The 89283-nt window shown below is 66.5% G+C and carries 83 protein-coding genes and 1 pseudogene (1 of these 84 running past the window's edge); 42 read left to right on the plus strand and 42 right to left on the minus strand.

Annotated features, from left to right (window positions below; translation table 11 throughout):
* A protein-coding gene (locus ACFWPX_RS08475) for a PaaX domain-containing protein, C- domain protein (protein ID WP_378926842.1) crosses the window boundary here: on the minus strand, positions 1-575 show its 5' portion. It extends 148 nt beyond the left edge of the window; the window shows 575 of its 723 coding nt (coding positions 1-575); it begins with the start codon at positions 573-575; the stop codon falls past the left edge of the window.
* Between the two features lie 62 nt (positions 576-637).
* Here ACFWPX_RS08475 and ACFWPX_RS08480 point away from each other — a divergent pair, with 62 nt between their 5' ends.
* Positions 638-1504, plus strand: a complete 867-nt coding sequence (locus ACFWPX_RS08480; protein WP_378926843.1) for an SDR family oxidoreductase — start codon at positions 638-640, stop codon at positions 1502-1504.
* 21 nt (positions 1505-1525) lie between these two features.
* Here ACFWPX_RS08480 and ACFWPX_RS08485 read toward each other — a convergent pair whose 3' ends face one another.
* Positions 1526-3022 (minus strand): flavin-containing monooxygenase, encoded by a 1497-nt coding sequence (locus tag ACFWPX_RS08485; RefSeq protein WP_378926844.1) that lies wholly within the window; start codon positions 3020-3022, stop codon positions 1526-1528.
* 536 nt (positions 3023-3558) lie between these two features.
* Positions 3559-4749, minus strand: a complete 1191-nt coding sequence (locus ACFWPX_RS08490; protein WP_378926845.1) for an acyl-CoA dehydrogenase family protein — start codon at positions 4747-4749, stop codon at positions 3559-3561.
* 154 nt (positions 4750-4903) lie between these two features.
* Between ACFWPX_RS08490 and ACFWPX_RS08495 the strand changes: the two genes are divergently transcribed.
* Positions 4904-6016 (plus strand): hypothetical protein, encoded by a 1113-nt coding sequence (locus tag ACFWPX_RS08495; protein WP_378926846.1) that lies wholly within the window; start codon positions 4904-4906, stop codon positions 6014-6016.
* A 31-nt stretch (positions 6017-6047) separates the two neighbouring features.
* Positions 6048-7031: a TauD/TfdA family dioxygenase gene (locus ACFWPX_RS08500; protein ID WP_378926847.1), complete on the plus strand. Its 984-nt coding sequence runs from the start codon at positions 6048-6050 to the stop codon at positions 7029-7031.
* Positions 7032-7043: 12 nt separating this feature from the next.
* Here the strand turns inward: ACFWPX_RS08500 and ACFWPX_RS08505 are convergent, their stop codons facing one another.
* On the minus strand, positions 7044-9149 hold the full coding sequence (locus ACFWPX_RS08505; protein WP_378926968.1) for an MMPL family transporter: 2106 nt from the start codon (positions 9147-9149) through the stop codon (positions 7044-7046).
* A 174-nt stretch (positions 9150-9323) separates the two neighbouring features.
* Here ACFWPX_RS08505 and ACFWPX_RS08510 point away from each other — a divergent pair, with 174 nt between their 5' ends.
* On the plus strand, positions 9324-9758 hold the full coding sequence (locus tag ACFWPX_RS08510) for a MarR family winged helix-turn-helix transcriptional regulator (protein WP_378918146.1): 435 nt from the start codon (positions 9324-9326) through the stop codon (positions 9756-9758).
* Positions 9759-9887: 129 nt separating this feature from the next.
* Entirely contained in the window at positions 9888-11189 is a 1302-nt protein-coding gene (locus ACFWPX_RS08515) for a hypothetical protein (RefSeq protein WP_378926848.1), read from the plus strand.
* 37 nt (positions 11190-11226) lie between these two features.
* Here the strand turns inward: ACFWPX_RS08515 and ACFWPX_RS08520 are convergent, their stop codons facing one another.
* Positions 11227-12552 carry a salicylate synthase gene (locus ACFWPX_RS08520; RefSeq protein ID WP_378926849.1) on the minus strand — a complete coding sequence of 442 codons (1326 nt, stop codon included), beginning with the start codon at positions 12550-12552 and terminating at the stop codon, positions 11227-11229.
* A complete protein-coding gene (locus ACFWPX_RS08525; RefSeq protein ID WP_378926969.1) occupies positions 12549-13826 on the minus strand; it encodes a lysine N(6)-hydroxylase/L-ornithine N(5)-oxygenase family protein in 1278 nt (425 codons plus the stop codon). Before ACFWPX_RS08525 ends, ACFWPX_RS08520 begins: the two co-directional genes overlap by 4 nt.
* A gap of 139 nt (positions 13827-13965) precedes the next feature.
* On the opposite strand from ACFWPX_RS08525, the gene ACFWPX_RS08530 reads away from it, so the two are divergent.
* Complete coding sequence (locus ACFWPX_RS08530; protein WP_378926850.1) at positions 13966-14904, plus strand: methionyl-tRNA formyltransferase; 939 nt, start codon at positions 13966-13968, stop codon at positions 14902-14904.
* A 4-nt stretch (positions 14905-14908) separates the two neighbouring features.
* On the opposite strand, the gene ACFWPX_RS08535 is transcribed toward ACFWPX_RS08530, so the two are convergent.
* Positions 14909-15856, minus strand: coding sequence for a TauD/TfdA family dioxygenase (locus ACFWPX_RS08535; protein WP_378926852.1), 948 nt, complete (start codon positions 15854-15856; stop codon positions 14909-14911).
* 153 nt (positions 15857-16009) lie between these two features.
* Here ACFWPX_RS08535 and ACFWPX_RS08540 point away from each other — a divergent pair, with 153 nt between their 5' ends.
* The gene (locus ACFWPX_RS08540) at positions 16010-17035 is read left to right on the plus strand and encodes an ABC transporter substrate-binding protein (RefSeq protein WP_378926853.1); all 1026 of its coding nucleotides are present in this window, start codon (positions 16010-16012) and stop codon (positions 17033-17035) included.
* A gap of 58 nt (positions 17036-17093) precedes the next feature.
* Here the strand turns inward: ACFWPX_RS08540 and ACFWPX_RS08545 are convergent, their stop codons facing one another.
* The 3 genes from ACFWPX_RS08545 to entS all read right to left on the minus strand — a co-directional run bounded on the left by ACFWPX_RS08545 (position 17094) and on the right by entS (position 30569).
* Positions 17094-24254 carry an amino acid adenylation domain-containing protein gene (locus tag ACFWPX_RS08545; protein WP_378926854.1) on the minus strand — a complete coding sequence of 2387 codons (7161 nt, stop codon included), beginning with the start codon at positions 24252-24254 and terminating at the stop codon, positions 17094-17096.
* The gene (locus ACFWPX_RS08550; RefSeq protein ID WP_378926855.1) at positions 24251-28993 is read right to left on the minus strand and encodes an amino acid adenylation domain-containing protein; all 4743 of its coding nucleotides are present in this window, start codon (positions 28991-28993) and stop codon (positions 24251-24253) included. The genes ACFWPX_RS08545 and ACFWPX_RS08550 overlap by 4 nt, the downstream gene beginning before the upstream one ends.
* Before the next feature lie 283 nt (positions 28994-29276).
* A complete protein-coding gene (entS, locus tag ACFWPX_RS08555; RefSeq protein ID WP_378926856.1) occupies positions 29277-30569 on the minus strand; it encodes an enterobactin transporter EntS in 1293 nt (430 codons plus the stop codon).
* Positions 30570-30701: 132 nt separating this feature from the next.
* Here entS and ACFWPX_RS08560 point away from each other — a divergent pair, with 132 nt between their 5' ends.
* Together ACFWPX_RS08560 and ACFWPX_RS08565 are read left to right on the plus strand one after the other, a co-directional pair.
* Complete coding sequence (locus ACFWPX_RS08560) at positions 30702-31784, plus strand: FecCD family ABC transporter permease (protein WP_378926857.1); 1083 nt, start codon at positions 30702-30704, stop codon at positions 31782-31784.
* On the plus strand, positions 31781-32875 hold the full coding sequence (locus ACFWPX_RS08565; RefSeq protein WP_378926858.1) for a FecCD family ABC transporter permease: 1095 nt from the start codon (positions 31781-31783) through the stop codon (positions 32873-32875). The genes ACFWPX_RS08560 and ACFWPX_RS08565 overlap by 4 nt, the downstream gene beginning before the upstream one ends.
* Positions 32876-32899: 24 nt before the next feature.
* Here ACFWPX_RS08565 and ACFWPX_RS08570 read toward each other — a convergent pair whose 3' ends face one another.
* From ACFWPX_RS08570 to ACFWPX_RS08595, 6 genes are all read right to left on the minus strand, one after another.
* Positions 32900-34189: a dihydrolipoamide acetyltransferase family protein gene (locus tag ACFWPX_RS08570; RefSeq protein WP_378926859.1), complete on the minus strand. Its 1290-nt coding sequence runs from the start codon at positions 34187-34189 to the stop codon at positions 32900-32902.
* Positions 34190-34216: 27 nt separating this feature from the next.
* On the minus strand, positions 34217-35200 hold the full coding sequence (locus tag ACFWPX_RS08575; RefSeq protein ID WP_378918069.1) for an alpha-ketoacid dehydrogenase subunit beta: 984 nt from the start codon (positions 35198-35200) through the stop codon (positions 34217-34219).
* Between the two features lie 20 nt (positions 35201-35220).
* Positions 35221-36318, minus strand: a complete 1098-nt coding sequence (gene pdhA, locus ACFWPX_RS08580) for a pyruvate dehydrogenase (acetyl-transferring) E1 component subunit alpha (protein ID WP_378926860.1) — start codon at positions 36316-36318, stop codon at positions 35221-35223.
* 11 nt (positions 36319-36329) lie between these two features.
* Positions 36330-37778, minus strand: coding sequence for a dihydrolipoyl dehydrogenase (lpdA, locus tag ACFWPX_RS08585; RefSeq protein WP_378926861.1), 1449 nt, complete (start codon positions 37776-37778; stop codon positions 36330-36332).
* A gap of 162 nt (positions 37779-37940) precedes the next feature.
* Positions 37941-39140 carry a PucR family transcriptional regulator gene (locus ACFWPX_RS08590; RefSeq protein ID WP_378926862.1) on the minus strand — a complete coding sequence of 400 codons (1200 nt, stop codon included), beginning with the start codon at positions 39138-39140 and terminating at the stop codon, positions 37941-37943.
* Between the two features lie 4 nt (positions 39141-39144).
* Positions 39145-39603: a MarR family winged helix-turn-helix transcriptional regulator gene (locus ACFWPX_RS08595; RefSeq protein ID WP_378918077.1), complete on the minus strand. Its 459-nt coding sequence runs from the start codon at positions 39601-39603 to the stop codon at positions 39145-39147.
* Positions 39604-39726: 123 nt separating this feature from the next.
* Here ACFWPX_RS08595 and ACFWPX_RS08600 point away from each other — a divergent pair, with 123 nt between their 5' ends.
* Positions 39727-40485, plus strand: a complete 759-nt coding sequence (locus ACFWPX_RS08600) for a dioxygenase (RefSeq protein WP_378926970.1) — start codon at positions 39727-39729, stop codon at positions 40483-40485.
* Positions 40486-40500: 15 nt separating this feature from the next.
* Here the strand turns inward: ACFWPX_RS08600 and ACFWPX_RS08605 are convergent, their stop codons facing one another.
* The 4 genes from ACFWPX_RS08605 to ACFWPX_RS08620 are packed head-to-tail and all read right to left on the minus strand — an operon-like array spanning position 40501 to position 44583.
* Positions 40501-41295 (minus strand): MBL fold metallo-hydrolase, encoded by a 795-nt coding sequence (locus ACFWPX_RS08605; RefSeq protein WP_378926863.1) that lies wholly within the window; start codon positions 41293-41295, stop codon positions 40501-40503.
* On the minus strand, positions 41292-42887 hold the full coding sequence (locus tag ACFWPX_RS08610) for a zinc-binding dehydrogenase (protein ID WP_378926864.1): 1596 nt from the start codon (positions 42885-42887) through the stop codon (positions 41292-41294). The genes ACFWPX_RS08605 and ACFWPX_RS08610 overlap by 4 nt, the downstream gene beginning before the upstream one ends.
* A gap of 22 nt (positions 42888-42909) precedes the next feature.
* Positions 42910-43470, minus strand: coding sequence for an ester cyclase (locus ACFWPX_RS08615; RefSeq protein ID WP_378918083.1), 561 nt, complete (start codon positions 43468-43470; stop codon positions 42910-42912).
* Positions 43471-43482: 12 nt separating this feature from the next.
* Positions 43483-44583, minus strand: a complete 1101-nt coding sequence (locus tag ACFWPX_RS08620; RefSeq protein ID WP_378926865.1) for a hypothetical protein — start codon at positions 44581-44583, stop codon at positions 43483-43485.
* A gap of 93 nt (positions 44584-44676) precedes the next feature.
* Between ACFWPX_RS08620 and ACFWPX_RS08625 the strand changes: the two genes are divergently transcribed.
* Positions 44677-45351, plus strand: coding sequence for a TetR/AcrR family transcriptional regulator (locus tag ACFWPX_RS08625; RefSeq protein ID WP_378926866.1), 675 nt, complete (start codon positions 44677-44679; stop codon positions 45349-45351).
* Positions 45352-45392: 41 nt separating this feature from the next.
* Here the strand turns inward: ACFWPX_RS08625 and ACFWPX_RS08630 are convergent, their stop codons facing one another.
* Positions 45393-46259, minus strand: coding sequence for an SAM-dependent methyltransferase (locus tag ACFWPX_RS08630; protein ID WP_378926867.1), 867 nt, complete (start codon positions 46257-46259; stop codon positions 45393-45395).
* Positions 46260-46829: 570 nt separating this feature from the next.
* On the opposite strand from ACFWPX_RS08630, the gene ACFWPX_RS08635 reads away from it, so the two are divergent.
* Positions 46830-47174 (plus strand): hypothetical protein, encoded by a 345-nt coding sequence (locus tag ACFWPX_RS08635; protein ID WP_378926868.1) that lies wholly within the window; start codon positions 46830-46832, stop codon positions 47172-47174.
* Positions 47175-47375: 201 nt separating this feature from the next.
* Here ACFWPX_RS08635 and ACFWPX_RS08640 read toward each other — a convergent pair whose 3' ends face one another.
* The 3 genes from ACFWPX_RS08640 to ACFWPX_RS08650 all read right to left on the minus strand — a co-directional run bounded on the left by ACFWPX_RS08640 (position 47376) and on the right by ACFWPX_RS08650 (position 48877).
* Positions 47376-47573 (minus strand): DUF1918 domain-containing protein, encoded by a 198-nt coding sequence (locus tag ACFWPX_RS08640; RefSeq protein ID WP_378918092.1) that lies wholly within the window; start codon positions 47571-47573, stop codon positions 47376-47378.
* 159 nt (positions 47574-47732) lie between these two features.
* The gene (locus ACFWPX_RS08645; protein WP_378918094.1) at positions 47733-47900 is read right to left on the minus strand and encodes a hypothetical protein; all 168 of its coding nucleotides are present in this window, start codon (positions 47898-47900) and stop codon (positions 47733-47735) included.
* Between the two features lie 227 nt (positions 47901-48127).
* Positions 48128-48877 (minus strand): SMI1/KNR4 family protein, encoded by a 750-nt coding sequence (locus ACFWPX_RS08650; RefSeq protein ID WP_378926869.1) that lies wholly within the window; start codon positions 48875-48877, stop codon positions 48128-48130.
* Between the two features lie 319 nt (positions 48878-49196).
* Here ACFWPX_RS08650 and ACFWPX_RS08655 point away from each other — a divergent pair, with 319 nt between their 5' ends.
* The gene (locus ACFWPX_RS08655) at positions 49197-49592 is read left to right on the plus strand and encodes a MerR family transcriptional regulator (protein ID WP_378926870.1); all 396 of its coding nucleotides are present in this window, start codon (positions 49197-49199) and stop codon (positions 49590-49592) included.
* A 106-nt stretch (positions 49593-49698) separates the two neighbouring features.
* Positions 49699-50622, plus strand: a complete 924-nt coding sequence (locus ACFWPX_RS08660; protein ID WP_378926871.1) for an NADP-dependent oxidoreductase — start codon at positions 49699-49701, stop codon at positions 50620-50622.
* 334 nt (positions 50623-50956) lie between these two features.
* Here the strand turns inward: ACFWPX_RS08660 and ACFWPX_RS08665 are convergent, their stop codons facing one another.
* Positions 50957-51529 carry a hypothetical protein gene (locus ACFWPX_RS08665; protein ID WP_378926872.1) on the minus strand — a complete coding sequence of 191 codons (573 nt, stop codon included), beginning with the start codon at positions 51527-51529 and terminating at the stop codon, positions 50957-50959.
* A 100-nt stretch (positions 51530-51629) separates the two neighbouring features.
* A complete protein-coding gene (locus tag ACFWPX_RS08670) occupies positions 51630-52076 on the minus strand; it encodes a hypothetical protein (protein WP_378926873.1) in 447 nt (148 codons plus the stop codon).
* Between the two features lie 130 nt (positions 52077-52206).
* Between ACFWPX_RS08670 and ACFWPX_RS08675 the strand changes: the two genes are divergently transcribed.
* Both ACFWPX_RS08675 and ACFWPX_RS08680 read left to right on the plus strand, forming a co-directional pair.
* A complete protein-coding gene (locus tag ACFWPX_RS08675) occupies positions 52207-52839 on the plus strand; it encodes a TetR/AcrR family transcriptional regulator (protein ID WP_378918107.1) in 633 nt (210 codons plus the stop codon).
* Positions 52840-52927: 88 nt separating this feature from the next.
* A complete protein-coding gene (locus tag ACFWPX_RS08680) occupies positions 52928-53881 on the plus strand; it encodes an NAD(P)-dependent alcohol dehydrogenase (protein WP_378926874.1) in 954 nt (317 codons plus the stop codon).
* Between the two features lie 183 nt (positions 53882-54064).
* Here the strand turns inward: ACFWPX_RS08680 and ACFWPX_RS08685 are convergent, their stop codons facing one another.
* Positions 54065-54904 (minus strand): LysR family transcriptional regulator, encoded by an 840-nt coding sequence (locus ACFWPX_RS08685; RefSeq protein ID WP_378926875.1) that lies wholly within the window; start codon positions 54902-54904, stop codon positions 54065-54067.
* A gap of 105 nt (positions 54905-55009) precedes the next feature.
* Here ACFWPX_RS08685 and ACFWPX_RS08690 point away from each other — a divergent pair, with 105 nt between their 5' ends.
* Positions 55010-55735, plus strand: coding sequence for an SDR family NAD(P)-dependent oxidoreductase (locus ACFWPX_RS08690; RefSeq protein WP_378926876.1), 726 nt, complete (start codon positions 55010-55012; stop codon positions 55733-55735).
* Between the two features lie 116 nt (positions 55736-55851).
* Here ACFWPX_RS08690 and ACFWPX_RS08695 read toward each other — a convergent pair whose 3' ends face one another.
* Both ACFWPX_RS08695 and ACFWPX_RS08700 read right to left on the minus strand, forming a co-directional pair.
* Positions 55852-56505: an NADPH-dependent F420 reductase gene (locus ACFWPX_RS08695; protein WP_378918115.1), complete on the minus strand. Its 654-nt coding sequence runs from the start codon at positions 56503-56505 to the stop codon at positions 55852-55854.
* Positions 56506-56540: 35 nt separating this feature from the next.
* Positions 56541-57134: a TetR/AcrR family transcriptional regulator gene (locus ACFWPX_RS08700; RefSeq protein ID WP_378926877.1), complete on the minus strand. Its 594-nt coding sequence runs from the start codon at positions 57132-57134 to the stop codon at positions 56541-56543.
* Positions 57135-57241: 107 nt separating this feature from the next.
* On the opposite strand from ACFWPX_RS08700, the gene ACFWPX_RS08705 reads away from it, so the two are divergent.
* Entirely contained in the window at positions 57242-57988 is a 747-nt protein-coding gene (locus ACFWPX_RS08705; RefSeq protein WP_378926878.1) for an SDR family oxidoreductase, read from the plus strand.
* A 76-nt stretch (positions 57989-58064) separates the two neighbouring features.
* Here ACFWPX_RS08705 and ACFWPX_RS08710 read toward each other — a convergent pair whose 3' ends face one another.
* The gene (locus ACFWPX_RS08710; RefSeq protein WP_378926879.1) at positions 58065-58532 is read right to left on the minus strand and encodes a VOC family protein; all 468 of its coding nucleotides are present in this window, start codon (positions 58530-58532) and stop codon (positions 58065-58067) included.
* A gap of 83 nt (positions 58533-58615) precedes the next feature.
* Here ACFWPX_RS08710 and ACFWPX_RS08715 point away from each other — a divergent pair, with 83 nt between their 5' ends.
* Genes ACFWPX_RS08715 through ACFWPX_RS08725 form a run of 3 tightly spaced genes read left to right on the plus strand, consistent with a single transcriptional unit; the run spans position 58616 to position 61963 of the window.
* Positions 58616-59668 (plus strand): helix-turn-helix transcriptional regulator, encoded by a 1053-nt coding sequence (locus ACFWPX_RS08715; protein WP_378926880.1) that lies wholly within the window; start codon positions 58616-58618, stop codon positions 59666-59668.
* A gap of 54 nt (positions 59669-59722) precedes the next feature.
* A complete protein-coding gene (locus ACFWPX_RS08720; protein ID WP_378926882.1) occupies positions 59723-60421 on the plus strand; it encodes a TetR/AcrR family transcriptional regulator in 699 nt (232 codons plus the stop codon).
* 18 nt (positions 60422-60439) lie between these two features.
* A complete protein-coding gene (locus tag ACFWPX_RS08725) occupies positions 60440-61963 on the plus strand; it encodes an FAD-dependent monooxygenase (protein ID WP_378926883.1) in 1524 nt (507 codons plus the stop codon).
* 172 nt (positions 61964-62135) lie between these two features.
* Here the strand turns inward: ACFWPX_RS08725 and ACFWPX_RS08730 are convergent, their stop codons facing one another.
* Positions 62136-62534, minus strand: a complete 399-nt coding sequence (locus tag ACFWPX_RS08730; protein ID WP_378926884.1) for a VOC family protein — start codon at positions 62532-62534, stop codon at positions 62136-62138.
* A 103-nt stretch (positions 62535-62637) separates the two neighbouring features.
* On the opposite strand from ACFWPX_RS08730, the gene ACFWPX_RS08735 reads away from it, so the two are divergent.
* Both ACFWPX_RS08735 and ACFWPX_RS08740 read left to right on the plus strand, forming a co-directional pair.
* Positions 62638-63651, plus strand: coding sequence for a helix-turn-helix transcriptional regulator (locus tag ACFWPX_RS08735; RefSeq protein WP_378926886.1), 1014 nt, complete (start codon positions 62638-62640; stop codon positions 63649-63651).
* On the plus strand, positions 63651-63800 hold the full coding sequence (locus ACFWPX_RS08740; RefSeq protein ID WP_378926888.1) for a hypothetical protein: 150 nt from the start codon (positions 63651-63653) through the stop codon (positions 63798-63800). The genes ACFWPX_RS08735 and ACFWPX_RS08740 overlap by 1 nt, the downstream gene beginning before the upstream one ends.
* A 422-nt stretch (positions 63801-64222) precedes the next feature.
* On the opposite strand, the gene ACFWPX_RS08745 is transcribed toward ACFWPX_RS08740, so the two are convergent.
* Positions 64223-64816, minus strand: a complete 594-nt coding sequence (locus tag ACFWPX_RS08745) for a tetratricopeptide repeat protein (RefSeq protein WP_378926889.1) — start codon at positions 64814-64816, stop codon at positions 64223-64225.
* Between the two features lie 450 nt (positions 64817-65266).
* On the opposite strand from ACFWPX_RS08745, the gene ACFWPX_RS08750 reads away from it, so the two are divergent.
* The 3 genes from ACFWPX_RS08750 (at position 65267) to ACFWPX_RS08760 (ending at position 66740) form a co-directional block, all read left to right on the plus strand.
* The gene (locus ACFWPX_RS08750) at positions 65267-65587 is read left to right on the plus strand and encodes a hypothetical protein (protein ID WP_378926890.1); all 321 of its coding nucleotides are present in this window, start codon (positions 65267-65269) and stop codon (positions 65585-65587) included.
* 193 nt (positions 65588-65780) lie between these two features.
* Positions 65781-66164: a hypothetical protein gene (locus ACFWPX_RS08755; RefSeq protein ID WP_378926892.1), complete on the plus strand. Its 384-nt coding sequence runs from the start codon at positions 65781-65783 to the stop codon at positions 66162-66164.
* Positions 66165-66320: 156 nt separating this feature from the next.
* On the plus strand, positions 66321-66740 hold the full coding sequence (locus tag ACFWPX_RS08760; protein WP_378926894.1) for a contact-dependent growth inhibition system immunity protein: 420 nt from the start codon (positions 66321-66323) through the stop codon (positions 66738-66740).
* Between the two features lie 149 nt (positions 66741-66889).
* Here the strand turns inward: ACFWPX_RS08760 and ACFWPX_RS08765 are convergent, their stop codons facing one another.
* Positions 66890-67081, minus strand: coding sequence for a hypothetical protein (locus ACFWPX_RS08765; RefSeq protein WP_378922985.1), 192 nt, complete (start codon positions 67079-67081; stop codon positions 66890-66892).
* 18 nt (positions 67082-67099) lie between these two features.
* Between ACFWPX_RS08765 and ACFWPX_RS08770 the strand changes: the two genes are divergently transcribed.
* From ACFWPX_RS08770 to ACFWPX_RS08810, 9 genes are all read left to right on the plus strand, one after another.
* Positions 67100-67756: a hypothetical protein gene (locus tag ACFWPX_RS08770; protein WP_378926896.1), complete on the plus strand. Its 657-nt coding sequence runs from the start codon at positions 67100-67102 to the stop codon at positions 67754-67756.
* A 298-nt stretch (positions 67757-68054) separates the two neighbouring features.
* Entirely contained in the window at positions 68055-68405 is a 351-nt protein-coding gene (locus tag ACFWPX_RS08775; RefSeq protein WP_378926898.1) for a hypothetical protein, read from the plus strand.
* 276 nt (positions 68406-68681) lie between these two features.
* A complete protein-coding gene (locus ACFWPX_RS08780; RefSeq protein ID WP_378926900.1) occupies positions 68682-69146 on the plus strand; it encodes a hypothetical protein in 465 nt (154 codons plus the stop codon).
* A 336-nt stretch (positions 69147-69482) separates the two neighbouring features.
* Positions 69483-69647 carry a hypothetical protein gene (locus tag ACFWPX_RS08785; protein WP_378926901.1) on the plus strand — a complete coding sequence of 55 codons (165 nt, stop codon included), beginning with the start codon at positions 69483-69485 and terminating at the stop codon, positions 69645-69647.
* Positions 69648-69904: 257 nt separating this feature from the next.
* Positions 69905-70180 (plus strand): hypothetical protein, encoded by a 276-nt coding sequence (locus tag ACFWPX_RS08790; protein ID WP_378926903.1) that lies wholly within the window; start codon positions 69905-69907, stop codon positions 70178-70180.
* A 163-nt stretch (positions 70181-70343) separates the two neighbouring features.
* Positions 70344-70757 carry a hypothetical protein gene (locus tag ACFWPX_RS08795; protein ID WP_378926905.1) on the plus strand — a complete coding sequence of 138 codons (414 nt, stop codon included), beginning with the start codon at positions 70344-70346 and terminating at the stop codon, positions 70755-70757.
* Positions 70758-70944: 187 nt separating this feature from the next.
* Positions 70945-71460 carry a hypothetical protein gene (locus ACFWPX_RS08800; protein WP_378926907.1) on the plus strand — a complete coding sequence of 172 codons (516 nt, stop codon included), beginning with the start codon at positions 70945-70947 and terminating at the stop codon, positions 71458-71460.
* Positions 71461-72566: 1106 nt separating this feature from the next.
* Entirely contained in the window at positions 72567-72743 is a 177-nt protein-coding gene (locus tag ACFWPX_RS08805; protein ID WP_378926909.1) for a hypothetical protein, read from the plus strand.
* A gap of 70 nt (positions 72744-72813) precedes the next feature.
* Positions 72814-73925, plus strand: a protein-coding gene (locus ACFWPX_RS08810) for an IS3 family transposase (RefSeq protein ID WP_378926971.1) whose coding sequence is annotated in 2 segments (ribosomal slippage) — positions 72814-73081 and positions 73081-73925 — 1113 coding nt in all. Because the reading frame shifts where the segments join, the coding sequence is not laid out codon by codon here.
* 39 nt (positions 73926-73964) lie between these two features.
* On the opposite strand, the gene ACFWPX_RS08815 is transcribed toward ACFWPX_RS08810, so the two are convergent.
* Positions 73965-74357 (minus strand): hypothetical protein, encoded by a 393-nt coding sequence (locus tag ACFWPX_RS08815; protein ID WP_378926911.1) that lies wholly within the window; start codon positions 74355-74357, stop codon positions 73965-73967.
* 458 nt (positions 74358-74815) lie between these two features.
* On the opposite strand from ACFWPX_RS08815, the gene ACFWPX_RS08820 reads away from it, so the two are divergent.
* Entirely contained in the window at positions 74816-75406 is a 591-nt protein-coding gene (locus ACFWPX_RS08820; protein ID WP_378926912.1) for a DUF1877 family protein, read from the plus strand.
* 155 nt (positions 75407-75561) lie between these two features.
* Here the strand turns inward: ACFWPX_RS08820 and ACFWPX_RS08825 are convergent, their stop codons facing one another.
* Positions 75562-76098, minus strand: a complete 537-nt coding sequence (locus tag ACFWPX_RS08825; protein WP_378926914.1) for a hypothetical protein — start codon at positions 76096-76098, stop codon at positions 75562-75564.
* A gap of 545 nt (positions 76099-76643) precedes the next feature.
* Between ACFWPX_RS08825 and ACFWPX_RS08830 the strand changes: the two genes are divergently transcribed.
* The 4 genes and pseudogenes from ACFWPX_RS08830 to ACFWPX_RS08845 all read left to right on the plus strand — a co-directional run.
* Entirely contained in the window at positions 76644-77156 is a 513-nt protein-coding gene (locus ACFWPX_RS08830) for a hypothetical protein (protein WP_378926916.1), read from the plus strand.
* 242 nt (positions 77157-77398) lie between these two features.
* A complete protein-coding gene (locus ACFWPX_RS08835) occupies positions 77399-77701 on the plus strand; it encodes a hypothetical protein (protein ID WP_378926918.1) in 303 nt (100 codons plus the stop codon).
* Positions 77702-78666: 965 nt separating this feature from the next.
* Complete coding sequence (locus tag ACFWPX_RS08840) at positions 78667-78822, plus strand: hypothetical protein (RefSeq protein ID WP_378926919.1); 156 nt, start codon at positions 78667-78669, stop codon at positions 78820-78822.
* Positions 78759-78932: pseudogene (locus ACFWPX_RS08845) on the plus strand (hypothetical protein); the annotation flags it as partial. The gene ACFWPX_RS08840 and the pseudogene ACFWPX_RS08845, both read left to right, overlap by 64 nt.
* Positions 78933-79020: 88 nt before the next feature.
* Here ACFWPX_RS08845 and ACFWPX_RS08850 read toward each other — a convergent pair.
* The 5 genes from ACFWPX_RS08850 to ACFWPX_RS08870 are packed head-to-tail and all read right to left on the minus strand — an operon-like array spanning position 79021 to position 84126.
* Positions 79021-79863 (minus strand): short-chain dehydrogenase/reductase, encoded by an 843-nt coding sequence (locus tag ACFWPX_RS08850; RefSeq protein ID WP_378926920.1) that lies wholly within the window; start codon positions 79861-79863, stop codon positions 79021-79023.
* Complete coding sequence (locus tag ACFWPX_RS08855; protein WP_378926921.1) at positions 79860-81002, minus strand: amidohydrolase family protein; 1143 nt, start codon at positions 81000-81002, stop codon at positions 79860-79862. Before ACFWPX_RS08855 ends, ACFWPX_RS08850 begins: the two co-directional genes overlap by 4 nt.
* Before the next feature lie 48 nt (positions 81003-81050).
* Positions 81051-81782 carry an alpha/beta fold hydrolase gene (locus tag ACFWPX_RS08860; RefSeq protein ID WP_378926922.1) on the minus strand — a complete coding sequence of 244 codons (732 nt, stop codon included), beginning with the start codon at positions 81780-81782 and terminating at the stop codon, positions 81051-81053.
* Positions 81779-82633, minus strand: coding sequence for a short-chain dehydrogenase/reductase (locus ACFWPX_RS08865; protein WP_378926923.1), 855 nt, complete (start codon positions 82631-82633; stop codon positions 81779-81781). Before ACFWPX_RS08865 ends, ACFWPX_RS08860 begins: the two co-directional genes overlap by 4 nt.
* Positions 82630-84126, minus strand: a complete 1497-nt coding sequence (locus ACFWPX_RS08870; protein ID WP_378926924.1) for a flavin-containing monooxygenase — start codon at positions 84124-84126, stop codon at positions 82630-82632. Before ACFWPX_RS08870 ends, ACFWPX_RS08865 begins: the two co-directional genes overlap by 4 nt.
* 345 nt (positions 84127-84471) lie before the next feature.
* On the opposite strand from ACFWPX_RS08870, the gene ACFWPX_RS08875 reads away from it, so the two are divergent.
* Complete coding sequence (locus ACFWPX_RS08875; protein ID WP_378926926.1) at positions 84472-85464, plus strand: PucR family transcriptional regulator; 993 nt, start codon at positions 84472-84474, stop codon at positions 85462-85464.
* Positions 85465-85747: 283 nt separating this feature from the next.
* On the opposite strand, the gene ACFWPX_RS08880 is transcribed toward ACFWPX_RS08875, so the two are convergent.
* Positions 85748-86455, minus strand: a complete 708-nt coding sequence (locus ACFWPX_RS08880; protein WP_378926927.1) for a hypothetical protein — start codon at positions 86453-86455, stop codon at positions 85748-85750.
* A 328-nt stretch (positions 86456-86783) separates the two neighbouring features.
* On the opposite strand from ACFWPX_RS08880, the gene ACFWPX_RS08885 reads away from it, so the two are divergent.
* Entirely contained in the window at positions 86784-87689 is a 906-nt protein-coding gene (locus ACFWPX_RS08885) for a TolB family protein (RefSeq protein WP_378926928.1), read from the plus strand.
* 285 nt (positions 87690-87974) lie between these two features.
* Here the strand turns inward: ACFWPX_RS08885 and ACFWPX_RS08890 are convergent, their stop codons facing one another.
* Entirely contained in the window at positions 87975-88532 is a 558-nt protein-coding gene (locus ACFWPX_RS08890) for a hypothetical protein (protein WP_378926929.1), read from the minus strand.
* Positions 88533-89283: the final 751 nt, after the last annotated feature.

The following is an 89283-nucleotide window of genomic DNA, read 5'->3' on the forward strand; positions in this document are numbered from 1 at the left end:
GCTGCCGGGTCAGGGTTTTCGATGGCGTCGAGCAGGGCGTGAGCACGCGCCGACCAATCGGTCAGCGGCCACAGCGCAGCGGTGAGTTCGGCGGGATTCTCGACGGCTCGAAGTCGAAACCGGGTCGTGGTGGTGGCCAGGTCCGCGGGCAGCGCGCGGACGAGGTTGGCAGGCCGCAGCCAGACTCCCTCGCGGAGTTCGGCCAGACGAAGCGAGAGCAGCCTCGCGCGCAGGGCCGCGCGCTCGGCCGACGGGCGGCCGACTGCGGTGATGACGACCTGCTCCCAGTCACCGTCCCAGAGACGAACAGGCGGCGCGGCGAGCTCGGTCCGACGCGCCCGCAACGCGGGGTCGAGTGTGTAGGCGCGATGTTCGCGGACCAGCTCCCCCGCGGCCACCATCCGCGACACCGCGACACGCACAGCCGGTTCCGGATAGCCGACAGCGGTGGTAGCGGCACAGATTTCGCTCGAGGTCATCGTGGGCGAATCAGCCGCTATCAGAATCCGGATCACCGCCGAACGAGCCGACACCGGGCGGACCCGCGCGTCGAAGCCGGTAACAGCGGATTTCACGAACCCGAGTCTACATATTTCACTATTGCCACGACTGTCGGTCAACTGTAACGTCGCACAGCATGACAACGAGCACATCCACCACCTCGTTCCCGCTGGCCGGGCGCACCATGATCATGTCGGGCGGCAGCCGCGGCATCGGGCTCGCGATCGCCGTCGCCGCCGCCCGCGAAGGCGCCAACATCGTGCTGCTCGCCAAGACCGATACGCCCGACCCCCGGCTGCCGGGCACCATCCACACCGCCGCCGCCGAGATCGAAGCCGCCGGAGGGCAGGCGCTGGCCGTGGTCGGCGACGTGCGCGACGAAACATCGGTAGCCGATGCGGTGGCCCGCGCGGTCGAGCGTTTCGGCGGCATCGACTACTGCGTGAACAACGCCTCGGCGATTGCCCTCGCCCCCACCGAGGAGCTGCCGATCAAGCGATTCGACCTGATGCAGCAGATCCAGCTGCGCGGCACCTACCTGCTCTCGAGTGCGTGCCTGCCGCACCTGCGCCGCAGCGACAATGCCCACATCCTGAGCCTGTCGCCGCCGCTGAATCTCGCACCCGAATGGCTCGGCGCCTACCCCGCCTACATGCTCGCCAAATACGGGATGTCACTGCTCACCCTGGGCTGGGCCGCCGAATACGCCGAGCACGGCGTCGCGGGCAACTGCCTGTGGCCCGAGACTCTGATCGCCACCGCGGCGGTACAGAACCTGCTCGGCGGCGACGACGCGATCGCCAAAGCCCGCACCCCGCAGATCATGGCCGATGCCGCGGTGGCACTCTTGCGCAAGGACGCGCGGACCGTCACCGGGAACACGTTCCTCGACGTCGACGTGCTGCGCGCCGAAGGCATCACCGATCTCTCGCCCTACGGTGGTGCGGGCGATCTGGAATACGACATCTTCGTCGACCCGCCACAGAAACGCGATCCCGCCTGAACGGCGAGCGCCTGAAACCCCTCACGCCCCCCGAGCTTCAGCGTTCGCGTCCACGCTGGCGAACGAAGTGGATGGATCGCTTGCGGTGATCGCATTTTCGAACTCGCTGACGGTTCCAGGCCACGCATTGGTGATCGTGCCATCTGCACGCTTCCACCACGCCGTCGCTACACCACCGCACCAGATGGTCTGGGCGAGAGCATGATCCAGACGATCGAGGTAGGTCGCCATTGCCCGCTCGGTCACCTCCAGCGGTGCACCCAAGCCGGTGCTGAGGGCCAGGCACCGCATGATGTACCGGGCCTGATGCTGTTTGAGCGAGGGGTTGCTGTTCGAGGGGGTGAACGAATGCGGGCCTGCGATCATGTAGAGATTCGGAAAGCCCGGTACCGCGAGACCGTAGAAGGCGGTCGGTCGTCCTCGGCGCCGCCACTGGTCATGCAGGTCCAGACCACCGCGGCCACGGATCTGCACCCCACCGAGAAACGCAGGCGCACGGAACCCGGTGGCCCACACGATGACATCGGCGCGGCGCTCGGTGCCGTCGACGGTGCGGATTCCGTCCGGGCTGAGCCGATCGATGCGATCGGTGACCAGTTCGACGTGTGGCTGGGTCAGCGCCGGATAGAAGCCGCTGTCGAGGAGGATGCGTTTCTCCCCGATCCGGTAGTCCGGGGTGAGTGCGGCGCGCAGCTCGCGATCGCGCACGTGCCGCCGAAGATGGCCCCGCGCAGCGAGTTCGGCCGGTCTCGCTGACCACCCGCCGCGCATGATCGGTGCCAGCACCATGTCGGCAGCATGGGAGATCCCAGCCCGGTACAGCTCGTGCAGACCGGGGACATGCGTCAGTGCCCACCGCGATATCGGGCCGAACGACGCGGCCGGTTTCGGCAGGACCCAGGACGGGGACCGCTGATACACGGTGACACCGGCCGCGGTGCGGGCCAGCTCGGGAATCATCTGTGCCGCTGAGGAACCGGTGCCCACGACCGCGACCTGCCCGCTCAGGTCGGCGGTGTGGTCCCATCGCGCGGAGTGGAACGCACGTCCGCCGAAGATCTCCGTTCCGCGCAACTGCGGAATCGCGGGTCGATGCAACTGCCCGAGGGCCCACACGACCGCGTCGGTGCGGATCAGGTCCCCCGTGCCGGTACACAGTGTCCAGGTGCGGTCCGTGTCGGAGTAATGGGCGCTCACCACGGAGGCGTTGCAGCGTAGATGCTCGCGCAAACCGTTACGGTCGGCGACCTCCCGCATGTAGGTCAGGATCGCCTGCTGGTCCGGATAACGCACCCGGACATCTCGATAGGGGTCGAAGGCGAAGCTGTACAGGTGCGCGGGCACGTCGCAGGAACAGCCCGGATAGGTGTTCTCCCGCCACACCCCGCCGACCTCGGGTCCTTCTTCGAGGATCAGGAAGTCGCGCGCGCCGGCCTTCTTCAGTTCCGCGGCCATGGTGAGGCCGCCGAACCCGGCCCCGACGACTACAACGTCATGCTTGATCGTGGGCCCGGTCAAAGCCGCACCTGGGCGCTGCCCGATCGCGTGGCACCGACGGCGGCTGCGGAAATCGGCATGCGTGCCTCATTGGGGCACGCGAGAACGACAGGTACATCTACTGTGGTCATCGCAGAGTTCTCCAATTGTCTGCATGTGCTCTGTGGGCGGTGGCGACCGCTGCGCAGAGTTGTTTTTCGGGTGTCTCCCCGTGCTCGCGGGGAGACACCCGATCCGGTATCCGAAGAGAATGTGCGCAATCATTCAGCAATCGGTTCGTTCGACAGGTGTCCGTCGGTCGAGTCGGGGTGTCGTCATATTTCGGGCGCGATATGAGAACTGGGGCGCGACGAATCGACGCTCGCCGCGATCGCGGGCGTGGCGCGGTAGTTCTTCCTGATTCGACACACCACCGGGAACGAATGAATCAGGTTATCCAGCGGCTATTGCACTTGGTTAAAGTCTGTAGCGGAAAGTGCGCGATCCGCGTAGGCGATTAGCACGACTTATTGTGTGCGCTAATCGAATGGGCAGGGTGGCGACCCTGGGTCGCACGATCAAGGACTCGGCGGCGCATCGGCGCCGAGTACCTCTCGGCCGATTTCGCCGGCCAGTACCTCGGTCGAGTACGCCATGAGTTGCCCAGCCTCGGCGTCGCGCAGGTGCCGCTGAATCGGTGACCCACGCAGATAACCCGATGCTCCACCCACGCGCACACCCAGCTGCGCGACATCCACAGCGACCTTGTTCGCCAGATACTTCGCCCGTGACAGGGTGGAGAAGAAGGCAGGGTTCGCGTTGTCGGCTTCGCGCAGACCCTGGTCGTAGAGGGCGTGTGCGGCTGCGAGCCGGATCTGCACGTCGGCGACCTCGTGTTGCACCCACTGTTGGTCGGCCAGCGGATTGCCAAGGATCATCCGCGACCGCGCGTGTGCGACCAACGCGGCAAGTGCCGCGTCGGCGATGCCGAGGGAGATGGCGGGCAACCCGGCCGGGATCACCGCGAAATCACCCGGTCCCGGTGCGCGACCGCGGTATTCGGCGCGCAACACGGTGTTGTCGAAGGCCAGCAGTTGACTGCGGGTCGCTCGCAAACCGAGGGTGTCCCAGATCGGGATGATCGAAACGGACTCGTCCGGGATCACCCCGAAGAACGTCGGCGCCCCCGAGACCAGCGCGTTCACCAGTAGGTAGTCCGCGATCTCGCTACCGGAGACGAACCGTTTCGCGCCGGTGAGCGACCAGCCGCCCGCCACGGGTTCGGCCACTTGCTGCGGCTGCAGGAAGCGGTTCCCGCTGCCCGGTTCGGACAATGCGTTGGCGAACCGCTTACCCGCGAGGAACTCCTCGGCGAAGAACGTCCCCGCCGAATCGGCGGTCAACTCCGCCAATGCGACGCCCGCGCCGGCGTGCATCACCCAGATCGTCGCCGTGGACGGATCGGCCTTCGCCAGAATCCGGACCACTGTCCCGAACGACTGATAGCTCAATCCCAGCCCACCGAGCCGTCGAGGCAGCACCGCCCGATCGACCTGCGCATCGTGCAGCGCGGTCAACTCCGCGACCGGAATCTCGGCCCGCTCGTCGTAGTCGGCCGCGTCGGCGGCGAATCCCACCGCCAGTTCGGCCACCCGATCCAGGATCTCCTGCTCACCCGACTCCCGCGACGAACCGACTTGCGCGCTGATCACGAACTGCCCTCCGCTCCACCGGGATTCGATCACCGCCGCGATGGCCGCGGAGATCATTCGACCAGGATACGCAGCGCGCCGCGCTATGCCTCGGGATACGAGAACAGCCAACCACGGCGAAACCGTACGGACTCGTAATTACAAGGTAGTCAACATAATTCGCTCTCCCGAATGCCAACCGAAGAGGTTCGAGCGCGGATATTCTCGGAGCATGGACACCTCGGTTGTCATCCAGCGTCCGCCAGTAGCAGTGTTCCGGACGGTGCGGGACGGGGGAACCGTCGCGAGCCTGAGCGCTGCGGTCCGGGCCGCGGCGACGCGGACCGCGGGTGCGCTGGCGGAGGTGCCGACCCACGCCGGTCCGGTCGAGCGCACGCCCGCGTTGCAGCGAGGGGTGGCCGCTGTGGGCGAGATGGTCGACGCTCTGGCCGCCGAGGCGCCACCGGTCGTCGGTGAGGATCTGCCCGCGGAATCGGTGAGTCAGTCGTTCTTCCGGGTCCGTGAGGTGGAGCTGTCCGACCAGCAGGCGGCACTGCACGGTGCAATGGTCATCCATCGCGGTGTGGCGGACCTGTGCAGGGCCCCGCTGTCCGGTGCGGATCTGGCGGTGGAGGTCGCGGGCATGCGGCAGGCCGTGCTCGACCTCACCGGTGCCGCGGAGGCCGACGGGCCGACCGATGCCCTCCCCGTTCCCGCTGCGGTGGAAGGTGTTTCGCTGGAGAGCGAGTGGACGGCCCGGTGGCTGGTCGGGCATCAGGTGCACGTCCTGTTCAACATCTGCGCGGCCATCGCGGTGACCGATGCCGCGCACCATCTCCGCCACGGCGCGACCGAGGCCGCGCTGGACCGGCTCGACCATGCGACCACCTACGTGCGTGGCTTCCCGGCGGCGATGACCCACGCCAGCACGATCCCGGTGGACTACTACATGGCCGCCGTTCGCCCCAGCATGCAGCCACCGGAGGTGTCGATCCCCTTGAGCGGGCGGCAGCATCGCGGCTACAAGATCTTCCGCAGCGCGATGAAGGACCTGCTCGCCGTGGTGCCGGACTCCTACGATGCGCTCTCGGCCCGCGATCCGGAGCTCGCCGCCGCCCGCGACGCCCTCCTCGAGGCCGACCTCGTCGACAGCGAACGTCATGTCACGCTCGCCTACTCCATGGTGCGGCTGCGCCGTTCCATCGCGCAGTTGCCCACCGGCCCGGACAATGCCGTCGGTGAGCTCCGGCTGATGCGCCATCGGCGGGCCGCGCAGTACGCACCGCTGATCCGGTTCGGCGATCACTACATCGCCAACGCCGTGTCCGCCCTGCGGCACGGATGAGAAGCAGATGTGCTGAACCGGGAGAGCGTCGATGCACGAAATCACTGACACCGTCGATATCGCAGACCTGGAGTTGACTCCAGCTGATACCTCCGAGATCGATCAACTCGCTCGTGCGCTGTGTTCCGGAGAGCAGGACCGGGTGGACGACCCAGCGTGGGTCGCGCGCGCCCGGTACTCCTCGGATGCGTTACCGCTGAGGCTGCGTCGCGGCGTTCGGCAGTTCCGTCGGCACTCGGGACCACTGGGATCGCTGGTGATCCGCGGCCTGCCGGTGGACGAAATGAGGTTGCCCGACACACCATCGACAGCGGACTCGGTGCAGCGTGCCGCGGTGGTCTCCGCCGCCGTACTCACCATGATCGCCTGCGGGCTCGGCGACCCGATCGCGTATCTGGCCGAGAAGTCCGGCGCCCTCGTGCAGGACGTGGTACCGGTGCGTGGCAAGGAAACCTTCTCCGGGAACGCCGGTTCGGTGTTGCTGACCTTCCACAACGAGAACGCCTTCCACCTGCACGAACCCGACTATGTGCTGCTGCTGTGCTTGCGCGGCGACCACGATCGGATCGCCGGTCTGCGGACCGCGTGTCTGCGCCGAGCACTGCCCTTGCTCAGCACAGCGGCCCGGGAAACGCTGTTCGCACCGGAATTCGTTACGGCACCACCACCGTCGTTCCCTTCCGACAACGCCGTACGCTCACCGCAGCCGCTGCTGTCGGGTGCGGTCGACGACCCCGATATCCGGATGGCCACGATCGCCACTACCGCGCTGACCCCGCGCGCCGAGGCAGCGCTGACCGAATTCGGCCGAGCCTGCGACTCGGTCGCCCGCACCACGGTGCTCACCCCTGGCGACCTGGCCATCATCGACAATCGGGTCACTGTCCACGGCCGCACCGCCTTCCGGCCTCGCTACGACGGCGCGGACCGCTGGGTACAGCGCACGTTCGCCGTCACCGACCTGCGCCGCTCCCGCGACCACCGACCGGACGACGGATACGTCCTCACCCGATGACCTTCTCCACGATCAATCCATAGCCGCCGTCTCGGTCGTAACAGGCTGCGCCGCTGAGGCTTTCGTGGGCGATGCCGGCCACCACACCTTGTCGCCGAGTAGTGCGAACAGTGCCGGGACGACCAACGTCCGGACGACGAACGTATCGAGCAGGATGCCGATCCCGACCACGATGCCCAGCTGGGTCAGGGTGATCAACGGCAGCACACCGAGAACGCAGAACACCGCGGCGAGGACGACACCGGCGCTGGTGATGACGGCGCCGGTCGAGGCGACGGCGCGCACCATCCCCTGGGTGGTACCGTGCGCGCCCGCCTCCTCGCGCGCCCTGGTCACCAGGAAGATCGTGTAATCCACACCCAGCGCGACCAGGAACAGGAAGCCGAACAGCGGCACGTTCGTGTCCAGCGCGGGGAAGCCGAAGACCGAGCCACTGATCCAGCTGCCCGCACCGAGCGCGGCGAGCGCGCTGAGAACCGTGACGCCGACGAGCAGCACGGCGGCAGGCACCGCGCGCAGCAGTGCCAGCAACACCAGCAGCACGACGGCGAGGATCAGCGGAATGACCAGCGCCTGGTCTCGGCGGGCAGCGTCTCGGATGTCGAGTGCTTCGGCGTCGGAACCGCCGACGAGGGCCTCGGCGCCGGGGACCGCGCCGACCGCGGTCCTGATCGCGGCGATGGTGGTGAACGCTTCCGCCGAGCCCGGCGCGGCGTCCAGCACAACCGACCACCGTGTCGAACCGTCAGCGGATACCGCGCCTGCCGTGGCGCGCGAAATGCCCTGTACGCCATCGAGTGCCGACTGTATCTGTGCGGTGGTCGTGCTCCGCGCGATCACCACGGCCGGATCCGACGAGCCGGACGGGAAGTGTTCGGCCATCGTCTCCAGCCCATCGACCGACTCGGCCTCGACCCGGAACTGCTCGGTTTGCGAAAGCCCGATGTCGGTGGCCGCGAGCCCGGTCGCGAACACGATCAGCACCGCCGAAGCCGCCCCGGCGACCACGGCCGGTCGCCGCACCACCCGCTTCGCGACGACCGCCCAGACGCCCTGCTCGGCCGCGTCGCGACCGTCCGCGCGCGGCACGAACGGCCAGAAGACCCGCCGCCCGCACAGTGCCAGCATGGGCGGCAACGCGGCGAGCACGAAGATCAGCGCCACCAGGAGGCCGGCCGCTGCGAACGCGCCGAGGCTGCGGGTGTTGGGCAGCAGTGCGAGCAACAGGGTCAGCAGGGCAAGGACCACGGTGACATTGCTGGCGACGATGGCGGGCGCGGCGTGACGCACCGCGGCGCGCAACGCCGCTCGGTGGTCGGTGTGGCGATGCAGTTCGTCGCGGTAGCGCGACACCAGCAGCAGTGCGTAATTCGTTCCCGCTCCGAAGACCAGAACGCTGGTGATGCCCGAAGTCGAACCGTCGAAAGTGAGGCCGGTGAGCTCGGCCAGCAGTGTGCCGACGCTGGTGGCGACGCGGTCGGCGAGACCGACCACCGTCAACGGCACCAACCACAGCACCGGCGATCGATAGGTGACGATGAGCAAGGCCATCACCACGATCGCGGTGACGATCAGCAACAGCGCGTTCGCACCGGAGAAGGAGTCGGCGATGTCGGCGCCGAAAGCCGGTCCGCCGGTGATCTGCACGCGCAGCGTATCGGGTAGGTCGGTGGCGACGGCGGCGCGCAGTTCGCCGATCCGGTCGGTGAGCGCGAAGCCGTTGAGCTGCGCGGACACCGGAATCTGGGCGAGCGCGGCGCGCCCGTCGGGAGCCAGGATCACCCGGGCGCTCTCGGTTGACGGCACGCCGGCGCGGGCGAGCGCCGCGTCCATCGCCGCGAGATCGCCGGGTGCCAGTGTGCCGTCGTCGGTGCGCGTGACCACCATGATCGCGGCGGCCGTTCCGGCATCGGGAAACCGTGCGGCGGCCTCGGCCGCCGAGGCGGATTCCGCCGACCGCGGCAATGACACCGGCGCCTGGCCCGCGCTGTCGTTGCTGCCCGCCAGTGCCATCACCGCCATGGCTGCCGCGACGACAACCAGCAGCACCGCCCACGATCGCCGACCGGTGACCAGCCCGGCGAAGCTGTCCCATCCGTTTCCGGAGTTCACTCGCATCACGCGGAAAACTATTTCAGAAACTTAAGTATTCGGCAATGCCGACAGTTTCGGCAGCTAAGCTCGCTGTCTGGCAGAGAGAGGAGATCGCGCGTGGGTGACGACACCACCGACCCGGAACCAGCCGTCGGCCGGTCGGAGTTGGAAACCGAGATAGCTCGGGATCTGCGTGCGATGACCGCGATCTCCGAACAGATCGGTCACGTCTTCGCGCAATCGAACGACCTGCGCCCCAACGATTTCCGGGCCCTGATGCATGTCGCGACAGCCGACGCCGAGGGCTCGCCGGTGAGCGCGGGCCAGCTGAGCAAGCTGATGGGTGTCTCCGCACCCGCCGTCACCTATCTGGTCGAGCGGATGATCGAATCCGGACACCTCGAACGCGTGTCCGACCCGGCCGACCGGCGCCGGGTCCACCTGAGCTATACCGACCAGGGCATGTCGGTCGCGGCCGGATTCTTCGGGCCCCTCAGCGCTCGTACCCGCGCCGCGATGGCCGCGCTGCCCGATGCCGACCTGACGGCCGCCCACCGCGTGCTCGTCGCGGTCACGGCCGCGCTCCGCGAGTTCTATACCGAACTACCGGACTCGGGGCACGCCGCCGAATAAGACCTGGTAGATGGCCTCGTCGGGACGCTGGGCAACATGAGCCCGATCACAACCGACGTCTCGACCGATCGCCGAGCCTGCTCGCTACGAATAACGAGGAGCTCTCAGATCGATCGGATTAGGTGATCTATGACAACCACAGTGGGAATATCAGCGGAGTTCGCTGTCATCCGCGGGGTACTGCTGTCGAGCACGCCGAGTGCACGACCGGAGGTCCTGCAGTCCGTCGAGCAGCGCGTCGATCACGGTGGGTCGATCGTCAGCGCACTGGACGCCCTCACCGAGACGGAACCGCGCATCGCGGACGTCGCCGTCGCGTACCACACGCCACAGGAACGGAAGAAGATCGTCTCGCAGCTGGCGTCCGGCAGCTGGCAGACATCGTCGCTGGTCTCGATCCGATCGGCGCTGTTCGCGCTGGTCGGCGGCACGCCGGAGCTGGACGAGTTCAGGACCGTGGTGGTGCTGAACCTTACCGATCGCATCGCGACCGCCGTGCTGGTCGGGGCAGATCGTGGGCAGATCCTGGCGTCGGACTCCTGGACCACCCAGTTCGGCGGCGACACCGCCGCCGATGGTCCCACCGAAGTGGTCGACGCGGACCCGATGAGCGAGACGATCGGTCGAGTGCGGTCGATGCTGGCTTCGATTCCGACACATCCCAGCGTGATCGCCCTCGGTGGCTCGGGGGCGGCCGAACCCGATATCGCGGCGATCTTGCAGGACGAACTCGCCGCGCCTGTTGTCCTCCTGCCGGACTTCGCCGACGCGGCCGCGCGGGGAGCGGCGCTGATCGCTGCCGACCAGGTGCACAACCGGTCCGCCGCAGCACCGAAAGAGCCCCGGAGCCCCAGGCGGGCACCGCTGGCCGCGGCAGTCGCCGCGGCGCTGCTCGTCGCGTCCGGATTCGCGGTGACACAAGTGCTGGACGACAGCTCATCAGCTGTGGGTTCTCCCGACACGACCAGTGCGTCGCCGCCGCCGAATTCAGCGACGGGCATCGAGCCCACGACCGATGCACAAGGTCCGATCTCGCCCGCGGGCTCTGCCTCACCATCGACGGCCGCCCCGACCCCGGCACCAGACCCTGGCCAGGCGGCAGGCGTCGGCCCCGCTACTGGGGCGCCACCGGCGACCGCCCCGACCCCCGCTCCGCAGTGGGATCCAGTGGAACCCGAGTGGGTGCCGGAGGAACCCGAGTGGGCTCCCACCACTGCGGCGAACCCGAGAGCTCCATCCACACCGGCGAGCTCACAGCAAGAGGCCACACCGACTGGCACGCCGACACCGACAAAGGTCGGCGCCCCCGACCAGAACGGGCTGTTCCCAGGAGAAGCCCCACCCCCACCGGCCGGTGTCGACCCCGCAGCGGAACGCGCATGGTGGGACAACCACTGGAACCTGAAGCAACGTTGGTTGCACGGCCGCTGAATCGCCCCGCCTGCCCGCCCAGCCGAACCCCACACTGTCAGCCGGAACGTGGATTCATGGGAATCACATAGGGCGCGATCGAACCGAGCTTCTCGCAGGTCTCCTCGAATTCACGTTCGGGTACGGAGTCGGCGACGATACCCGCGCCCGCCCGCAGCCACGCGCCGTCACCCTCCTGATAGACCGCCCGCAGGACGAGGGCGGCGTCGAGGGCGCCGCTGTGCGATATCCGCAGGACCGCACCGGAATACAGGCCGCGGGGTTCGTCCATCCGCGAGATCGCGTCGAGCGATTCACGCTTGGGAATGCCGGAGGCGGTCACCGCCGGGAACACCGCTTCCAGTGCGTCCCAGGCGTTTCGGTCGTCGGCCAGCACGCCCTGGACAAGCGACGCCAGATGCTGGACGCTCCCGCGTTCCCGGATGCCCATGAACTCCTCGACGCTGACCGACTCCGGTGCACAGATCGTGCGCATCTCCCCCACCGCGGCCAGCACCGACACCGCGTGCTCGTAGATCTCCTTCGGATCGGTGCGCAGCTCGGTGCGGGCGGCGGCATCAGCTCGCGCGCCGCGACCGAACGCGCGCGTGCCGGCCAGCGGCTGCGTCGCGACCCGGCGGTCCGCGTCGACGGTGACGATCACCTCGGGACTGAAACCGGCTGCCGCGGCACCATCGAGCCGGAGCAGGAACGAACGAGCAGGCGTATTCGCCCTCCGGCCGAGCTCGTAGGTCGCCGGAAGATCGACCGGGAAGGGTAGCCGCACCGAGCGGGACAGGATCACCTTCTGATACTGACCCTGTCGAATCTCCTTGACGGCCTGCGCAACCCGGCCTCGATAGGCCGATTCCTCTGTCCGGATGTCGATTCCGACCGCGGCGTGATCAGCCGACTGCGCGGGAGCGGCGAGCTGGGCACGGATGCGGTCTCGGTCGCTCGCGTCCACACTGCGGATCGACACGCGCCGACCGTTGAGCCGTACCTCGGTGCGGGGAACGATGAGTCGAACCAGCGGTCCGCTCGGCGGCGCGGCACCTCGGCGACGCACATGCGCGAGCAGTTCCGCGAATCCGAAATTCACCCGGCCGTAGGCGTGCCAATCGTCGATCGGCAACTGCGCCAGCGCCGCGTGCAATGCGCTGCCCGGCGACCCGGACCACTCCCGGACGTACTCCGTGTCGCCGCAACGGCAGTAGATCCGCTGTGCGTCCATGGTGACAGTCGCGAGTCTTCCTGCGGCGAAACACCATTCACCGGCACTCTCGTAGAGCACATAGTCGTCGACGGCCTCGCGTGCCAGGCCGACGGCCGAGGCGATCGGGTCGTGGGCAAGGGCGAAGGACTCGAAGTCGTACTCGATCATCGGTTCGCCTCGTTCAGTGCCGCGTCCGCCGCGCGGTCGGCCGACAGCTCCGCACCCGGGTCGCGCCGGTCCAGGATCGAACGCAGGATCTCGCCCGCGCGGACCGCGGTGGCCGACAACAACGACGAGGTGATGCCGTGCGAGTGCTCGGTCCCGCCCTGGAGGTACAGCCCGCCGATCGAATCGGGCATGGCCAGCCGGTAGTCCCGTTCGATCTGCCAGCGGCCCTGTTCGTCCGTCCGGCAGTGCTGGGCCAGCTCCCCCAGCAGCGGCGACGGGTCGGCGGGCAGGTAGCCGGTGGAGTAGACCACCACATCGGCGTCCAGCACGGTCTTCTCGCCGCTGGTCGAGGACTCGACGACGACCCGGACTCCGTCGCCGGTTTCGACCACCTCGGTGACCCGCGACGCGTTGAAGATCCGTAGCCGATGCTCGCCGCCCACCTTCTCCCGGTAGCAGCGGCGGTAGAGATCGTCGATGAGGTCGAGATCCACGACCGAATAGTTGGTGTTGCCGTGGTAGGCCATCAGCTGCTGCTTGACCTCTTCCGGCGCGGAGTAGAAGGCATCGACCCCGTCCGGGTCGAATATCCGGTTGGCGAACGGACTGTCGTCCGACGGGCTGTAGCCGTAGCGCGCGAAGACCGAACAGACTGTGGCAGCGGGGAATCGGTCGTGCAGGAAGGCGGTTACCTCGGCGGCGCTCTGCCCCGATCCGACGACCACGCACATCGTGGGGTCGGTCAGCTCCTCGACGCGGTGCAGCAGCTCGTGGTTGTGCCAGACACGGTCGGTGGGCGTGATTCCCTCGGGCAGGCGTGGCCGCAGGCCGGTCGCGAGCACGACATTGCGGCCGTGGAAGACCCGGCCGTCGGCGAGGCGCACTTCGAACAGATCAGCCACCGGCGTCACCGCGACGACCTCGCTCCCGTAGGACACCAGGTGTTCGACGCCTGCGGCAGCCCACTCCAGATAGTCGTGGAACTCGACCCGAAGCGGGAACAGCCGCTTGTGGTTGATGAAGTCGACCAACCGCCCCCGCTCGTGCAGGTACGCGAGAAAGCTGAACTCGCTGACCGGGTTTCGCATGGTGACCAGGTCCTTCAGAAACGACACCTGCATGGTGGCGTCCTCGATCAACATCCCGCGATGCCACCCGAAACGCGGCTGGCGCTCCAGGAAATGGGCCGACACCGCAGCGTCGGTCTCGGCATCGAGTTCGCTGACGGCGATGGCCAGTGCGAGGTTCGAGGGGCCGAAGCCGACCCCGATCAGGTCATGGACCGGAGCATCGTGACATACCGGCATTTTTGTCCCATCCACTCGATGAAAGCGCAAAGCTAGCCTAGCCTAAGTTAGGTCAGGATTGGCTTATTACGTTGTCGGACAAAGTGATCCGGCGCGAGGAGGAAGCATGCGAGTCGCGATGTTCGGGTACCAGACCTGGGGTCACCGCACCCTCGAGGCACTACTGAACGCGGGCCACGAGGTAGCGCTGGTCGTCACCCACCCCAGGAGCGAGCACGTCTACGAACGGATCTGGGCCGACTCCGTCGCAGATCTCGCCACCGAGAACGGCGTACCGGTCGTGATCGCCAACCGGCCCGACGACGACATGGCCAGAGCGGTCAAGGAGGCCGAGCCCGACATCATCGTCGCCAACAACTGGCGCACCTGGCTGCCGCCGGAGATCTTCGCGCTGCCGCGATACGGCACCCTCAATGTGCACGACTCCCTGCTGCCCGCCTACGCGGGCTTCTCGCCGGTGATCTGGGCACTCATCAACGGAGAGAAGGAAGTCGGCGTCACCGCGCACATGATGAACGAGGACCTCGACGCCGGCGCCGTCGTGGTGCAGCACTCGGTGCCGGTCGGCCCGCGAGACACCGGAGCTGACCTGTTCCACAAGACCGTCGATCTCATCGAACCGGTCGTCACCGAAGCCCTGGCGCTGCTCGCCGACGGACAGGTCACGGCGACCGAGCAGGACCCCGCCATGGCCAGCTTCTTCCACAAGCGGTCGCTCGAGGACAGCCGCATCGATTGGACCTGGCCCGCCGAGGACATCGAGCGGCTGGTGCGCGCCCAATCCGACCCCTACCCCAATGCTTTCACGCTCCACCAGGGCCGACCGCTGCGGATCGTGCGCGCCTCGGTCTCCCAGCGTGCCTACGGCGGCACACCCGGCCGCATCTTCATTCCCGAAGGCGAGGGCGTGGTGATCGTCGCCGGTGCGGACGCGCGGCGCGGACGCAGCCACGGGCTGGTGATCGAACGCGTCCGGACCGAGGACGGCACCGAGGTCGCCGCCCGTGACCACTTCCGCACCATGGGCGGCTACCTCGGCGGGTAGTCGCTCAGCCGCCACTCGACGGCTCGGACATGGCGACGGCGATCTTGCGCGGTCCGGTGAACGGCTCGCGGCCGTGCGCCGTCGCCATGTTGTCGACGATCAGCAGATCGTCGCGCCGGTAGTCGAATCGCGTCGAGGCCTCGCGATAGCACTGGCGCAGATGGCCGACGACGTCGTCGGGAATCGGCGCGCCGTCGCCGTAGTAGGTGTTGTTCGGCAGTCCGTCCCATCCGTAGATGTCGAGCAGCCCCTCGCGCACCGACGGATCGAGGCTGCTCTCGTGGAAGAGCACGATGTGGTTGAACCACAACGGTTCTCCGGTCACCGGATGGGGGTGGACGACATCTCGAACAGCCTTGGTCCGCAGGGCATTACCCGCGCGCCACTCGGGTTCGACGCCGCCCGCCGCGCACAGTCGCTCCACCTCGCGGCGGTCCTCGGTGCCGAAGGCGGTCCACCACCGCAGACCGATGTCCTCGCCGTAGTTGCGCACGACCATCCAGCGTCGTCGCTCGAACTCGGCCCGGACGGCCGGATCGATCAGTTCGTAGACCTTCCGCGTCGAGGCCAGCGGTGTGGCGCCCTGGGTCTGCGGCGGTTCGACGCAGTGGAAGAACAGCGTCAGCGGCCAGATCGCCTGATAGGACATCTCGTTGTGGAGGGGGATCTCGGCGTGCTGGGGGTATTCGGTGGAGGTGTAGACATTGCCCTTGATCCGGGTCCGCGGCGAGGACTGCTCGACGTAGGTCAGCAGTTCCCCCGATACGGCGCGCACACAATTCGCGAACCCGTCGGCTCCCCCGATGTCGAATCCGCGCAGCAGCACCGCGCCGTGTTCGGTGAGCCGAGCACGGATCGAGGCGCGGTCGCTGCGCAGTTGTTCGACCGCTGGGCCTGTTCCGTCGACAACGAAGGGCATTGCCAGTGGCGCCGATGGCGTATCGATGGTCATCCATCCTCCAGAACCTCTGAATGATTAGGTTAGCCTATGCTATTTTGACGCTCAGTTTCCGTCGATTTCGACGAAAACCGTTGAACCCCTTACCGACAGCCGCGGCATCTGTGCCGAGACCGGTCGCGCAGCCCTGCGAAGGAGCACTCATCCATGAATCAACAACCCGTTTCGCGGCGGTCCTTGAACCGTCGCCAGTTCTTCGGGTTCGGCGCCGTGGCCGTCGGGTCGGCGGCGCTGCTCGCGGCCTGCGGCACCAGCGGTGGATCCGACAACGGTGCGGTGCAGCCTGATTCGGCAGATTCCTTCCCGGTGACCGCCACCGACAAATTCGGCCCCGTCACCATCGACCGGGGGCCCGCGACGATCGCCTCCGTGGGCCGCACCGACCACGATGTGCTGCTCGCACTCGGCATCACCCCGGCCACGGTGTACCGCTTCGTCCCGCCCATGACGAAAGGCGTCGGCGTCTGGGCCGAATCGAAACTCGGTTCGGCGAATCCGACGATCCTGACCAACCCGATCAATATCGAGCAGGTGCTGGCCGTGCGGCCCGACCTCGTCCTCAATGTGCAGTCCGCGGGCGACGAGACCGAGTACCGGGCGCTGACCAAGATCGCACCCACGCTCGGGCTGCCGCCGAACACCGCGCCGAACACGGTGACCTGGCAGGACTCCACGCGGATCATCTCCGCGGCGGTGGGACGAAAAGCGGACGGCGAGAAGCTGATCAGCGACACCCAGGCCGTCCTGGACCGGGCGAAGGCCGCGAATCCGGCCTTCCACGGCAAGACCGTGTCGATTCTGCTCGGCAGTGCGCGGCAACTGGGCGTGTACACCGTCAACGACACGCGGATGAAGATCGCCACCGCACTGGGCCTGGTGCCCACGGCGTACGTGGCCGGGCTGGACTCCTCGAAGTTCTTCGTGGAGATGTCCTCGGAACTGGTCAACCAGGCCGACGCCGACGTCGTGGTGGTGTTGACCAGGGAGGGGCTCAGCCGCGCCGACACCCTCGCGCAGTACCCGGCGCTGGCGGCGTCGCGGGCCGCGCAGGAGAACCGTCTCGTCGTGGTCGAAGACTTCAACATCTCGTTGGCGCTGGCCGCCGGTTCGGTGCTGAGCGTGCCGTATGCCGTCGACGGTCTGGTGCCGCTGCTGGCGCGCCGCTTCGCCTGATCCGGCGTTGTCATCTGCCCGGCCGCGCGTCTCAGCGTCGCGGCCGGGCAGGGCTCCGTCATGTCCCGCGCAGATGGTCCGCGACGATCGGACCGATCTGCTTCAGTGAATGCGGAGCCATCAGATCGTCGTGGTCGAAGTTCACCGGGTAGTCGTCGATCCGGCCGGACAGGTAGGGACGCCAGCCGGCCAGTGCCGCGCCTTCGCCGTCTTCGGCAGCGAAGAACACCACGTCACCGGTGAATCTCGACGGCGCCGCGGTGCGGTCGATCCGGGTGATCGCGAGCAAGCTGTCGACCAGCTCGCCGATCTCGCTCTCCGCCAGACCACCGAACACCCCACCGAATTCGGCTGCGTAGCCGCGCACGGTCGCCGCGGTGACGGTCACCGGATCCAGACCGCTCACGTCGTAGCCCGCTCGTTCGAGCCAGCGGTAGTACAGGGTCGACAGGTCCGGCGGTGAATCACCTACTGCCCCAGGCGGATCCACGTCCACGTAGGCGTCCAGCAGCACGAGCAGCGGTACCTCATGGCCCCAGCTCTCGAGCACCGTGCCCACCATCTGGGCGATCCGTCCGCCCAACGACCAACCCAGCAGGTAGTACGGCCCCTGCGGCTGGAGCGCGACTATCCGGGCGGCGTAGCTGCGCGCCAGGTAGGGAATGCCGGGGGCGGCCAGGTGGTCGGTGTCGATGGCCGTGGCCTGGAGCCCGTAGACCGGCCGGTCCCGATCCAGATGCGGAAGCAGGCCCGAATACATCCACGCCAGGCCCAGTTTGGGGTGCACGCAGAACAGGGCGGGCTTGTCGCCGGTCCGGCGGATCGGCAACAGCGGCGCGAACGCTCCCTCCTCCCTGGTACCGGTCGGCAGTGCCGCCACATCGCCGATATCGACGATGCGCGCCAGCGCGGCGACAGTCGGGGCATCGAAGACGGTCCGCAGCGCCACCTCCACACCGAGTTCGGCCTGCACCCTGGCCACCAGCCTGGTCGCCAGCAGCGAATAGCCACCGAGCTCGAAGAAGGAATCGTCCGCGCCGACCCGTTCCACGCCGAGGATCTCGGTGAACAACGCGCACAGCGTTTCCTCGGTCGAGGTCGTCGGCGCGCGGTGCGGCGCGGACGCGCCGAGCTCCGGTATCGGCAGCGCCCGGCGGTCCACCTTGCCCGACGGGCGAAGCGGTAGCTCGCGAAGGCAGACCACCGCGGCGGGAATCATGTGTTCGGGCAGCCTGCCGCGCAGGAACCCGCGCAGGTCCTCGCCGGTGACCGGGTCGTCCCCGCTGGTGGCGCAGTAGCCGACGAGCACCGCCACCTTGGTCGAGGACCGGGCCGTGACGACCACGGCATTGCGGACCGAACGGTGTTCGGCCAGTACGGATTCGATCTCCTGCAATTCGACCCGCATCCCGCGGATCTTGACCTGGTCGTCGGCTCGGCCACGGAACTCGAGGGTCCCCTCCGGGGTCCAGTAGCCGAGGTCGCCGGTCCGGTACATGCGCTCGCCCGGCGGGCCGAACGGGTCGATGACGAACCGTGCCGCCGTCGCCGCGGGATCGTTGACGTATCCGCGGCCGAGGGGCAGCCCCGCCACGTACAACTCGCCCTGGACGCCGATCGGGACCGGCTGGAGCAGCTCGTCGAGCACATAGATGCGGGTGTTGGGATTCGGCCTGCCGATGCTCACCGAGCCACGTTCGGTGCCGGGCTGGTAGATCAGGTGGCTGACCCCGATCGTCGCCTCCGCCGGACCGTAACCGTGGTACATGATCGCATCGCCCAACCGGTCCCGGAATCGGGTGAACAACTCGGGAGTGAGCGCCTCACCACCGCACCACACATGGTGGAGCGTGCCGGACACCTCCTCGATGCCCGGCAGCCCGAGCATCACGTCCAGCACCGAGGACACCAGATAGGCGAAGCTGACCCGGTGTTCAGCGATGATGTCGAGCAGCCTGGCGGAATCCCGTTCGGCGCCGGGTTCGGCGATCACCAGCCGGGCTCCGGTGACCAGCGGCAGGAAGATCTCGTTGATCGAGATGTCGAACCCGAGCGGGGCTTTGAACAGGGTCGCGTCACCGGGTCCGAATCCGAGGAGTTCGGCCTGCCAGAGCAGGCGGAAGCAGATCGGCCGGTGCCGGATCATCGCGCCCTTCGGGCGGCCGGTCGTGCCCGAGGTGTAGATGACGTAGGCGAGGCTGTCGCCGGTGAGCGCCGGTGCGGGGCTCGCGGGAGCGGCCGACGGCAGCGGGGTGGTGACGGGATCCACGGCCAGCACGTCGATACCGGCCAGATCCGGAAGATCCGCGCGGTTGCTCGCGGTGGTCAGCACCAATCGCGCGGCCGAGCTCCGGCAGATCTCGGCGACCCGCGCCGCGGGCAGCGACGGTTCAGCGGGCGCGAACGCCGCGCCGCAACGCAGGACGGCCAGCAGCGCGACAACCAGCTCGGCGCCGCGGTCGAGATGAATCGCCACGATCTGCTCGGGCCCGATCCCGTACGCGGCGATCCTGGTGGCCAATGCCGCTGCCCGGCAGTCGAGTTCGGCGTAGGTGAGCCGGGCGCCCGCACCGACCACCGCGACGGCCTCCGGCGCCCGCCGAACCTGTGCGGCGAACAGCTCGGGCAGGGTGACCTCCGGTTCGGGCGCCGCGGTGTCGTTGAACTCGTAGAGCAGCCTGCGGCGTTCGGCGGCGTCCAGCACGTCCAGCTCGGCGAGCCTCGTTTCCGGTGCGGCAGCCATGACGTCGAGTACCCGCAGCAGCTTGGCCAGCATCGACATCGCCGTCGTCGCGTCGAACAGATCTGTGCTGTAACCGATTTCGAGGTCGAGCCCGGCTCGGCCCGGTCGATCGGTGAACCGGAACGACAGGTCGAATTTCGCGACCGGTAGTTCCGGGACGATGAGTACGGTCCGCACACCGTCCAGGTTGACCTGCCCCGGTGCGTCGTCGTAGGTCACCATCGCCTGGAACAGCGGATGCCGGGCAGGCGACCGTTCCGGATTCAACGCCTCGACCAGTCGCTCGAACGGCACATCCTGGTGTTCGAGGCCGCCGAGCACCGCGTCCCGGCTGCGGGCGGCGATCTCTCGCAGGGTCGGATTGCCTGCGACGTCGTTGCGCACCACCAGGGTGTTGACGAAGAAGCCGACGAGGCCGGTCAGCGCGTCGTCGGTGCGGCCAGCGATCGGCGTGCCGAGCGGAATGTCGGTTCCCACACCGAGTTTGGCCAAGGTCACCGCCACCGCCGCCTGGACGACCATGAACTCGCTTGCGCCCAGGTCGCGCGCGAGTTCGCGCAAGCCGCTCGCCGTGGATGCCGATACGGATGCGCGCACGGCACGGCCGCGGTAGGACGGCTGCCGGGGACGCGGCCGGTCGGTGGGCAGGGTGAGTTCGTCGCCGATGCCGTCGAGGGTGTCCTGCCAGTAGCTGATCTGGGTGGCGGCGAGACCGGCGGGATCGTCGTCGGCGCCGAGGAGATCGCGTTGCCACAGCGTGTAGTCGGCGTACTGCACCGGCAACGGCGACCATCGCGGCGCACCACCCGCGCGGCGGGCGCGATAGGCGGTGCCGATGTCGTCGAGCAGCACACCGGTCGACCAGCCGTCGCCCGCGATATGGTGCAGCACCACCGACAGCACGTGCTCGACTTCGGCATCCTCGTTCTCGCAGTGCCACAACCGGAAACGGATGGGGAGGTGACGGTCGAGCTCGAACGAGTGCCCGGCGGCCTCGCTCAGCTCGATGTCCAACCGATCCGCGGCGATGTCGCGCACCTCGAGTTCCGGTCGGCACTCGGCCGCGTCCAGAATCCGCTGCCGAGGTCCTTCGGCGTCGGTACCGATGACGGTGCGCAGACTGTCGTGGCGCGCGAGCACGTCGGCGAGGGCCGCGCGCAAGGCCGCCACGTCGAGCGGACCGGTGATGCGCAGGGCGAAGGGGATGTTGTAGTGCGGTGTCGGGCCTTCGAAGCAGTACAGGAACCACAGCCGCTGCTGTGCGAACGACAGGGGAATGCGGGCCTGGCCGGTACGCGGTCGCGGTGACGGACGGGTGCCGGTCGCGGTGTGCTCGATTGTGGCGGCCAGGCCCGCGACCGTCGGCTGGTCGAAGATCGCGCGCGCGCTGATCTCGCGCCCCAGGCGGGTCCGGACCCGCGAGACGAGTCGCGTGGCGAGCAGGGAGTGCCCGCCCAGCGCGAAGAACGAGTCGTCGGCGGCGATCCGGGACGGGTCGTGGCCGAGGACCTCGGCGAACAGCGCGGCGAGTACCCGTTCGGTGTCGGTGCCCGGAGGTCGGCTGCCGGTGCTGTCACCGAAGTCGGGAGCGGGCAACGCGCGCCGGTCGAGCTTGCCGTTCGCGGTCAGTGGGAGCCGGTCCATGTCGACGAACGCCGCGGGAATCATGTACTCGGGCAGTCGGTCACGCAAGTGGGAGCGCAACGCGACCGGATCCGGGGAACGGCCGACGACGTATGCGACGAGGTAGGTGCCGCCGGGCCGGTCGTCGCGGTCCACCACCGCGCACTGTGCCACGTCCGGGTGGGTGGCCAGGGCCGAGGTGATCTCGCCGGGTTCGATGCGGAAACCGCGGATCTTCACCTGGTCGTCGGCGCGGCCGATGTAGTCGAGCTGCCCGTCCGCCGACCGTCGGGCCAGGTCACCGGATCGGTACCGACGCTGTCCGGGCGCACCGAACGGGTCCGCCACGAACCTGGTCGCAGTGAGGCCGGGTCGGCCGAGGTAGCCACGCGCGAGTTGTGTTCCGCCGACGTAGATCTCGCCGTCGACGCCGACGGGGACCGGGCGCAGCGCGGGGTCGAGCACGGACACGTCCAGGCCGGGCAGCCCCCGGCCGACGGCGCTCGCCGCCGAGACCGTGTGCGCGGCGCCGAGCGTCAGATGGGTGACATGCACCGTGGTTTCGGTGATGCCGTACATGTTGACCAGGCGGGGCGCGTCGTCGGCGTGGCGCCGGTACCACTCGGCCAGGCGCGTCGGTTCGAGCGCCTCGCCGCCGAACACGATGAGGCGCAGGGCGAGTGGGGCACCGGTGCGTTCGGCGTCGGCTCGCGCGAGTTCGTCGAAGGCCGACGGTGTCTGGTTGAGGACGGTGACCTGATGTTCGGCCAGCAGCTCGAGGAAATCGCCGGGCGACCGGGTCACCTCGCGCGGCACGACGATCAACCGCCCACCGTGCAGCAGCGGCCCCCACAGCTCCCACACCGAGAAGTCGAATGCCGCGGAGTGGAACAGCGTCCACACGTCGTCGGGGCCGAGATCAAGCAGTGGCCGTGCGGCGGCGAACAAGGCCACAACACTGCGATGGGAGACCACGACGCCCTTCGGCGTTCCGGAGGAACCGGAGGTGTAGATGACGTGCGCGGGGTGGTCCGGGCGCAGTCTCGCGATCGGCTCGTGCCGATCGAACGGAGCGCCCCCGGACTCGGGCTCATCGTCGACCGCGAAGCAGCGGAGCCCGAGATCTCCCGGGACCGCCTGATTTTCGCCGGTGATCACGGCAGCGGGCGTGGCGTCGCCGAGGACGAATCGGATGCGGTCGGCCGGGTAGTCGGGATCGATCGGCACATAGGCCGCGCCGGACTGGAGGACACCGAGGATCGCGACCACGAGATCGGCGGAGCGGCCGAGCAGGATCGCCACCCGGTCCTCCGGGCCGATGCCCGCCCGAATCAGCTTGCCCGCGAGCCGCTGTGCCCTGGCGTCGAGTTCCGCGTACGTCAGTGCCACCGGCCCGCTCACGACCGCGACCGTGTCGGGCGCGCGGCGCGCTCGAGCGAGGAAGAGTTCCGGCAGGGTCGCGGCGGGGACAGCTACGGGGTCACCGTGCCCGGCCCGCAGGAAGGCAGCGCGTTCGGCGACGGTGAACGGGTCGATCGCCGCCACGGGCGCATCCGGATGCGCGACGATCTCGGCGAGGGTCGCGACGAGCCGGTCGAGCAGCGTTCCCGCCGCGACGTCATCGAACGCGTCGGGCCGGTATTGCAGAGTGAGTTCGAGGGCACCGGGCGCAGGCACGGCCATGAGCGTCAGCGGGTAGTGCGTGGCGATCGGGCGGTCGACGGCGCTACAGCGCAGACCGGCGTCGCGCTGCACCCGGGTGATCGCGTCGGCGTCGAACGGGAACGACTCGAACACCACCAGGGAGTCGAACATCTCCCCCACGCCAGTGCCGATCGCCTGCTGGATGTCGGCGAGCCCGACGTGATGGTGGTCGAGCAACGCCACCTGCTCGGCCTGCATCCTGGTCAGCAGATCGGCCAGGCGCTCACCCGCGGGAAGACGGACCCGGACCGGCACCGTGTTGATGAACAACCCGATCATCGATTCGACGCCGGGCAGATCGGCGGGTCGACCCGAGACCGTCGCCCCGAACACCACATCGTCGCGACCGGTGAGCCGCCCCGCGAGCAGGCCCCATGCGCTCTGGAGCACGGTGTTGACGGTGACGCCGAGGCGCTGCCCCAACCGGTTGAGCCCCGCGACCAGCGCCGGTTCCACGGTCCGGCCGACCTTGTCAGGCAGCGACGCCGATGTCCCCCGCACCTGGGGGGCGAGCAGCGTCGGCTCCCGAATCCCGTCCAGGGCAGCGGTCCACGCCGCCGTCGAGGCCGCGCTGTCGCGCTGCCGCAGCCAGGCGAGGTAGTCGCGGTAGGGCCGCGGTGCCGCACCGTTGCCCGCCGCTCCCGCGGTGGCGTAGAGGGTGAACAGGTCACGCATCAGCAAGGGCGTGGACCAGCCGTCGCTGATGATGTGGTGGTTGGCCAGCACCAGGCGGTGCGACCGGTCGCCGAGGCGGACCACCAGCAGTCGCAGCAGCGGCGGCTGCTCCAGGTCGAACCGGGTGCGCCGGTCCCGCTCGACAAGTCGGCGGGCCTCGGTCTCGGCTTCGGGGTGATCGGACAGATCGACGTGCGTCCATGGGACCTCGACGGTGCGCAGCACGACCTGCATCGGCTCGTCGAAATCCCGGACGATCGCGGCGCGCAGCACCGCGTGCCGTGCGACCAGCGCGGCCATGGCCGCGCGCATCCGGTCCTGGTCGAACGGTCCTTCGAGGTCGAGGACGAGTTGCGCGACGTAGACGTCGATCGTCGCGGGATCGTGCTCGTCCCACGTCGCGTGGAACAGCAGTCCCTGCTGGAGCGGGGACAGCGGCAGGATGTCCTCGATCCCTGATCCGGTGGCGGTCACGACTTCCTCCATTTCGCTTCGAGGGCGTCGAGCTGGGATTGGTTCAGCGACACCAGGGAAAGGTCCGACGGCGTGTGGCCGCCTACTCCGGGCCCGGCCGCGTACCGGATCAAGGCCGTAAGCGCGGCACGCCACCGCTCGGTCATGGCGTGCACGTCGGCGTCGGTGAGGATTCCGCTCGCGTACATCCAGTGCGCGGTCATCCGCGCCCCGTCCGGTCCGACCTCGGTGACGGCGTTGACGACCAGCGCGGTCGGCACCGGCATCGCCGGATCGTAGGCGGCACCGAGCCCACCGCGGCTGATCGACCACTCGCCCGCCCCGGCGTCCACCCTGCCCAGATAGTTGAAACCCAGTTGCGGACCAGCGAATTCACGAAGTCGCGCCTGTGCGGCGGAGTCCAGATAGCGCAGCATCCCGTAACCGATGCCGTGGTCCGGCGTCGCGCGCAGGTGCTCTTTGACGCGCTTGACGGCGATCCCGGCGGCCGGTCCGGCCGCGAACGCGTCGTCGAGGTCGATTCCCGCCAGATCGAGGCGGACCGGATATTGGGTGGTGAACCAGCCGACTGTGCGCGACAGATCCGCGCCCGGTACCGCGGACTCCTCGCGGCCGTGTCCTTCCATGAGCACCAGCACCGACTCGGCGTCGGATCCGCTGTCGCGTCGCCAGCCGGCGACGGCGAGGCCGAAAGCCGCCAGCAACGCGTCCTCGACGGTGCCGAAGAAGGCCTGGGGCACCGAGGTGTGGAGAGCTTCGGTCGTCTCGGCGTCCAGTTCGACGGTCACCGATTCGACGCTCGACCACGTGTCCTGACCGGGGTCCGGTCGGCGCGATCCCAGCAGATCGTCGGGGCCGTGCAAGACGGTCTGCCAGTAGTCGAGCTCCCCGGCCCGCGACGCGGCCTGCTCCACCGATCCCCGCGACCAGGTCCGCACGGAGCTGCCGACAGGGGGCGGCGCCGGGTCCGCACCGGCGGCGGCCGCGCGCCACGCGCCCGCCAGGTCCTCCACGAGAATGCGCAGCGACACCCCGTCGACCACCAGGTGGTGGGCGACCAGCAGCAGCTGTCCCGGGCTCGAACCAGTGTCGAACCACACCACTTGCGCCATCACCCCGTTCACGGGATCGAGGCGGTCCGCTGCGGACTCGCGTTCGTCGGCGACGAGGTCGGCGGTGATCGCCTCGGCGACCTGGACCCGACGGACGAGCGATTCCACGCGAATCGCGCCGCGCGGGCGGACATCCAGGTGTGGCTGCGCCGCGCGCACCAGCCGGGCGCGCAGAACATCGTGGGTGTCGAGCACCGCGGCCAGCGCGGGCACGAGCGTGCCGAGGTCAAGGGGTGGAACGTCGACGAGCACCCACATGCGGTGCCGGTCACCGAGCAGACCGCGCTCGGCGAAGGACCGCATGATCGGCGACGCCTCGACCGTTCCGACCGGATCGTCGGGCGCGGCAGCGGGTCGCGGTTCGTCGTCGCGGGTCGCGTAGGCGGCGAGGGCTTCGATCGTGCGATGTTCGAAAACGTCCTTGGGCAGGATCTTCAGGCCCGCCTTCCTGGCACGGCTGACGAGGCCGATCGCGAGGATGCTGTCCCCGCCGACTTCGAGGAACGAGTCGGTCACGCCGATGCTCTCGTTGTGCAGAACCTCGGCGAAGATCCGGGCCAGCGTTTCCTCCGCGACACCGGACGGCGGCCGGGAAGTGTTCGCGCCGATCGCGAATTCCGGTGCGGGCAGTGCGCGGCGGTCGGTCTTGCCCGACGGCGACAGCGGCAATTCCGCCAGCACGACCACGGCCGCCGGGACCATGTGTTCGGGCAGTTCGCGGGCGAGATACTCTCGCAGTGCGGCACCGTCGGCGGAGCCCGCCTGCTCGGCGGGAACGGCATAGGCCGCCAGATACAGTCCGCCGGGTCCGTCGGAGCGGCCGACCACGACCGCGCGGGCGACGGCGGGATGCCGCTCGAGCACGGCTTCGATCTCTCCCGGCTCCACCCGGTATCCGCGGATCTTCACCTGTTCGTCGACCCTGCCCACGAATTCGAGCGCGCCACCCGAGTTCCAGCGCACCTGGTCGCCGGTGCGGTAGAGCCGCCCGCCCGGCTCGGAACCGGCGGGGACGAACGGGTCGGCGATGAACCGCCCCGCGGTCAGACCCGGCCGACGCAGATATCCGCGAGCCAGCTGCACCCCGCCGAGGTAGAGCTCGCCGGTGGCGCCGACCGGAACCGGACGCAACGATCGGTCGAGCACATAGCACCGAGTATTGGCGACCGGGCGGCCGATCGGGATCGAACCCGCTGGTCGCGCCCCGTCATCGCCGATGCCGATGTCGTACAGCGTGCTGCCGACGGTGGTCTCGGTGGGCCCGTACTCGTTGATCACCTCGATCGTGCCGGTGGCCGGGGGCTGCCATCCGGTCAGCGCTTCCCCGCGCAGCGCTTCTCCGGCGATCACGAGTGTGCGCGGACCGTCCGCGGCGAAGAGCGCCGACGGCAACAGCGGTAGATGACTCGGCGTGACCTTGAGGAACGACGCGGGCCCGGTAGCCGTCGCGATCGCGTCCGGTCCCTCCGCGCACAGCTCCACGACGCCACCGATGAGCAGCGGCCCGTAGAGGGGTGTCACGGTGAAGTCGAAGGATATCGACGAGTGCAGCAACGTGCGTCCGGCCAGTCCGGTGAATCGGCGGATGGCCCAGTCCAGGTGGTTGCTCATCGCGCGGTGCGAGACGACAACGCCTTTGGGCACGCCGGTCGACCCGGATGTGTAGATGACGTAGGCGGGGTTGTCCGGTCGCAGCGGGGTGGTTCGGTCCCGATCGGACAGGGCCGCGCCCGACAGGGACGCCAGCCGCGCCGCGAAGTCCGGCTCGTCCAGCACCCCGCGGGGCACGCCCGCATCCGGGAGCTCCGCGGCCACCGCGGTCGTGGTGAGCACGAGATCGGCGCGTGCGTCGTCGAGCATCAGGCGCACACGGTCGGCGGGATAGGACGGATCGACCGGAACGTACGCCGCGCCCGCCGCGAGGGTTCCCAGCGCCGCGACCACCATCGCGACGGATCGCGGGACGGCAAGCGCGACCGTGTTCTCCGGTCCGATGCCTCGGCCGACCAGATACCGGGCGAGCCGGTTGGCCCGCGCATGCAGCTCGGCGTAGCTCACTTCGACTGTGGCCGAACCATTTCCGGGTTCGATGAGCGCGGTCGCCGTCGGCGTCCTGGCTGCTTGTTCGGCGAAGCGGTCCGGCAGCGGGCGGGCGTCGGCCGGTGCCGCGGTGTCGTTCCATTCGCGCACGACCCGCTCACGTTCGCCCGGTGTGAGCAGGACGAGCTCGCCGATCGGTGCGGTGGGCTCGGTGAGTACGGCGTCGAGCAGCCGATCGAGCTGACCGAGCAGCCGCGCGACCTGGTCGTCGGCGCCCTCGCCCGCCGGATAGTTGGCCTCGACGGACATCTCGTCACCGTCGGTCTCGACCGCGAGTGTCAGATCGAAGCGGGCATCGCTGCCGGGGACATGTCGCCTGCTCACCTGGAAACCGGCGGCGCGCAGCGGTTCCAGCATCGGTGCGCGCAGCGACAGCACGACATTGAAAAGGCGCCCGTCACCGCGCGGCCGTTGCGCGTCGGCGGTTCTGGCGATGTCGTCGAGCTCGACGTGCTGGTGGATGTAGCCGTCCAGGCAGGTTGTCCGGCACCGAGCCAGCAGCGTGGCGAAATCGTCGGCGGGATCGACCTCGGCGCGCAGCGGGATCGTATTGCCCAGGTAGCCGATGACCGACTCGGCGCCGGCGAAGTCACGATTGACAACCGGTGCGCCCACGAGGAATTCGCGTGCGCCGGTGTAGTTGTGCACCAGCGCGGAAAACGCGGCGAACAGCACCATGAAAGTCGACGCGCCTTCGCGCCTGGCGAGCTCCCTGACGCGCCGCCCGGTGCCCTGTCGCATCGGCTGGGCCCGCTCCTGTCCCGGCCCGCCCGCTCCGCCGGAGATACCGGGCAGATCCAGCACCGCGGGCAAGGACGCGAGCTTGCCGCGCCAGTACGCGAGCCCGGCTTCGTCGGCAGCGCTCGCCCCGAGTGCGGCGTCGGCGAACTGCCTGGCCGCTCGATCGTGCGGCAGCGACGCACCGCCGAGCAGGCGCCGGTAGCCGTCCATCAGCTCGCCGAAGAACACCGCCGTCGTCGCGTCGTCCCACACGATGTGATGAGCGACCACGACCACTGTGCTCGTCGCGTCGCCGGTTCGGATCACCCGGACCCGCAGCGGCGAATCCTTCGACAGGTCGAACGGACGCCCGGCGACGGCCCTGGCGAGTTCGTCGACGCGCACGGCACGCTCCCCGTCGACCAGCTCGCCGACGTCGAACTTGTCGTAGACAGCGGGCAGATCCTCGGCCACCACTTGCACGGGCCGGTCGTCGTCGATGCGATAGGTCGTGCGCAGGATGTCGTGCCGGGCGACCACCGCGTGCACAGCGCGCTCGAGCAGGTCCGGATCGAGCGCGCCGACAACGTCCACGCAGATCGTGACGTTGTAACCGACCGTCCCCGGATCGAGCTGCTGAATCGACCACATGCGCTGCTGGCCCGGCGAGAGCGGGCGTGGGGCATCGGAGGGGGCCGAATCGCTCGGCTGCACTGCGGGAGCTTTGAGGAGAGCGGCCTCGGCCAGGCGGCGATGGAGCAGTTCACGACGACGTTCGGCCAGGTTCGCAGATCTGTCCGCACTCATGCGGGACCGCCTTTCGCTTCCGGGGCAACCGAATTCGGCTGGGCGATCGGCTCCCCCGAGATGGTCATCGGACTTCAGGCGTGCGCGGGTGTCACGGCGTGGAACTCACCGCTGTCATCGTCGAATGGACTGTGGGACATGCCATCTCCTCGATCCGATGAACACCGGGCCCCAGAAGTAAAGCAAGCCTTGCCTAATCATGGCAAGGGGTTGCCGACCGAACTAATCTTTCTCGCAGCGCGAGCAAATGCGTTCGCCGCCAACGTGATCCGGCCTTTCCGGGTCACTCGACCGCTTGCGGGTCGGCATCGACAGGTCGCGCTCCGACCGGACCGGACAGGCTCGCCCGACGCAGATCCGGCCTGCGCAGCGTCAGGGCAACCACCGCGACGACACAGACCAAGCCGCCGACCACGGGCACCGCGGCCGTCGGCAGAACACGCGAGAGCACCCCCGCCGCCATGTTCCCCACACTCGGAGCGACGGTTCCCTGCGCCAGCCACAGGCTGCCGACCCTGCCCTGCAATCGATCCGGCGTGCGCTGCTGCATCAGCGCTCGACGCAGAATCTCCGACGTGGTGTCCGCCAGACCCGCGAAGACCAAGGCCACCAAGACAACCCACAGCGATGCCGTGAGGCCGACGCAGGCGATCGCCACACCCCAGACCACGACCACGCCGGTGAGCACCACCCCCGTCGCGCGAACCCGCCCGGCCCAACCGCTGACGAACGCCGCCAGCAGCGCACCGGCGGCGGGCGCGGAGTACAGCAGCCCCACCGTTTGCGGACCACCACCGAAGTGTTCGGTCGCCAGCTCCGGGAACAAGGCGTACGGCATGGCGAAAACCATTGCCAGGGTATCGATCAGCAGAATGCCGCTGAGCACCCGATCGCGTCGGACGAACGAAATCCCTTCGGCGATGGAGCGGATCGGACGCCGCTCCCCCGCTGCCTCCGGCGGCGGCACCGGAGCGAGGAAACACAGCAGCACCGCGCTGATCACGAAGCAGAGGGCATCGAGAGCGAAGCACACCGCCAACCCCGGTCCGGCGGCGATCACCCCGGCCAGCACCGGCCCGATCACCGCACCGAATTGGATCGAGAGGGCGGTCAACGCGGCCGCGGCGGCCAACCGCTCGGGGCCGACCAGAGCGGGCACGAGGGCCATCAGCGCGGGACCACCGAGACCGTTGATTCCGCCGGCCAGCACGGCCGCCACGTAGACGACCCACAGGTGCGGAGCGGGCAGGGCCGCATTGACAGCGAGCCCGACGAAGACGGCCACCACCGCCGCACGCGTGGCGACGGCGATCGTGCGCCGATCGGCCAGGTCGGCGACCACGCCGCCGGTCAGCATGCCGACGAGCAGCGCCACCCCGAAGACCAATCCCACCGCACCGACCTGGACCGAGGAGCCGGTGAGCTGATAGACCTGCACGTTCACAGCCACTACGGTGAGGTGCGTGCCCAGCATCGAAATCGCCTGCGCCGCAAGGACGAACCGGAATTCGGGTGCCGCACGCAGCGGTCCCACATCGATGACCACATCCCCCAACCGCACAGGCACCTCCAGCACTCGAGATACGGTGTGGTGAGCCTAACCTAAATTCTGTGGTATCAAAGGGTTCTCGATCCGCCGCATCGACATCGTTGGGCAGATCGGCTTCGAGTCCGGCGGAATCCGGATGCGTACGAGAGGAATACACGGATGCGGCGCAGTGAGTCGAGCGCCCAGGCCGCGACGGCCGATTCCGGCACCGCGCCCACGCAGGTGGAGCGCGCCGCGGCCACCCCTCGCCGACGCACCCGCACGCTCCAGATCGTCGCGCTCATGGTCCTGCTCGGTTCGAGCTGTGTGCTGAGCCTGTGCATCGGCGCCAAACCGATTCCGCTCGACGCGGTATGGAACGCGCTGGTCGCGCCGACCGGCATCGAGGACGACATGATCGTGCGGGAGCTGCGTGCTCCCCGTACGGCGATCGGCGCACTGGTCGGCGCGGCCCTCGGCCTGGCGGGGGCGCTCACCCAGGGCCATACGCGCAACCCGATCGCCGATCCCGGAATCCTCGGAATCACCCACGGCGCGGGCCTGGCCATCGTGCTGGCGACCTACGCGCTCGAGATCACCAGCCTGCACAGCTTCATCTGGTTCGGCTTCGCGGGAGCCGCCCTCGGCGCGGTCACGGTGTTCGCCGTCGGTTCGGCGGGCAGGGGCGGGCCGACACCGCTGACTCTGGTTCTGGCGGGCGCCGCGATCAGCGCACTGCTGCAAGCGATCACCTTCGCGGTCGTCCTGCTCGACCAGCGCAGTCTGGACGCATTCCGGTTCTGGAAGGTGGGATCGATCGCGGTCGCCGGGTTCCCCCTGGTGCTCCAGGTACTGCCGTTCCTGGTGATCGGCCTGGCGCTCGGCCTCGCAGGCGCGTCCGGATTGAACGCGCTGGCTCTCGGCGACGACGTGGCCCGCTCCCTCGGCCACCATGTGCAGGGCGTGCGCGTTCTCGGCATCCTCGCGATCACGATCCTGGTCGGTGCGAGCGTCGCCGTCTGCGGCCCGATCGGCTTCGTCGGCCTCATTGTTCCGCACGTGGTCCGCGTGTTCACCGGTCCGGACCATCGCTGGCTGCTGCCCTTTTCGGCCCTGGCCGGTGCCATGCTGGTGCTGCTGGCCGACACCGTGGGGCGCGTCGTCGCGCGACCGGGAGAGATCGAGGTCGGGGTCATGTTGGCGCTGATCGGCGCACCGTTCTTCATCGTCCTGGTGCGTCGGCGAAAGCTGGTCCGACTGTGAAGCAGCCCCCGCGCACCGGTGTCGCCGCGCAGGCGCGGCTCGTTCCCCCACGGCCCGCGCTACGAATCGGTGCGCTCTCCATGGCTTTTCGTCTGCGGCCACTGCTGCTCGTGCTCGTCGCCGCGCTCGTGCTCGTAGTCCTGTTCGTGGTCAACCTCGGCGTCGGCGCGTTCACGCTGTCCCCGGCCGAGGTCGTGCGGGTCCTGCTCGGCGGCGGCCATCCGGCTGATCGGCTCGCGGTCCTGGAACTACGCCTGCCGCGGGCGGTCGCGGCCCTGCTGGTGGGCGCGGCACTCGGCCTGTCCGGCGCGATCGTGCAGACGGTCGCGCGGAATCCACTGGCCAGCCCCGACATCCTCGGTGTCACCTGGGGCGCGGGCGCGGCGGTCACCGCGGCCATCGTCTTCGGCGGCACCGCGGGTGGCCTGCTCGGTACGACCGGACTTCCCGCGGTGGCGCTGGCAGGCGGCCTGCTCGCCGGGCTGGTCGTGTTCGGGCTCACCTACCGTGACGGACTGGACTCGCTGCGGCTGCTCCTGGTGGGCGTGGGAGTCATGGCGATCGCCTCGAGCATCACCGTGTGGCTGCTCAGCGCCGGCGAGGTGGAGGACGCCAGCCGGGCCCTCATCTGGCTGACCGGCAGCCTCAACGGCCGCGGCTGGGACGACGCCCTCCCCCTCGCGATCACCCTCGCGATCCTCGTGCCACCGACGCTGATCGGGTCACGCACCCTCGACGCCCTGCAATTCACCGATGACACCGTCCGTGCCATCGGCGTGCGCCTGACACCCGCACGCGGTGTGTTGCTCTCGGCCGCCGTGGTCTTCGCCGCGGTCGCGACAGCGGTCGCCGGACCGATCCAGTTCGTCGCGCTGTGCGCACCCCAGATCTCGTTGCGCCTGGCACGGCTACCGCGCCCACCGCTCGTGCTGTCGATGTTGCTCGCCGCGATACTCGTCCTGGCCGCGGACATGATCTCCCGCACCGCATTCGGTACCGCGGAATTGCCGGTCGGCATCATCACCGCGGTACTCGGCGCCCCCTATCTCATCTACCTCGTTATGCGACGGCACCGCGGCGACACTGTCTGAGGTCGTTGATTAGGTTGCATGACGTTACGTCACAATCCGCAGCGGGTTTTCGACCAGTTCCTTCAGACTTGCCAGGAATTGGGCCGCCACGGCGCCGTCGATCGCGCGGTGGTCCGCGGACAGGGTCACGCGAAGGATCTTGCGGGCGACCACTTCGCCGCCATCGAGGCGTAGTTCGTCGGCCGCCGCCCCGACCGCGAGGATCGCGGACTCGGGCGAGTTGATGACCGCGGTGAATTGCTCGATGCCGAACATGCCGAGGTTGGAGATGGTGAAGGTGCCACCCGACATCTCCTCTGCCCGGAGCTTGCGATCGCGGGCGCGGGTGGCCTTGTCACGGCTCTCGGTCGCGATCTCGGAAACACTCTTGCGGTCCGCGTCACGGATCACCGGAACGAGCAGACCGGCCGGGGTAGCGACCGCGACGCCGAGGTGGATTCCCTTGTGACGCAACAGCTTGTCACCCGCGAAGCTGACGTTGATCGAGCTGTTCTTCCGCAGCGCGACCGCGACCGCCTTGACGAGCAGATCGTTCACACTGACCTTGCTGTCGCCCGCCGCGTCCAGCGTCGCGTTGATCCGCACCCGGAAGGCGAACAGCTCGGTCACGTCGATCGCGCTGGTCACGTAGAAGTGCGGTGCCTGCTGCTTACTCTCGGTGAGCCGAATCGCGGAGACACGCTGGATGTTCGTCAGCGCGACCTCCTCGAACCCCCCTGATGCCGGAACATGTTGTGGCGAAACCACATTCGCGTCAGCTGAGGACGCAGTGATGACGGCAGCCTCGGCGGCGCTGACGCTGTGGGCCGCCTCCACGTCGTTTCTCGTGATCCGCCCGCCTGGACCGGTGCCGACGACAGCGGCGATATCGATCTGCAACTCGCGTGCGATCTTGCGGGCGAGTGGCGAGGACTTGACCACCGCGGTCCGGCCAAGGCCTGGCGCGTTGTCACTGCTCGAACCGCGCTGTGGCGCAACGACCGGTGCAGTCGAGCCGGTCTCGGACAGGGCTGCGCCGGATGCGCCGATCGACGTCGCACCCCCGATCGCGGAATCCGCAGATACCGCACCCGAAGTGCTGCCGTCCCCAACGATCGCGATCGGTTCGCCGATCGGCACACGAACGCCCGGCTCGGCGAGGATCTTCTCGAGGACGCCGTCGTCGTAGGCTTCGAGCTCCATCAGAGCTTTGTCGGTCTCGATTTCGGCGACGATCTCACCGCGGGTGATCTGGTCACCCACCTTCTTGAGCCAGGCGGAGACAACGCCGTCTTCCATGGTGTCGGAGAGCCGGGGCATGATGATGTCGGGCATTACGTGTGTCCTTCGTCTTCCCAGTTCTCAGCGCCGACGACCGACGGCCGCCAGGGTTTCCGTCACCGCGGTGTAGAGCGATTCCGCGGACGGCAGGGCCAGCTTCTCCAGCGGCTTGGCATAGGGCAGCGGGACTTCGGCCATCGCGACGCGGCGAACCGGGGCGTCGAGATAGTCGAACGCGCCATCGGAGATCGATGCCGCGATCTCCGCGCCGATACCGTAGGTGAGCCAGTCGTCCTCGCCGATGACCGCGCAACCGGTCTTGCGGACCGAGGCCACGATGGTGTCGCGGTCCAGCGGACGCAGGCTGCGCAGGTCGATCACCTCCACCGAAACACCCTCGGCGGCAAGGCGTTGCGCGACTTCGGTGGCGACGGTGGCCATGCGGGAATAGCCGATCAGCGTGATGTCGGTGCCCTCTCGGGTGACCGCCGCCTTGCCGATCTGAACAGGTGGAAGATCTTCGGGAACTTCACCTTTGGTGTTGTACAGCGACAGGTTCTCCAGGAACAGCACAGGATCGTCGTCGGAGATCGCGGCCTTGAGCAACGCCCGCGCATCCGCGGGTGTGCTGGGTGCCACGACCTTCAGACCGGGCACGAAGGCGTAGTACAGCTCGATATTCTGCGAATGCGTCGCCCCGAGTTGTTGACCGCCGCCACCGGGCGTCCGGATCACCATGGGCACATTGGTCTGCCCGCCGAACATGCCGTAGATCTTCGCGGCATGATTGACGATCTGGTCGAGTGCGAGCAGCGAGAAGTTGATCGTCATGATCTCCACGACCGGACGCAACCCCAGCATCGCGGCACCGATCGCGGCACCGACGAAACCTTCCTCGGCGATGGGCGTATCGCGCACCCGCTTCTCACCGAACTCCTCGAGCAGACCGGCGGTGATCTTGTAAGAGCCTTCGAAGACGCCGATCTCCTCACCGATCAGAAAAACGTCGTCATCGCGTCGCATCTCTTCGCGCAGGGTCTCGCGCAGCGCTTCGCGATAGGTCATGACAGGCACAGTGGGAGTCCTCAGTGGGTGAAGAGCGGATCGGCGGGCAGACGGCGGGAATCGCCCGGCACGGGGGTGGCGTAGGTGTAGTCGAACAGGCTCGACGGCTCCGGATGCGGGCTCGAGTCGGCGAATTCGACGGCGGCGGCGACCCCGTCGGCCACCTCGCGGTCGAGATCGGCCAGCGACTGTTCGGTCAGCACCCCGGCGGCGAGCAGACGCTGCTCCCACAGCACGATCGGATCGTGCTCGCGAGCCGTGGCGACCGTGTCGGTGCTGCGGTACTTGGCCGGGTCGACGACCGAGTGGCCCTTGAGTCGATAGCTCACCGCTTCGAGCAGTGCGGGTTTGCCTTCGCGGCGGGCGTCTTCGATGAGTTCGCTCGCCAGGTCGCGCACGGCGAGCACATCGGTGCCGTCGACCCGCTCGCCGCGCATGCGATAGGCGGCGGCGCGCTTCCACAGATCCGGTTCGGCCGAGGACTTCTCGACGGTGGTGCCCATGCCGGTCTGGTTGTTGATCACCAGGAACACCACCGGCAGCCGCCACAGCGCCGCGATATTGAGCGACTCGTGGAAGGCGCCGATGTTGGTGGTGCCCTCCCCCATCTGGCACACCACTACGTCGTCGCCGTCGTTGTAGTCGATGGCCAGCGCCGCGCCGATGGCCAGGGGAACCTGTCCGCCCACGATGGCGTAGCCGCCGAGGAGACGAGTCGCGGTGTCGTACATGTGCATCGAGCCACCCCAGCCCTTCGAGGTGCCGGTGGTGCGGCCGTAGAGTTCGGCCATCACGCGACCCGGCTCGATGCCCTTGGCCAGTGCGTATCCGTGTTCGCGATAGTTGGTGAACAGGTAGTCGGTGGGGCGCATCGCGGCACCAAGGCCGACAACGGTGGCTTCTTCACCGAGATTGAGATGGCAGTAGCCGCCGATCTTGGCCTGCTGGTAACTCTGCGCGGTGCGCTCCTCGAAGCGTCGCACGAACAGCATGTCGCGGTAGAGACCACGAAGGGTCTCGGGATCTTCCGCCGCGACAGCGGATTCGACGTCCGTCGCGGGTTCGGTGGTCTTCGTCGGCTTGCGGGTCGGCTTGCTCCGCGCGGTGGTCGTGGTCATGGTCGAGCTCCTCAACGCTTGCGTGGCGCGATGTGTACCGGCAGTCCGAGTCCGGCCATGGCCGCCTCCATACCGATCTCGCCGAGAGTGGGGTGGGCGTGAATGGTGTCGGCCAGCTCGTCGAGTGTGGCTTCCAGCGAGATCGCGAGCGCGCCCTCGGCGATCAGATCGCTGGCAGAGGGACCGATGATGTGCACGCCGAGCACTTCCTGATGTACCTGCCCCGCAACGATTTTGATGAACCCCTCGGTCTCCCCGAAGGTCTTGGCCCGGCCCAGTGCCGCGAACGGGAACTTGGCGGTGATCACCTCGTGGCCGGCCGCGCGGGCGGCATCTTCGGTGAGACCGACGCTGGCGATCTCCGGGTGGGTGAACGTCGCGGCCGGAATGACCGCGTAGTCGATGTGGGCATCGTGCCCGGCGATCACCTCCGCCGCGGCGATGCCCTGATGTGAGGCGACGTGGGCCAGCAGGGCCCGCCCGGTCACATCACCGATCGCGTACACGTGCTCGGCCCCGGTCCGCAGTCGATCGTCGACCTCGATGAAACCGCGTGCGTCCGTGGCTATTCCGGCCACGTCGAGGCCGAGTTCAGCGGTGTTCGGCCGTCGCCCGACGCCGACCAGCACGACGTCAGCGTCGAGGTCCTGTGCCGCCGGACCGCCGACCGACACCCGCAGCGCGTCGCCCTCGGTGATGGCGGTGACCGTGGCGCCGGTAAGGACGGTGATGCCGCGTTTGCGGAACGACCGGCCGAGCGCGTCACCGATCTCCTTGTCCTCCAACGGAACCAGGCGGTCCTGCATCTCCACGACCGTGACCTGGCTGCCGAACGTGGCGAACAGGCTGGCCCATTCCGCCCCGACCGCGCTGCCGCCGATGATCACCAACCGTCGCGGCACCTCGGTCAGCCCGAACGCGCCATCGGAGGTGACGACACCGGGCAATCCCGCGCCCGGGATCGGCAGCTGTGCGGGCACCGAGCCGGTCGCGACGATCACGTCGCGCGCGCTCACCCGGCGCACCGCGTTTCCCGCAGCGGCGGCGTAGCGGGGACCACCGTCGAAGATCGGTGAGGCGCCGACCTCGTGTACCTCCACGACGGTCGGTTCGACGAAGCGGGCATGGCCCTCGATCACCGTGACCCCGTTGGCCTTCAACAGGCCCGCGACACCATCGGTCAGCTCTTTGACGATGCCGTCTTTGCGTTGCCGCACCGCGGCGAAGTCGTAGCGCACATTATCGGCAAGGACACCGAATTCCGCTGCGGTGGTGAGGGTCTGGAAGACCTCCGCCGAGCGGAGCATCGCTTTGGTGGGGATACAACCCCAGTTCAGGCACACACCGCCGGGGCGCTCCTTCTCCACAACACAGACCTGCAGGCCGCGTTGCGCGGCACGGATGGCGGCCACGTATCCGCCCGGTCCACCACCGATCACCAATAGATCGAATTCCGGCACTCGTGGTGCTCCTCAGCTCGAACGATCAAACCCATCCACGGTCGTGGCTTGGATCATCTGTCGAGTCTCACGGTCCACAAATGCACAAACAACCAGCCGACAGCCCAGAATTCGAGGCTCGAAAGTGGGCGCAGCGCCCAATCGGTTGCGGTGATGTGGCACTCAGCCGGGTGTACTCACGCCCAGCTCCAGCGCGGCCAAGGCGAGGGAAAGCTCCAGGTAGGACCGCTGTCCTTCCAGCCGCCGACCCAGCAGCGAGGAGATCCGCTGTAGCCGGTTGATCACGGTGTTGCGATGGCAGTGCAGCCGCGGCGCGGCATTGGCCGCCGAGCAGTTCTCCTCCAGCCAGACCGCCAGGGTGCGCAACAAGATCTCGTGCTCCTTCGCCGGGAGTTCCAGCACCGGGCCGAGGGTGCGCGCGACCATCAGCGCGGTCAGGTCGGGCGAGCGCAGCAACAGTGCCTCCGGGTAGCGCTGCTCCAACGACACCAAACCCCGGGCTTCCCCCGGCAAGGTCTCCAAGCCGAGCATCGCCAGCGCATGCCCCGTCTCGACGTGCGCCAATCCCTGCACCACCGGCGATGCCGCTGCCCGGCCCCGGATCCGGCTCCGCACCTGGGCAAGCACAGCGGAGCCGTCCCGCTGCTCGAGCGAGACCAGCCCCACCACGGTGTCGACGCGATCGTGCCAGACCGACCGAATCCCCAAGGCCGCCAACGCGGTCTCGGTGCCGATCTCCACATTCGGACGGTCGCCGCGCACCGCGACCACCAGGTACCCGCCGTGCGCGGGCAAGTTCAGCTCCCGGGCCGCACGCGCGGCGAACGTCGCGTCGCGCGCACTGCCTGCGAGCAGATCCTCGATCAACCCGTGCCGACGACGCTCGTCGCGACGTACCTGCTCCAGTTCGGTGCTGCGATAGGAGGTGACCAGCGCCGACGACATGCCGTCGATCGCCGACCAGGTGGCCACCCCGATCTTGCGAACCTCGCCCGGCGGGAGCTCGCCCGCCCTGTCGAGTAGCGCCTCCCACACGATCTGACCGCCGAGCCGGAACGTCCGCAACATGACCTCCAGCGGCACGCCCTGCGCCGCGCGATTGCGGCCGATGGCGGCGGCGACATCGTCGCGGTTCGGGCCGGTCACGTCGCCGGCGACAATATCGAGCACCCTGGTCAGATAGCGGCAGCACGCATGGCGCAGGTCGTCCCGGCTGACCGGCGAATAGTCGGTCCACTCAGGAATGTCGGTGAAGATCGCGGCGATCAGCTGCCGGGTCAGCCCGGGAATCTCGGTTCGGCACGCGGCCACCAACTCCCTGGTGCCCGCCGAGGGCGGGGTGTGCTTGGGTCTCGCGGCCATACCGCTAGACGCTACGCATTCGGTGAGCTACCTTCCCCAAACCCTCCGCGATGGCGGTGAGCTGCTCGGGGGTCAGCACATCGATGAAGGCCTCGCGGACGAGACCGACATGGCCAGGGGCCGCGTGCCGCAGGGCATCGCGACCGGCATCGGTGAGCCTGGCATTGACGCCCCGGATATCGGTGGGACACAACTCGCGCTGGACCAGCCCGGCCTTCTCCAGCTGGCCGATCTGATAGGTCAGCCCGCTCTTGGAGTTGAACAGGGCATCGGCGAGTTCGCTCATGCGCAGTAGCCCGCCCGGTGCCGCGTCGAGACGGACGAGCACCTCGTACTGGACGTGGGAGAGCCCGGCGTCGTTCTTGAGCTGAGCCTCGATCTGCCGGTTCAGCAACGACCACCCGGCGATGAGGGCATGCCAGGCGCGGCTCTCGTCCTCGTTCAGCCACCTCGGTTGATCCATTACCCCAGTGTAACCCACATTGTTCAAATTCGAATAATGATGTACCTTCGACTATGTAGTTCAAATTCGAACAACATGACCGGAGGGTGAGAGAAGAACATGAACGCAGACAACGCCACCCGGATGCCGGTGCTCTACCTCTCCCACGGTGCGCCGCCGCTGGCCGACGATCCGATCTGGCCGGGCCAGCTCGCCGCCTGGTCCGCCCAGCTACCCGAACCCACCGCCGTCCTCATGATCTCGGCCCATTGGGAGGACGCGCCGATCACTCTCGGCGCCACCACCACCGTGCCGCTCGTGTACGACTTCGGCGGCTTCCCGCAGCACTATTACGAGGTCACCTATCCCGCGCCCGGAGCGCCGGAACTGGCCGAGAAGGTGCGCAAACTCCTCCGCGGCCCCGGCCGATCGGTGCAGGACGCCGCGCACCGAGGACTCGATCACGGCGCCTACGTGCCACTGGTGGAGATGTACCCGGACGCACAGGTACCGGTCCTGCAGATGTCGATGCCGACGCTGGACCCCGTCGGGCTCATGGAGATCGGCCGGAAACTGGCGCCACTACGAGACGAGGGCGTACTGATCGTCGGGAGCGGGTTCTTCACCCACAATCTGCGCGCGCTGACCCATGACGGCTCGGTGCATCCGGTGATGACCGAGTTCGACGACTGGGGCAACCGCGCCCTGGCCGCAGGCGACATCGACACGCTGCTCGACTTCGAAGACAAAGCCCCCGAATCACGATTGGCGCATCCGCGCACCGAACACTTCGCCCCGCTGTTCGTCACACTGGGCGCGGGCGCCGACGACATCGCCACCCAGCGCACCGTCATCGACGACTTCTGGCTGGGTTTGTCCAAACGCTCCATCCAGCTCGGCTGACCGGCCGCGGCCGCGTCAGCCGCGTTTCCGGGCGAGCTGAAGCAGGCTCGGGTCGTGGGCGTTGACAAGGAGCAGGCCCGAATCGGGCTCCTGCCATAGCTCGGAGAGTCGCTGATGGTTGGCCTTAACCCGGTTCCAATCGTGAGCGATGAAGCGTTCCATCGTGGTGAGAGCGGTGGGCACTTTCCCGGTTCCGTCGATCTGGCCGGGATGATAGAAGGCGTCGCCGACGTGAAAGACCCAGTGGTCGCCTGCGTCGACAGCGACCGCGGCGTGGCCGCGCGAATGTCCGGGCAAGCTGATCAGGACGATGCCGGGAGCAATTTCGGCGAGCTCCTCGGCCCCGGGGAAACCGCGCCAGGTCTCGCTTCGGGCAGGGGTGTGTTCGACGATGCTCGGGCCGTGCGCCCGATGCGACGACAGATACCGCCCGCGCTCGACAACTCCCGTGGGGTGGACGGCTGCCGCGTTCTCAGCGGCGGTGAGATGAACCCTCGCCCAAGGGAAGTCCGACAGCCCTCCGGTGTGATCGGCGTCGAAATGGGTGAGCACGACGTGGCGAACGTCGTGCGGGTCGAAGCCCAGTCGCCGAATCTGGGTGATGGCCGCTTCCGCCTCATCGAAAACCGGCCGGACATAGAACCGGGCGGGGCCGAATCGCGCGGCCGGGTCGGCGATATCTCGGAGGCCGAACCCGGTGTCGACCAGGACTAGGCCGTTGGGGGTTTCGACGAGCAGGACATGGCAGACCAGTCCGGCAGGGGTTGCCCAGGGCCGCATGGTGCCGCAATTGAGATGGTGGATCTTCATCCGAGTGCCTCGAGCATGGCGGCCTGCGCGGCGGGGTCCCCGCCGATGAGTGCCGCGTCGATCTCCTGGATCGGGTTGCTGCCGTCCCAGTTCGCGGCGGCGAGTTTGATCAGGTCGAAGATGAACTTCTTCGAGCCGCCGAGGTCTGAGATCTCGATGACCGTGCCCGGATGATGCTCGGTCTGCAGGTACGCGAACCGTCCGTCCGCACCACCGATCTGGCCTTCCTGGCCGACGGTGAAACCGGCGGCGAGTGCCCGGTCGTAGAGCTCCTGGAAGTTCTCGGACCAGTAGGCGACGTGCTGGACGCCCTCGTGGCCTGCGTCGAGGAAGTCGCGATACATCGACGGGGCGTCGTTGACCGGGGTGATGAGCTCGATCTGGATGTCTCCGCTGTTGGCGACTGCCACGTCCATCGCCATGTCGGCGGGTTCACCACGGTAGGTGAAGTTCGTGGGCGTAACTCCCTTCAAGTAGAACCAGGGACCGATGCCGCAGGCAGCGAATTGCCGCATCGAGGCTTCGATGTCACGCACGACGTAGCCGATCTGGGCAATGCTCCCCCACATATTCGCCGTAGCGCTGGGGCCGGGCGGGGTGCTGGTGTGGGCGTCGGCGAAGGACAGGACGACTTTTCCGGTGGCCGCGTTCGCTCGGAGTCGGTCTGCCGCGGTCTTCGCCTCACCGGCAGTGTGAACACTGTCGAGATGCGCAGTGATCCGACCGTCCCGGACCGCCGGCAGTACTTCCGGGACGAGCGCCTGGACAACGTCGCCGAGCTCTGACCTGGTGCGGATGCTGAAGGTGGTGCCGATGAGTTTCTGCCGCCGGAAGGCGATGGTGTCCAGATTCAGCTCGGTCGCCGCGCCTGCGAGACGGCCGATGCTGACGATCCGTCCGCCGACGGCGGTGGCCGCGGGCAGCTGGGCGAACAGGTCGCCACCGACATGGTCGAGGGTGATGTCGGCGCCTCGGCCGTTCGTCGCCTCGAGAACGGATTCGACGAGGTCCCCGTTCGTGGTATCGACGGTGACGTCCGCCCCGGCGGCCACCAAGGCGCCCCGCTTGTCCTCGGTGGTGGTCGTGGCGATCACTGTTTCCGCGCCGAGAGCCTTGGCGAGCTGGATTCCCACGAGTCCGATCGAGCTGGTGCCGCCGACGATCAGAACGGTATCGCCCGGCTCGAATCCGGCCTGGGTGACCAGGGCATCGTGCTCGGTGATGAGCCCGACCGGCAACGTCGCGGCCTCGTCGAAGCTGAGGCGATCCGGAATCGGGACGAGCATTCGGGGGTGGCATAGGGCGTAGTCGGCGAACGCGCCCGCGGTGATGCCCATGACCCGGGCCCCCACCGGAAGACCGGGGGCGAGCAGGCTGGACCGTTCGACGATGCCGGCAACCTCCATGCCCGCGGTGAAGGTGCCCGCGGTCTGACCGGCAGCGGTGTAGGTGCCGTCGAGAGCGTACAGATCCGCACGATTGAGACCGGCGGCCATCACCTGAACTCGGACCGCCCCCAATTGCTCCGGACGTTCGATCTCCTCGACAGTCCATTCGGGGCCGTTGCCGCCGATCAGCGCACGCATAGTCATGGTTGTGTTTCTCCTGGGTCGGTCAGTTGTCGAGATCGGGGGCAACGGTGTGAGTCAGGCGCGGGTCCGGCTCTGCGCCCGTCATGGCGAGCGCCCCCGCCACGACGCGGGCGAGCTTGAGCAGGTCGGCCGGGTTCTTCTTGTCCAAACCGGCGACGAGCTGTTTGAGAATGGTGAGCTGGTCGAAGTAGATGCGTTCGACGACAAGGTGCTCGTCGGCGTCGAAGAGGAAGTACGCGGTCATCCGGGTGCGGTGCCGGGAGCCGGTCGGTGGAATCTTGCCCAGCGGGCCCAGATGTGTTCCCAGCAACCAGAATTCGGCGATCACCGCGTCGTGGGCGTGACGGAAGGCGATGATCTCGTGGTCCTGGTCGGGGAAGGCGACCCGGGTGTCCTGGTAGTACTCGCGCACCTCCGCGTCGCCGTCGTGGACGGTCATCTGGGCGATGAGTTCGTAGTGCGGATGCGGAAACGTCGACAGGGTCGCGTCCCAGTCCTGGCGGACCTCGTCGTGGAAGTGATCGAGGACGAGCTTCTCGCGTGCGCGCAGCACGTGTTCGGGCGGCAGGGTGAAGCGTGACATGGCGAAACTCCTTCAGCCGTGGGTGAGTTGGCGATGGGCGAACGTCGGCGCCGTGCCCGGGTTGGTCCAGGAGGCCGTGAGTTCACTGGAGGGGAAGAACTGCAGGAACCGCCCGTCCCGCTGGCTGTGATCGATGAGGGTCTTCTCCAGGACGATCGAGTTGTATTGATCGGCAGTGGTTTCGATGGTGTTGGCGTTGAGCACGACCTCCTGCTGCCATGACCTCGCCCACGACGCCAGACCGGGCAGCTCGGAATGTTCGGGGGTGAGCGCCTCGGCGGCGATGACGTTCTCGCTGCTCGCCCAGATGCCGGTCGAGGTGTTCACCAGCAGACTCTGATTGCCGAACACATGACCGGGCGTCTTGACGACGGCGACGCCGGGCCCGAGCAGCACCGAACCGTCGATGGGCAGGAACGCCTCCGGTGGGACGTCGCGGTAGGTGGCTGGCTGGTACCAGGGCCGCTGCAGCGGATGGAGTTCGGCCATGCCGGCGAGCTCGTCGCGTTGCACGATCACCTTCGCGTTCGGGAAACTCGGCTTCGGATGCGCACCCAGGTCGTTCTGGTACCCAGTGGTTCCGACCCAGCGCCGCAGGTCCTGGGTGTGCAGGTGATCGAACATCAGGTAGTCGACGGCGTCGGGCGCGATGCCGAGACTGGCCAGATGGCCTAGAACCGTGCCGTGTTCGCGGACCATCTGTCGTTGAACGAGCTTCGGCGTGCGCTGGGTGAGGTTGTCGAAATACGGGGTGTACCTGCCGAGTTCGTGATCGGAGGGCTCGAACAGCAGCACTCGCGGCGTGCCGTCGGATTCGGTCCACCGGATCACCAGCATCCGGTTGGTGATCGAGAGGAACGGCGCCAGCGCCAGCGATGCCCGGAACAGCCCGAACCGGGTCGGGTACGGCAGCGTGATCAGGTCGCAGGTCGTCACGCTGTCCGGCATGCCCGTCGAGGGGAATTCGCGCCGGAATGCCGAGCCCTGCTCCCTGAGCAGGCGTAGCCGCGTGCCCGGCCCGCCGTCCGCGTCGGTCGGGAGGGTCAACGTATCGATCGGGGTGCCGATGCCCGGCAGATCCACCACGTCGGCCGAACTCCACGGAAATCGCATCGTCAGCTCCTTTATCCACAGTGTGGGTTTATTGCGGATCAGGCTATACCCACGGTGTGGATTTTTGCAATGGGTTCGGGCAAGATGAGGTCCATGACCGCCAGCGCGCCACGCCGAGGACGTCCGCCCAAGAACGAGCAGCAGCTCTCCCGAGCGGCGATCGTCGAGGCGACGTTGAAGGTGATCGATGCCGAGGGCGTCGCGGCGGTGAGCATGCGCGCGGTCGGGCGAGTCCTCGGAGTCGACGCCAAAAGCCTTTACCACCACGTCGACGGCAAGGACGGGCTACTCGATGCGGTAGCCGAGCACCTGCTGGGATCCATCGCCCTGCCGGATGCGACCGGCGACCTGCGAGCCGACCTCTGGGCGATCGCCATGGCGTTTCGTGAACGCGCCTTGGCTCACCCGCAAGCAGCGTCGCTGGTGCTCACCCGCCAGCTCGCGTCGTTCGAGGGGCTGGCCCCCATCGAGGCGGTTCTGAACATTCTCCACAACGCAGGGTGCACCCCCCGCGAATCCGTCCACCTGCTCCGAACGTTCGTCGCCACCCTCATCGGAACCCTGCTCAGAGAGGTCGATGCCGGGCCCACCTACGGCACCACCGACACCACCGCCATCGCCCGGCGCCAGGCAACCCTCGAGGGCAGCGAGCTCCCGGCGGTTGCCGCCGCCGCAGAACATCTCGCCCGATTCGACGGCGCCGAAGAGTACGAATTCGCAATGAACCTCGCGCTGGATGCACTCCTGTCACGACTCACTCAGCGTTGACGCTTGGCACGACGGGATTGCTGCTGCGGTTACGGCGGGGGTCACCGGTGGAGTTGGCCCACGGCGGCGTAAGCACTCAGATCCCACGCCGCGCGGTGTCGTGGCATAGCGAAAAGTGCACGTACCCCGTCACCGTCACTGGGGACGAGCGGCCACCGGTGTGGGGCGACCAGGCCCGGCGTGACGAATCGGTACCCGGTGAGCATGGCCGCGATCTCTTCGCGCCCGCGCGCGTGGTAATTGATCCCAGCACCGCGCAAAGTTCGGACGGCAGAATGGATCTCGTCGCCGTACACCTCGTCGGTGATGTGGGTGAACACCATCCACGTCCCTGCCGGGAGTCGGTCGGTCAACGCCGCGACCACGGCGGGGGCATCGCCGATCAGTTCCGCGGTACCCGACACGCACACCGCGATCGGCCTGGCCGTGTCCATCACAGCGGTGATATCGGCGAGGACGGTCGCAGTGTCGGTCACGTCGGTATCGGTGAAGAACCGGTTCGGTCCGGTCAGCAGGGCACGACCATACGTGGCGACGACGGGGTCGTTGTCGATATAGAGGGTCCGGGTGGTGCCGCTCCGGCGTTCGGCGATGTCGTGGATGTTCGGGGCGTGCGGGTAGCCGCACCCGATGTCGACGAACTGCGACACACCGTGACGGTCGATCAGGTACTCGACCGCGCGCAGGGTGAAACGGTGCGATTCGGTGATCGCGGGCGTGATCGCGTTCGTTGCCAGGGTGGTGGCTAGCGCGTGGTCGGCGGTGTAGTGGTCCTTCCCGCCGAGGATCGCGTTGTGGAGGCGTGCGGGGGTGGTCCGGTACGGGTCGATCAGTGCGGACGGGTCGGTGGTGGTCAGTGCAGGCTCCTGCCGCGTCTGGCATCGATGACGAACTCTGTTGCGGAGCAATGGATTCAGCATTCGGCGGAATGACGCCGATCTCCGCTCGATCGCGGCTGTCGAGCCCGCGATTCAGCTGAGCTGCTCGGCCGCGCTGAGTCCCTTTGCACCGCTGGTTGGTTCCATCCCGTCGACACGACGCCACAATTTGCCCGATGACGGCGGTCGCGGCCATTTCATGATGTGCATTGCCTCTCCCAACGTTCTTCCGCGCCGTCAGCGTGGAAGTCCCTTCAACGGCTTAGACGTCGCGGAGGTGGATTCGGTTCCCTTGCAATGGATATCGGTTCAGAGCCTCGCCGACGTTGCCATCACCGCCGAGATCCTGGGCGCACCCGCAGACTCGGTCACCCACGACGAGCTGATCGGAACCGCGGTGTTGGTGCGGGCGACCGAAGCTTGCGTGCCCACCCGACACCGATCGGGTTGTCGCACTTGAAAACAGTTGACCGTTCGGGACGGAACGGCGCGGAGCCTCAAGGGTGGGTGATCTCGACCGTGGGATGCCTAGTGGTGCAGGCGGCTCCAGTAGATGCTGGTCATGTAAGCCAATCTGACCGATTCCAAGGAACTCGATTCATGCGTAGCACCCGAACCACCTTTGCAGTTCCCATCATTGCCATTTTCGCGGCGCTCAGTATCTCGGCAGCCGTGCCGACTTCGGCTCAGGCAAAGCCGGTATCGCCGTCCGAACAATCCAAAGAGCAGAAGTGCGAGGACTACCGAAGGATGAGCAACGCCGCTTCGGACCGAGCCTCCGACGAGTACGCCGCAGGCAACATCGAAGAGTCCAAGAAATGGTCGGGGATGGCCGACGCCTGGTACGCACACGCGGTAAACCTCGGCTGCCGCTGGGCAACTTGGCGCGTGAGCGGCCCCGGCGACAGCCCCGACAACCCCCCAGCCGTGAGTCCGCAGCCTTGAAGAACTGAACCCCACATGCTGCTGGAAGTACCCGGATCGGCATAACCGTGCACTCCAACCGCCCGAGATCATGTCGAGCCGTTGATTTTCGGGCCTCCGGGATGACCGGTTCGAACCGCGCGCCCTAGCCGGACCAGAAGCAGACCAGGTCCTTCTTCACGTTGCCGACTGCGCGGAGGCACCAAGTAATGCGGCGGGCAGTCAGAGGTCCGATCCCTTGCGATGGTCCACTACTGAGTCCGGCCCGGGCGACATGATGGACTCCTGGCCGTTCTCGGCCCGTACCCGGTAGGGAGGCGTGCCGTCGGGGCCGAGCACTTCGACGATTTCGACAACGTGATCCTGTGCACCGACAACCCGGCCATGCGTGACCAGCCGGTCGCCCTTTGATGCCCGCATGAGTAGCCTCCTTGTCACCGTTCGCTGACCTTCCGGGTTCAACGGTACTGCTCTCAGCTGTTGTTTCGCCGGTATCGACGGAGCTGTTCGGCGTCAGGGAGCTATTTCGGCGCCCGCCATGACCGCTACGAAATCCTCAACTGAACATCGCTTACCTGATCAAGACCGCCCGCGCTTCAACTCCTCCTCGATAATGGCGGCGATCGCGGGATCGGCCTCGTTGTCGGTGTCCTCGACCTCGTGGTCGTCCTCGTCGTTGAGGTCGTCGCTGATCTGGAACTTCCCGCTGAAGTCCACCTTGTCCCACTTCTCGCTGAATGCGCCCATGTCAGCAGCTCCTGTCACTCGTAGTGCACATGGCATGTGAGGCAGATCACTCATGAGGCTATCGGCGGGCCGCAGACTGGGTCAAGATCACAGGGCAACCCGAAAGGGGCCGGTAATGCTCGACGCCGCGGCTCTCGGGATCGCGCGGGCGCGGCATCATCGCGCGGTGATGACTTCATTCGGCAAGCGAGCCGACTATGAGCGATCAGCGGGGCTTTACGAGATCATCAAGAGTTCTCCCAGTCGGACAAATCAATGCCGCTGCGGGCCATGGCGCGGCTGCACAAGGCGTTGAAGAAGTGCTCATCGATATCGCCGAAGAATGGGTGCCCCACCCCGTCCTCGACGTTACCGAAAACAGCGATTTCTCTGCCTTTTTCCTCGTCGAAGACGAGGGTCGATGCTGGCCACTGTCCCGACCGAACCTCGTCGAGAAGGATCTGCAGCAGTTCGGTGAAGTTGTCCGCACACACGAAGTGTCGGTCTTCGTTTCGCCCGAAATTGATGATCTGTCCACGAATCCCGTCCGAGTCCGGATCGAAGTCGAGACCGATGTAGTCACTTCTGGCCGGATCCGACCACAACGGAATCCAACCGGGCGAGGTGTACAACGGCCGCACTCGCCCCTCCGCACCCGACATAGCCTCACAGTCATCCTGCAGGTCTTCGATATCGTCCATCTCGCGTAGATCAACCCATTCCGACCAGCACTCTTCGATCAGCCCCGTCGACAAGAAGGAAAGGGTCGGAATGCACGGCACCGCGCCATCCTCGTCATGCGTGGCGGTATCGGTCAGCCGCTGACCGTTGTGCCTCATCAGCACGGCTTTCACATCGTCCGGAAGACGTTGGCCGAGTACGCATTCGAGCCTGTCGATGTCATCGCGGTCAGCGGGCGGGGCGAGGTTCTCATACGCCCGCGGAACGTTGACTCGCAGCCAACTCACATAATCTTCGAATAGTTCGATCGCCTGCACCACCGGAACATAACAGGCCACACCGACACAGGAACACGCCCATCGCCCCGATCCCGTTGCGCCAGGCCGACATTCGGAGGCGATCGTGGTGCCCAGCGTCGACACCGGCAAGACCGGTCGCACCGTTTCGGGCCAGAATCGCCAACAGGGATCCGTCACCACAACCTTTGCGACTTCGGGTCGCGACTCGGCGACACCACCATCCGCTCACAGTGCTATGTGTTTGTGCCGATTGTTCGCCTGCCACAACATGGTTCGTCCGTGTCACCACCGTCGTCGACGTCCGAACCCGGGGACGTACGAGACGTAGGCTTTCAGGATGCGGATCGGTGAGCTGTCCAAACGCACAGGCGTGAGTCCGCGCTCGTTGCGGTACTACGAGGAGCAGGGTCTGCTGACCAGCTCCCGCTCCGACGCCGGGCAGCGTCACTATTCCGATGCCGAGGTCGAGCGCGTGTCGCTCATCCGACAACTGTTCGACGCGGGTATGTCCAGCCGGGTGATAGCGACCGTGCTGCCGTGCGTGGAAACCCCCAGCGAACCGGAAATCATCGAGCAGGCGTTCGAGACGATGACGCGTGAGCGCGACCGGATCGACGCCGACATCGCGCACCTGATCGAGACCCGCACAGCGCTCGACGTGCTGATCGGGATAAACGCCCGGCACCAGGCGGAGCTGGCCGGCACTGCGGAGCCGACGGCTCGGTCTGCCTGATGCTGTGACCTGCCTCTCAACCGGTTGCCCCTTACATCTATGTGAGGGGTGAGGATTGCCTCAGCGCCCGGAACCACCGGGCCGGTCGGACGAGAGGCAGCAGGAAATGGGGCAGGCATGGGGTTTCAGCAGGTATGGCGGGCCCGAGGTGCAGGAGTTCTTCGATCGTCCCGATCCCGTTCCCGGTCGCGGCGAGATTCTGATCCGGGTCGACGTCGCCGGCGTGAACCCGCTCGATCACGCGCTGCGCTCGGGTCTGGTCCCCGGGCTCGACGGCGGCCGTCCGTTTCCGCTCGTGCTGGGCATGGAGGCAGCGGGAACCGTTCTCGCACTGGGTGATGAGGTCGACGGGCTCGAGGTGGGTGACGCGGTCTTCGGCTTCGCACTCACCGGTGGCGGCACCTACGCCGAGACGACCGTGCTGTCCGCACCGAACACCGCGCGCATCCCGGCCGGTCTGTCCGCGACGGTGGCGGCAACGCTGCCGGTGGCCGGGACGACCGCGGTGGATGCTCTCGACCAGCTCGGCCTCCCGGCCGGTGCCACGATCCTGGTCAACGGGGTCGGAGGTGGCGTCGGTCTCGCCGTCGCCCAGCTGGCTCGCGCACGCGAGCTGAGTGTGATCGGCACCGGGAGCGCAGCCAAACGCGAGCACGCCGACACCATCGGGGTGCGGTTCATCGACTACGCCGCTGGAGACGTCGCCGCCGCGGCGCGCGATCTCGCTCCGGGCGGCGTCGACGGAATCATCGACCTGGTCGGGGGCACCGCACTGCGGACGGTCGCTCCGCTGGCTCGGGACCCCCGCAATGTCATCGCCGTGGGTGATGCGTCCGTACCCGATCTCGGCGGGCGTTTCGTCGAACGCCGACTCGGCCGCGAGAACCTGGAGCGATCGGCCCGGCTGGCCCGCGACGGAATCCTCGCACCCGCGATCACCGCAGTCCATCCGCTCTCCGACGCCCCGGCCGCCCTCGCTACCGTCGAAAACGGCCACATCTCGGGCAAGGTCGTCATAAAGGTGACATGAGCAGCACCCGGTCGGCTGACGTCAAGAGCGGACCGCACACCGACCACTCCCGCACGACAACAACTTCGGTACGGACCTCATAACCAGCACTCGGCCTTTCGGTGCGTCCCGCCGACCTCGGACCGGCACGGCCACTTGGCCTTTCGAGAGGGCGCGCTGGCCGGTTCGGTCAGCGCGTCACGCGGCATTTCCGGGCGTTCGAGGAGCAGGATGTGCGCGACGACACGGAATTCTGCTTACGGGATGGGCCGGGTCCGCAGAGGAACCAAATTGATTGAGCGGCGCCCGCCCCGCGCGCAACCCGCCGCTGCCCTTGGGCCTGCGGCTATTCGGTTCAGCCATGGGTCAATTCCTCGGCCATGCGGGCGGTGATGACGGCCAGGACTCGAGCCGTGGTGGCCAGATCTTCGGCCGGGACCGCGCCGTAGGCGGCGGCCACGATCGCGCCGGATTCGGCGCGAACCTCGCCCACTACGGCATTGCCTGCGGTGGTGGGCTCGAGTCTGCCGTGGGGTGTGTTCGCCAGTAGGCCCTTGGCGAGTAGCGCATTCAGGGCAGTTTCGACCTCGGCGGGGGCCCACTGGGTCAATCCGGCGATCCGGTTGATGTGAGCGGCCCGCTCGACCGGCTCGCCAGTGGCTTGATTCAGCACGATCCACTGCTTCTCATCCAAAGTGGTGCCGGTCAGTGCACGGACCAGCACCGCGGTGTGGTGCTTCTCGGCCTGGCCGATGATCGATGGAGTCAAGGTGGCGGGGGCCGGAGCTGATCGGGTCGTGGTCACGGCGGCGACAGTGCTGCTCGCGGGCCGTCCGGCCTCGGCGGTCGTTCCACCGCAACCGGTAAGCAGCAATGTCGCACCGATGGCCGAGACCGCTACGCCGACAACGGTAATTCTGCTGTTCATTTCGTGAAACCTCTTCTATGTGGATGGACGAACCCGCAACGGTGCTCGCGCGCCACCTGCCCACGCTCGCAAAAGCTATGGTCCGGTGGCGAATTCGGGTTCAGGCGTTGGCCAATTCCTGGGCCATGCGGGTGGTGATGGTGGCCAGGACTCGAGCCGCGGTGGCCAGATCTTCGGCCGGGACCGCGCCGTAGGCGGCGGCCACGATCGCGCCGGATTCGGCGCGAACCTTGCTCACCACGGCCTTGCCGGTGTCGGCGGGCTCGAGCAGTCCGTGGGGTGTGGTGGCCAGCAGAGCACTGGCGAGCAGTGCGTTCACTGCGGTCTCGACCTCGGTGCGGGCCCACTGAGTCATTGCGGCGATCCGGGCGATGTGGGCGCCCGGATCGACCGGCTCGCCAGCGGCAAGGGCTTGATTCAGCACGATCCACTGCTTCTCATCCAGGGTGGTGCCGGCCAGTGCGCGGGTCAGGACCGCGGTGTGGTGCTTCTCGGCCTGGCCGATGATCGAGGGGTTCAGGGTGGTCGAGGCGGTAGCGGTGCTCATTGCGATCTCCTGGTTCGGATGATGCTCGGTGTCGTGAACGATTCTGACACTAAGTGTCATACGTGCGCAAGTCCCAATTCAAACTGCGGTTCTTTTGGGCCTGAGGTTCTTCGCGCGCTAGGATCTCGGTATGCCTTCAGACGACCGCGCCCTGCCGCTGCGGGAACGCAAGCGGATCCGCACCCGCCGCGCCCTTGCCGACGCCGCCCTGGCGCTGTTCACCGAGAAGGGTTTCGCCTCCACCACCGTGGAGGAACTGGTCGAGGCAGCAGAGGTCTCGCGCAGCACGTTCTTCCGGGCATTCCCCACCAAGGAGGCAGTGGCCGTCGAGGCCGAGACCGAGCTCTGGACCGGCTATCTCCAAGCCCTCGCCGCGAGTGAACTCACCGGGCCGATCCTCACCGCGTTACGCGACGTCCTCACCGACACGGCGACCGCGCTTCCCGACGACTGGGATGAGCGCTACATCGCCACACGCAGCCTGATCCTGACCGCCCCCAGCCTGCTCGGCTACGTCGAATACGCCCGCTCGGATGTGGAAACCGAAGTGACAGCACACCTTTCGGGCAAACTGGCCCTGCCCCCCGGCGATCTGCGCCTCCGCATCCTCGCCGAGCTGACCACTACGGCCTGGAGCATCGCCGGGCGTGGCTGGGTCGCCGCCGACGGCGCCGGCGGCCGATCCGCGCTCATCACCCGCCTGCACGAAGCCTTCGCCGCCATCCCCGACGCCCTGCGAACAACGGCTCCAACGCTCGCATAGGCACCGGCGCTACCAAGAGTTGCCCAACCCCGCCGACTAGAGTTTCTCGTGTGTCAGGCTGTCGCTGGATGCGCCGTGCTGGATTCGCATGAGGGCCGTCGTGTACGACCGCTACGGCGGCCCCGAGGTGCTGTCGCTCGTTGAGGTCCCAGCACCATCCCCAGGGCCGAAACAGGTACTCGTCCAGGTGCACGCGACGTCGATCAACCTCTCCGACTGGGAGACATTGCGGGGGACGCCGCTGTATTCGCGCATCGGCGGGCTCCGGGCACCTAGGCGCCCGGTTCTCGGATCCGATATCGCCGGACGGGTCGAAGTCGTCGGCTCGGAGGTCACGCTGTTCGCGCCGGGTGACGAGGTCTACGGCGACAATCTCATGCTCAAGGGTGGGTTCGCGGAATATGCGGTGGTTCCTGAATCGGCGCTGGCCCACAAACCGGTGTCGCTGAGCTTCGCCGAAGCGTCGACGCTGCCACAGGCGGGGGCTATAGCACTGCAGGGCACGGCCGGCATCGCAGCCGGTATGTCGGTGTTGATCAACGGAGCCGGCGGCGGGTCCGGAGCGTTTGCGATCCAGCTGGCCAAGAGAGCCGGGGCTCACGTGACCGGGGTGGACAACGCGACCAAACTGGCGTTCATGCGCACGCTCGGCGCCGACGAAGTCATCGACTATCGCGCTGAGGACTTCACCCGAACCGGACCGTACGACCGGGTACTCGACCTCGTCGCCCACCGGTCGGTCTTCGCCTATCGCAGGTCGGTCGCGCGTGGCGGCCGGTACCGCTGCGTCGGCGGCACCACGCGCGCGGTGGTGCTGTTGGCGACGGTCGGCGTGGTCGCCGGAATGGTGACCGGCCGCGGGCTCGGGGTCCTCGCGGTGAAGGAAGGGCCCGCGCACTTCACACCCCTCGCGGAGTCGTGTGTCGCGGGACGGATCGGTATCCACATCGACCGCAGTTTCCCCCTCGACGAGACCGCGAACGCGCTGGCCCACGTCGGTGCGGGACGCGCCCTGGGCAAAGTGGTGGTCGAGATCCGCTGATCGGCACCACCGGATGTTCTGCGCCGCAACCGATCGGTGCCGCGACGGCCGCCGCACCGATATGTTCTCTGCTGTTCGCCCAGAGCAGACTATGAGCAGCTGACGGACGGACACCGCCCGTGGCGACACACGGATGCGGACGTTCGCAGATCGCGCGCCCAGCGGCATTTGCGGATGTAATCGCTAGAGGCGGATCGCCGTACGGACGAGGTCGGCGATGGCTTTGGATCTGCTGTGTGGTGGCCAGGCGATGACGGTCGTGACGGCCGGTGCGTCCGGCACCGGCACGGTGGCGTGATCGTCGCGTAGCTGAGCGCGGAGCGACTCGGGCACGACCGCGCAGGCCCGTCCGAGCGTGATCAGCTGGGTCAACTGGGTGTGGTCGCGAACCTGCGGGCCGGGGCCGTCCGGATAGCTTCCGTCCCGTCGGGGCCAGCGCGGCAGGGGCAGGTCGGTAAGGGCGTTGACCTCGGCCATCGATATGTGGGGTCGGTTGGCGAGGTGGTGCCCCGCGGGCAGGACCACGATCTGCTGTTCGGTGTGCAGGTCCTCGGTGTCGAATCCGGTCGTCGTGTCGTAGGGCCGGTGGAGCAGAGCAACGTCGGCACTCCCGTTGCGTAGCAGTCTTTCCGGTTCGCCGGGTCCGCAGAGCACCACCTCGACTGCGACAGCGCAGGGATCTGCGGCATAGGCGTCCAGCAGCTTCGACAGCAGTTCGCTGGAGGCTCCCGCCTTGGTGGCCAGCACGACACCGGGCAGGTCGGCAGCGGCGCGGCGAGTGCGGCGCTCGGCGGCTTCGACCGCTTCGAGAGCGGTCCGGGCCTCCCGCAGCAGCACCGACCCTGCCTCGGTCAAACTGATCGCGCGGGTATTGCGGTGCAGCAGAACGACTCCGAGTCGCCGTTCGAGCTGCTGGATCGCCCGCGACAGCGGTGGTTGCGCCATCGCGAGCCGTTGTGCCGCCCGCCCGAAGTGCAGCTCCTCGGCGACCGCGACGAAGTATCGCAACTCCCGAGTCTCCACCCTGTGATCGTATCCGGCGCTCACCACGACCAATACCCGTGCGGTATCGCCGCTCACCCAATCGGTCTTGGACGCACCACCCGGGTCCGCAACATGATCAACGGCATGAGTGAACCGACGATCGCGCTGGTGACCGGCGCGAACAAAGGAATCGGATACGAGATCGCGGCGGGGCTCGGCGCCCTCGGCTGGCGAATCGGTGTGGGCGCGAGGGATCGACAACGCCGCGAGACCGCGGTGGAGAAGCTGCGCGCGGCCGGGATCGACGCGTTCGGTGTGCCGCTCGACGTGGACGACGACGCGAGTGCCGTCGCCGCGGCCGAGCTGATCGCCGACCGTGCCGGAGGGCTCGACGTCCTGGTCAACAATGCCGCGATCACCGGCGGCATGCCACAGACACCCACGACGGTCGACCCCGCGACCGTGCGAGCTGTCATGGAAACCAACGTGATCGGCGTCATCCGGGTCACCAACGCGATGCTGCCCATGCTGCGCGGCTCGGCGTCACCGCGAATCGTCAACATGTCCAGCAGCGTGGGCTCGCTCGCCCTGCAGACCGCGCCCGGCGCCGATATGGGCCCGGTTCCCGCTGCGTACTCGTCGTCGAAGACCTTCCTCAACGCCGTCACCATCCAATACGTCAAGGAACTGCGCGACACCAACATCCTGATCAACTCCGGCTGCCCCGGTTTCACCGCCACCGACCTCAATGGCTTCCGAGGCGTCCGCACACCGCAACAGGGTGCGGCGATCGCGATTCACCTCGCGACCCTGCCCGATGACGGACCGACCGGCGGCTTCTTCGACGACGCGGGAACAGTGCCCTGGTGACGGCACACTGGTGCGAACGCCCTCACGCGCCTGTTGAGCGAGTTCGCGCCAGTGATAGCCCTTTTGGCGCATGAGCCGCAGGATCCGGCTCGTCCCCGCAACGCCCGAATCAGCCTTCAGGCCATGATATTTCGCCGCGCGTTGGCGAGGTTGGCGATCAGCTCCGCACGGGTCTGTGACTCGTGCGCGACCCAGGCGGGCTGGCCGGGACCGCTGCGCCAGGATTCGTTCAGCGGACTGTTGTCGACGGTGTCGAAGCCGAACTGGTCATACAGTCGGGTCACGAGATCCACCGCCTCGGGAAAGTCGCTCGACGCCGACAACGCCAGCCGGCCCGTAGTTCCCGCTGGTCGACCCGCAGTGGTGATGCGGGGAGCCTGGATGTGGGTGAAAGCCTTGACCACTTTGGAGGTGGGTAGATGATCCTGGCGCAGCTCGTGGACGGTCTTCTCCCCTGATTCGACAACCGGGAACCGGCCGTCGCGCCAGGCCATGTAGTTGTTCGTGTCCAGCACGATTTTTCCCGCGAGCTGATCGACGGGCATATCGTTGACCATCCTGAGTGGCACTGCCACCACGACGAATTCACCGGCGGCAGCGGCTCCGGCGGCGGTCGCGGCGCGCGCTGATGGGCCGAGTTCAGCGATCAGGTCATGGAGAGTCTCTGGTCCTCGCGAATTGGCGATGACGACGTCGTAGCCGTTCGCGATGGCCGCACGGGCGATCTGGCTACCGATTTCGCCCGCGCCGATGATGCCGATTGCTGTCATTGGTGTCTTCCCTGTGGTGGCGGCGACGTGAGTTGTCAGCGCGCGAAGGCGCTTTCGATCATGTGCAACGCGGCGCTCTTGGCGCGCAACAACTCGTCTTCGCCGATGCCCGACTTGTGCAGGAATTCGATTCCCTGCATGACGGTGATCAGCGCACGGGCGGTCTGCTCGGCATCGATGTCGGCGTCGATTTCACCGGATTCCTTGGCCTGGTCGATCTGCCGAACGAACAATTCGAGCGTTCCGGCGTATGCCTGGCAGGCCAGGGCGCGGACCTGCTCGTCCTGGGAGCTCAGCGCCGCAGCACTATTGGCCATCAGGCAGCCTTGCGGCGGCAACTCCAGGCGGCCGCCGTCGTCGAACGTGACCGCCGAGGTGAGTCCGTGCCATGGGCTCGGATCAGCGGCGACCGCCGCCTCGAGCCCAGCGGACTGGCGGGCGCAGTAGTCCTCCAGAATCCGGACGAACAAGTCGTGCTTGTTGCCGAACGCTCCGTACAAACTCTGGGTTCCGACTCCGGTCGCGTCGGTGAGGTCCTGGACCGACGTGGCCGCGTAGCCATCGCGCCAGAACCTGCCTCTCGCGGCGGTGAGCACAGCCTGCTCGTCGAACTTCCTCGGCCTGGCCATGTCTCGAACCTACCAGTTATGGAGGAAACACTCAATAATTGACAGGGCGTGCCGCCTTTGTAATTGTTGATCGATCACTCCATAACTCGACAGCAAGGATGACGCACATGGTGACAGGACCGCTCGCAGGCAAGACCGCCCTGGTGACAGGGGGATCCCGGGGCGTCGGCGCCGGCATCGTCGCACGATTGGCGGCCGACGGCGCACGGGTGGCATTCACCTACGCGAGTTCCACCGAGCGCGCGCAGGCGGTGGCCGCTGCTGCCGCCTCGACGGAAGGCGTCGCCTACGCGATCCGCGCCGACAGCCTGGCCGAGGAAGAAGTCGTATCCGCGGTCGCGCACACTGTCGACCGGTTCGGTGGCCTCGACATCCTGGTCAACAACGCCGGTGTCGGCAGTTTCACCGAGATCACCGACCTGACGATGGCAGAGATCGACGCGATGCTGACGGTGAACGTGCGGTCGGCCATCGTGGCTATCCGAGAGTCGCTGGCGCACTTGGGCGACGGCGGGCGGATCATCAATATCGGCAGCATCAACGCCGATCGCATGCCCTTCCCCGGCGGGTCGATCTACGCCATGACCAAGGGCGCGCTGGCCAGCCTGACCCGTGGCCTCGCCCGCGAGCTGGCCCCGAAGGGCATCACCATCAACAACATTCAGCCCGGCCCGGTCGACACCGACGCCAACCCGGCCGACGGCCCCGCCGCGTCGGCCATGCTCGGCGTGATGGCGGTCGACCGGTTCGGGACCTCTTCGGAGGTCGGGGCTTTCGTGTCCTTCCTCGCCGGGCCGGATGCCGCCTACATCACCGGCTCCAGTCTGAACATCGACGGTGGATTCGGCGGCTGACCACGGGCCGACGGCACGACCGATCACCGGCGCAGGCCGCCCAGCGATCTGGTCGGCCGTGCACCGGTGAAAGACGTCAGGCCTGCGCGTACTCGGCTGCGACGTCGAGGATCCAGGTGACGCCGAAGCGATCGCGCAGCATCCCGAACCCGGGCGCCCACTGCGCCGGGCCGAATTCCTCGATGACGCTCGCCCCGTCCGCGAGGCGTTCCCACAGTGCGCCGACCTCATCGACGGTGTCGCCACGGACGGAGAGGAAGAACGGTTCCGAGGTGAGCGTTGTGCCGTTCTCGCGACGGGTAGTGGGCGCGCCCTGAGCGACCGGTGCGTTCGCACCGGGCACGTCGTAGGCCATCACCCGGAAGCCGTTGTCGGCGATGACCTGGCCGAACACCACCTTCGTGGCGTCGGGCAACTCGGCGGGCAGCCCGAAATCGCCGTAGGTGGCGATGGTGGTCTGCCCGCCGAACACCGACTGGTAGAACTCGAGGGCCGCGCGAGCCTGACCGTGGAAGTTCAAGTGGGCGACTGTGTTTACCGACATGATGACGAGGTCCTTTCAGCGGTGATCTCGTCACCGGAGGTTCCGGCGACAAATGCCACCCTGTCAGCGGTACAGGACAGGGAATGTCCGCTATTGATGGCAGCCTGGTCACCATGCCGATCGCGTCTTCGAAGGTGACCTCCCGCCGTCTGCTCTCGCTGTTGTCGTTGCTGCAGGTCCGCCGTGACTGGCCGGGCATGCTGCTCGCCCAGCGGCTGGCGGTGAGCGAACGCACGGTTCGCCGCGACGTCGAGCGGCTGCGCGAGCTCGGCTATCCCATTCACGCGGTGAAGGGACCCGAGGGTGGTTATCGGCTCGAGGCGGGCAGCGAGCTGCCCCCGCTGCTGTTCGACGACGAACAGGCGGTCGCGCTCGCGGTGGCGTTGCGGATCGCGGTTGGGACAGGAGCGGGTATCGAAGAGGCCGCCGCACGCGCTTTGGCAACGGTGCGGCAGGTCCTGCCGTCGCGCCTGCGCCAACGCGTCGACGCCCTCGATGTGATCGCGGTCGAATCGGCCGGGCGCGGCGCGGATCCCCAAGTCGACACCGCCGTGCTGCTCGCACTCAGCGCCGCCATCCGGTCCTCAGAGGAGCTGCGGTTCGACTACCGGTCGGCAACAGGGCCGCACGATCCGGGGTTGCTCCCGGCGCGACGGGTGCAGCCGCACCACCTCGTGGTCCGGGGTGGGCGCTGGTACCTGATCGGGTGGGATCCCGAGCGGCAGGATTGGCGGATTCATCGTGCCGACCGGCTGACATTGCGCGTCCCCAACGGGCCGCGCTTCACCCCACGCGAAGTGCCGGGTGGTGACGTCGCCGCGTTCCTTTCGGCCCGGTTCAAAGGCTCCGACACCGCGAACACCTGGCCCTGTCGCGGCGAGGTGGTCCTCGACCTGCCCGTCGCACAGGTGGCACCGTTCGCCGGCGACGGAATCGTCGAGGAACTCGGCCCCGCGCGAACCAGACTCCTGACCGGCTCCTGGTCCTGGCCCGCACTCGCCGCGACGCTGGCGCGTTTCGACACCGAGATCGAGGTCGTGGGCCCGGACGCACTGCGTGAGGCCTTCGCCGCGTTGTCCAGGCGCGCCGCACGCGCCGCACACCCAGGAACACAAGACTGCGCGAAGGCTCGCTAGTTGGAACACTGAACCAAATTGGTACAGCATTCCAAACCTTGATACCGTGGAGGCATGACAGCGCGAGCCCACCCACCTCGGCGACGTAACCAGGTGCTCGCCCGGGAGCAGATCATCGATACCGCGATCGAGCTGCTCGACGCGGGCGGCGAGGGTGCGCTGACAGTCCGGGCGCTGACCGAGCGCCTGGCCACCGGGTCCGGCGCGATCTACTACCACGTAGGCGCCAGGGACGAACTGCTGGATGCGGCAACGGAAAAGGTCATCACCTCGGCGCTGGCGACCGAGTCCTCCCCCGCGGTGGCCACACCCGAGGACGAGATTCGCGGTGCCGCGCTGGCACTGTTCGACGCCATAGCCGAACACCGGTGGCTGGCCACGCGGCTGACCCTGCAGATCATCCGGAACCCGGCCGGACCGGTGACGGTGGGGATCTTCGAAAGGATCGGCCGACAGGTGCGCGCCTTGGGCGTGCCGCGAGCCTCCTGGTTCCACGCGACGTCGACGCTCGTGCACTACATCCTCGGCGCCGTCAGCCAGAACGCCCGCATCGACGGGGACACCTCGGGCATCCAGCCGGACGTGGATCGCGAAGAGTTCTTCGACGCGACGTCGACAGCGTGGCAGGAGCTCGATCCCGAGGACTACCCGTTCATGCACGCCATCGCGGGGCAGGCAAGGGAGCACGACGACCGCGAACAGTTCCTCACCGGCATCGCCATCGTCCTCGCCGGTCTGACCCATCTCCGGTAGCTACGAAAGGGATCTCTCATGCATGACGTACTGATCGCCGGCGGCGGTCCGGTCGGCCTGTTCCTGGCAGGCGAGCTCGCCCTGTCCGGCTGCTCGGTACTGGTCCTCGAGCGAGACCAGGAACCCGGCTCGCCGTTGCAGGCCCTCCCGCTCGGGATGCGGGGCCTGAGCGCCGGGTCGGCCGAGGCGTTCTACCGCCGCGGCCTGCTCGAAGCGATAGTGACCGCTTCGGGCGCCGACGAGAACGAGATCGGCGCGGATCCCGAAGCGATAGAAGCGCCGGATCCGCGTGGCGTGAGCCATTTCGCGGGCATCGGCCTCGACGCGGCCAACATCGACACATCGGCGCTCCCGTTCCGGCTGCCGAGCCCGGCGATGGAAGGCTTCGTCACCAACCTCGAAGCAGTCTCGGCGGTGCTGACCAAGTGGGCGGCCGACCTCGGCGTCGAGATCGTCCGAGGTGTTCCCGTCACGGCCGTGACCCAGGACGACGAGTCCGTGGTTGCCATGGCAGGCGGGCAGGAATACCGGGCCCGCTGGCTGGTGGGATGCGACGGCGGGCGCAGCACGGTTCGCGAGCTCGCCGGCTTCGACTTCGTCGGCACCGACCCGCTGTTCACCGGCTACATCGCACACGTCACCTTCGCCGACCCGCAACAGCTGAGCGTCGGGTTCACCCTGACGCCCACTGGCATGTACCTGCGCACACCGTTCGAAGGCCACCTGGGCATGATGGACTTCGACGGCGGCGCGTACGACCGCTCCAAACCGCTGACCCGCGAGCATCTTCAGACGGTCCTGCGCCACATCTCCGGCACCGACGTGAAGCTGACCGAAGTCCATCTGGCCTCCAGCTTCACCGATCGAGCCATGCAGGCGACCACCTACCGCAAGGGTCGGGTGCTGCTCGCGGGCGACGCCGCGCACATCCACTCCCCCCTCGGCGGCCGTGGGCTCAACCTCGGCATCGGCGACGCCGTGAATCTCGGCTGGAAGCTCGCCGCCACCGTCCACGGGCACGCACCCGAGGGCCTGCTCGACACCTACACCAGCGAGCGCCACCCGGTCGGCGCCTCGGTGCTCGACTGGTCACGCGCCCAGGTGGCCACCATGAAGCCGGGCCCCAACGCCCCCGCGCTGCGGCAGCTGGTCCACGATCTGATGAACACCGCCGACGGAACAACACACACATACCGGACGACATCGGGCCTGTTCGACCGCTACGACCTCGGCAACGAGCACCCGCTCGTCGGCCGGACCGCGCCGGACTTCCGCTTCGAGGACGGCACCCGCCTCGGCGACCTGCTGCGCGGAGGCCAGGGCGTCGCGCTCGACTTCAGCAGTGACCGCGCGCTGCAGGTCACCGCCAAGGGATGGGCGGGCCGAATCCGGTACGCCGCAGGCCAGGTGCGCAACGACCTCGGATTCCGCGCCCTGCTCATCCGCCCCGACGGCATCGTGGCATGGGTAGATGACGCCGCCCCCGATCGCGACGGTTTCGCGCGGGCCGCCACACACTGGTTCGGCCGCCCAGCCCAGTGAAACCAAAGCTGTTCAGGATTGTCGATCCGCTGCCCAGAACATCCAACCGCCAACGTCGGTCCGCGGACCCGGGACACGGGGTCCGGCGCGGACGGATGTCCCCAGATCAGTCTTCGAACACATTGCTACCACCAAGTCCGTATAAGCATCCTGAAATGCCGACGAGCGGATATCAACCGGCGAACTTCGCGGCGGCCTGCGCGGTGACAGGAGTGAAGAGGTTGATCAGGTTGCCGTCGGGATCGCGAAACAGCAACGACCGGTTCCCCCACGGCATCGTCGTGGGCTCCTTGACGAGATCCTCGACCGTATCTCGCAACCGCCGGTAATCGGCATCGACATCGGAGACCAGGAATTCGATGATCGCCGTGTGATTGTCGGCTGGGCGCGCGCTGCCCGCAGCGAACAGCGCCACGGTGCGGGTGCTTCCGATCGCGAGGGTGCCGGCCGGTGTGACGATTTCGGCGAAATCCGGTGTAGCCCAGTTCGCTTCGACGCCGGTCACGTGCTGATAGAAACTGACCAGCCGCTGGATGTCGTCAGTGATCAGACGGATCGAGACGAGCTTCATTGTGTGCTCCTGCTGTCGGATGAGACGGAGGTTCCACCGCCGCACGCCACGGTAGAGCCGATACCGGACAGTTTCCGCCCGGTATAGATGCGAGAATTTCCCGATGACGCGCCCCACCGCCCGAGTGCTGGCTCTGCTCGAGCTGTTGCAGACCGGAGGTACTCATACCGTCGGTGAGCTCGCCGGCCGGCTCGGCGTCGATGAACGCACCGTCAGGCGATACGTCACACATCTCACCGACCTCGATATCCCGGTCCGATCGGTGCGGGGCCGCTACGGGGGATACCGGCTCGCTCCCGGATACCGAATGCCACCGCTGATGCTGACCGACGACGAGGCGGTGGCCGTGTTACTCGGGCTCCTCACCAGCCGTGGCGCCGACCGGCCGACAGCGGCCGCCCGCGCAGCCGACAGCGCGACGGCCAAACTCCGCCGCGTCCTACCCCCACGTCTGACGGCCCGGCTGGACGCACTGATCAACACCGTCGAATTCACCGCCGACGCGCGCCCGGAAGTGGCTGTCGAGACCGCCGTCCTGCTCCGGCTCGCCGAGGCCACCCGCGAGCACCGACCGGTCGCAATCGGATACACCGACCGAAACGGGCGGTCCAGCCAACGGACCGTGCACCCCTACGGGCTCGTCGACCACTCCGGCCGGTGGTATCTGACAGGGATGGACAGCAACAGTGCCGAACTACGCCAGTTCCGGCTGGACCGCATCACCACGGTGAGCACACAGCCCGGAACGTTCGCTCCGCCCACCGAATTCGAGCCGGCCGCTCACCTGCTGTCCGCATTTGCCAACGCACCCTATCGGCACGAGGTATCGATCCGAGTCCAGGGCACACTCACCCAGGTCCGCCCGCTGCTCCCCGCGACGATCGCGACCGTGCACGAGATCGACTCGCAGCCCCCTGACACCACCCCGTGGGTCCGGATCCGAATCCGCGCCGAACAACTCGACTGGATTCCCGCCCTGCTCGCCGGCCTGAACCGCCCGTTCATCATCGAGCACCCCGACACCCTCAACGACGCCGTACGCGCCCTGGCCCGCCGACTCACCGCGGCCGCCGACGCCGATACCAAACCCATAGGTAGCAGCCAGGACGCTCGGTAATGCCGCTGACCGCGCGGGCTGTTCCGGGCCTCAGGAATGCAGAGTCGGCCCTGCTCGCCGGGGTGAGCGTCGAGTACTACACGCGCGTGGAGCGTGGCAATCTCAAGGGTGTCTCCGACAGTGTGCTGACGCTCTCGCCCATGCGCTGAGGCTCGACGACAGCGAATGTCCATGTACGACCTCGCTTGTGCCGCCGGGCCGGCCGGGAATCGGGCCCGGCAACAGGCACCCCGGTCCGCGGTGCGGCCGAGTGTGGCGCGGATCGTCGACGGAATCCCGGGGCTGCCCGCGTTCGTGATGAATAACCGCCTCGACACGATGGCCGCCATGTACGAACGCACCAGAAGAGATTCGCCCTCGGGCAGAGGACTGTGCCGTGCGCCCGATTGTGCACTACGGCAGCCGAACCACGCGCAACCAACATCGCGACGTCAAGGCCGATACAAAACCTTAGATCCGAGGCGACACCGGAGTCTCGGCTCATAGGAAGTGAACCGGGGCCGAGACGGTACCACGCTCGTTGACCTCAATTTGCCTTCGTTGCCGAACACGTGTGCGGCACCGACGGTGTTCAGCGGGAGTTGCGGAGCACCACATCGAGATTGTGCCGCAGGTCGACCACGGTCGGATCGTCGGATCCATAGGCAGCCAGGGCCGTGCGGTAGGCCTGGTCCAGGAGGAGTGCGGCCCGCTGCCTATCGCCCGACTTGAACAGGCCGGACCCGACCGCTTGGGCGGTGGCCAGCGTTTCGGGGTGATCGCTCCCGAGCGCCTCCTTCTTGGCCTCGAGAACCGCCAGGAGCAGAGGGAGCCCCTCGGCCCACTCGTGCATGAGTAGCAGTGCGGAGCCCAGGTTGTGCGCGGCGCCCAGCGTGAGGGGATGGTTCGGGCCGAGGGTGCGAGTGGCGCGGTGGTGGGCGTCGCGATGCCGCGCGGCGGCATCGGGAAAGTTCCGCTGCTGGTAGCAGGCGGATCCGAGGGCGTCGATCACGGTGATCGTGAAGGGGTGCTCCGGTCCGATCTCGGCTTCGCAGTCGGCAAGCAGTTCGGTCAGTGCGGACTCGGCCGATCCGTGGCGGCCGGCGTCGAGCAACTGCAGCGCATCCCGCAGGCGCCGTTCGAGTTGCGCGGGAACGCGATTCGGTCGACGCCATGTGAATCTCAATGCGGCCTCCATCCCCCGGCGTTTTCTTCAGGGTACCCGCCGCCGCCCGCGCATTCGGCAATTCGAATCGCGACCTCGAAAAGCGATGTCGTTGCGCTGCACCCACTTCGACGCGTTCCGCACACCCACCGACCGTGCCGATTACGTGCAGCGCAAGTCGCCGTCGCCGAATCCGCGGACACGCTGCACGAGCGGCCGCGCCGAGTTTGCGCCCAACCGGCGGTAGCGCTGGAGCGAATCGACGCCTCGGCTGAACGCGCTCATCAACGTCCGGCTCGACCGTGCCCGCGCCGCCGAAGACGGCGAACCACAGCAGGCTCACCACTGGGCACCAGCCTTTCCCCATTGTCCGTCGTCCGCAACCGCATCCGCGGCAGCGTCGGCCGCAAACGCCGAGAAGCGTGTCAGATCGCTTGACGCCTCGGTAATGCCGATGAGCGTGCCTGATCGATGGGGATGTTCGGTGGCGTCGCAGCACCACTAAAAGAGGAAAATCAAGAACCCGAAGCAAGCCACTCCTGCGCAAAGCAGAACCAGCAACAAAGTACTGACGAACACCGAGCAGCAGAAGAGCACCCAAACAAACCGAGCCTTGCCATGCGCTGCTGGTCGAACCACATCCATTCTGCCGGGGGCACCCTCTATCTCGACGACACCCACCTTGCTGGCCGCAATCCTCTCGAGGATCGCTTCGGTTCCGCCTCCATGCCCGACCTGTTCACTCTCACCCACGCCGCCAGATTGCCACAGAACAGGAACCCTAGTGGCTGATGGCAAGGCGCTACATTGCTGCTGGGCGCGCGGTCACGAACGTCCGCATCTGCCGCGACCCGCGCGATCCCGAGGGCCGCGGCACCAGTCGCCCAACGCACTCTCCTGCCGATGCAGCGTGGGCAGGAGAACTGATCTACTGATTCTTCTGCCGGGGCGATAACCGGCTGAGCTCGCGAACATCGAGGACGAAATGCCAAGAGTCCCTGCGCCCTACCGGTTCGATGATGGCTGCGATGACGAGGAGGGTTTCGAAGCCGCACCGGACACACTGTCAGAGGGCGACGCCAGGCTGCTGCTCGGTTACCTGCGGTCGGCTGAGTGCATCGTCGCAGCGCCAGGGGTCATCGAAGATCCGTTCGTGCCTGGCAACCCCAATGCCCGGGTACGCATCGGGTGGATGACCGACGGTGAATGGGTCTGGGAATTGGCATGGGAAGACTATGTCGAGGATCGTCGTGCCGCGCCGCCGACGGACTTCATCAACCATGTAAAGAGACACAATTGGGTTGCACCGGACGTACCGGAGCAGCGTCTGCTAGCGATCGCTCGCCAGTTCGGAATGCCCGACGACTAGAGCCGGCCACTGCGCACCTGCGGGTGCACCTTGCTACACGGGACGACGCTCCTGGAACGCAGGCTGGTGCCGCTCGGCGGGCGGTCTCGAACGTCCGCATCTGCCGATGAGCGTGCACAGAATGCAGAAGCGCTGGTGTTGGATACGGTGGGCCGCATGCCTGCCAACCCATCGGACCAGCAATCGGTAGAACAAATCGAGGGTCCGGCTTGGCCTGAGCCAGCATCAGATGCAACCTACGTGATCCGAAGAGTCCACCAGTTGCGTCGGGTTCCAGTCGGGGAGCTGAGCATTGAAGACGTACGAATCATGTTGTCGCAGAGCATCGGAACCGTCGCGATCCTGCCTCGGGTACTTGACATGCTGGAGGAGAATCCGCTGTCTGCGGGCGACTTCTACCCCGGAGATCTCTTGGTCGCCACACTGGGGCTTCGCCGTGAGCACTGGTCGGATCACGTCGGACTGCTGGACAGAGCACGACGCGTAGCCCAGCGAGCGGATGCCATGACCAATCAGCTGAGCGGAGCTCAGGCCCCTGAACTTCGCCGCCTGGTCGGTGAGTTCTTGTCGAACTAGTTCGGTTCGAGGGATATCGAACCGAACTCACATGCCGCTGATCGGTTGTCCGGCAAGGCGGCTCGATGAGGTCGCCTGAACCCGCTCTTCTGCCGATGGCAGGTCGTTGTCGACCCGGCGAATAGGGAGATGCCCCCGACGATCTTCGATCAGGACTTGCCGTCGTCGACTGGCGTGGTGGGGTTCGGTCGGTTGGATTCATCGCCGAGGCGCGCGTGCAGCCGTTCGCGGACCTGGTCCGGGGTGTATGCGCGACGTTTGCGTTCGGCCCGCACGATGACCACCCCGGTCGCCGCGACACCCGCGGCCCCGGCCAGACCCAATATCTTCCACCAGCGCATGCGCCTAGGCTAGTCGCTGTGCCACGCGAAACGCCGCTAAGTATCGGCTTGGACGAAGCAGTAGAGCTAACGCGAACGGGGGATCTATGGCTGTTTCGCGGGCATTCTCGCGCCGATCGCGCGATACGGGGGTTGACCAACAGTCCGGTGAACCACGTCGGCATGGCAGTGGTCATCGATGACCTACCGGCGCTGATTTGGCATGCCGAGCTCGGTCGGGCACTGCCGGATATCTGGTCGGGTAGCCACCATCGCGGAGCCCAGCTACACGACTTGCGGGCTGCGGTCGTCCGATGGACCCAGGAGTACGGGCAACAGGCGTGGATGCGTCAGTTGGATCGGCCGGTGACCCGCGAGATGGAGGATGCAGCGCTACGGGTGGTGGCAAGGCTGGACGGTATGCCCTTCCCCTCCACCGGCGCGCTGGCGGGGCGCTGGTTGCTGGGCCGGGTGCCGGTACCGAAGCGGTCGAAAGAGCGCGAATCCGATCAAGCCGGTCTGGAGAACGCCTACTGCGCGGAGATAGTCGCGATGACGTATGAGGCCATGGGCTTGTTGCCGAGTAGACGTCCGAATTGGTATGACCCAGGCAGATTTTGGAGTGGCGACAGCCTGCGATTGGCTGAGGGGTATCACCTTGGCGGGGAAATCACGGTGCACATTCCCGACCACTGACTTCGACGACTTCCGCCACGGGTGACACCACCTCATCGTGCACGGATCACGACCCGCGGAAGCGCGGTAATGCCGATTATCGAGTGGTAGACGCTGATCAGCCCTGGGATCATCGAGGTCGGCGTTTGACATCGGTGCTGGTAGGAGGAAATCGCGGATGACCACGGTGCGGCGGTTCTGGATCGAATTCGACCCTTCGACCGCATCGCTACCAAGTCGGTATAGGCATCCTTGAATGCCGACGAGCGTGCGCATTACGGGACGACTAGCCAGACTCTGTGGCAGATACGGTGTTGCGGTGGTATCGACCTTGAGTAAGGGCGATGGTTGCGTATTGCCAGCCATCGCAGTCTGTTGGCTTGCCGACGATCCGCAACCAGGAATCGTGTTAGTCGAATTGGTAGACGCACATGGTCGTCCTCATCAGCTGGTCGGCAAGAGTGCCTACTTCGGTGTGGGGGAGCTACTTCCAACATCGCCCTATCCATGCCCGACAAGCATTCAGTGCCAAGTCGAGGACATCAACGACGACCTGGCCACTGTCAAGACTGCGGACTGGTTGACCGGCGGCCCTGACCACATACCTTTCGCTTTCGACGTGTATCTGGACATCCTCGTTCCTACCGACCACCTACCGCCGATCATCTGAGCCAGGCGCGTCTACGTCCGCATCTGCCGCGACCCGCGATCCTAAGGGCCGCGGCACAGCCGACGAACGCACTCAACTGCCGATGAGCGCCCGTCTGGGCGGCGCAGCGGAGGGCGTCCACCTTGCGGCATGGGCGAACGCTGGATACGTTGACGCCATGATTCTTTCAACTGGGAAGGGCGTCGTGCGCCTCGGGCGGTGATCCCCGGAAATGCCCAGACCCACGGCGCGCGCCGTCGTGCGAGTGTTGGGTCGACCACCCGAGATCGCAAGCGCTTGCAGCGCAAGCGTTTGACAACCATCAGCGAGATCGGATTCGACTATCGGCCGGGACCGCCCGGACGTACCGACGTCCACCAGATCATGCCCCGCATCGATACCATCCCTCTGACCGATCTCATCGACACCTTCGAAATCTGCGCTGGCATGGAGCCTGCGGGTGACGCGTACGGTGGTCTCGTTCCCCTGTTCTTCCGGTTCGAGTCGGCGACGGACCATTTCTACGGGTCCTCTTCCCTCAGGAGACAGAAGACCCCCGTACTTGCCTGCAGTTGCGGGGAATTGGGCTGCTGGCCGCTGCTGACGCGCATAAGCCTGACCGGCGACCTTGTCGTATGGGACTCCTGCGAACAGCCCTACCGCACCACTCGTGACTACACCGCATTCGGCCCCTTCTTGTTCGACCGCAATCAGTACGACAAAGCTGTCCAGAGGCTCGACGCCGCAATCGCCGCCCACTGACATGACCAAATTGCACCTGCCCGTTGCGCAACCGGATCACCCAGACTGCTCGTGGAACATCCTGTACTGCCGCTGATCGCGCAAGCTGCTCAGGGCCTTGGGAGTGCAGAGTCGGCCCGCTCGCCGGGGTGAGATGTTCGTTACACCCTCCTCAGACCAGGGAACGGGAGGGAGACAACAACGTCGCCGCTCCCATCTGCGGATCAGTCTTCGACCACATCGCTACCACCGAGTCGGTCGGAGCATCCTGAAATACCCAGTTGAGTGTGCTGGCGGTGGCATTCACACGAGGCGGCTGTCGGCCGAGCCACGTCGCCTCTCGGCGTGTCACACATAATGCGTGCCTATCTGATCGACTGGGCGGACCTCGAGGCTGTCATCGGTTCCAAAGACGAACAGCTTTTGAAGCGGCTGTGCAGCAGCGACGAGCGTTGGAGACAGAACACTCAGGTGGTTCAGGCGATCATCGAGGGCGGGCCTCTTCGATCCGAGCAGGGCTGAAGACTACGTCGATACTCTCGAGTCCATCTGTGAAGCCATCGGTGGCGAGTTCGTCCTCGATGCCGACTTCCGCTTCAGCAATGAGGATTTCGATGAATACGAGCTTGTCAACGGCTTGAACGATGGCACCCTCCTGCCTGTGGCCGAGGGAGGAGGCTGGGGCTCCCGGTGCTGGCGCTGGATGTGATCGGAGACATGCCTGCTTCGGGGACCTTCGCCGACTGTACGAAATAGTCTCAGGGCAGGGAGGTGTCAGGATGGTTGATCGCAAACGAGGTGTCGCCGCCTCCGAGGTACTGGAGATTCTGAACTACTTCGGTAAGTGCCCGATCTGCGGTCATCCGGCTCGTGCGTGGCACATCACCGCGGAGTTCGACGAATCTCGAGTCGAGAGCCAAGACATCGCCGAGTGCGGTGGTTGGTGTGGCTGGAAGGGCCCGGTGCGGCCGGGCGCGATGACCGACGGCGCATTGGTGCTTGCCAAGCAGTGCAAGGAGATCAGAGCGGCGGCTCTGGGGCTGCCTTCGGCCTGAGGTCCAACATCCTGTATTGCCGCGACCCGCGCGATCCTGAGAGCCGCGACACCAGCCGACCAACGTACTCAACTGCCGATTTCAGTGCATTTCGTCCGGGGTCGACTGGCCTTCGTGGACTCTCGTGTACTCATGGTTGCGGTCGGCATGATGGACTCGTCGGATGGAGAAAGCCATGGGTCTCGATACTCATTTCGCCCGGCGAGCACAAGACATGGAGCTGAAGCCGATCGACCCAAACCGGCTTACCGAGCGTGAATACCTCCGACAGTTCGCGGCGCGCCCGGGCATGTTCATCGGCTTCACCAGTGTTCGTGGCGTGACGTGCTTCCTCGACGGTTACGACTATGCCGCGCGCCGATCAGGCAGTCCGGGCCTCGATGGCTTCCGCGACTGGCTTCTTGCCAATCACCTTCGCCGCCACAGCAGTTTCGCCTGGCCCGGTCTGGTCAAACAGATCGCGCTGCCCGAGTGGGACTTCGTCACAGATCTCAGTCCCGAGCAGGAAATCCACACCCTCGAGGTTCTGTTCGACCTGCTCGATCGATTCCTGGCAGAACGTGAAGCCGTCAGCTGAGTATCCGCTTCTGCCGCAGATCGCGTGGTCGCGAACGTCCGCTCATGCCGAGTTGAGTGCGTCTTCCTAGCCCGCCGACGCCGAGTTATCAACATCGATTCAGCGCGGCCTACCCGGAAATGCGACGCGCAAGATGGGCGCGGCGCGCCATTCAGACTGGCCGAAGACGTTGAGACAGGATAAGAGTGTGGCGCTGACGCAACAGTTCGTTCGGGTTTCCACCAGGCGGCTGGCTCTATGCCAGTCATCGGTCGACGAGGTCGACCGATTGTGCTCCTTCGAGGGCGCACCTGCGTCGGACTATCGAGACCTCGATTGGGCAAGGGCTCCTCTGTTGCGCGTATTCGAACTGTCAGGAGTCGACGCCGAAACCCTGGCCACAATGCGGCACGCGCTCGACGGACACGAGGAGCTCAATCTCGAGTACCGGGGCCACCCGAACACGATATTGGTGCACCCGGTGACAGTAGTCGCACCGTACACGGTTGCCCAGATCGCAAAGACCTTGGCAGAGAATGACTTCCGAATGGTCTCGGCAGCACTGCCCGAGGATGCCGAACAAGCGCGGCAGGCCTTGGGTGACCCGATTTCAAGCCTGCTGCGCCACCCAACCGAGTACTTGGCCCCGCATTTCGACACCCTCCGTGATTTCTATGTCGAGGCCGCTCAGCGGTCGATGGCTGTCGTTACTTGGTGGGATTGATCCCCGCGATGTTCAGGCCGGGCCTCACGTCCGCACATGCCGCTGACCGCGCGCACTCGGTGACTGGCTACGCGGCCACCGGTCGCGATACCGCCGACCTCACCGCGAATTTGGTTCAGCAATCCGGCCAGGGTCCCCTATTTCACGGAAGCGATCGACCTAGCCGAGCTCCGCAAGTGGTGTGAGCACGTAATCATCGCGAACGAGATGCAGGACATCCCTCAGTACATGTTCGACCTGGTAAGTGTTGGTGCACCCGGAGAGATCTTGTCCATCATCGGATTTTCCGCCAGCGGGGTATCTCGGCAGGAGGATGAAGCGTTGTACGGCATCGCTTTTGGACGCGGTCGAGACGTTTTCGATCCGCCTCTCGCCGACGGAAGCGAAGCGCGCGTTGCAGACCAGACCGGATGTGCTTCTGCGATTCCGAGACGTTTTCCCGTTCATCGAGCTCACGGCATAGCCGACGGCAACACGCTCTTCTGCCGCCTATCGCGCGGTCCCGAAGCATCCGCATCTGCCGAGTACAGGAGCCTCGAAGCCGGAGATCAGGCCATCAGAGCTCGGTAGTGAGGTGGGCGTCGGCCGATCGGTCGACGGGACTCGGGACAGCTGAGTCGGGAACGGCTCCCGCGGCTGACCTGTTTGTCTCGCGACTCGCCAGCGAGGCGCGCCAACTCGCTATGAATCGCTCGGCTGACTCAGCGGAGATCTCCTCATGAGGCTCGTCCGTTCCGGGGTTGTACCGTCGGAGGTAGTCGGTAGGACCCCATGTGAAGTCCCCGCCGAGCGCTTCGTCGGTCGGTACCGGTCGGGTGGCGATCCGGCGCACGAGGCCGGTAGTCCGACGTGCACGCACGCCATCGGGGTAGCCTCTCTCGTCATCGATCAATGCGAAGTAACGCACTGCGGGTTCGTTACCGCCAGGCATCGTTGTTGTCCTTCAACGGGATTCGCGTCACCGCTCTTGAGTTCTCATAGGCAAATTCGCCAACGCGGCATACCGGGGGCTCACTTGCTGCCGCGCCATCATACGTACTGTATTGCCGCTTACAAACTAGTCCTGACAGGCCAGCCCGCCGCCGGCCGCACGCATCATCATCATCATGCCGAATAGCGCGCTACCCGAGCTACGAGACTGTGTCGTCGAGACGCGTCAGCGCAGGGACATCATCGGCGTCCCGACGGAAGCCAGTCAGTGCCCGCGCCAGTTCCAAGGGCACCTCGTAAATGTCGATCCCGTCACCGATCTCCTCAGCGCCGACCGCGCCTGCCTGACCTGACCCCATGAGATCGGTCCGGCGACTGCGAGAGCCTTGCGGCCCACGTAGTGGGCAGGAAGGCTCGATGACCATGGCGACACGAAAGAGGCACACACCTGAACAGGTCGTGCGCAAGCTGAGCGAGGCTGACCGGCTGCTGAGCGAGGGTAAAGACGTCGCTGACGTGTGCCGTCATCTGCAGATCACCGAGGCCACCTACTACCGGTGGCGCAACCAGTTCGGCGGACTGAAGGCCGACGACGCCAAACGGTTGAAGGACCTCGAACGCGAAAACTCCACTCTGAAACGACTTCTCGCCGAGGCGGAGCTGGAGAAAGCTGCGTTGAAGGAGATCGCCAAGGGAAACTTCTAGACCCGGAACGCCGGCGGGCGGCCGTGGCGCACCTGATGCGGGTGCTGACGGTCAGTGAACGGTTCGCCTGCCGGGTGACCGGGCAACATCGAAGCACCCAACGTCACCATTCTGCCGCCACAACCAGCGCAGATCCCGATGCGGCGTTGTGTGAGTGGCTGCGTAGCTGGGCGAAAACCCATCCACGGCAAGGGTTCCGCCGCGCCTACCACGACGCCCGCGGCGAAGGCTGGATAGTCAATCACAAGAAGATCCAACGCCTCTGGCGCGACGAGGGACTACGAGTGCCGCAGCGGCGCCGCCGAAAACGCCTGGGCACCTCGACCACCACGGCGACGGAGGCAAACGCACCCAACCGGGTATGGGCAGTGGATTTCCAATTCGACGCCACCGACGACGGACGCCCAGTCAAGATCGTCTCCATCGTCGATGAGCACACCCGCGAATGCTTGGGCGGGCTGGTGGAACGGTCGATCACCGCCGACAGACTCATCGACGAGCTGGACCGGATCGCCGTCGATCGCGGCTACCCCGCCGCGCTGCGTTGCGACAACGGGCCAGAATTCGCGTGCCATGTGATGGCTGACTGGGCGGCTGAACGGGTCGGACTTGCGTTCGTCCCACCCGGTCAGCCCTGGCGCAACGGCTACATCGAATCGTTCAACGGCCGCTTGCGCGACGAATGCCTCAACATCAACAGCTTCTGGTCCCTCACCCAGGCCCGTGTCGTGATCAGCGACTGGAAGGGCGAATACAACCACCGCCGAAGACATTCCGCTCTGGGCTACAACACCCCAGCCAGTTACGCTGCAACCTGCATCCACCGATAACCGGCTCTCACACGCGGTGGACCGACTACCGGGGTCCCGTCATGCCCGGATAGCAGCGAACTCAGCCGGTAGGTTTCCCCGGACTTCGAGGTCGTCTGGTTCCTCGGTGTCTCCCACGTGGTGCAGGACCCAAACTTCTTTTCCGTCAAGCCAACCCGCCGCCGCGCTGACTGGCCCCTCGTAGGAGTCGTAGCAGTAGACGGCCTCGCCGCCAATGGAGATGCGGGCCATGAATTCGGGGGCGTAGTCGATCATAAAGTCCTCTTGGACGCCATGGTCGACCACCACACGCCAGCCCCCAGGCAATACTGCGCCAGCGTACTCAGATTCGTGTTGTTCGTATTCCACACCGCTGTCAGCGAGGCCGAAGGCAGCGAGCACGGCTTGCGCTTGCTGTCCGCGAACCGCGACCCAGGAGATCGTGTAGGCCATAGCCAGGAAGGTATCGGATCCTGCTAGCCCGGGAATCCCCCTGGATGGTTTGTCGCCCTGTTGCCGCCGACATGCAAGGGTGCGACTCCTCGGTCCTCGCAAACGCACTGTCATGCCGCCTACCGCGCGACCGACCAGCCTCTCCGACACTTGCAATGGCACCTGCGCGCAGACTTGATCGGCTGACCGGCTCGGTGGTGGGACTGAGTGAGGAATTCTGAGGTGTTCTTTGCGCTGCTCAGGCAACGTGAAGTACGTAGCGTGCACACCTGGCTGGGGTGAGATGTCCGTTACACACTCCTCAAACCTGAGCACAGAAGGGACACGACAACGTCACCTCTCGCGTCCGCGGTTCAGTCTTCGACCACATCGCTACCACCGAGTCGGTCTGAGCATCCTGAAACGCCGATTATGTGATGTCGGGTAGGCCTGCTCGAGCTGAGTCCTATGGTCTGGGGATGGCCCTCGATGCTCGATACCAGGCAGTTCCATACGAACCGCTGCTCGAACGCGCGATGCGCGATCGCGAGGCCGCCGAGAACGCCATCCAGTTTTTCAGCAGCTTGGCTACCAGCGATGGCTCCGATTCGCAGTACTGGGACGACCCAATCTGGGTAGAGCTGGCCCCGGTCGCTCGTCAGATCGTGAGGCAGCGACCCGGCATTCTCGACCGGACCTTCTCCACGCGGGCGTGGGACGCGGTGTACTGGTTGCTTGCGCCCAACCGCCGGAAGCAGGAAGAACGCAATCCAGCCGGATTGGCCGAGATCGCAGTGTTCGGGGCGCAGTCCCTCGCTTCGGGTGCGACTGCGGGGCAAGGGAGTCCGCTTCGGTTTGTTCGCCCGACTACTGCGCGGACCATAGCTGAATATGTGGAGAACAGTCTGAAGACTGCTTCACATCTGTTCGACGCTGAAGCGATGGAAGCATCCGGTGTCTACAAAGGACCGTGGGATCGCGACTACCTTCTCGATCGGCTGGCCCAGTATGCCGAGTTGTATCGACTTGCCGCCGACCTGAACGAATGCGTACTGGTAACACTCGACTGAACCAGCGGTGCGGTCAAGCGATTGGTGTCCCGCGATCGACTCGCAACCGGATGCCTTCTGATGCCTCGACCCGCGCGGTCTGAGGTCGTGACGAAAGATCAACGGCGCGACATGATCTCGAAAGCCTGCATCAGTGGAACGTCCGCAATTGCCGATCATGTCGCGGGGCCGCGGATGCTATATCCATCGAACAGTCGCCCTCCGAACCGATCCAGAGCCTTAGCGACTGCACCGACCATCGGCTCGATCACATCAGACGCTACCGATTCCACTGCGCTCGCAAGCACCTGCGCGTAGGCAGTTCCTGTGCTCCGATCGAAGGCGTCTAGTTCTCGGTGCAACCATTTGCCGCTGCCCGTCCAACGCCTGTTCCCCGTAAGCACCAAGTCCGCTGTTGCCTGCCAGAAGGTAGTCGCGATCATCAACCGCTCGGCAGGATCTTTCGATCCGATGAGATCGTCGAGCGGATCGGTGATGCGATAGCGAGCAGATCGTAATTCCTGGTCGGTCAACGGATCAGGCCCCAAAGCGAGCCGCTTTGCGTAGGACTCCCGAAGACGCGCGCCGCTGCCATCGACATCGTGAAGAACGTGACTGTGCGCGATCAGCCGTAAGGTGGCAGGCCTGCCCGCGGCATGTTCCTTTGCGCGGAAGTGTTCCAGGGATGCTTCGGTTTGCACGAACAGCTCCACGGGCCATGAGCAGTGTGATGCATCGATGAACGGCAGGGTGCTGGCGAGGCCGTCAACAGTACGGTGATGTCCAGATCGGAAGTAGCCGTGGCGATTCCGAGTGCGACGCTGCCACCCGGCTATGCCGCCCGCGCCTGTGGGAAGTCACGCTGCACCAGTTGGCGTGCGACATCAATTCCGTCGATCGTCATCGCGCCAGTCTGGCATCGAACCCCTCCCGGCAGACGCCGGCAACGGCGGAGGCTTCCGGCGGTGATCCAGCTCGGTGTTGGCGACCACACCATAATGCAGCCTATTGCAGGGTCACGAACGTCCACTTCTGCCGACTACCGTGCGTCTGCTCCGGAGGCAGCCCCAGCCTGTCAAGACGAGTCCGACGGGTGTTGTCGGCGTACGGTGGCCCGCTGGTTCAGTCCAGCGAAATCCGCGATAGTCCGCGGTACTTGTGACAACGTGGTGACACTGTGCCCGCTGGATTACGAGCCGAAAAGCTCGTGTCCGCTGGCGATCTGCAGACGACGGTGGGGTGCGATACCTTCCCCACTATGTCGGTCGGGGAAGAACAACGAGCAGCACTGTTCGCCATCATTGATCTGTGGGCCACGTACGTCGATTCGGCGCGTGAGAGCATGACCTACTCACTCGAGCACCTCGACTCGACAAGGTTTTCAGCGGACGGTGCGCTCGTCGATGCGCTTCGTTGGGATCGTCTTATCTACCTCGAGTGCCGGACGAGTCCGCTGGAAATCCGCACAGGACTCGAGGGCCTCCCCGCGACGCCACCTAACCTGACCTGGGAGTGGTTCACCTGGACCAAGGATGACGACTGGGACTACGACGACATGCAGGAATTCGTGGGCCCACTGGTTGAAAAATGCCTCGAGATGGATATCGCGGTCGTGGGCGTCGACGTGGATGGGGACGGGTTCACCCTAGGCTTCATCGAGGCGGACAGGCTCGATGAAGTGCTCAGCCTGGCGGAAACGGCTGGGGCCAAGATCGTGGTTCATCATGCAGGTCCACCGACGCGTGACATGGCATGGTCTCGTTGGTTCTGAGTACTTTTAGTGTCCGACGGCCCGAGGACGGCCTGGAAGCCTGGACGGATAGACCGATCGGCAATAGTCGGCGGATTGATGCCTGCCGCCCGCGTGTGCGCACGTCAGTCTGGCACACCACGGTTGGCCGCAGATTGGCCCTCTGCCGTCTCGCGAAGGGAAGGTGACCCCATGCAGACAGGGCCTAGCCTCTTCACTGCGAGTCGAAAAGCTCGTGTCCGCTAGCGATTCTGTACCCCTACGTGAAGTGGCGAAAGATTGCAGACGACTTGGAAGGGCTACCTGGCTTTCCGGAAGGGATGACCTGGGAGTGGTACGACTGTAGTCGGATCGAGCACTGGGAACCGGACTACCGCCGAAGCTTCTTGCCGCAGATGGCCGACCGCGCGGCCGAACACGGTGTGGCTGTGATCGGTGTAGCCGTCGACGGAGATGGGCTCACGCTCGGCATTCTGCCCACTGACCGACTCGACCAGTTCACCGCAACGGCAGAGGCGGCCAGCATCCGAATCTTCGTGTACCGCACTGGCGCACCAGTAGCTTGAATGCGCCGCTCCCAAGGCTTGTTAGTAGAGGTGGGTAGTAGCGATCGAACGTCCTGTAATGCCGCGACCCGCGCGATCCCGAGGGCCGCGGCACCAGTCGCCCAACGCACTCTTCTGCCGATGCGCGTGTATTCGCCTTGGCGACCTCATCGGTCATGATTGGCACATGTCCATGCTTACGATGTACTGGCCACATACGACAGAGATTGGATCACTGTCGGCTGGTACGGAACTCGGCTGAAGTTGCCACCTCGCCGATTCCTGGCAGGTTGACTGCGTCGGCGCGGCATCGACTGGACGCCACTGCGTGAAGACGAGTTCCGCTGGTGGAATCCACCAGCGGACTGTCCCGGCCCGCTGCCACCCATAGGGACTGTGGTCGAGATCCATAGTGGCGCGTTGCGACGACTTGGATTGCACCCTCGCCAGCAGAGCGGGTTCGAGGTGGCCCAGCTAGGCATACCTGGGCCTTGGCCGAGTGAACGGTTGCCCTGGGGCCAGATCGAAGTCACCGCCGCCCACTGGTGCTGGCACGGAGTAGCAGACAAGCACGGCGGCGCATGGTCCTACGGAACAGGTTATGACTGGTGGGGGCTCTACTCCACGCCCTGCTCGGATCCGCCGACAGCGGCCGACAATGAATCCACGGAGTGGCCGTTCTCGATCTACCAGTGATGCTCCTGCCAACCACTGTGCCGCTGATCGCGCGAGCTGCTCCGGGCCTTAGGAGTGCAGAGTCGTCCCTGCTCGCCGGGGTGAGCGTCGAGTCCTACATGCACTGGGAGCGCGGCAGCCTTAAAGGTGGTCTCCGACAGCGTGGGCGCGCTGGCCCAGGCACTGCGACTCGACGGCACCGAGCGCGTGATCTGTACGACCTCCCCCGCGCGGCAGGACCGGCACCCAAGCCCCGGCAGCGAGCGGTCCGGCCGACGGTTCGGCCCAGCGACTCGCGAATCGTCGAAGGCATGCCGGGGCTGCCGGCGTCGGTGATGAACAATCGCCTCGACACGCTCGCCGCCAAGCCGCTCGCCCGCGCCCGGTACTCGGAGACGTACGCCGATACCACCTGCGGGGCGAATATCCGCTCGTCGGCGACCTGGAATTCGACCAGGAGACCATGACCCTGCCGGACGAAAGCGGCCTGAGTGTGGTCGCCTACAGCGCAACCTCCGGAACCGCCGACGAAGAGGGTCTGAGACTGCTCGCCAGCTGGTCCGCCACGATCGGATAGGAGCAGCACCCGGAATCCACGAGCACGCTTCGTAGGTATGGCAACAGGTTGTGCAGCGGTGCGGCGCTGCCGTTTCGAGGCGAAGCGGCTAGTGATGGGGATGCACCTGCTCGGCGAACAATCTGCGGATCTCAGGGGCCGCTTTCCGCGCTCGTGCCGTGACGATGTTCGTCGGCAGCAACGCACGCAAGGAGTGCAGTACCCAACCGAGCCGCGGAAAGATGACTTTGGCGCTTCGTCGGCTGAAGGCATCGGCGAGGACGCGGGCCACGTCCTCGACGGGAGTCAGCGCTCGTAGCGGCCCAGGAAGGCTGGCGAGCAAGGTCCTGAACGCCGCCTGGTTGTCGCGTTTGTCGGTCACCAGCGCAGTGTCGACCCAGCCCGGATGGAAGATTCCGACTTGCACTCCTGTGGAAGCCAACTCACTGCGCAGACAATTCGCGTACGCCTCCACGCCAGCTTTGGAAGCGGCGTAGGCCGAGTGACCTGGAGAATGCGCGAAGGAAGCGAACGAGGCGGTCAGTGCGACATAGCCCCGTTGCTCGATGATGCTCGGCAGGGCGCTCTTGACGATGTTGTAGCTGCCGAGCAAGTTCACTTCGACGACCCGGCGCCACACGTCGCTGTCCATCAGGTCGAGTGGGCCGAATGCCGAGATTCCCGCATTGGCCCACACCACGTCGATCCTGCCGTGGTGTCGGATCGTTGTCTCGACAGCAGCGTCACATGACGCGGAGTCGGTCACGTCCACTACTACGGTGAGCGGGTTGCCGGACAGTTCGGCTGCCGCTTCTTTCAGGCCACGGGCATCGAGGTCGGCGAGAACGGGCACTGCCCCACGCGCGATCAGGTGGGCCGCGGTCGACCGGCCGATACCGCCCGCGGCCCCGGTGATCAGAATTACCTTTCCCGCGAGGGTGCTGCTTTTCATCGAATCTCCCGAAAGCTGTTCGATACGACGGATGGTCGCCGGTTTCGCGCACGGAGCGGGGAATCCGCGAGGCGGTAGGTGCGCCGGGCGACGTCGTGGAACAGTTGGTGCGGGACGGCGTCGGCACCGAGGACTTCGGTGAGGATGCGGGCACTGGCGGGGATCGAGTGGACCGGCTTGTCGATGGGATAGTTCGACGCCCACATCGTGCGCTCGGGCCCGAAGCTGTCGTGAAGGTGCCGAATCAGCGGCGCGGCCATATCGGTCACCTCGGCGAGCGTGGCACTGGCGATCGGCTCCCGGACGGTGGATCCGAGCAGCGGCATCCCCAGCCCGGAGTGCTTGGCCACCACATTGGGAAAGGCAGCGAGAGTAGAGATTTCGTCGCGCCACAGCGCCAGCATCCCGGCCCGCTCTCGTGCGGTGCGCGCGGTGCGGCGACCGCGGGGGCCGAAGAGCCCGACCGGGGTCGCGTAGTGGTCGAGGACAAACGTGGTCTCGGGAAACTTGCCGACGAGCACAGTCGCATCCGGCAGTTGATGGGCATACAGCCACAACTCGAAGTTCAGGCCACGTTCGGCGACAGCATCGAAGCCGCGCAGGAACTTTGCGGCGGACAGTGTGTGAGGTGCATCGGCGAAGTCGCGCACCCCGGGGTCCGGGTGATGCGCCGCCGAGTATCGAACTCCTCTCACCATTGGGCTGGCCGCGAGGTGTGCGTCGAGCACCGTGGCCGCGTCGGGCCAGCGAGGATCGGTGTTCACCACCACCGCACCGAGCGTCGGTGAGCCGTTCTCGCCGAAGGGCAGACTTGCCACCCAACGGGTCTCGTCGACCGAGCCGATGTGCAGGCGCGATCGCCAAGCCGCTTCGATATGAACGACTGTGGCGACCGGAAGCTCAGCCGCATCGATGCGGTAATCCGTGGGCAGGTACGGCTTCAGAACATGATGGGGGTGCCCGATGAACTCGCGATCGGACCGGCGGGCCAACCACCGCATCCCGCGGGGGACGCGAGACATCGGACGGACCAGCCGCGCCTGCCTGGACACGTGCCGAGGTGTGGCGCACGGATCCCATTGATGCATGTGCGGGTCGATCACGGCTGTCGGCCAAGCGGCGGTCGAATAGTGCGCCACCACAACTCCTTTCAGTTGGTCGGCCCACTCCGGCGGGGCCGTGACGATCTAGTGCTCGCGGGCAGGGCCGACGATGTCGGCGGCGACCGCGGTCGGCGCCTCCCAGGGCGGGGTGTGTCCCGCCTCCGGCAGGGTGGTCACCGCAACGTTGGCCAGACCACGAAAGTGGCGGATGGACTCGGGGTCCACTCGCTGGTCACGCAGCCCGAACAGCACGGATGTCGGTTGGGCGAGGCGCGCGAGCCTGGCATCGAGGGGTCGGAGTCGGAGATAGTCGTCGATCGCCCTGGTGGAGCGCAGAAACGCGGACCGGCCGGTGGCCCGAAGGTCGCTGACGAAGGCCTCCGGAACCGGTGTGCCGGGAGCGAATGCGGTGGCCAGACCTGCGATCACACGAGCTCGCGGGGCGAGGCGCCACGCCATTGCCCCCAGCAGCGGCACAGCCAGTAAGCGCTCGGCGGCACCGCGTGCGCTGATCCGGCTCTCGACGCGCGGTGGAGTGTTGATCAGAATCAAGCGACCGACCAGGTAGGGACAGATCTCGGCCAGGGCCGTGGCCACAAGTCCGCCCATCGAATGTCCGGCGACCACGGCTGATCTGATCCGGCGCTCGTTCAGGTATCGGGCGATCCAATCCGCCTCGTGTTCGATCGAGACCTCACCGCGAAGCACCGGGCGAACGACATGCGCGGAGTGCGTGAGAAGGAGGGGATCGACGCGACTCCATACGGCGGGTGAACTGCCGAGTCCGTGGATGAGCACCACAGTCGCGGAGATCACCGGCGTGCTCTTCGGGCCAGGATCTCGTCCTCGATGACGGGAACGGTGCGCGCGACACGAGGTTTCAGCACGGCGTCCCAGAGCGCGCCGGTGAACACCCCGCGTACCTTGTCGACCGCCGCCAGCGCTCGGGGCACATAGATCTTGCGGCGGCGGTGTTCGATTCCGTCGATGAACGCGGAGGCGACGTCCTGCACGTCGGTGACTACGCCGAACGGCCACGGAAGCTGCGTGATCGCATGGGCGACGGAGGCGATCTCGTTCTGCGCGTCGTACATCGGCGTTCGGGTCCACGCAGGGTGGGCCACGCCGACCCCGACGCCCTTGTGGGCGACTTCGAGACGCAATGCGCCGCCGAACGCCTCCACTCCGGCCTTGGAGGCGGCATAGGCGGAGCCGCCCGGCACGTTCTTCAAGGCGGCCGCGGAGGACACGAGCAGGAAGTACCCGTTGGCCTGGATGACATGGGCGAGGGTGGCGTGGACGGTGCGGATGACGCCGGTGAGGTTCACTTCGACTGTGCGAGCGAGTGTGTCGATATCGCTCACCGCGACAGTGCCGGCCTCGGCAACTCCGGCATTGGCGACGACGACATCGATCCGGCCGAACTCCGCGACGATCTGCTCCACCGCTTGCCGGAGCGAACCACTGTCGGTGACGTCCACACCGAGCGCTCGATGCTGACCCGACGCCGGCGGCGTATAGGAATCGGCAACCGTCCGTGCGGCGGCGAAATTCCGGTCGAGAAGAACTACCCTCGCGCCGCGAGCGGCGAGTTGCCGTCCGAGCTCTGCCCCGATTCCGGAGCCCGCACCGGTGATCACCGCGACTGTGCCGTTGAAGTTCTTCACGAGATCAGTTCCTTACCGACGGTGCGCAATACGTGGTCAGAAGGTTGGAAACGACGCGTCATTCGCCGGAAGGTGAGGGTGGAGCCAGGCCAGAGGTTGCTGTTGCGCCCGGTGGCGTCGAGGTACCAGCTCGAGCAGCCGCCTGCGGTCCATACGCTGCCGTCGGTCAGCCGGTCGACCAGCGCGCGGAACCGCGCCTGCGCCTCGGGTGATGGCTCGATCGCACAGCACTCGTGCTCGGCGCTGTAGCGGATCGCCTCGACGAGGTAGTTGATCTGCGACTCGAACATCGTCAGAACCGACGTGTGCCCCAGCGCGATGTTGGGCCCGTGCATCAAGTAGACGTTCGGGAACCCGGTCACGGTGGTACCGAGATAGGCGCTAGGACTCTGCCCCCACACTTCGGCCATGGTGGCACCGCCCGGACCGTAGATCCGGTCGGTCAGCGGGAGACGGTCGGTCTCGAACCCGGTCCCGAAAATTACCGCATCCACCGGATGCTCGACTCCGTCGTTGTCGACGACAGCGCGGGCGGTGAATTCACGCACGCCGCTGGTGACCACGTCCGCGTTCGGCGCGTCCAGGGCGGGCAGATAGTCGTTGGAGATCAGGATGCGTTTGCAGCCGAGCCGGTAGTCGGGCGTCAGTTTGGCACGCAGGCCGACGTCGGAAACACTCTTGCGCAGATGATTTCGCGCTGTGCGCTCGGTGAATGCCATCAGGGCCGGATTACGGAAACCGAGCAAGGTCAGCTCGCGCTCGAGATAGATCCGCAACCGTGCCGCTTTCTGCAGCAACGGCACCGATCGCAGCACCGCGCGCTCACGCTCTCCGATCGGCCGGTCGTGTCGCGGAACCACCCAGGGCGCGGTCCGCTGGAAAACGGTCAATTGCTCGACCAGCGGCTGGATCTCGGGCACGAACTGGATCGCCGACGCGCCCGTACCCACCACCGCTACGCGCTTGCCTCGTAGGTCGAAGGAATGGTCCCAACGCGCGGAGTGGAACACCGGACCCTCGAAACGGTCCCTTCCCGGAATACCAGGAACAACCGGGTCGGCCAGCGCTCCGGTCGCGACCACCACATGCTCGGCTTCGATCTCGCCGCGGGCGGTGTGCAGGGTCCAGCACGCCGCGTCGGCATCCCAATGCATTTCCCGCACAGCACAGTTCAGCAGCACGCGTGAACCGATACCGAACTCGTCGGTGACCCGCTCGAAGTAGGCGAGGATCTCGTCGCGGCGAGCGAACATGTTCTGCCACTCGCTGTTCGGCGCGAAGGAGTACGAATACAGATGGCTCTGCACGTCGCAGGCCGCACCCGGATAGTCATTGTCGCGCCACACACCACCGACGCTGTCGGCGCGTTCGAGAACCACGACATCGGCGATGCCGGCGCGCTCGAGCGCGATCGCCGCGCCGACCCCGGCGAAACCGGAGCCGATGATCGCCACCCGTGGCCTGGCTCGGCCGGTGTCATATGTATCCGTCACAGAAGTACTCCTGATCTGCGCTGTCCGGTGGAATCCAGCGACGGCATCCGCCGCCTCGAGTTGATCCAAGTGTTGGCCTCGTGGTCGGCGATATGTATGGGCACAGACACCGAATCATTTCCAGCGGATTGTGCATCCGCATAAGATATGGCCCAACAGCCATCCAGATCAGAGGCGATTCCGGTGAAATTTGGGCACACAGACATGATAGGGCTGGCCTTGCTGGCTGAGTACCCTCACCTCGGGGCCCTGCTCGACGCCGTTGAACCCCGGCTGGGCCAGCTCGCGGGTGACCTGACTCGTGTCTACCGCGCGAGCATCCCGGTATACGACACAGTCGATCCGGTGTCGATCGAAGCCAACAGCCTCGCGGTGTTGCGCATGGTGATCGGCCAGCTCCGCGACCCTGACCGAACCAGCAGCTTGGACGGTGTCGCCGCTCTCGCGCGTGAATGGGCCGACCAGCAGATCCCGCTCGAGCTCGTGGCCCACAGCATCCAGCTGGGCGGTCGAAAGATCTTCGCGCTCATCCGCGAAGAGGCTGGAGCCCTGGGGTTACCCGCCGACGAAGTCGACGCCGTGCAGGGCCTCGCATGGGATTGGGCCACGGCCCTCTCGGCCGCCGTGTACTCGGTGCAGCAAGAACGGGCGGTTGTCGGGGCCGCTCGCCGCGCGGACTTCCTGCGAACACTGGTTCAGGGAACGATGCCGCTGTCCGCCCTCGCCGCGGATGCACCGCGCTATCGCGTCGACCCGAACCACCTCTACCGGGTGGCGTGTACCGACTGGGACGACACCGCCATGAGCTCGGACATCCTCGCCGCCCTGCGTACCAACGGCGCGACAACCGAGCTGCCGGTCATCGACGCAGTCATCGACGGCCAGCTCATCGCGCTGCTGCCGCGTCGGCCCGATGGAACGACTCGCCGCCCGGTCGGCATCGGCCCCGCGACTCTTCCGCACGAGGCGCACTCCTCCTACGCACACGCTTGCGATGCCCTGGCGATCGCTCTCGAGCACGGCGAACTCGGCTACGTCGACCTTGCCTCACTCGGCCCACTCCCCCTGCTCGACAGTGGCGACCGCGCCGCGGCGGCACTCGATGCCAAGCATCTTCAGCCGCTTCGCGAGCACGGCGGCGCCGGTAGCGAGATCCTCGCGACCGTGAAGGCGTATCTCAGGCTCGACCGGAAGGTCGAGGAGACCGCCCGGCACTTGCACGTTCACCGCAACACCATCCGCTACCGGCTCACTCGATTCACCGACCTCACCGGCCTCGACCTCGACCGGACCGATGACCTGGTCCTCGCCTGGTGGCTGCTCCATCGCGACCGCTGAGTGATCACTTCTCTGGGGGTCCCGGGCGCGTGATCCGCTTCCGACCAAGGTTTTTGCAGCCCAGCGGCGTTGAGGGGACTGTAGCAAATCGCGACAGGTGTTGTGCTGGTCAGCGTGAATGTTGTCCGAGTTCTGTGGGCAGGTCGCAGCTGACGCCGGACCGGCGTAGGCCGACGAAGGCGAGCGCGATGAGTTTCCGGTGGAGGCAGCCGCTGCCTTGGTCCGGCGAACGCACCATAATGCCGATTTGCGTGCGCTCCTCAACGCGCTCGGCCGGGCGCTGTCACCTCGTAGGGCTACTCAGGCCGAGGACGGCCACTTCGGGGTTACGGCCATCGAGCTGATCGTTCCAAACCTCGACGGTCAACCCGGAAGGCGAGTTGATTCCCAGCACATGGCGCATCACCTCGGTGACACGACTCGCAGTCTGCTCACAGGCTGACCTACCGATCGGGAATTCGCAGTGCCAGTTCGGCGCTGTGGACGGGGCCTGCCAACCTGCGGCCACCAACAACTGCTCCTGTTCGGAAGTCATCGAACCACCGATAGAACAGATCCATCCCTGCAGAAACTGTAAGCACTGATTCGCGCCAGCAGCCAAGGTGACGACCGCGCCCTCGGGCATCCCGATCAATACTGTGGCCAGCCGCGGGGTGAACTCCGCCCAGTCCACCGGCGCCGAGACGGGCACCGCAGCAATAGCCGAGGCTTGTTCGACTTCTTGATCGGGGAAGCCCCATTCGAACGACACCGTTGCGCCCGGCGCCACCGTGGCTACCTGACCCTGCAAACGCTCTTCGAAGTTCTCCCGCCAGGAGTAGAAGCGACTGAAGCTCACTGGCTCCGGCGAGTTGACTCCCACATCGACGGTTCCGTCTTCGTTGTTGTTTCGCGCCAGCGCGACCTCATGATGCAGTCCCTCGTCCCGCACCACGTGCCCGAACAAAGCCGCCACCGCATCCGCCTGAGCGGGAACCAAACCACGGGCCATGAAACAAACTCTGATACTCGTAGACACGAAACGGACCATACAGCCGACCTCTGACTTCGCTTCACCAACCGCGCACTGTAATGCCGCTGGGCGCGCGGTCACGAACGTCCGCACCCCTGCTTCCTATAGCACGGTCACGGACGTCCGCTTCTGCCGATTTCAGCGTGTGTCGATCCGTCGGCTTCTCGCCCGTGGCCGCCACCGAACCTCGATCTCGACGCGCTGGTCCGCGGTTCGCCGAGCACGTCGTCGACGCACCGCGTGTGCGTTTCGAAGGTGAAATACATTGAGTGACATGCTTTATCGAAGACGCCGGACCTTACAGGCCATGACCGCCATCGTCGTGTCGGTGGGCCTGCTGACGGGCTGTGAAGCGGAGACCGGGGTGGTGCCGACTCCGGCACCGGTCACGAAGTCTGGATCGTCGATGTATCCGTCGAAGATCGCGTTCACCGACAACGGAGGACCCTCCGGCCCGTCGGTGTATGTGATGAATTCCGACGGCACCGCGGTGACACGGATCGCCGCCGGATACGAGCCGGATTTCGCTCCGGATGGCTCGAAGATCGTAATCCGCCAGTCCGGGATCATCCTCATGAACCCCGACGGGAGCGACCCTGTACAACTCGCCGACGACGGATCATATCCGGCGTTTTCCGCCGACGGCACTCGCATAGCCTTCGCCTGCCACCGCAGTATCTGCGTGATGGATGCCGACGGAACCGACCGAAAGAAGTTGACGGGGAGCATGGGTGAGCGCCTGACCTACCCACAATCGCCGACGTTCTCTCCGGACGGCTCACAGATCGCATTCACTCTGGACCGCACCCTCTGGCTGATGAACGCCGACGGCACAGAGCTGCGCGCGCTGCTCGAGGATGCGATCACTCCGGCCTTCACTTCGGATGGATCCGGGATCGTCTTCGCCAGCGGACGACGCGGCCATAACCGGACCGAGACCTATCTGATGGATGCCGACGGCGGCAATATCCGCCCCCTCACCGGCGAGGGCACAGCACTTCCCTCGCCCGACCCCTATTATTCCACGACCCTTCCGGCGTTCTCCCCCGACGGCACCCACCTGCTCGTCACCCGCTGGACCCAAAATTCGGCAAAGGTGATGACGGGCGCCGAGATCTGGGTGATGAACCCAGACGGCAGCGATCCGCGCCGCCTCACCGAACCGAATCAGCCCGCGCGGGCGGCAAGCTGGGGCGGCAATCCCGGTTCATGAGTGGCCATTCCCTCTCGGACGCGATCGGTCGCTCGACCAAGCTGGCTCAGCTGCACGCACACTCGCTTGCCGGGCCGTTCCGACCAGTCAGGCCGTGGTCGGCCGAACGCACGCACATGCCGCTGGGCGGGCGGTCTCGAACGTCCGCATCTGCCGATTTGCGTGCGGTTCTACTTGAGTGGACCACGGCATCCAGCGTGCAAGTGAACAGTCGATTCGAGTGAGAAACTTGCAGGCTCGCCGAGGTGAAGCGGCCGTACAGCTTGAGTAGCATGGAGCGGCAAATCAGTATCCATTGGCTTCCAAGGCATCTCGAATGGCTTTGCAGAGCGAGTGGTCCAGCGCTCTCGGTGGCAGCAGCAAGTCCGCCTCGGTGAGTACTTCGACCCCGAGTCGATCAACAGCCTGCCATGGGAGTTCCCCGTCATCTTGCTCCTTGACTCCCATTCCTGCCCAGATGAGGCGAATACCGTCATTCTCCTCGTCGTCGTCCAAGTCGCGGACCTGCCACCAAAGGCTGTCCATTCGCCACATCGCGGAGGTCGGATCAATCAAGTCCATCCGCCAGGCGCGGCCGTAGATTCCGGCGACAACATTCCAGGGTTCAAGGCGCGGTGCTGTGTCGAGGTCGCGGTCGACCTGGTCGTGAAGCTCCTTGAGCTTGACCTCGAGTGCGCTGTCGTCGTCTCCATCCATCGCTACCAGATCGGCTAGGGCTGGCCACGAGAAGCCTTGAGCTAGCAGGACTTGTGCGATAGATGGCCAGTAGCACCCCACGAGTAGGTGGTCTACTGCCACTGCGGAAAGACCATGGATGACCTGGGCAGTAGCAATCGTGGACATTCTGCGAGCATAAGCACCATCAGGTGCTTACAGCATGGACGCACGATAATGCCGCGACCCGGGCGTTCCGAGCATGGTTTTGGCGTAGGTGATGGTCACGTTCGTCTGTTCATGTTGGCGAACAGTTCACGGTTTGCCGCGCGGAGGATCTTGTTGATCCGCGCCGACTGCCGCACCGGAGCGGCTCCCGGCCCCGGTGCTACTCCAGTACCGCGCGCCGGGGTGTAGCGCAACCACTCCACAAACAACCCGAGATCGACTGCTGCACAACGTCATTCACGACCCGATGCAAGCGCACCATCGCAGATACAGGGCAACGCTTTCCGCGTACGCCTTCGAGGTCGACTCCGCCCTATCCCTGCCGAACCGCAACTCCCTCAGATACCGGTCGGCGACCGGTTGGACGTCATAGCTTTCACTGATGACGGTTCAATACAGTCTGCCCGACGGCATCCGAACCCTAAACGCCCGCAACAGAACTCCATCCTTCGTAGCCAGCAACGTCGAGCCACAGAGCCACACCCCGAGAGAACCGTCGTAAAACTACCCGCGGATCGCGTCAACGCGACGCAGAACAACAACCCCCGTACCCCAAAAGAACGTCACGCGCGGGTTTCCCGCGTCCTCCGTGGTGTCGCAAGCCGTCGATGCCGTGGGGGGGGGGGGGGGGGGGGGGCGGCGGAACCCCCCACCCCCCCGACCCCGCGGGCAGGCGCGCGGCGGGGAGGAGCCACCCCACGCGAGAGAGCAC

The sequence above is a fragment of the Nocardia sp. NPDC058518 genome, from assembly GCF_042719655.1.
Lineage (GTDB): Bacteria > Actinomycetota > Actinomycetes > Mycobacteriales > Mycobacteriaceae > Nocardia.

What these genes read in the sequence shown, in the direction of transcription:
- ACFWPX_RS08740 (WP_378926888.1), top strand. Translation starts at nt 63,651, where the DNA reads ATGCCGCTGACCGCGCGGGCTGTTCCGGGCCTCAGGAATGCAGAGTCG.
- ACFWPX_RS08720 (WP_378926882.1), top strand. Translation starts at nt 59,723, where the DNA reads ATGACAGCGCGAGCCCACCCACCTCGGCGACGTAACCAGGTGCTCGCC.
- ACFWPX_RS08785 (WP_378926901.1), top strand. Translation starts at nt 69,483, where the DNA reads ATGCGTGCCTATCTGATCGACTGGGCGGACCTCGAGGCTGTCATCGGT.
- ACFWPX_RS08885 (WP_378926928.1), top strand. Translation starts at nt 86,784, where the DNA reads ATGACCGCCATCGTCGTGTCGGTGGGCCTGCTGACGGGCTGTGAAGCG.
- ACFWPX_RS08795 (WP_378926905.1), top strand. Translation starts at nt 70,344, where the DNA reads ATGGAGAAAGCCATGGGTCTCGATACTCATTTCGCCCGGCGAGCACAA.
- ACFWPX_RS08520 (WP_378926849.1), bottom strand. Translation starts at nt 12,552, where the DNA reads ATGATCGAGTACGACTTCGAGTCCTTCGCCCTTGCCCACGACCCGATC.
- ACFWPX_RS08730 (WP_378926884.1), bottom strand. Translation starts at nt 62,534, where the DNA reads ATGAAGCTCGTCTCGATCCGTCTGATCACTGACGACATCCAGCGGCTG.
- ACFWPX_RS08605 (WP_378926863.1), bottom strand. Translation starts at nt 41,295, where the DNA reads ATGAAGATCCACCATCTCAATTGCGGCACCATGCGGCCCTGGGCAACC.
- ACFWPX_RS08500 (WP_378926847.1), top strand. Translation starts at nt 6,048, where the DNA reads ATGCACGAAATCACTGACACCGTCGATATCGCAGACCTGGAGTTGACT.
- ACFWPX_RS08790 (WP_378926903.1), top strand. Translation starts at nt 69,905, where the DNA reads ATGGTTGATCGCAAACGAGGTGTCGCCGCCTCCGAGGTACTGGAGATT.
- ACFWPX_RS08515 (WP_378926848.1), top strand. Translation starts at nt 9,888, where the DNA reads ATGACAACCACAGTGGGAATATCAGCGGAGTTCGCTGTCATCCGCGGG.
- ACFWPX_RS08765 (WP_378922985.1), bottom strand. Translation starts at nt 67,081, where the DNA reads ATGCGCTGGTGGAAGATATTGGGTCTGGCCGGGGCCGCGGGTGTCGCG.
- ACFWPX_RS08725 (WP_378926883.1), top strand. Translation starts at nt 60,440, where the DNA reads ATGCATGACGTACTGATCGCCGGCGGCGGTCCGGTCGGCCTGTTCCTG.
- ACFWPX_RS08715 (WP_378926880.1), top strand. Translation starts at nt 58,616, where the DNA reads ATGTCCGCTATTGATGGCAGCCTGGTCACCATGCCGATCGCGTCTTCG.
- ACFWPX_RS08635 (WP_378926868.1), top strand. Translation starts at nt 46,830, where the DNA reads ATGCGTAGCACCCGAACCACCTTTGCAGTTCCCATCATTGCCATTTTC.
- ACFWPX_RS08530 (WP_378926850.1), top strand. Translation starts at nt 13,966, where the DNA reads ATGCGAGTCGCGATGTTCGGGTACCAGACCTGGGGTCACCGCACCCTC.
- ACFWPX_RS08890 (WP_378926929.1), bottom strand. Translation starts at nt 88,532, where the DNA reads ATGTCCACGATTGCTACTGCCCAGGTCATCCATGGTCTTTCCGCAGTG.
- ACFWPX_RS08540 (WP_378926853.1), top strand. Translation starts at nt 16,010, where the DNA reads ATGAATCAACAACCCGTTTCGCGGCGGTCCTTGAACCGTCGCCAGTTC.
- ACFWPX_RS08640 (WP_378918092.1), bottom strand. Translation starts at nt 47,573, where the DNA reads ATGCGGGCATCAAAGGGCGACCGGCTGGTCACGCATGGCCGGGTTGTC.
- ACFWPX_RS08645 (WP_378918094.1), bottom strand. Translation starts at nt 47,900, where the DNA reads ATGGGCGCATTCAGCGAGAAGTGGGACAAGGTGGACTTCAGCGGGAAG.
- ACFWPX_RS08850 (WP_378926920.1), bottom strand. Translation starts at nt 79,863, where the DNA reads ATGAAAAGCAGCACCCTCGCGGGAAAGGTAATTCTGATCACCGGGGCC.
- ACFWPX_RS08695 (WP_378918115.1), bottom strand. Translation starts at nt 56,505, where the DNA reads ATGACAGCAATCGGCATCATCGGCGCGGGCGAAATCGGTAGCCAGATC.
- ACFWPX_RS08820 (WP_378926912.1), top strand. Translation starts at nt 74,816, where the DNA reads ATGGCCCTCGATGCTCGATACCAGGCAGTTCCATACGAACCGCTGCTC.
- ACFWPX_RS08840 (WP_378926919.1), top strand. Translation starts at nt 78,667, where the DNA reads ATGCCGGGGCTGCCGGCGTCGGTGATGAACAATCGCCTCGACACGCTC.
- ACFWPX_RS08510 (WP_378918146.1), top strand. Translation starts at nt 9,324, where the DNA reads ATGACCGCGATCTCCGAACAGATCGGTCACGTCTTCGCGCAATCGAAC.
- ACFWPX_RS08600 (WP_378926970.1), top strand. Translation starts at nt 39,727, where the DNA reads ATGCCGGTGCTCTACCTCTCCCACGGTGCGCCGCCGCTGGCCGACGAT.
- ACFWPX_RS08535 (WP_378926852.1), bottom strand. Translation starts at nt 15,856, where the DNA reads ATGACCATCGATACGCCATCGGCGCCACTGGCAATGCCCTTCGTTGTC.
- ACFWPX_RS08670 (WP_378926873.1), bottom strand. Translation starts at nt 52,076, where the DNA reads ATGAGCACCGCTACCGCCTCGACCACCCTGAACCCCTCGATCATCGGC.
- ACFWPX_RS08815 (WP_378926911.1), bottom strand. Translation starts at nt 74,357, where the DNA reads ATGGCCTACACGATCTCCTGGGTCGCGGTTCGCGGACAGCAAGCGCAA.
- ACFWPX_RS08610 (WP_378926864.1), bottom strand. Translation starts at nt 42,887, where the DNA reads ATGACTATGCGTGCGCTGATCGGCGGCAACGGCCCCGAATGGACTGTC.
- ACFWPX_RS08625 (WP_378926866.1), top strand. Translation starts at nt 44,677, where the DNA reads ATGACCGCCAGCGCGCCACGCCGAGGACGTCCGCCCAAGAACGAGCAG.
- ACFWPX_RS08760 (WP_378926894.1), top strand. Translation starts at nt 66,321, where the DNA reads ATGCCTGCCAACCCATCGGACCAGCAATCGGTAGAACAAATCGAGGGT.
- ACFWPX_RS08480 (WP_378926843.1), top strand. Translation starts at nt 638, where the DNA reads ATGACAACGAGCACATCCACCACCTCGTTCCCGCTGGCCGGGCGCACC.
- ACFWPX_RS08615 (WP_378918083.1), bottom strand. Translation starts at nt 43,470, where the DNA reads ATGTCACGCTTCACCCTGCCGCCCGAACACGTGCTGCGCGCACGCGAG.
- ACFWPX_RS08830 (WP_378926916.1), top strand. Translation starts at nt 76,644, where the DNA reads ATGTCGGTCGGGGAAGAACAACGAGCAGCACTGTTCGCCATCATTGAT.
- ACFWPX_RS08570 (WP_378926859.1), bottom strand. Translation starts at nt 34,189, where the DNA reads ATGCCCGACATCATCATGCCCCGGCTCTCCGACACCATGGAAGACGGC.
- ACFWPX_RS08710 (WP_378926879.1), bottom strand. Translation starts at nt 58,532, where the DNA reads ATGTCGGTAAACACAGTCGCCCACTTGAACTTCCACGGTCAGGCTCGC.
- ACFWPX_RS08705 (WP_378926878.1), top strand. Translation starts at nt 57,242, where the DNA reads ATGGTGACAGGACCGCTCGCAGGCAAGACCGCCCTGGTGACAGGGGGA.
- ACFWPX_RS08805 (WP_378926909.1), top strand. Translation starts at nt 72,567, where the DNA reads ATGCCGAATAGCGCGCTACCCGAGCTACGAGACTGTGTCGTCGAGACG.
- ACFWPX_RS08550 (WP_378926855.1), bottom strand. Translation starts at nt 28,993, where the DNA reads ATGAGTGCGGACAGATCTGCGAACCTGGCCGAACGTCGTCGTGAACTG.
- ACFWPX_RS08490 (WP_378926845.1), bottom strand. Translation starts at nt 4,749, where the DNA reads ATGATCTCCGCGGCCATCGCGGCGGTGATCGAATCCCGGTGGAGCGGA.
- ACFWPX_RS08665 (WP_378926872.1), bottom strand. Translation starts at nt 51,529, where the DNA reads ATGAACAGCAGAATTACCGTTGTCGGCGTAGCGGTCTCGGCCATCGGT.
- ACFWPX_RS08690 (WP_378926876.1), top strand. Translation starts at nt 55,010, where the DNA reads ATGAGTGAACCGACGATCGCGCTGGTGACCGGCGCGAACAAAGGAATC.
- ACFWPX_RS08700 (WP_378926877.1), bottom strand. Translation starts at nt 57,134, where the DNA reads ATGGCCAGGCCGAGGAAGTTCGACGAGCAGGCTGTGCTCACCGCCGCG.
- ACFWPX_RS08505 (WP_378926968.1), bottom strand. Translation starts at nt 9,149, where the DNA reads ATGCGAGTGAACTCCGGAAACGGATGGGACAGCTTCGCCGGGCTGGTC.
- ACFWPX_RS08620 (WP_378926865.1), bottom strand. Translation starts at nt 44,583, where the DNA reads ATGCGATTTCCGTGGAGTTCGGCCGACGTGGTGGATCTGCCGGGCATC.
- ACFWPX_RS08590 (WP_378926862.1), bottom strand. Translation starts at nt 39,140, where the DNA reads ATGGCCGCGAGACCCAAGCACACCCCGCCCTCGGCGGGCACCAGGGAG.
- ACFWPX_RS08680 (WP_378926874.1), top strand. Translation starts at nt 52,928, where the DNA reads ATGAGGGCCGTCGTGTACGACCGCTACGGCGGCCCCGAGGTGCTGTCG.
- ACFWPX_RS08735 (WP_378926886.1), top strand. Translation starts at nt 62,638, where the DNA reads ATGACGCGCCCCACCGCCCGAGTGCTGGCTCTGCTCGAGCTGTTGCAG.
- ACFWPX_RS08660 (WP_378926871.1), top strand. Translation starts at nt 49,699, where the DNA reads ATGGGGCAGGCATGGGGTTTCAGCAGGTATGGCGGGCCCGAGGTGCAG.
- ACFWPX_RS08575 (WP_378918069.1), bottom strand. Translation starts at nt 35,200, where the DNA reads ATGACCTATCGCGAAGCGCTGCGCGAGACCCTGCGCGAAGAGATGCGA.
- ACFWPX_RS08655 (WP_378926870.1), top strand. Translation starts at nt 49,197, where the DNA reads ATGCGGATCGGTGAGCTGTCCAAACGCACAGGCGTGAGTCCGCGCTCG.
- ACFWPX_RS08595 (WP_378918077.1), bottom strand. Translation starts at nt 39,603, where the DNA reads ATGGATCAACCGAGGTGGCTGAACGAGGACGAGAGCCGCGCCTGGCAT.
- ACFWPX_RS08675 (WP_378918107.1), top strand. Translation starts at nt 52,207, where the DNA reads ATGCCTTCAGACGACCGCGCCCTGCCGCTGCGGGAACGCAAGCGGATC.
- ACFWPX_RS08560 (WP_378926857.1), top strand. Translation starts at nt 30,702, where the DNA reads ATGCGGCGCAGTGAGTCGAGCGCCCAGGCCGCGACGGCCGATTCCGGC.
- ACFWPX_RS08495 (WP_378926846.1), top strand. Translation starts at nt 4,904, where the DNA reads ATGGACACCTCGGTTGTCATCCAGCGTCCGCCAGTAGCAGTGTTCCGG.
- pdhA (WP_378926860.1), bottom strand. Translation starts at nt 36,318, where the DNA reads ATGACCACGACCACCGCGCGGAGCAAGCCGACCCGCAAGCCGACGAAG.
- ACFWPX_RS08750 (WP_378926890.1), top strand. Translation starts at nt 65,267, where the DNA reads ATGGGGATGTTCGGTGGCGTCGCAGCACCACTAAAAGAGGAAAATCAA.
- ACFWPX_RS08755 (WP_378926892.1), top strand. Translation starts at nt 65,781, where the DNA reads ATGCCAAGAGTCCCTGCGCCCTACCGGTTCGATGATGGCTGCGATGAC.
- ACFWPX_RS08880 (WP_378926927.1), bottom strand. Translation starts at nt 86,455, where the DNA reads ATGGCCCGTGGTTTGGTTCCCGCTCAGGCGGATGCGGTGGCGGCTTTG.